At 59.1% G+C, this 95,496-nt stretch carries 109 protein-coding genes; 54 read left to right on the forward strand and 55 right to left on the reverse strand.

From position 1 onward, the window contains the following. Positions 1–114: 114 nt before the first annotated feature. From FB009_RS26155 to FB009_RS26170, 3 genes are all read right to left on the reverse strand, one after another. Positions 115–294, reverse strand: coding sequence for a hypothetical protein (locus FB009_RS26155; RefSeq protein ID WP_145162138.1), 180 nt, complete (start codon positions 292–294; stop codon positions 115–117). A gap of 68 nt (positions 295–362) precedes the next feature. Further along, positions 363–2,291: a ParB/RepB/Spo0J family partition protein gene (locus FB009_RS26160; RefSeq protein ID WP_145162140.1), complete on the reverse strand. Its 1,929-nt coding sequence runs from the start codon at positions 2,289–2,291 to the stop codon at positions 363–365. Positions 2,292–2,971: 680 nt separating this feature from the next. Beyond that, positions 2,972–3,178: a hypothetical protein gene (locus tag FB009_RS26170; protein ID WP_145162146.1), complete on the reverse strand. Its 207-nt coding sequence runs from the start codon at positions 3,176–3,178 to the stop codon at positions 2,972–2,974. A 110-nt stretch (positions 3,179–3,288) separates the two neighbouring features. Between FB009_RS26170 and ligD the strand changes: the two genes are divergently transcribed. Beyond that, entirely contained in the window at positions 3,289–4,344 is a 1,056-nt protein-coding gene (gene ligD / locus FB009_RS26175) for a non-homologous end-joining DNA ligase (RefSeq protein ID WP_145162148.1), read from the forward strand. Here the strand turns inward: ligD and FB009_RS26180 are convergent. The 4 genes from FB009_RS26180 to FB009_RS26195 form a co-directional block, all read right to left on the reverse strand. Then, positions 4,341–4,592, reverse strand: a complete 252-nt coding sequence (locus tag FB009_RS26180) for a hypothetical protein (protein ID WP_145162151.1) — start codon at positions 4,590–4,592, stop codon at positions 4,341–4,343. The genes ligD and FB009_RS26180 overlap by 4 nt on opposite strands. 97 nt (positions 4,593–4,689) lie before the next feature. Continuing rightward, on the reverse strand, positions 4,690–4,887 hold the full coding sequence (locus FB009_RS32855; protein ID WP_153423356.1) for a hypothetical protein: 198 nt from the start codon (positions 4,885–4,887) through the stop codon (positions 4,690–4,692). Between the two features lie 456 nt (positions 4,888–5,343). Next, positions 5,344–6,366, reverse strand: coding sequence for an alpha/beta fold hydrolase (locus FB009_RS26190; RefSeq protein ID WP_145162153.1), 1,023 nt, complete (start codon positions 6,364–6,366; stop codon positions 5,344–5,346). Beyond that, complete coding sequence (locus FB009_RS26195; protein ID WP_145162156.1) at positions 6,356–7,966, reverse strand: RcgA family putative transporter; 1,611 nt, start codon at positions 7,964–7,966, stop codon at positions 6,356–6,358. The genes FB009_RS26190 and FB009_RS26195 overlap by 11 nt, the downstream gene beginning before the upstream one ends. Before the next feature lie 87 nt (positions 7,967–8,053). On the opposite strand from FB009_RS26195, the gene FB009_RS26200 reads away from it, so the two are divergent. Further along, on the forward strand, positions 8,054–8,431 hold the full coding sequence (locus FB009_RS26200; RefSeq protein WP_234888292.1) for a hypothetical protein: 378 nt from the start codon (positions 8,054–8,056) through the stop codon (positions 8,429–8,431). Between the two features lie 183 nt (positions 8,432–8,614). On the opposite strand, the gene FB009_RS26205 is transcribed toward FB009_RS26200, so the two are convergent. From FB009_RS26205 to FB009_RS26225, 5 genes are read right to left on the reverse strand one after another with little or no spacing between them, the layout of a single operon-like run. Beyond that, positions 8,615–8,920, reverse strand: a complete 306-nt coding sequence (locus FB009_RS26205; protein ID WP_145162158.1) for a hypothetical protein — start codon at positions 8,918–8,920, stop codon at positions 8,615–8,617. 46 nt (positions 8,921–8,966) lie between these two features. Then, positions 8,967–9,203 carry a hypothetical protein gene (locus FB009_RS26210; protein ID WP_145162160.1) on the reverse strand — a complete coding sequence of 79 codons (237 nt, stop codon included), beginning with the start codon at positions 9,201–9,203 and terminating at the stop codon, positions 8,967–8,969. A 10-nt stretch (positions 9,204–9,213) separates the two neighbouring features. Then, positions 9,214–9,660, reverse strand: coding sequence for a hypothetical protein (locus FB009_RS26215; protein ID WP_145162163.1), 447 nt, complete (start codon positions 9,658–9,660; stop codon positions 9,214–9,216). 29 nt (positions 9,661–9,689) lie between these two features. Further along, the gene (locus FB009_RS26220; protein WP_234888293.1) at positions 9,690–10,688 is read right to left on the reverse strand and encodes a hypothetical protein; all 999 of its coding nucleotides are present in this window, start codon (positions 10,686–10,688) and stop codon (positions 9,690–9,692) included. Then, entirely contained in the window at positions 10,685–11,140 is a 456-nt protein-coding gene (locus tag FB009_RS26225) for a DUF3846 domain-containing protein (RefSeq protein WP_186447678.1), read from the reverse strand. Before FB009_RS26225 ends, FB009_RS26220 begins: the two co-directional genes overlap by 4 nt. A gap of 724 nt (positions 11,141–11,864) precedes the next feature. On the opposite strand from FB009_RS26225, the gene FB009_RS26230 reads away from it, so the two are divergent. Both FB009_RS26230 and FB009_RS26235 read left to right on the forward strand, forming a co-directional pair. Further along, entirely contained in the window at positions 11,865–12,383 is a 519-nt protein-coding gene (locus tag FB009_RS26230; protein WP_145162166.1) for a helix-turn-helix domain-containing protein, read from the forward strand. A gap of 518 nt (positions 12,384–12,901) precedes the next feature. Continuing rightward, complete coding sequence (locus tag FB009_RS26235; RefSeq protein ID WP_145162169.1) at positions 12,902–13,345, forward strand: hypothetical protein; 444 nt, start codon at positions 12,902–12,904, stop codon at positions 13,343–13,345. Between the two features lie 84 nt (positions 13,346–13,429). Here FB009_RS26235 and FB009_RS26240 read toward each other — a convergent pair whose 3' ends face one another. Then, positions 13,430–14,206 (reverse strand): MauE/DoxX family redox-associated membrane protein, encoded by a 777-nt coding sequence (locus FB009_RS26240; protein WP_145162172.1) that lies wholly within the window; start codon positions 14,204–14,206, stop codon positions 13,430–13,432. Positions 14,207–14,281: 75 nt separating this feature from the next. Here FB009_RS26240 and FB009_RS26245 point away from each other — a divergent pair, with 75 nt between their 5' ends. Beyond that, a complete protein-coding gene (locus tag FB009_RS26245) occupies positions 14,282–14,665 on the forward strand; it encodes a MerR family transcriptional regulator (RefSeq protein WP_145162175.1) in 384 nt (127 codons plus the stop codon). A gap of 9 nt (positions 14,666–14,674) precedes the next feature. On the opposite strand, the gene FB009_RS26250 is transcribed toward FB009_RS26245, so the two are convergent. Then, positions 14,675–15,124, reverse strand: a complete 450-nt coding sequence (locus FB009_RS26250; protein ID WP_145162178.1) for a DUF411 domain-containing protein — start codon at positions 15,122–15,124, stop codon at positions 14,675–14,677. Positions 15,125–15,229: 105 nt separating this feature from the next. Between FB009_RS26250 and FB009_RS26255 the strand changes: the two genes are divergently transcribed. Next, a complete protein-coding gene (locus FB009_RS26255; RefSeq protein ID WP_145162181.1) occupies positions 15,230–15,595 on the forward strand; it encodes a hypothetical protein in 366 nt (121 codons plus the stop codon). Positions 15,596–15,641: 46 nt separating this feature from the next. Here FB009_RS26255 and FB009_RS26260 read toward each other — a convergent pair whose 3' ends face one another. The 7 genes from FB009_RS26260 to FB009_RS26290 form a co-directional block, all read right to left on the reverse strand. Beyond that, positions 15,642–15,926: a copper-binding protein gene (locus FB009_RS26260; protein WP_145162183.1), complete on the reverse strand. Its 285-nt coding sequence runs from the start codon at positions 15,924–15,926 to the stop codon at positions 15,642–15,644. 31 nt (positions 15,927–15,957) lie between these two features. Beyond that, the gene (locus tag FB009_RS26265; RefSeq protein ID WP_145162186.1) at positions 15,958–16,434 is read right to left on the reverse strand and encodes a cupredoxin domain-containing protein; all 477 of its coding nucleotides are present in this window, start codon (positions 16,432–16,434) and stop codon (positions 15,958–15,960) included. 25 nt (positions 16,435–16,459) lie between these two features. Continuing rightward, entirely contained in the window at positions 16,460–17,818 is a 1,359-nt protein-coding gene (locus FB009_RS26270; RefSeq protein WP_145162189.1) for a multicopper oxidase family protein, read from the reverse strand. 13 nt (positions 17,819–17,831) lie between these two features. Next, on the reverse strand, positions 17,832–19,277 hold the full coding sequence (locus FB009_RS26275; protein WP_145162327.1) for a TolC family protein: 1,446 nt from the start codon (positions 19,275–19,277) through the stop codon (positions 17,832–17,834). A gap of 5 nt (positions 19,278–19,282) precedes the next feature. Next, on the reverse strand, positions 19,283–19,501 hold the full coding sequence (locus FB009_RS26280; RefSeq protein ID WP_145162192.1) for a hypothetical protein: 219 nt from the start codon (positions 19,499–19,501) through the stop codon (positions 19,283–19,285). A gap of 88 nt (positions 19,502–19,589) precedes the next feature. After that, positions 19,590–20,018 (reverse strand): hypothetical protein, encoded by a 429-nt coding sequence (locus FB009_RS26285; protein WP_145162195.1) that lies wholly within the window; start codon positions 20,016–20,018, stop codon positions 19,590–19,592. Between the two features lie 331 nt (positions 20,019–20,349). Next, positions 20,350–20,619 carry a hypothetical protein gene (locus FB009_RS26290; protein ID WP_145162198.1) on the reverse strand — a complete coding sequence of 90 codons (270 nt, stop codon included), beginning with the start codon at positions 20,617–20,619 and terminating at the stop codon, positions 20,350–20,352. 172 nt (positions 20,620–20,791) lie between these two features. Here FB009_RS26290 and FB009_RS26295 point away from each other — a divergent pair, with 172 nt between their 5' ends. Beyond that, on the forward strand, positions 20,792–21,469 hold the full coding sequence (locus FB009_RS26295) for a winged helix-turn-helix domain-containing protein (protein WP_145162201.1): 678 nt from the start codon (positions 20,792–20,794) through the stop codon (positions 21,467–21,469). Further along, entirely contained in the window at positions 21,456–22,811 is a 1,356-nt protein-coding gene (locus FB009_RS26300) for a sensor histidine kinase (RefSeq protein ID WP_145162202.1), read from the forward strand. Before FB009_RS26295 ends, FB009_RS26300 begins: the two co-directional genes overlap by 14 nt. Positions 22,812–22,832: 21 nt before the next feature. On the opposite strand, the gene FB009_RS26305 is transcribed toward FB009_RS26300, so the two are convergent. Then, positions 22,833–24,179 (reverse strand): DUF882 domain-containing protein, encoded by a 1,347-nt coding sequence (locus tag FB009_RS26305; RefSeq protein WP_234888294.1) that lies wholly within the window; start codon positions 24,177–24,179, stop codon positions 22,833–22,835. A gap of 263 nt (positions 24,180–24,442) precedes the next feature. Between FB009_RS26305 and FB009_RS26310 the strand changes: the two genes are divergently transcribed. The 8 genes from FB009_RS26310 (at position 24,443) to FB009_RS26345 (ending at position 31,720) form a co-directional block, all read left to right on the forward strand. Then, positions 24,443–24,769 carry a hypothetical protein gene (locus FB009_RS26310; protein WP_145162204.1) on the forward strand — a complete coding sequence of 109 codons (327 nt, stop codon included), beginning with the start codon at positions 24,443–24,445 and terminating at the stop codon, positions 24,767–24,769. Between the two features lie 59 nt (positions 24,770–24,828). Then, on the forward strand, positions 24,829–25,251 hold the full coding sequence (locus FB009_RS26315) for a DUF305 domain-containing protein (protein WP_408021741.1): 423 nt from the start codon (positions 24,829–24,831) through the stop codon (positions 25,249–25,251). Then, positions 25,251–25,583, forward strand: a complete 333-nt coding sequence (locus FB009_RS26320; RefSeq protein ID WP_145162208.1) for a four-helix bundle copper-binding protein — start codon at positions 25,251–25,253, stop codon at positions 25,581–25,583. The genes FB009_RS26315 and FB009_RS26320 overlap by 1 nt, the downstream gene beginning before the upstream one ends. 76 nt (positions 25,584–25,659) lie before the next feature. Continuing rightward, positions 25,660–26,118, forward strand: coding sequence for a hypothetical protein (locus FB009_RS26325; protein WP_145162210.1), 459 nt, complete (start codon positions 25,660–25,662; stop codon positions 26,116–26,118). 94 nt (positions 26,119–26,212) lie between these two features. Then, entirely contained in the window at positions 26,213–26,614 is a 402-nt protein-coding gene (locus tag FB009_RS26330) for a FixH family protein (protein WP_145162212.1), read from the forward strand. Then, the gene (locus tag FB009_RS26335; RefSeq protein WP_145162214.1) at positions 26,611–28,062 is read left to right on the forward strand and encodes an efflux RND transporter periplasmic adaptor subunit; all 1,452 of its coding nucleotides are present in this window, start codon (positions 26,611–26,613) and stop codon (positions 28,060–28,062) included. Before FB009_RS26330 ends, FB009_RS26335 begins: the two co-directional genes overlap by 4 nt. After that, positions 28,059–31,196, forward strand: a complete 3,138-nt coding sequence (locus FB009_RS26340; RefSeq protein ID WP_145162216.1) for an efflux RND transporter permease subunit — start codon at positions 28,059–28,061, stop codon at positions 31,194–31,196. The genes FB009_RS26335 and FB009_RS26340 overlap by 4 nt, the downstream gene beginning before the upstream one ends. Next, complete coding sequence (locus tag FB009_RS26345; protein WP_186447679.1) at positions 31,193–31,720, forward strand: cytochrome c; 528 nt, start codon at positions 31,193–31,195, stop codon at positions 31,718–31,720. The genes FB009_RS26340 and FB009_RS26345 overlap by 4 nt, the downstream gene beginning before the upstream one ends. Before the next feature lie 236 nt (positions 31,721–31,956). Here the strand turns inward: FB009_RS26345 and FB009_RS26350 are convergent, their stop codons facing one another. From FB009_RS26350 to FB009_RS26365, 4 genes are all read right to left on the reverse strand, one after another. After that, positions 31,957–32,160 (reverse strand): heavy-metal-associated domain-containing protein, encoded by a 204-nt coding sequence (locus FB009_RS26350; RefSeq protein WP_145162220.1) that lies wholly within the window; start codon positions 32,158–32,160, stop codon positions 31,957–31,959. Positions 32,161–32,841: 681 nt separating this feature from the next. Then, on the reverse strand, positions 32,842–33,564 hold the full coding sequence (locus FB009_RS26355) for a hypothetical protein (RefSeq protein ID WP_145162222.1): 723 nt from the start codon (positions 33,562–33,564) through the stop codon (positions 32,842–32,844). Between the two features lie 2 nt (positions 33,565–33,566). Continuing rightward, positions 33,567–35,810, reverse strand: coding sequence for a Mov34/MPN/PAD-1 family protein (locus FB009_RS26360; protein ID WP_145162224.1), 2,244 nt, complete (start codon positions 35,808–35,810; stop codon positions 33,567–33,569). A 6-nt stretch (positions 35,811–35,816) separates the two neighbouring features. Continuing rightward, positions 35,817–36,974: a ComEC/Rec2 family competence protein gene (locus FB009_RS26365; protein WP_234888295.1), complete on the reverse strand. Its 1,158-nt coding sequence runs from the start codon at positions 36,972–36,974 to the stop codon at positions 35,817–35,819. Positions 36,975–37,499: 525 nt separating this feature from the next. Here FB009_RS26365 and FB009_RS26370 point away from each other — a divergent pair. Then, the gene (locus tag FB009_RS26370) at positions 37,500–37,790 is read left to right on the forward strand and encodes a type II toxin-antitoxin system RelB/DinJ family antitoxin (RefSeq protein ID WP_145162229.1); all 291 of its coding nucleotides are present in this window, start codon (positions 37,500–37,502) and stop codon (positions 37,788–37,790) included. Between the two features lie 39 nt (positions 37,791–37,829). On the opposite strand, the gene FB009_RS26375 is transcribed toward FB009_RS26370, so the two are convergent. Next, positions 37,830–38,114 (reverse strand): type II toxin-antitoxin system RelE/ParE family toxin, encoded by a 285-nt coding sequence (locus FB009_RS26375; protein ID WP_234888296.1) that lies wholly within the window; start codon positions 38,112–38,114, stop codon positions 37,830–37,832. A 1,043-nt stretch (positions 38,115–39,157) separates the two neighbouring features. Between FB009_RS26375 and FB009_RS26380 the strand changes: the two genes are divergently transcribed. After that, positions 39,158–39,712, forward strand: coding sequence for a recombinase family protein (locus tag FB009_RS26380; protein ID WP_062654064.1), 555 nt, complete (start codon positions 39,158–39,160; stop codon positions 39,710–39,712). 171 nt (positions 39,713–39,883) lie between these two features. Here FB009_RS26380 and FB009_RS26385 read toward each other — a convergent pair whose 3' ends face one another. The 5 genes from FB009_RS26385 to dsbD all read right to left on the reverse strand — a co-directional run bounded on the left by FB009_RS26385 (position 39,884) and on the right by dsbD (position 44,674). Then, positions 39,884–40,645 carry a L,D-transpeptidase gene (locus FB009_RS26385; protein ID WP_062653989.1) on the reverse strand — a complete coding sequence of 254 codons (762 nt, stop codon included), beginning with the start codon at positions 40,643–40,645 and terminating at the stop codon, positions 39,884–39,886. Between the two features lie 115 nt (positions 40,646–40,760). After that, on the reverse strand, positions 40,761–41,372 hold the full coding sequence (locus tag FB009_RS26390) for a DsbA family protein (protein WP_062653994.1): 612 nt from the start codon (positions 41,370–41,372) through the stop codon (positions 40,761–40,763). 1 nt (position 41,373) lies between these two features. Beyond that, on the reverse strand, positions 41,374–42,069 hold the full coding sequence (locus tag FB009_RS26395) for a L,D-transpeptidase (protein ID WP_062653995.1): 696 nt from the start codon (positions 42,067–42,069) through the stop codon (positions 41,374–41,376). Continuing rightward, entirely contained in the window at positions 42,066–42,881 is an 816-nt protein-coding gene (locus FB009_RS26400; protein WP_062653996.1) for a TlpA disulfide reductase family protein, read from the reverse strand. Before FB009_RS26400 ends, FB009_RS26395 begins: the two co-directional genes overlap by 4 nt. Then, complete coding sequence (dsbD, locus tag FB009_RS26405) at positions 42,878–44,674, reverse strand: protein-disulfide reductase DsbD (RefSeq protein ID WP_331251708.1); 1,797 nt, start codon at positions 44,672–44,674, stop codon at positions 42,878–42,880. The genes FB009_RS26400 and dsbD overlap by 4 nt, the downstream gene beginning before the upstream one ends. A 150-nt stretch (positions 44,675–44,824) precedes the next feature. On the opposite strand from dsbD, the gene FB009_RS26410 reads away from it, so the two are divergent. Together FB009_RS26410 and FB009_RS26415 are read left to right on the forward strand one after the other, a co-directional pair. After that, positions 44,825–45,487, forward strand: a complete 663-nt coding sequence (locus tag FB009_RS26410) for a response regulator (RefSeq protein WP_052820525.1) — start codon at positions 44,825–44,827, stop codon at positions 45,485–45,487. Beyond that, positions 45,484–46,851, forward strand: a complete 1,368-nt coding sequence (locus FB009_RS26415) for an ATP-binding protein (protein ID WP_052820526.1) — start codon at positions 45,484–45,486, stop codon at positions 46,849–46,851. The genes FB009_RS26410 and FB009_RS26415 overlap by 4 nt, the downstream gene beginning before the upstream one ends. A gap of 5 nt (positions 46,852–46,856) precedes the next feature. Here the strand turns inward: FB009_RS26415 and FB009_RS26420 are convergent, their stop codons facing one another. Further along, positions 46,857–47,660, reverse strand: a complete 804-nt coding sequence (locus FB009_RS26420) for a DUF2243 domain-containing protein (protein ID WP_052820527.1) — start codon at positions 47,658–47,660, stop codon at positions 46,857–46,859. 8 nt (positions 47,661–47,668) lie between these two features. Further along, entirely contained in the window at positions 47,669–48,109 is a 441-nt protein-coding gene (locus FB009_RS26425) for a hypothetical protein (RefSeq protein WP_052820528.1), read from the reverse strand. A gap of 119 nt (positions 48,110–48,228) precedes the next feature. On the opposite strand from FB009_RS26425, the gene blh reads away from it, so the two are divergent. From blh to dsbG, 6 genes are all read left to right on the forward strand, one after another. After that, on the forward strand, positions 48,229–49,527 hold the full coding sequence (gene blh / locus FB009_RS26430) for a bifunctional sulfur transferase/dioxygenase Blh (protein ID WP_052820529.1): 1,299 nt from the start codon (positions 48,229–48,231) through the stop codon (positions 49,525–49,527). Beyond that, positions 49,518–49,865, forward strand: a complete 348-nt coding sequence (bigR, locus tag FB009_RS26435; RefSeq protein WP_107341307.1) for a sulfite-sensing transcriptional repressor BigR — start codon at positions 49,518–49,520, stop codon at positions 49,863–49,865. Before blh ends, bigR begins: the two co-directional genes overlap by 10 nt. Beyond that, entirely contained in the window at positions 49,862–50,272 is a 411-nt protein-coding gene (locus FB009_RS26440; RefSeq protein ID WP_052820531.1) for a YeeE/YedE family protein, read from the forward strand. The genes bigR and FB009_RS26440 overlap by 4 nt, the downstream gene beginning before the upstream one ends. Next, positions 50,269–50,700, forward strand: a complete 432-nt coding sequence (locus FB009_RS26445; protein WP_052820532.1) for a YeeE/YedE family protein — start codon at positions 50,269–50,271, stop codon at positions 50,698–50,700. Before FB009_RS26440 ends, FB009_RS26445 begins: the two co-directional genes overlap by 4 nt. Continuing rightward, on the forward strand, positions 50,697–51,479 hold the full coding sequence (locus FB009_RS26450; RefSeq protein WP_153423400.1) for a sulfite exporter TauE/SafE family protein: 783 nt from the start codon (positions 50,697–50,699) through the stop codon (positions 51,477–51,479). The genes FB009_RS26445 and FB009_RS26450 overlap by 4 nt, the downstream gene beginning before the upstream one ends. 108 nt (positions 51,480–51,587) lie before the next feature. Continuing rightward, the gene (gene dsbG, locus FB009_RS26455; protein ID WP_197283341.1) at positions 51,588–52,391 is read left to right on the forward strand and encodes a thiol:disulfide interchange protein DsbG; all 804 of its coding nucleotides are present in this window, start codon (positions 51,588–51,590) and stop codon (positions 52,389–52,391) included. A 187-nt stretch (positions 52,392–52,578) separates the two neighbouring features. On the opposite strand, the gene FB009_RS26460 is transcribed toward dsbG, so the two are convergent. After that, positions 52,579–53,046, reverse strand: coding sequence for an Hsp20 family protein (locus FB009_RS26460; RefSeq protein ID WP_052820534.1), 468 nt, complete (start codon positions 53,044–53,046; stop codon positions 52,579–52,581). A gap of 374 nt (positions 53,047–53,420) precedes the next feature. On the opposite strand from FB009_RS26460, the gene FB009_RS26465 reads away from it, so the two are divergent. The 7 genes from FB009_RS26465 (at position 53,421) to nirK (ending at position 60,063) form a co-directional block, all read left to right on the forward strand. Continuing rightward, positions 53,421–53,723 (forward strand): DUF982 domain-containing protein, encoded by a 303-nt coding sequence (locus FB009_RS26465; RefSeq protein ID WP_052820535.1) that lies wholly within the window; start codon positions 53,421–53,423, stop codon positions 53,721–53,723. Positions 53,724–54,036: 313 nt separating this feature from the next. Further along, entirely contained in the window at positions 54,037–54,381 is a 345-nt protein-coding gene (locus tag FB009_RS26470) for a hypothetical protein (RefSeq protein WP_082186116.1), read from the forward strand. A 71-nt stretch (positions 54,382–54,452) separates the two neighbouring features. After that, positions 54,453–55,934: a multicopper oxidase family protein gene (locus tag FB009_RS26475; RefSeq protein ID WP_145162232.1), complete on the forward strand. Its 1,482-nt coding sequence runs from the start codon at positions 54,453–54,455 to the stop codon at positions 55,932–55,934. Between the two features lie 13 nt (positions 55,935–55,947). After that, positions 55,948–58,176, forward strand: coding sequence for a copper-transporting P-type ATPase (locus FB009_RS26480; RefSeq protein WP_082186117.1), 2,229 nt, complete (start codon positions 55,948–55,950; stop codon positions 58,174–58,176). Continuing rightward, on the forward strand, positions 58,173–58,358 hold the full coding sequence (locus FB009_RS26485; protein WP_052820539.1) for a DUF2933 domain-containing protein: 186 nt from the start codon (positions 58,173–58,175) through the stop codon (positions 58,356–58,358). The genes FB009_RS26480 and FB009_RS26485 overlap by 4 nt, the downstream gene beginning before the upstream one ends. After that, positions 58,355–58,858, forward strand: a complete 504-nt coding sequence (locus FB009_RS26490; RefSeq protein ID WP_113732140.1) for an SRPBCC family protein — start codon at positions 58,355–58,357, stop codon at positions 58,856–58,858. Before FB009_RS26485 ends, FB009_RS26490 begins: the two co-directional genes overlap by 4 nt. 131 nt (positions 58,859–58,989) lie before the next feature. Then, positions 58,990–60,063, forward strand: a complete 1,074-nt coding sequence (gene nirK / locus FB009_RS26495; RefSeq protein ID WP_062654007.1) for a copper-containing nitrite reductase — start codon at positions 58,990–58,992, stop codon at positions 60,061–60,063. Positions 60,064–60,157: 94 nt separating this feature from the next. Here the strand turns inward: nirK and FB009_RS26500 are convergent, their stop codons facing one another. Together FB009_RS26500 and FB009_RS26505 are read right to left on the reverse strand one after the other, a co-directional pair. Next, on the reverse strand, positions 60,158–60,661 hold the full coding sequence (locus FB009_RS26500; RefSeq protein ID WP_062654009.1) for a DUF6692 family protein: 504 nt from the start codon (positions 60,659–60,661) through the stop codon (positions 60,158–60,160). Next, the gene (locus FB009_RS26505; protein WP_234888297.1) at positions 60,661–61,065 is read right to left on the reverse strand and encodes a DUF305 domain-containing protein; all 405 of its coding nucleotides are present in this window, start codon (positions 61,063–61,065) and stop codon (positions 60,661–60,663) included. Before FB009_RS26505 ends, FB009_RS26500 begins: the two co-directional genes overlap by 1 nt. A gap of 61 nt (positions 61,066–61,126) precedes the next feature. On the opposite strand from FB009_RS26505, the gene tnpA reads away from it, so the two are divergent. The 4 genes from tnpA (at position 61,127) to FB009_RS26525 (ending at position 63,470) form a co-directional block, all read left to right on the forward strand. Further along, a complete protein-coding gene (gene tnpA, locus FB009_RS26510; RefSeq protein WP_145162235.1) occupies positions 61,127–61,513 on the forward strand; it encodes an IS66-like element accessory protein TnpA in 387 nt (128 codons plus the stop codon). Then, positions 61,510–61,848: an IS66 family insertion sequence element accessory protein TnpB gene (gene tnpB, locus FB009_RS26515; RefSeq protein ID WP_145162238.1), complete on the forward strand. Its 339-nt coding sequence runs from the start codon at positions 61,510–61,512 to the stop codon at positions 61,846–61,848. Before tnpA ends, tnpB begins: the two co-directional genes overlap by 4 nt. Positions 61,849–62,185: 337 nt before the next feature. Beyond that, entirely contained in the window at positions 62,186–62,713 is a 528-nt protein-coding gene (locus FB009_RS26520) for a Crp/Fnr family transcriptional regulator (RefSeq protein ID WP_234823790.1), read from the forward strand. 475 nt (positions 62,714–63,188) lie between these two features. Beyond that, positions 63,189–63,470, forward strand: coding sequence for a hypothetical protein (locus tag FB009_RS26525; protein ID WP_145162241.1), 282 nt, complete (start codon positions 63,189–63,191; stop codon positions 63,468–63,470). A 26-nt stretch (positions 63,471–63,496) separates the two neighbouring features. Here FB009_RS26525 and FB009_RS26530 read toward each other — a convergent pair whose 3' ends face one another. The 6 genes from FB009_RS26530 to FB009_RS26555 all read right to left on the reverse strand — a co-directional run bounded on the left by FB009_RS26530 (position 63,497) and on the right by FB009_RS26555 (position 66,765). Then, positions 63,497–63,919 carry a hypothetical protein gene (locus FB009_RS26530; protein ID WP_145162244.1) on the reverse strand — a complete coding sequence of 141 codons (423 nt, stop codon included), beginning with the start codon at positions 63,917–63,919 and terminating at the stop codon, positions 63,497–63,499. 9 nt (positions 63,920–63,928) lie between these two features. Next, entirely contained in the window at positions 63,929–64,249 is a 321-nt protein-coding gene (locus FB009_RS33795; RefSeq protein ID WP_331251706.1) for a hypothetical protein, read from the reverse strand. A gap of 268 nt (positions 64,250–64,517) precedes the next feature. Then, entirely contained in the window at positions 64,518–64,922 is a 405-nt protein-coding gene (locus FB009_RS26540; RefSeq protein WP_145162249.1) for a hypothetical protein, read from the reverse strand. Continuing rightward, positions 64,923–65,627 carry a thermonuclease family protein gene (locus FB009_RS26545; RefSeq protein ID WP_145162252.1) on the reverse strand — a complete coding sequence of 235 codons (705 nt, stop codon included), beginning with the start codon at positions 65,625–65,627 and terminating at the stop codon, positions 64,923–64,925. Then, positions 65,624–66,160, reverse strand: a complete 537-nt coding sequence (locus tag FB009_RS26550; protein ID WP_145162255.1) for a thermonuclease family protein — start codon at positions 66,158–66,160, stop codon at positions 65,624–65,626. The genes FB009_RS26545 and FB009_RS26550 overlap by 4 nt, the downstream gene beginning before the upstream one ends. Continuing rightward, a complete protein-coding gene (locus tag FB009_RS26555; protein WP_145162257.1) occupies positions 66,157–66,765 on the reverse strand; it encodes a hypothetical protein in 609 nt (202 codons plus the stop codon). The genes FB009_RS26550 and FB009_RS26555 overlap by 4 nt, the downstream gene beginning before the upstream one ends. 159 nt (positions 66,766–66,924) lie before the next feature. Here FB009_RS26555 and FB009_RS26560 point away from each other — a divergent pair, with 159 nt between their 5' ends. The 13 genes from FB009_RS26560 to FB009_RS26620 are packed head-to-tail and all read left to right on the forward strand — an operon-like array spanning position 66,925 to position 79,903. Next, entirely contained in the window at positions 66,925–67,899 is a 975-nt protein-coding gene (locus FB009_RS26560) for a lytic transglycosylase domain-containing protein (RefSeq protein ID WP_145162260.1), read from the forward strand. Between the two features lie 10 nt (positions 67,900–67,909). After that, complete coding sequence (locus FB009_RS26565) at positions 67,910–68,257, forward strand: TrbC/VirB2 family protein (protein ID WP_037093745.1); 348 nt, start codon at positions 67,910–67,912, stop codon at positions 68,255–68,257. Next, a complete protein-coding gene (locus FB009_RS26570) occupies positions 68,257–68,556 on the forward strand; it encodes a type IV secretion system protein VirB3 (protein ID WP_081950740.1) in 300 nt (99 codons plus the stop codon). The genes FB009_RS26565 and FB009_RS26570 overlap by 1 nt, the downstream gene beginning before the upstream one ends. Positions 68,557–68,559: 3 nt before the next feature. Then, positions 68,560–71,019, forward strand: a complete 2,460-nt coding sequence (locus tag FB009_RS26575; protein WP_145162263.1) for a VirB4 family type IV secretion/conjugal transfer ATPase — start codon at positions 68,560–68,562, stop codon at positions 71,017–71,019. Continuing rightward, positions 71,016–72,107, forward strand: coding sequence for a lytic transglycosylase domain-containing protein (locus FB009_RS26580; RefSeq protein ID WP_145162339.1), 1,092 nt, complete (start codon positions 71,016–71,018; stop codon positions 72,105–72,107). Before FB009_RS26575 ends, FB009_RS26580 begins: the two co-directional genes overlap by 4 nt. 14 nt (positions 72,108–72,121) lie before the next feature. Continuing rightward, the gene (locus tag FB009_RS26585; RefSeq protein ID WP_145162265.1) at positions 72,122–72,820 is read left to right on the forward strand and encodes a type IV secretion system protein; all 699 of its coding nucleotides are present in this window, start codon (positions 72,122–72,124) and stop codon (positions 72,818–72,820) included. Further along, complete coding sequence (locus tag FB009_RS33355; RefSeq protein ID WP_145162268.1) at positions 72,813–73,049, forward strand: hypothetical protein; 237 nt, start codon at positions 72,813–72,815, stop codon at positions 73,047–73,049. Before FB009_RS26585 ends, FB009_RS33355 begins: the two co-directional genes overlap by 8 nt. Before the next feature lie 4 nt (positions 73,050–73,053). Next, positions 73,054–74,082, forward strand: coding sequence for a type IV secretion system protein (locus FB009_RS26595; protein ID WP_037093751.1), 1,029 nt, complete (start codon positions 73,054–73,056; stop codon positions 74,080–74,082). 33 nt (positions 74,083–74,115) lie between these two features. Next, entirely contained in the window at positions 74,116–74,808 is a 693-nt protein-coding gene (locus FB009_RS26600) for a virB8 family protein (protein WP_145162270.1), read from the forward strand. Then, positions 74,805–75,617: a P-type conjugative transfer protein VirB9 gene (gene virB9, locus FB009_RS26605; RefSeq protein WP_145162273.1), complete on the forward strand. Its 813-nt coding sequence runs from the start codon at positions 74,805–74,807 to the stop codon at positions 75,615–75,617. The genes FB009_RS26600 and virB9 overlap by 4 nt, the downstream gene beginning before the upstream one ends. Then, on the forward strand, positions 75,617–76,828 hold the full coding sequence (gene virB10, locus FB009_RS26610; RefSeq protein WP_145162276.1) for a type IV secretion system protein VirB10: 1,212 nt from the start codon (positions 75,617–75,619) through the stop codon (positions 76,826–76,828). Before virB9 ends, virB10 begins: the two co-directional genes overlap by 1 nt. Beyond that, positions 76,809–77,831, forward strand: a complete 1,023-nt coding sequence (gene virB11, locus FB009_RS26615; protein WP_145162279.1) for a P-type DNA transfer ATPase VirB11 — start codon at positions 76,809–76,811, stop codon at positions 77,829–77,831. The genes virB10 and virB11 overlap by 20 nt, the downstream gene beginning before the upstream one ends. Further along, positions 77,828–79,903 (forward strand): type IV secretory system conjugative DNA transfer family protein, encoded by a 2,076-nt coding sequence (locus FB009_RS26620; RefSeq protein ID WP_145162283.1) that lies wholly within the window; start codon positions 77,828–77,830, stop codon positions 79,901–79,903. The genes virB11 and FB009_RS26620 overlap by 4 nt, the downstream gene beginning before the upstream one ends. 19 nt (positions 79,904–79,922) lie before the next feature. On the opposite strand, the gene FB009_RS26625 is transcribed toward FB009_RS26620, so the two are convergent. From FB009_RS26625 to FB009_RS26635, 3 genes are read right to left on the reverse strand one after another with little or no spacing between them, the layout of a single operon-like run. Continuing rightward, entirely contained in the window at positions 79,923–80,135 is a 213-nt protein-coding gene (locus FB009_RS26625; protein ID WP_186447680.1) for a hypothetical protein, read from the reverse strand. A gap of 6 nt (positions 80,136–80,141) precedes the next feature. Continuing rightward, positions 80,142–82,619 (reverse strand): relaxase/mobilization nuclease domain-containing protein, encoded by a 2,478-nt coding sequence (locus FB009_RS26630; protein WP_145162288.1) that lies wholly within the window; start codon positions 82,617–82,619, stop codon positions 80,142–80,144. Between the two features lie 3 nt (positions 82,620–82,622). After that, complete coding sequence (locus FB009_RS26635) at positions 82,623–83,024, reverse strand: DUF6290 family protein (protein WP_145162291.1); 402 nt, start codon at positions 83,022–83,024, stop codon at positions 82,623–82,625. A gap of 550 nt (positions 83,025–83,574) precedes the next feature. Here FB009_RS26635 and FB009_RS26640 point away from each other — a divergent pair. From FB009_RS26640 to FB009_RS26655, 4 genes are all read left to right on the forward strand, one after another. Continuing rightward, on the forward strand, positions 83,575–84,279 hold the full coding sequence (locus FB009_RS26640) for a ParA family protein (RefSeq protein WP_145162295.1): 705 nt from the start codon (positions 83,575–83,577) through the stop codon (positions 84,277–84,279). A 1-nt stretch (position 84,280) separates the two neighbouring features. Further along, positions 84,281–84,727 carry a hypothetical protein gene (locus tag FB009_RS26645; protein WP_145162298.1) on the forward strand — a complete coding sequence of 149 codons (447 nt, stop codon included), beginning with the start codon at positions 84,281–84,283 and terminating at the stop codon, positions 84,725–84,727. Next, on the forward strand, positions 84,724–85,146 hold the full coding sequence (locus tag FB009_RS26650) for a hypothetical protein (RefSeq protein WP_145162301.1): 423 nt from the start codon (positions 84,724–84,726) through the stop codon (positions 85,144–85,146). The genes FB009_RS26645 and FB009_RS26650 overlap by 4 nt, the downstream gene beginning before the upstream one ends. A 181-nt stretch (positions 85,147–85,327) precedes the next feature. Further along, positions 85,328–85,942: a helix-turn-helix domain-containing protein gene (locus FB009_RS26655; protein ID WP_234888298.1), complete on the forward strand. Its 615-nt coding sequence runs from the start codon at positions 85,328–85,330 to the stop codon at positions 85,940–85,942. 93 nt (positions 85,943–86,035) lie between these two features. Here the strand turns inward: FB009_RS26655 and repC (FB009_RS26660) are convergent, their stop codons facing one another. The 9 genes from repC (FB009_RS26660) to repC (FB009_RS26700) all read right to left on the reverse strand — a co-directional run bounded on the left by repC (FB009_RS26660) (position 86,036) and on the right by repC (FB009_RS26700) (position 94,930). Continuing rightward, the gene (repC, locus tag FB009_RS26660; RefSeq protein ID WP_145162304.1) at positions 86,036–87,274 is read right to left on the reverse strand and encodes a plasmid replication protein RepC; all 1,239 of its coding nucleotides are present in this window, start codon (positions 87,272–87,274) and stop codon (positions 86,036–86,038) included. A gap of 191 nt (positions 87,275–87,465) precedes the next feature. Continuing rightward, positions 87,466–88,479: a plasmid partitioning protein RepB gene (repB, locus tag FB009_RS26665; protein ID WP_145162306.1), complete on the reverse strand. Its 1,014-nt coding sequence runs from the start codon at positions 88,477–88,479 to the stop codon at positions 87,466–87,468. Then, complete coding sequence (gene repA / locus FB009_RS26670; RefSeq protein WP_145162309.1) at positions 88,476–89,690, reverse strand: plasmid partitioning protein RepA; 1,215 nt, start codon at positions 89,688–89,690, stop codon at positions 88,476–88,478. The genes repB and repA overlap by 4 nt, the downstream gene beginning before the upstream one ends. Positions 89,691–89,861: 171 nt before the next feature. Then, the gene (locus FB009_RS26675; RefSeq protein WP_145162312.1) at positions 89,862–90,740 is read right to left on the reverse strand and encodes an ArdC family protein; all 879 of its coding nucleotides are present in this window, start codon (positions 90,738–90,740) and stop codon (positions 89,862–89,864) included. Positions 90,741–90,961: 221 nt separating this feature from the next. Next, complete coding sequence (locus FB009_RS26680) at positions 90,962–92,026, reverse strand: Fic/DOC family protein (protein ID WP_234888299.1); 1,065 nt, start codon at positions 92,024–92,026, stop codon at positions 90,962–90,964. Positions 92,027–92,091: 65 nt separating this feature from the next. Further along, a complete protein-coding gene (locus FB009_RS26685) occupies positions 92,092–92,298 on the reverse strand; it encodes an antitoxin VbhA family protein (protein WP_037093580.1) in 207 nt (68 codons plus the stop codon). A 119-nt stretch (positions 92,299–92,417) separates the two neighbouring features. Beyond that, complete coding sequence (locus tag FB009_RS26690; RefSeq protein WP_102022171.1) at positions 92,418–92,750, reverse strand: DUF736 family protein; 333 nt, start codon at positions 92,748–92,750, stop codon at positions 92,418–92,420. 435 nt (positions 92,751–93,185) lie between these two features. Beyond that, positions 93,186–93,650 carry a thermonuclease family protein gene (locus FB009_RS26695; RefSeq protein ID WP_331251707.1) on the reverse strand — a complete coding sequence of 155 codons (465 nt, stop codon included), beginning with the start codon at positions 93,648–93,650 and terminating at the stop codon, positions 93,186–93,188. Further along, on the reverse strand, positions 93,650–94,930 hold the full coding sequence (gene repC / locus FB009_RS26700) for a plasmid replication protein RepC (protein ID WP_145162318.1): 1,281 nt from the start codon (positions 94,928–94,930) through the stop codon (positions 93,650–93,652). Before repC (FB009_RS26700) ends, FB009_RS26695 begins: the two co-directional genes overlap by 1 nt. Positions 94,931–95,496: the final 566 nt, after the last annotated feature.

Raw genomic sequence — 95,496 nt, forward strand, 5'->3', positions numbered from 1 at the left:
ACAAGCGGCCTGATGTGCCGTTCCCCGATACGTTTCTGCCTCCCAGGCACCTGCGAAAGCGCCCGCATTGGCTCGATGCCAAAGCGGGCGCTAAGGTGCGATCTTGCAGTAAACTCAGCCGCGCTGAATAGCCTCCTCAAAGTGGGTCGGTGGCAGATCGAAGGCCTTTTGCGCTGTATCGAGTGCCTTTTGCACGTCATCCCAATCAACATGCTCCGGATCGTTCAGGTAGGCGTTGATTAGCTGGCAGCAGCTTTCGGCGGCAAGGGTCGGATCAGGTACGGAATCAAGCATGGCTTGTCCTCTGGAATAGGGGAGCCGGTCACGCTGGAGGACGTGACCGGCGGAAAGCAGCGGCGGGATTATTCCGCTGCCATCGGGAACGAGTGTTCGTTCTTGTCCTCTGAGGTTTCAGCCTCACCCTCTGCGTCGGGGTCAGACGCGATCCGAACGTGAGGCGGAAGCCAACCGCTGTCCTTGATGGACTTGGCGGCATACTCCGCAGCCTCGCCCTTCTTCATGTTGCCGACACCAGCGGCGAAATCCTCGCCGCGCACCTCGGCAACAACGGCTTGAATGGTCGGCCTGTTGACGTGGCTGAAATAGCTTTCCGCCGTGGTCTCAAACCAGTCATGCATGTCCACGTTCAATGCGCGGCCCATCTGGTCGGCATGGGCCAGCGCTTGGCTGCGACTGCTGAACTTCTTCTCAACCGCATTGACGGAATGGGCGGCGGCATAGGCCAGAAGCTGCAACAATTCGCTTTGTGATTGATCCATCAGCCATTCCCAAAGGTCAGCAGGATCGCCGGGAAGCCGATGCCCATAGTTTTCCTCAAGGCTTCCCCACGCCTCAAGGGCCTTGTTCTCGGCGGGACGCTTCATCGAACCGTCCAGCACTTCATGGGTGACAGAGATTTCAAGCGCGCTCTGGTGGCCGGGAATGCCCCATGCCGTACGGTACTGCACCTTGAGCAGCATTGCGTGGACGACCGCCACAAGCGCAATGTCGGGATTGTTCGCCAGCTCGACACGAAGTGCCGCCGTCTTCTGAGCGGTCAGGTCTTCAATCAATGCGGCTGAATGGGTCAGCCCCGTAGATTTCGAAGCGCCGTCAGCCTCCTCGGTCGCCCCGCCTTGCTTCCCTTCCGTGGCCTCGGCCTTCTTCTTGTCCTCGTCGCGGACAAGGCCTCTCAGCACCGACAACTTGCCCCAATGGTCGATTGTGACGATTGCCCCTGCCATTGCGAGGTCTTCGCTGCGATAGGCTTCTTCGCGCTTCTGCAGGACGGCGATTTCCTGCTCGACGGCGGACAAGGCGGCCTCTGCACCTTCATCCTCCTGATCCGCATCGATCTGCGCCGCCAGTTCGTCATAACGCTCAGTCAGTGCGTCAAGCTTGGCTTGATCCTCGTCGCGGAGGTCCACGCGCTGCGGGTAAACCCGGGCCATCTGATAGATGTTGTCCGGCTGCTGAGCGCACCACTCGACCCATTTCCAGCCTTCGGCCTTCACAGCTTCCGCCTCGACCTCCAACTTCTCGGCAACCAGCTTTTCAAGCAAGCCGCTATCGCATGCAAAGCCTCCTCCCTGCTCGGCAAACAGGTCGCAGCGCACTGGACCGCCAGCCGCCTCATAAACCTCTAACCCGCCGATCAGCGCGAGCCGCTTGTCGCTTGCGGGGACTTCATCCACGGCGAGACGGCGCTTGATTGTGTTGGCGCTGCGATCCCATGAGGGGAGGGCATTCCACACCTCTTCCTGTCGAGCGTGATCGTCGGTGATGGTGAAGGCGGCAAGCTGCTCAAAGGTCATATCCTCGGCGCGGAACGCCGCGAACAAGACAGGGGAAACCTTCGCCAGCGCAAGACGGCGGTTGACGATGATTTCGGTTGTCCCGAACCGGGCGGCGATGTCCTTGATTGACTTGCCCTCATCGAACAACGCTCTGAATGCCTCGAACTGGTCGGCGGGGTGCATGGCCTCCCGCATCACGTTCTCGGTCAGGCTTAGTTCCGTGGCGTCACCCGCCTCCCGGACAATGACATTCACAGCGTAGTCAGCCGTGATCTCGCCCCGTTCGGCCAGAAGATTGAGGGCTGCAAGGCGGCGACCGCCAGCGGTTACGAGGTATCTTCCCTTGGATGCCTTGCGCACCACAAGGTTTTGGATGACGCCATTGGCGAGGATCGAGGCCGACAGGCTGTCGATGCTCTCCTTGGTGTAAGTCTTGCGGACGTTCTTCGGGTCTGCGTCCAGCTTGTTCAATGCTATCGCGATGATGTTGCTCATGGTCTCTTGCTCCAGTTTTTCCCGTTTCCCTTGGGAGCAAGCCCCGCTAGTGGGCGAAGCCTCTGCCTTCGTTTTCGAAGGATGTGCCCCCACATCCGGCGGAACGAAGGGGGAGGGCGCAGCCCGCTCCCGTTAGGACGCGGATCGGGTCATGGGGCGGGAGGAAGGAAAAACGGAAGGTTTGCCGGCTTGACGGCGAAAGCCGTTTTTCCTGACGAGCGACAGCGCCTGCGCGCTTGCCCATTGGCGCGATCGGCGACCTATCGTAAGAGCGGTACAGAGTAGGATCGATGGGCGGCCGATCCCGGCCGCTCCTTGCGGATGCGAATCGGCGACGCCGGTTCTCCGTCTTCACCAGGTTATAAAACGATGGATCTGCCCGCTGCGCTCCGAGTGATGAGCGCTCCGCTCCTCGGGCAGCTCTCCATTTCAACTTGATTCAATGTGTCGATAGCGGCGGTTAGCCGCTCGGCTCGGATCGATCGGCGCCAGTCCGAGACCCGAGAAGGACAATGAAGAACATCGGAGCTTTCAGCATAGCGCCGCCCCTCCTTCAGGGGCGGGAAAGCGGGAATTCTCGACACGGTTTTGACGGAAGAAGGGAAGCCGCAGGAGGCTTAGCATAGCGCCGCGAAGCGGAAGCCGGGACCGACTTCCCCCGGCAAAACCGTGCCTTGCCTCTACAGCCTGGGCGTTGCGTTCATGATGTAGTGGGCGATCTGAAACAGCTGTTCAACAGTCGCAGCCAGGTCAGCAGAGGCTTGCTGGATCTCTGGCGGTTGGGACGGATCGCCGGCGAGATCGCCAGCCTTGGCGATGATATCCTCGCAAGGATCTGTGATACTGTGAATGAGCTTCAGCAGCTCCTGGGCGGTTGCCTGATCCACCAGTGCCTGTCCTACGTCGTTTCCGGGCACCGAAACCCTATGGAGCAAGCGGACGGAGGTCCAGAGGCTTCCTAAGCGGGTTGTTAAGCTGTCTCTGCTGAAATGGCGGAATGGTAAAAGGACCGCGAAAGCCGCCAAAACCGCTTCTGACGGAAGATAAGGCGCCGCTGCGAAGCGGACGCCTGAGACCTCGCGACCCTGAACAGCCGCGCCTCCTGTTCGATCCCATGCCGGATCGCGTCGAACCTTGCCTAGCCGTCTTGAAGAACCGCCCGCGGAAGGGGCCTGAATGGTCCTACGATATCAAGTGGGACGGCTACCGGATTTCTGTCCACCGGGAGCTATCCAAGGTGAGGATCCTGACACGCGGCGGCTTTGACTGGACGGAAAGATTCCCGGCCATTGCGTCAGCGGCGGCCGCTCTTGGTCCGGCGACATTCATCCTCGATGGTGAAGCCGTCGTGCTCGACGAGATGGGGCGATCAGACTTCGGGCTGCTGCAGGGCTCGCTTGGGGGCCGGACCGGAAAACAGCAGGCTGGAACCGCGCTCATGTTCGCGTTCGATCTCATGTACCTCGACGGGCATGATCTGCGTAAGCTGGAATTTGCTGCACGGCGGCACATCCTGGAGGATCTGCTTGATGAGGCCACAGGGGCGATCCGCTTGTCCGAGGAAATCAACGAGGATCCCGAAAGGCTGATCGAACACGCTTGCGCGCTGGGCCTGGAAGGCATCATCGGCAAGCATCGTGATCGCCCCTACAGACCGGGCAAGACTGGCGACTGGATTAAGATCAAGTGCGTCCAGCGCGAAAGCTTTGCCATCCTCGGCTACGAACTGTCGTCAGCTATGCCAGATGGCTTTGGAAGCCTCCTTCTCGGAGCTCTCAGAGGAGGTGAGTATGTCTATGTCGGAAGTGTCGGAACTGGCTTTAAACATCAGCAAGCGCGAGCGTTGCGAAAGCAGCTCGACAAGCTGAAAACGAACAAGCCGGTGATCCGCTTCAAAGAGAACACCCGCATTGCGACAGATCCAGGCCTGATCGCTGAAATCGACTTCCGGGGATGGACGTCCGACGGGAAACTGCGCCACGCCTCGTTCAAGGGACTTCGCGACCCTGAAGACGCAGCGGCAGTATATTCGCTCGATGTTGGAGACGCCTAACCGGCAAGATTGGGCGGGGGCATATTTCTTCTCAGAGTAACGAGAATCAGGTCTAGATCCCGATTGGCATCCGCCGCCAGCATGAGGTTGTCCGCAACCTCTGTAATGGCGGAGAGGACTTCCGTCTCCTCCCAACCTCGGCGCACGGCATACTCTACCAGGTCCTGCAAAACAGTCTCCACCGCCAACTGACAAGCGATGTAGCGGCTTTCGTCCTTTTCGGGTGGCGCATTTGGAAAGTCGGTCATGTTCCAGCAAATATGCTTCCTGCGGGCGCGTGCAAGGCCGCGGGTTCGGGATCACGACGGATAGGCCGCACCCTGCAGGGCAGGGTGCGGCCGTACTTCACTGAGGCTTGTTGTCGTTTCCGGCCTTGCTGTTGAGCTCGACTTGATAGCTGAACTCGACCTTGGCGATGAGCGGAAGCATCACGGCGATGGAGAACCGAAGTTGGCCCTTGCGGGACAACTTCGCGATTTGCCGGTTGATGAACTGGCGAAGGCGACGGCCGGTTTTCTGGCAGAAGGTTACGAGCGTTTTCATCAGAGGTTCCTCCTTAGTGGTTGTGCGTAATCGCGAAGCTCGAATACGGCTGGAACCGCCGAGTGCATCGCGCAGCGATCGCAACGGAGCGAAGCGGAGAGGAGAACCCTTTAGGGTTTCACGCCAAGGCGGGGCCTGACGTATCGTGCGCAGCATTAGATTACGTACGGCCACTAAGGAGCGGCCTGAAAACGCGGCCTTCGTAGCCCCTGCCGTCGTCTTTGCCTTCAACCGGCAAATCGTGATCCGGCCGCTAGGTCGGATCTCCATCGCCGTGATGCTGCAGCGGTGGTTGAGCTCGCGTCGACGCTCTAGCCGGAAGCGACAACAAGCCTCAGTGAGCCGTCCCGCTTGCGGGGCGCTTCCGTCGTGAGGGGGAAGGGGAGTTTGAGGGGAGGGGCCGAGGGGCTCCCCTCATTGCGGTTGGGTGCCGCTCGATGCGGCGCTCAAGCGCTCCTAAACCTGGGCGGCCTCGCGCTTGCGCAACAGGAACCGCTTCAGGCTCCATCCGGCTCCCAAGATGTAGGGTGGCCGCCCAAGAGAGTAGTGCCCGCAATTCAGCCGCAGCACGCCCACTCTGGCTCCGGCATTCTGCAGCCGCCCTAGCAGGCGTTCTGACAGGTCCGGCAAAACAACCGTGTCCCTCGATGCTAGGACGACATGAAGTTCGAGGCTTGGCCGCGCCAGCCTGTCTGCATGGTTTTCAAGATTGAGTGGTGCCCACGCTCTTTGCAGCTGGGCAAGCGTAAGATGCGGCTCGAGGCTCTTCCGGATCGATCGGGTTGCGCGCCCGGTCCATACCATTTCGGCAAGGCTTCCTGCCGTGAGGAAGAGCGACGCCCGAGAAACGGCGGTCTCATGCGCCGCGACCAGTCCGGCTATCCAGGAACCCAGACTCATCCCGAGGACAGAAACATCCCGATACCCCTCGCGCTTCAGCCAACGGATAAGCTTGCGCCCGTCCCATACAGCCTGTCTGACGGCCTGCACCGTTCGGCCGAGATTGGCGCTGAGCATGTAATCGGCATAGAGCGAGCCCGGGCGCTTGCGCTCCAAGTGGTAAGGCATGGCGATCTCGATGACCGTGATCCCTTGCCAGGAGAGGAACCCGGCAATCTGCCGGTTCCGACTTTCGGCGTTCCAGTGATGGAAGATCACCACCGCCTGATCGCGTTTTCCGCTCTCCGTGATCCTGGCCCACACGATGTTGTTTTCCGCGACATCCGTTGAGATGTCCGAAGGGAATTTCAGCCAGCCATCCCGCGGCTCGAAGGTTTGGTCGCTTGAATCAGGCGGATCAAAGAAACCCGGATCAGCCGCGGCCGTTTCCGCGAGTACGCAAAACCCCTCTAGCGTTTCAGCCGCTCCCATGCCGGGGAATGCACGATCGGCGTCCAGAATGAGGTCCGTGGTCTTCTTGGCCTCCTCGCCGCGTTGGGCGCGGCCCTCGTCCCAACGATCGAGCCAGCTATGAAACATGGCTGTCGCCTTCCATATCGCCGGCTCGCCAGCCGGCTCCAAACTCTGGATCAAATAGCCCGTATGTGGCGATCAATGCGGCGACCATCAGCAAGACTGAGAAGCCGTCAAAGGCATCGATCGTCAGATACGAGATCAGGAGCAATCCAATCGCGGAAGACATCTTCCACAAGGGCGCTCGCAGACGTCTGTCACTGCCCAACCGGATTGCTCCATACAGGAAGACGCTGCAGGTCGATATTGCGACGAGGAGGCTGCTGTAGTGGGTTGGCATTCGATAGCTGAAGGTATGATCGCCGTCGTCGTAGTTGGCGAGGGCAGCCCACACGTCACGAACCATCCACGTTATGATGTCTGGGCCTTGTGAAGCGAGATAGGCGCTCTGCGCTTTCATGCAGATGGCGGCCAGGACGACGAGAACTGTGCATCGGAACACGCCCCGCATGATCCTCAGAGCGGCCTCACTGACCCCCGGCCCTGATCCCTGATCAGTCTGAAGCTTCGCTTGGCTGTCGAGCTTCCATAGATCATGGATGATCGTATGCAGAATGATCAGGCCCGCGAAGAGCAGGTAGAAGGTGACGGACATATAGAGGTAGGCGAGGGCGGTGAATACGATGGCCGCCGGGGTCGAGATTCTGTCAGGCCGTATGATGCCAATCGTCCCCCAACTTGGGGCAAAATCCTGCGCCTGTTCTAACAGCGGGATCAGCTGCACCCCAATCCATTGAGCCAGGCCGGCAAACAAGATGCAGATCAGGAAAACGGCCCAATAGGTATGGGAGTTCGCCTGCAGGTTTTGAACCCAGACATTCCCGCTTTGAGGTCGATCGGCATGTGCCAGAAACCTTGGACGTGCATCATGTTTCCAGAAAACTAGAAGCTCGATGACTATGGCGAAGAACAGCGGCAGCAGCACCATGAAAAGGAAGGTCCAGTTCGGCGCCCACAGAAAGCCGACCTGTTTTTCGATACCGTCCTCGCGCATATAGGTGATGGTGTGGATCCCAAGGATATAGGACAGGAACCCAAGCGCGGACGAACCGGCAAAGACCGAAGACGGCAGATTCAAGTGTGATCCGTGAGAGAAAATCGCCTCGGTCCTGATCGCTAAACCAGATGGCCGCTCCGTCGACATGGGTTGAAGATCCACCGAGACGACCGGCGTTAGCGGAATCTGGTTTGCGGCTGGCGCCGGCATGTCCGGCACTTGCGAAGTAGCTGCGCCGCCAGTCTTCTTGTTATCCCGTCGCTTGGCAGTCAGGCGGGCTTGCGCTGCACTAAGCTCCTTCATCCAATCATTCGTCGCTTCCTTGTCGCCGCAACCAAAGATGCGTGCGAGCCAGCGGATGTTGGTGGTGCTGATGCCCTTGTCGTTCTCCTGAAACCAGAGCTGGACCGTGCGGAGATCCACCCCGCCGCGATTGGAGTCGATCTTTGAAATGGCATCCGCCAGCAGTTCCGGCGTCCAGGGACCTTGCGGAAAACCATCATCACCCAAGGGCCGACCAGCTCCTGCAGCGGCCATCTGCTTGAACAGCTCCTTGAAATCGCTTCCGTCGTTAGGCGGCGCGACAAAAATCTTACCGTTTTTTTCCAATTACTTGCAGGCTCGGATTTCGTTTCGTTTCGCATCCTATCGTGCGTTTCGTCAAGTTCAATGGTCTTAAAGCCCCTCCAATGCAACTTGATCGGTGAGGCATCCACCATGCTACTGTCGTTATCCAGTTCGCGTTCGTCGCATCGGGCAACAGCCACTCTGCGCACAAGCTTCACCTCGGACGAGCTGTCGTCCAAGCAGGTTGGAACGGAAACCGCAGGTAGTGCGACTGGAGAAGGCCCCTCGCTTCGTGAGTTGATCGATCAGCACTCGGCAGCCGTTCAAGGGGGGAAAAAGGCGACGGCACGCCGCTTGGCAATCATCAATTACAAGCCAAAGGGAGAGGGAGAAGCCAACCTGAAGCTGACCTATCTCGCGGCCTATCTGATTGCGACAAAAAGCACGCTTTCCGCCAAGGAAATGAGTTCATTGCTGGCGGATCGCCCGGTTCGATCAACCTCCTGAGCGAGATGATCAAAGCGCCGCCAACGGCGGCAGCATGCCGGGCGAGAGGGGAGCCGAGGGGAGGGGCATGGGCTCCCTTCGGGCGGACCGCAGCCCGCTCGATGCGGCCAGGTTCGCAACTGCCAAAATGGCTACGGGGCCAGTTCTTCCGAACCAGCCCCGCAACAAGGCATCCAACAACTGTCAGCGTACCAATCCTAACCGTTCGCCAAGGGTTGGCGGCGTCGGCGTTCCTGCTTCCTTTGTCATGGCGACGATGACGTTCTGTGACAGCCCTTCGATCTCATAGCCAAAACGGCGAGCGCTCTCGATGATCGATTCAAGGCTTGGGTGCTGCTCAAGAAGCGTCCCGAACCACAGTGCATATTCGTCGGTTTCCTCATCGGGAAATGCCTGCAGAAAGAAGGTGCGCAACGGCGGGTCATAGCCGATTACGGCGTTCTCGTCGGTCTCTTCGTCGGTTTTCACGGTCACGGTGTAGCGGCTCAATGGTGTCCCTCCTGATGTCGGGCCGCATCGAAATGCGGCCCAGGTCCTATTTGAACAGCGGCATTGACCGCTTGTTGGTCAGGCTGGCGCGGTCGGTCTCAAAGCGGTAGCCGTCCCAATCCTTCCACGCTTCCCAACCTGTCGCGGTGGCGCGTCCATACCAGACGCGCACCCTGACGTTATTGTTTCCAAGGTCCTCGACAACCTCGACCGTGTGGCTCCCTCCTAGACCGGAGGGCGTGTCGAAGACCTCAACGCTTCGGCGCTGGCCGTTGCTTTCCATGCTTCGCCTCCTACAGCCGGAAATGGGCAACCAAGCCCTGATTGGCTCGGTGGCTTGCCAGTGCATAGGCGCACGCCTGCGCGAGAAGGTCGGGATTCTCTGTCATGCCCGACTTCGCGCGTCCCTTGATGTCGGCTTTCAAGTAGTTATCGCTGGTCCCAATGTGCATGTTTCCGACAATCCAGCGCAATTGCGCATACGGGATCTCGTCAACGCGCCGAACAGGCAGGGCCGAAATCAGACCCTTGCGCTGACTGGCTGCCTCTCCGGCCTCACTTGCCTCCTTCTTGGTCGGGAAATAGGCTTTCACCAGCTGGCGGCGCTGCGCGTCGGCGGCACTCATGAAAGCGTTTGAGCCGTCTTCTTGGGTGTATAGGCTCCAGTCGTCGGCACTGCCGCCGAACATGGCGTCGCCTCGGCCGGAAAACTCCATGACTGTAAAAATCTGCTCATTCATGTAGGGGATCCTCTGTTTTCCGGGACTGATCAAGCGGCGCTGTCGCCGCTGATCGATCTCAAAACGCACTTGGCCGCATAGCGTCCGGCCTCGTTCAAGTTGCGCTGCCACGCCCCCTGCGACGGGGACCAGCGGAACCCGTGACATTTCAGGGTGCGTCGCGTCTGCTCGTCGGGCTTGCCGGGAAAGAGCAACTGAATGCGGGCCATGTCGGTGTTTTCCTTGACCGTGACGGCTCCTGCCTCCGTCTCGACGTCCTCGGCGCGGTCGCGGCGCTTCTTCATCGCAGCAAGCGAAGCGAGGCGGGATTGCATACGGCGCAACTCTGCGCGGGTGTTGGTGGTGGAAAAGCCGCGTCGGTTCTGCCAAAGGGCAAGGGTAACGCCACGCGATGCCCTTTCCTCGTCCATGCCGGTTTCTGCCACCACGCGGGCGAGAATGTTGGCTTCGCTCGCCTGATCCTTCTCCATCCGGCGAATGATGACATTCGCCCGTTTCATCCGGTCGATGGACAGTGCCAGGTCTTCGATCCGCAAGGCGATGCGCTGCATGGCGGCCGGATCGCCGGAGCGGATTGGCTCGTCATCGGTTCCGTGCGGAAACGCCTTGCGCTTCACTGCCTTTTTCGCAGTCGCAATATGGGCCGAGATGTCAGCACGGCGGGCGTCTGAAACTCGCATCCGCTTTTCGTTGCGGGCGACGGGAAAGCGGGCAGGACCGGTGATCAACCAGTTCATGCAACGGCCTTCCGCTGCCCAATACTTGCGGGTGATCTCGACATGACGGCGGGCAAACGCCTCTAGTTCAGCGTCCGGCAAGGGCAGTTTTGCTTGCTGCCACAGCTCCACCATGTACGCGGCAAAGCCGTTCAGGCGCTCCGCCAGCCCCTCCAGTTTGGAAAGGGTGCGCCGCTCCGGAAAATGAGTAAGGGCATGGAAGCTATGTTCGATGTCCTTCGCCGCGATGGTCGCGGCAAAGGTTCCGGCGAGAATGGACAGGGTGCGGTCCTCGACAACAGCGATGATCATCGGACTACCCCCGCCATGACGGTTGGGTGAGTGCGGGTGATGCGGGTCTGGAACCCGATCAAAGTGCCGCCCAGAATGATCCCATTGGGGGAATGGTCGTCTGCCTTGGCGAAGACCGGATCAAGAACCGGCTTGCAGACGTTCAGGCGGGCCGCTGCTTCCTCAATGCTAATCTGCGGCGGTAGGACATGCGAGCCGTCCAGGCTGGCAAGAACGATCTTTCCAGCCAATGGCTGCGGGTAGCCGTCAAAGACAGTGAACGCGGTCAAGCCGTCCCGCAAACCCTCCTCATCGACGATAAGAACGTGGTTCGTGTCGAATGGCACCACCTCGACAAGCTGGCATCCAATCAGCCCGTAGGTCTGAGAGAACGCTCTCGGCGCGGCGACCTCTGCGGCTTGAATGGTCCCGGCTTCCGGGTCCAGCAGGTAAACGGTTGCGGTTGTGGTCATAGTCTAGCCCTTTCTCCAATTCCGCGAAGCGGTCTTCTCGTGCCCCTCGTGGGCAGGAGCCCCGCTCCTGCTCCCGAGCTCGCGCGGAGCAGCGGGGGAGAGGGTGGCAAGGGGATAAAAACGGAGGGGGTTCGCCCGCCCGAGGCAGAGCCGAAGGGGCGGCGCGTCAGCGGCGATCCTGCACGAAAGCGCGGCCTTAAGGCTGCGCGAAGGAAGGACGGGGAGACCGTTTTTTCCCCTTGTGAGGGAGAGGGGGCGGCGCTCCTCTTTCCCTCATCAAAGAGACAGACAGGACGCCTCCGGCGTCACTGCTTCATCGTGACGGGGACCGGACTCACCGTGACTGGTGCTGATGACTGTGAGGAGCTTTCAAGATGCGGAAAGGCCGCCCCGATCAGGCGGGGCGGCCTCCGTAGGCACGCGACAAGAAAGGGCTAGAGACTTGCCACGACCTGACTTGATCAGTAGCCAATATGGGTCGATCGCGAGAGGCTGTAAATGTCGGTACCGATTTTTGCCCATGATGCATGTGATTGAAGGCGAAGCCGCAGCGCAACCGATCGTCACCCGAATGGGCGGAGACAGCGCCTGCTGGCTCCGTGCCGAAGGCATAGAGCGGGGTCGCAAGCGATGCGCTAAAGTAGCTATTCAGGGTAGACTTTCGAGGTACCATCTTTATTTGTTCCAGAGGAATAACGATTAATTTCCAGTGTGGTTGGTGGCAATGGCAGGTTTCGGACTCGAGCAGTGGGTAAGCTATCTCGGACTTGAACGCGTTGACGACCCGAACAAAGATTATCCCGTTTATCGCAAGCGGCTCGACGGAAAGATCATCGATCTCAAGGAACTGGATCTGCTTGTTGCTCAGCGACTGCGTGACCTGCGAACCGACCGACAGATTGCGCAAGCCAAAGTCGCTACACTGCTGGGGGTGAAGGAGGCGACGTATTCTCGTTACGAAAACGCCTCTTCCTTGATGACCGTCGGACGGCTGATCCACGTTTTCGAGGTCCTGGATATCACTCCAAAAGAGTTCTTCTATCCCTTCGTCAACGAACGACCGACTCATTCCAAAGGCAAGTCGCTCAAAGACGTGAGAAACAAGCTGATGGAAGAAACGGTCGATCACCTCAAAAAGCTCGATGATTCAGCCTTGAAGATGGTGCATGACCTGGTGATTGCCATGGAGCCCCAGACGATTGGTAGGCAGAAAAGGAATGGCGCGGCGAAAGCCGCGCCATGACACTCAGCGGGTTGGCTTTGGTTTCCGCCGCGCGCCGGCCGCTTTGGCGAACAGCTGGCGCTCATGCGGCGTCCTCTTCCGGCACTTCTGGCGAAGACATCGCTCGGATCGATCGGCGCCAGTCCGAGATCCGAGAAGGACAATGAAGAACATCGGAGCTTTCAGCATAGCGCCGCCCCTCCTTCAGGGGCGGGTAAGCGGGAATTCTCGACACGGTTTTGACGAAAGAAGAGAAGCCGCAGGAGGCTTAGCATAGCGCCGCGAAGCGGGACGCGGGACGACCTCCCCCGGCAAAACCGTTCCGTGTATAAGGACGCCATGGATACGATCGACGCCTACATCCCCCAGGACATCTATTCGATGCTGACCACTGGCCTTGTCGTTCTGGTGGTGCTGTGGCTGGTGACGTTTATCGTCCGGCATTCGTACCTCCCTCAATGCCCTGTCCTGCCCTGGGGCAGGACAACCTCTGCTCTATCCAGGAGCATAAGCCGGTCCGTTGCCGGGCAATGCCGTTCATGGCCTTCAAGGACGAGAGCAGCCAGAGCGACCTTCTGGTCCCGAAGTTGGGGTGGAAATGTGACACGGGACCGAATGCGCCAGTGGTGTACCGCGATCGCTCAATTGTCGAGCGCCGCGACTTCGACGACGAGCGTGCCGCGTTGGCAGAGCAGACTCCGGGCTTGCAACGCTATGTGGATCTCTTGCTCAAGTACGATCCGGTAACGGCGACTCGGCTCACTAAGGCGGCGCAGAGTGCCCAGCCGGGCCGGGTCGTGGTAGGATTTGTATCATACCTCCGCCATAACAGGAACCTCGACATCGTGAGCTTTGCGCGCGCGCAGCAGCCGGTTCTGACGGAATGGGCCGAGAAGACGAACGGGAGCCCGCAGCTTGCTTCGTTCAATACCTTCTACCGTGACGCGGCCACAGATCTTGATCGCTACCTGAGCGTCAAATAGCAAACTGCTGCATCCAGTGCTTTGTCGAGAGCCGCTATCAGCGGGCGAATCTCTTCTGGAGACCCCGAACGGAGCGCCGCTGCGTTACATCGCATGGCCGCCTACGAAACCCAGCGACACCGCTGCCATCCAAACCGCCATCACGATCATCATTAGGTTCTCGGTCAGCGAGACAAAGCCGAGCGGAACGTTGCTCGATCCGCCCACGCATGCGCATTTCAGCTCACGCCTGTCGATGTAGACCGCCTTGAAGACCGAAACCGCTCCGATAGTGCCGATGAACAGGGCCACCGGGATCGAGACGAAGTTCAGCGCGCCCGCCACCATCAGGACGCCCGCGAGTCCTTCCGCATAGGGATAGACGTAGCCGTACGGCACCCAGCGCTTCGCCAGCAGGTCGTAGTTCAGGAACATGGTGGCGAACGACTCCACGTTCTGAAGCTTCAGCATGGCAAGCACCACCATGGAGAACGCCACGAACCACTCGGCTGCCTTCAGAGTGAAGGGATCGCCCGAAACTGCGTAGCTCGCGGCCATCGCGGTCAGCGCCGTCATGGCGAAGAGCACGGCGACCGGGCGGTACGTCGTGGCCTTGGGATCGACCACCTTCTTCCCGAGGAAGCGCCTCGTGTCGTCGTGGCCGCCGACGCGTTCGCCATCTATGAACACCTGCGGCGTCGTCGCGACACCGTGCTCCTTCTTGAACGCGTCCGTCTCCTCGCGCGTCGTCAGGTGGTGGTCTTCGACCTCGTAGCCCTCGTGCTCGAGCAGGTACTTCGCCTTGAGCCCGTAGGGGCAGGTGTGGCCGGGCATCACCATGCGGTAGATGTCCGCCTTCTTGTTCTGGACCCTGTCCAACATTTCACATCTCCTTCTGTCTTGCGACACCGTTGGCACGATCATACGTTCCGTACCGTGGTACGGAGTCAATAGCCCATGGACATGACGATCGGGAAATTTGCAAAGGCCGGCGACGTCGGCGTCGAGACCATCCGCTTCTACCAGCGGCGCGGCATTCTTCCGACGCCGCCGGGGCACGACGGCGTGCGGCGATACGGCCCGGAGGACCTCCGTCGGCTGAAGTTCATCAGGCAGGCGCAGACGGCCGGCTTCACCCTCGAGGAGATCGGAGAGCTTCTGGAGCTCGACGCCGGCGACGACCGCGAGACCGCGCGGAAGCTAGCGAAGGTCCGCCTCCAGGCCCTGGATGCGCGCATCGCGGAACTCGAGCAGGCAAGAAGGTCGCTCAGGAAGCTCGTGGGCGAATGCGCCTCCGGCAGGACAGGGCCGTGCCCGATCCTGTCGTCCTTCGGGATCTGACGGCAATGGTCAAGTCGGTCTGACAGAGGCATAAACGTAAGGCAGTCCTCCGTTCTTAGGTATCGCCATCACGTCGTATGATGCACCAGGATCAGTGCCCATACCAAGTGAGCCCTTTGGCATACCAGCGACCGCGAGGCCTGCAAGAGCTGGCTTCTCCTTCAGCAACCGGAAGGCAGTGTCTAGTGGTACGTGCCCTTCGAGGAAGTAGCCCTCAACTGTGGCCGTATGGCATCCCTGCAACGTGGGCGGCACCTTGAGGCCCTTCTTGACCGCCTCCATGTCCTTCTCGTCTCTGACATCGACTGCAAAACCGGCATCTGCAAATGCCGAAGCCCATGCCTCGCAGCATCCGCAGTATGGGTCTTTGTGAACCACCATTTCCGGCTCGTTGGCCGCCGCTGCCCGCGGAGTGAGCGCTGCGCCTATGGCGAAGCAGAAGAATGCTCTCCGTTTCATGCTTATCCTCCTCGTCCTGAGCTGCGCCCTATCGGCGCCATCCATTGTCTCTGTTCCGCGCACGGCCAGCATGTTATGATGATCCATGGTACCCGGGAGGTGCCCGTGAGACGCATCGGGATCGGTTTTGCGCTATCCATTTTGGTTGTGCCTGGCGCACATGCGCAGGATCGATATCCTTTTCACGTTGCCACCTTCTCGGATAGCCGCACCATCAGTCTCGCCATCACTTCATCGGTCACTCCCTTCGACGGACAGTATGATTTCGAGGTCGATATCGGCCTGACGGAGCTTTCCGCTGATGGAAACATCATCTTCGCAGATCATGGCGCACACGCCGTCCGCGTGCGTTGCGAAGCGCCCGGAGCCGTGAAAGTCGGCGTTATCGTTCACATGATGCCGCGGTCGTTAGAGCCTGGAGACTGGATGCGAGATCTGTGGAAGGTTCTCTGCCTGCAGCCAACGTCATGATCCTTACCCGCCGCGCCTTCAGGTAGAAGACGCGGCGGTTGGTCGCTCACTTGACCTGGGTGACGGTCAGTTTTCCATTTTTGCGCTCGGCGACGAATTGAACTTTCGCGCCTTCCTTCAGCTTCGCGAGAAGGGCATCGTCCTCCACCGCAAAGACCATGGTCATCGCCGGCATCTCGAGGGTCTTCAGCTCCTCGTGGACGAGCGTGACCTTCTTCGCCTTGGCGTCGACCTTCTTGACGGTTCCGTTCGTGAACTCTTGGGCGAACGCGCCGGCCGTGGAGGACAGGGCGATGGCGGCGGCAAGGCCGATTTTTACGATGTTCTTCATGTTCGGGTTCCTTTCAGATTGCCGTTTTTTACTACTTGGCGACAGCCACGTCGCCGTGCATTCCGGCGTCGTAGTGGCCGGGGATCAGGCACGCGACCTTGAATACGCCGTCGTTGGTGAACTTCCAGACGATCTCGCCGCTCTTGCCTGGTGCCAGGCGGATCGCGTTCGGGTCGTCATGCTCCATCTCCGGGAACTTCTCCATGACAGCTTTGTGCTCCATCACCTTGTCTTCGCGGTCTAGGACAAATTCGTGATCAAGCTCACCATCATTCTTGACAGTGAAGCGGATGGTTTGGCCCTTGCGAACTTTGAAGTTGTTCGGGGTGAAGACCATTTTACCGTCTGGCGTTTCTTTCATGCTGATGCGGATGGTCTGGGTGACCTTGGACTTCTCGCCCGGTTCCCCTACGGCCATCGGCTCGTCATGTCCGCCCGCATGGTTGCCAGATGCCAGTACCGGCGTTGCCAAAGCAGCGAGGAGAAGTCCAGTTATAAAGGTTTTCATCTTTTGATTCCTTAAATCGGCGTGATCAGCCATGGTTTGAGTGTTTAGGTGAAAGCTGAGTTTTTGCGTCTTTGGCTTTAGGGGCGTCCGGTAGACTTCCAGTCCACTCCCATGCCTGCGTACCGGGAGGGTTTTCATACCAACCAGGGTCGCTGTAATCGCCCGCCGAGATACCCTCGCGGACCTTGACGACGGAGAACATGCCGCCCATTTCGATGGGGCCGTGCGGACCCCAGCCTGTCATCATCGGCACGGTGTTCTCCGGGATTTCCATCGACATCTCGCCCATATCCGCCATACCGGCGGTACCCATGGGCATGTACTCAGGACGGAACTGTCTGATCTTCTTGGTCACTTCCTTCTTGTCGACGCCGATGAAGGTTGGGATTTCGTGGCCCATGGCGTTCATCGTATGGTGCGACTTATGGCAGTGGATCGCCCAGTCGCCGACATACTTTGCGTCGAACTCGTATGCCCTCATCGCCCCGACTGGCAGGTCGATGCTGACCTCCGGCCACCGGGCTTCCGGTCGAACCCAGCCGCCGTCGGTGCAGGTGACCTCGAAGTCGTAGCCGTGCATGTGGATCGGGTGGTTGGTCATCGTCAGGTTGCCGACGCGTACACGAACCCTGTCATCCTTAGAGACCACCAGCGGATCGATTCCTGGAAACACGCGGCTGTTCCAGGTCCAGAGGTTGAAGTCAGTCATCTCCATCACTCTTGGCACATAGGTGCCTGGGTCAATGTCAAAGGCGCTGAGGAGGAAGACGAAGTCGCGGTCCACGGGCATGAACGTCGGGTCCTTCGGATGGACAACGAAGAAGCCCATCATGCCCATGGCCATTTGTACCATCTCGTCGGAGTGCGGGTGGTACATGAAGGTGCCGGACTTCACGAGGTCGAACTCGTAGACGAAGGTCTTTCCGACCGGAATATGCGGCTGCGACAGCCCGCCCACGCCGTCCATGCCAGATGGCAGGATCATGCCATGCCAGTGGATGGTCGTATGCTCCGGAAGCTTATTGGTAACGAAGATGCGTACGCGGTCACCTTCAACTGCCTCGATGGTCGGACCCGGAGACTGACCGTTATAACCCCAGAGATAGGCAGTCATGCCTTCTGCCATTTCTCGCTCTACCGGCTCGGCGACAAGATGAAATTCCTTGACGCCGTTGTTCATCCGGAAAGGTGCGGTCCAGCCGTTCAATGTAACGACCGGGTTGTAGTCGGGACCGACTGAAGGCTTCAAAGGCTTCTGTGTTGTAGGGGACTCCATGACTGCCGCTTCCGGCAGGCCCATGTTGGAGGTCTGGCTCCATGTTTGGGAGGAGACGAGGGCAGCACTGGCTGCACCCGCTCCGAGTAACTGTCGTCTGCTAAACATCGTGTTTCCTTTCTTAGTCCGCATCAGCCGACGCGACTTCGGTCTCTTCTGCTTCTGAAGATTCGCTGCCGCCGTAGATGACAGGGGCGAGGTTTGCTTCAGCCAGCCAGAAGTCGCGTTTTGCGTTGACGGCGAGGATGGTGGATTCAATCTTCTCTCGGGTGTCCGAGATCAGCTCAAAGGTGCTGGTGATCATGCCGTTGTAGCTGCGCATCGATTGCTCTTCGATTGCGTTGCGCAGCGGCAGGACGCTGTTGCGGTAATGGCGGGCAATGTCGTAGTTCGATTTGTACGACACGTAAGCGGAGCGGGCTTCAGAGCGGACGTTTACGGCTCGCTCCGCCAGCTGATTTGCCGCTCGCATGTAGGCAAGCTCGCCCTTGCGGAGCCGCGCCTGGCCAGAGTCGAAGATCGGGATTGTGAATTCGAGACCAGCTGTTCTGCTGATATCGGAGACGATCCGACCGTCTTCTCGTTCACGCTCTTTTTCCCAGGTGCCGACCAGCTCTATGTCGGTGACAATACGGGTGACATCCTCCAGCTTGTAGGACTGCGCCGTGGCCTGAAGTTCCAGGCGAGCCACCTGGAGGTCCATCCGTTTGCGAATGGCTTCCGCCTCGATGTCGTCACGCTTGATCAGTGCCTTCGGCAGGTTCGGCAAGCGGTTTGGAATCTGGAAGTCGATGTCGGACCCTGAGAGACCCATCAACCGGACGAGTTCTTCTTTGGCCAGCTTTGCTTCAAGCCGTGCTTTTGCGGTCTCCCCCGTCAGCTCGGCATAAAAGACATGCTCGCGGGCCTGATCTGCTTTCGGTAAGGACCCAGCTTCACCAATTTTCTTGGCAAGGTCAGATGCGGCGTCTGCCGCCACCTTAGCCTGGTTAAGGTAACCGACATTTTCCCAGGCGGAGACAGCCGTGATCCAGGCACGGCGAGTTTCTGAAGCCAGAGAAATAGTTTCCAGAGCTGCCGTTAGCTGAGCTTGGCGGAAGCGAGTCTCCGCAAGTTTGATGTTCTTGTCATACGTCGCCAGTGCTAGAATGTTGGCGGCGATAGCTCCCTCGATAACGCGGTAGGCTTCGAGCCCCGGACTTCCGATGCCCGTTAAGCCAACCGAGAAAGTCGGGAAGACGGACAGCTGGGTTTGCCAGACGTCTGCGGCACTTTCACCAAGCTCAGAATAAGCAGCCTGGAGGCCCTTATTGTTTAGTAACGCCACTTGTACGGCGGTCTCGACGTCGATGGTCTTTTTTGCCATCAGCGACTTCACGCGGGATCGCACAGCCTCGGCTTGCTGTCGATTTTGCACCCAAACTGTCTGTTTCCCGGTCGCCTCGTTGGTTTTGAGCGATGCATTAGTGAAGCCAGCATCCTTGGCAGCATATTCTGTCGTGACGCAGCCTGCTGCAATGAGCGGCAGAACGACGGCTGAGATGAGCTTGATGTGACGCATAGTCATCATGGTCATCCCTTCTTCGGCGCTTGGGCGTCGTTAAGGCTGCGCCAAGGCTTCGGATCAACGGGCATACGATGGGTGTAGCCGCCAATAGGGCTTTGATACCGAACGGGCCTGACGTCGGACACGGTGTCAGGGGTGTCGGCCGAAGCTACGACTTCGGGCAATGTGGAAGCGCATCCGCTGACGACGAGCGGCACGGCAACCAACAGGAACAAACGTTTCATGGTGAAAATCCGAGAATAAGTTCGCGATTGTGCCGCCGCGCATGGTTGCGCAAAGGCACAGCAAGCCCCGCCGTGCGGGTGCTAGTTCTCAGATATTAGGTGGGCGATGAAGGCTCGGCGCTTCGCCGACAGTGTCCGTGTCGTCAATGAACTCGCGGATCGATATGACCGCTGGATGGGACATCAAGGAACCGGGGCAGGTGATTGCGGCCACGCCACAATAATCCTGACAGCAGGAGGATTTCGATTTTCCCGGCTTGCTGTGGTCGTGCTGGTCACCGTGATGACCTGTGTCACTTACAGTGACATGATCATCTCCGTGGTGAGACGAATGTTCATCCAACTGCGAGACTTGAACAGAGGCATCGGGATGCATTGCGGCATTGACGGCAGAAAAGCTGTACCCGGCCAGTGACAGAACCATCACCAGTCTTACCAGCAGTGCCAATGCTCTAGATGTGATTCGAAACATCCCGCCCATGCCTAAGAGGATCGCCAGAGCCTTCAAGGTTGTCAATCGCTGCCATCTCTAACCATGTATTCGCGTCCTTTGTGTGGCATTGCCACAACGCTTTCTGGTTGTAAGGCGGCGGCCCGCTGCTCTGAGCACAGCGGGCTCGACTTGTTTCAATCGTTAAAGCCGGATCCGACCCATCTCGGAGCTTCGGCCAGAAGCCTTAGGTCCTTCGGAGCGGCAGGTTCTCTCATGCTCTGCCCAAGCAGTCGGTCCCACCATCAGGGAAAGGACCTTCACCAGGGCACCAGCGGCGGTTTTGAACCGTGTTGTCACCATTTCAGTAAGTCTCCTCTGGGCTGCGGGTTCAGGTGCTCTCGCGCGAGCCGCAAGATCAGCGATTGGTGCGCGACTTGCGGAGTTCTTCGGCGGGATCGAAAACGGACACTGTGCCGTATTTGGTGTTGGTCCGCTTGACCAAACCATTGCCGAGAACTTCGAATGTAACTGCGTCCGACTTCGCGTTTGCCGTGTCGCCCGGGTTCCCATGACCCTGGACAATCTTGTCGACGTCAGATGCGCGTGGGCTGATCGGACCGTTTGCTGATGCGTTGGAGGTGGCAGCAGCAAGTGCTATGAAAGCGATGGCGAGCTGAAACTTCATGATCTTTTCCTCTGTGTACGCTGCGGAGGTGCAGCATGAGGAAGTTAGATTGCGGGATTGTCAGCTACCTTTCCGGCACTTTACATCTTTGTAAACTTGCAAAAGCGCCGTCGCCGCAACAAAGCCGGAATTAGTGCCTTCGGGTGCCGTGAAGAAATCATCTGGATACGACATGAAAATCCTTCTCATTGAAGACGACGAGAAGACCGGGACATACATCGCGAAGGGAATGACGTCAGCGGGCTATGTCGTAGACTGGCTTCGTGACGGCAGAGACGGCCTCAACGCAGGTTTCGACGCTTCTTATGATGTAATGGTTGTCGACCGAATGATTCCGGGGCTCGACGGGTTGACGATGGTCAAGAGCCTTCGCGCGGCTTCGATCCGTACGCCTGTGCTTTTCCTTACAGCGATGAGCGGCGTTGATGATCGTGTCGAGGGCCTGGAGGCCGGGGGTGATGACTATCTGGTCAAGCCATTCGCTTTCTCGGAGCTGATAGCTAGGGTCAATGCGCTCGTCAGGCGACCGCCTATATCTACAGAAAAGACCAAGCTCAGGGTGGGCGATCTTGAGATTGACTTGGTCAAGCGCACTGCGGACCGAGCTGGCACTCCGCTCGATCTGCTACCGCGCGAGTTTGCTCTACTGGAGCTTCTCATGCGTAACGAGGGCAGGGTGCTGACCAAGACAATGCTGCTGGAGAAAATCTGGAACTTCAACTTCGACCCGCAAAGCTCAGTGGTAGAAACCCATGTCAGCAGGTTGCGGGCCAAGATCGACAGACCTTTCGATTTCCCGTTGCTACATACCGTCCGCAATACCGGTTATTCTCTCCATGCGCGGCGGTAGTTTCTTCAAAAGCACGGCCGTCAGGCTCGCCATCATCTACAGTTCGCTGTTCGTCCTGGCTTACCTTGGGGCGAACGTCATTGCCTACCAGATGGTGCTTGGCTATCTCGACGACCGTCTCGTGGCCGCCGTCATGGAGCGCTACCGCGAGATCGAGTCGGCGTTTTCAACCCGTGGCGTTTCGGGTGCGATCGACATGATCAACAGCCACGGCCCGGCAATCAGGGGCCAGGAAACGATCTATACGCTCCAAAATGGGAGGGGGAAGGTTGTGGCGGGCAATGCTGCTCTCACAAACGTCCCAAACGGCTTCTCCTACCTTCCGCCAGACAGCCAGCACGAGGGAGTGACGGGATACAAGCTCTACAAGGGTCAACTCGGCGAGAGCGATCTGATTGTCGGAACGAGCGAGGGCGACACGGAACAGTTGGCCAGGATCGTGCTCCTCAGCTTTGGATGGACGACTGCCATTGTGTTTGCCGTTGGCCTGCTTGGGGCGGCAGTGCTCAGGTATCGTGCGCGCAACCGGATATTCGCCCTGACGCAAACCGCCCAGGCGATTGGCCATGGCGAGTTGTCCCGGCGACTGCCTGTATCGTCACGTATGGACGAGATCGATGTGCTGTCCGTTGAAGTGAATGTCGCCCTCGGCAGGCTGGAAGCCAGTGTCACCGCACTGAAGCAGGTGACCACGGACATCGCTCATGATCTCAAGACTCCGATCGGGCGGGTCTTCCTCGCGCTCGACGATGCCTTGAACCAGGAAGACGCCGAGGAAGTGAAAACTGCCGTTGCGGCGGCGCTTCAGGAGCTGTCAACGCTTGCTGGCACCTTCGATGCGCTTCTGCGCATCGCCCAGATCGAGTCCAGAAGCAGGAGGGCGAAGTTTGTAGAGGTCAACCTAGCCGATCTCGTCCGTGACATCCAAGAGACGTACGAGGTCATCGCATCGGAAGAGGGGAATATCTTTAGCACCAAAACACCTGAAGAAGCGTGCTGGATTCGAGGCGACCCCGACTTGATCAGGCAGATGCTGACGAACCTGCTTGCCAATGCAATGCGTCACACGCCTGACGGAAGCCATATTCTCCTGGAGGTGGAGCGACATGAGCAGGGTGCTGCCCTCTGCGTCAGCGACAACGGCCCGGGCATTCCAGAGGCGGAGCGCCTCAGGGTGCTCGAACGTTTTTACCGCCTCGAGAAGAGCAGGACAACCGAGGGATCAGGTCTCGGCCTGAGCATGGTGAAGGCGATCTGCGAACTGCATGATGCCAGGATCGAGCTCTCGGACAACGCCCCCGGCCTGAGAGTGCGGATCATCTTCCCCGCTCCTGCGGCCTAAATCAGCTAGCGGCCCGCCGCTTCACAGAGCGTCGCCGAAGCGACCGAAATCGAACGAGGCCGCCGCCGCGACGGGCCTCGAGTCCTTCTGCGCCGGATACCCGGTCGTGTAGCTTGCGCTGAAGGACGTCTTCGCAACGGGGTTCATTTCAGGAGGCGCGGCGAGCGCGGCCGCAAGCTCCCCGCGCGGCAGCGCTGCCGATGCCGCCGACGCCTGTACGATCTCTGCAGAGCGCGAGGTCGACGCCGTAATCACCTTGTCGGCCTGGGCGGGGCGGGAGGCGAAGACCGGAACCGGGATCCTGTAGCCGGCAAGATCCTCGAATCCGGCCGGCTCCTCGACCTTGCCTGCCGCGGCCGTGGTCACGGCGGCGAAGACCTCGTGCTCGGTCGGCGTCGTCGGACGCAGCGCGGTCAGGAGCGTTGTGGCTTCAGGACGCCTGGCCGGAACCGGAGCGGTGAACTTCTCGGCCGGCTCCGCGGATGCGACCGCGACGGCCTCCGCGGCCTTGGCGGGCTGCGGCGTGCGCTTGGCGGTCGTCGCCACGGTGGTTTCCGCGACGTCGTCCTCTTCCTCGGAATCGTTTCCTCCGAACAGGGCGGCAAGGAAGCCGCCCTTGCGCTTGGCCCCGCCGAAGCTGGCGATCTCGACCGCCGGGCCGGCGCCCTTGCGCTTGTATTCGGCGACCGCGGTCTCGTATCCGGGGAGCGGCTTGCCGTCGCTCGGGATGTGAAGGGTCTTGCCGTTCGGGAAGAGCTGGACGAGCTCCTGGCGGCTCATCCGCGGCCACGCCCGGACGCCGCCCACGTCCACGTGGACGAAGGGTGAGCCGGAGGTCGGGTAGTAGCCGACGCCGCCGCCCTGTTCCTGCATCGCCAGCGCACGAAGCGTCGCGAGCTTCACGCCGGGGATGAAGAAGTCCATCGCCTTGCCCTGGGTGTGCTGGCTTTCCTTGGCCACGCCGGCCGAACGCGTGCGCAGCATCGCGTTCGTGTTCGGGGAGCGGTAGCCGGAGACGACGTTGATGTAGTCGGTCGCGCCGCTGCGCCTGTAGACGTCCCAGACGATGTCGAAGAGACGGGGATCCATCTTGATGCTCTTGTCCGCGCGCCAGTCGCGCAGGAACTGGTTGAGCTGGCTCAGGCCCGCCTGGTCAAAGACGCCGTTCCTCTTGTATGTGATAACGGCCCGCTCGCCCGTGTGTCCGGAGTAGAGCTTCAGCGTCCGTTCCTCGGCGGCGGCGACGCCCGCCGATCCTAGAAGCGTCAGAAGACAGCCGGCCAGCAGACCGGAGGCAAGACGAGAGTCCGTACAAGGGATCATCCAGGACGCCACGCGCCTCAGTTCCTTCTTCAGATCGATTTTCAAGAGCTGGTTCCTGTCTCCGCCGCCGCAGCGGGTTCATCCGATTCCGATGTGGCGGGAGAATGTCATAAATGTCACAGTTGTCGATTATTATTTGTCATATTCAAGAAATAGTTAATTTAGAGAGACGAATCGACCTCACATCCGTCCAGTGGAAAAGAGTTTCCTGCAGAGATCGTTGACGGAAGAATGGCGCTGCGCAGGCGCGCCTTCTTGGAACTTTATCCCCTTAGCGGTGTTTCCGGAGCAGTTTTCGGGAGCGCCTGATGATTTTCAAGATTGGCCCCAGGTCGGTTTTCTGCGCCTTTGCCGTGGCGGTGGTGGTGCTGAACCTGTTCGCCATAAGTCCTGCACGCGCATCATCCGAAACGTGCCATGTGACGCACGCCGCAAACGCCGTCGGCCAGCATCGAGGCGCCGAGGTCCCGCAGGGCTGCTGCGACGCCACGCACTGCTGTCCCATGCTGCCGTGCCTGCCAGCGCCCGACGTCCCTGTCGCCATCCGTCACCAGCATCATCCCGTGCTCAAGGTCGAGCAGCCTCTGCTCCTCGTGACTTCGATCGATCCGCCTCCACGATCCGCAGTTTCGTGAACCGCCGAAGACCTACCAAAGACAACCTCACGAAACAGGAGTTCAAGATGAACAACGTATTGAAGACCGTACTCGCCGCCTCGCTGCTCTCCGCAGGGACCTTCGCGATCGCCGCTCCGGCGTCCGCCCAGTCGGCGATGGCCTATCCCGACAAGTGCAAGTCCGACATGTCCTCGGGCGGCGACATGGCCATGCAAGGTCACAACATGCAGATGGCTGACATGACCGACTACCAGAAGGAGTCGATGGACGGCATGAAGGCCATGAACATGAACATGATGCAGGGGATGATGAAGAAGGATCCGGACGTGTCCTTCGCCTGCGGAATGATCGCCCACCACATGGGAGCGATCAGCATGGCCCAGGTCGAGCTGAAATATGGCGACAACGCCGAGACGAAGGCCAAGGCGCAGAAGATCATCGATGACCAGACCAAGGAGATCAAGGAACTGACCGCCTGGGTCGAGAAGGAGGCGAAGTGATGCACCACATGTCTTCGCAGATGAAGGAATGCATCGACAACTGCCTCGCGTGCTACCGCGAATGCCTGTCGATGGCGATGGGCCACTGCCTGGAGATGGGCGGGAAGCACGTCGAGCCGAAGCACTTCAAGCTCATGATGGCATGCGCCGAAATGTGCCGGACTTCCGCCCACTTCATGCTGATCGGGACCGAGCACCATAGGCATACCTGCAGGGAGTGCGCGGAGATCTGCCGGCAGTGCGCCGACGACTGCGAGCGCGTCGGGGACATGCAGAGCTGCGTCGACGCCTGCCGGAAGTGCGCCGATAGCTGCGAGAAGATGGCGGCCTGATTTCAGGCGGTCATACCGAACGGCTGAATTCCGGCCGTTCGGGGCTATGGCCGGAGGCGGCCAGACGTCGGTCGCCTTGGGCCACTTCACAACATGGCCGGCCTCGTGCAACAATCGGCGCATGAAGCCTGTCCTGCTCCTCCAGCGCGTCCTGTGCACGCTCGCGATGGTCGCGGTCCTGATCGGACCTGCGGCCGTGGCGACGGCTGCGGCCGCGATGGCTTCGTCCGCATCCATGCAGTCCCCGGACGCGACAATGGGCATGGGCACGGACATGGACACGAGGGAGCAGTCGTCCGGCTCGCCGGCGATGGCCGACATGGACTGCTGTCCGAAAGCCGAAACTCCCCAGATGCCGGACTGCATGAAGACCTGTCCGCTGGCGCTCGTCTGCTCGACTGCGATCGTCGCCAGCGGGCCGTTCTCCGGCGGCGACCCGGTCGCATACGCCCTGCCGCTGTCATACCTGATCCACCAGGAGACCGACCTCGCGTCCGCGCTGGTGGAGCCGCCCCCGAGACCGCCGAGCGCCTGATTGCGTCTTGATCGAATTGCCGATGCTTCCGTTCCGGCGGACGAGCGTCGGCGCGTGCAATCAAGTGTGCCTCGCACACGTCGGGATCCGAATCATGAACAACAGAACATCCTACCGCGCGGCGCTCGCCGCGCTCGCCTTCCTCGCCGCGCCCGCGACAGGCGTCCTCGCAGGCGCCGCGGACTACGAGTTCCAGCTCGTCGCTTCCGAGGTGAAGCACGGCCCGCAGGCCGAGGTCGCCGTCAGGCTCGTCGACAGGCGCACGGGCTCTCCCGTGCCGCGCGCGGTCATCTTCACCACCCGCATGGACATGGCCCCCGACGGCATGGAGATGATGACCACCTCCGTCGAAGGGCTTTCAGAGCAGGAGCCGGGCGTCTACCGCTTCAGGACCAATCTCTCGATGGCGGGAGGCTGGCGCTTCAAGGTCGCCGCAAAGGTCCAGGGCGAGCCCCAGACGGTGCAGGGCGAACTCGTGCTGAAGGCGCTCCAGTGAAGACCGCGACATTACTGCTCGTCGCATCCTCCCTCGCCATCGGCGGCGGGGGAGGGTATCTGCTCGGCGCCGGCCGGATCGATCTGCACGGCGTCGTCCGCCTAGTTTTCATCGCGACGGAAGCCGAGACCTCTCCCGCCCAGGCCGCCGGAACCGGACCCGTCGTCTACTACCGCCATCCCGACGGCGAACCGAAATGGTCGCCGTCGCCCGCGGAAACGTCCGACGGGCGCGACTTCCTTGCCGTGCGTGCGAGCGAGGACGTCAGCTTCGCGGACGCTCCTCCGGCTGATGAGACGGCTTCCCAGAGGACCGGAGACCAGGAGACGGCCGGAGTCGAGAAGACGGGCGGGGGACGGACGATCCTCTACTACCGCAACCCCATGGGGCTGCCCGATGTATCGAAGGTGCCCAAGAAGGATTCGATGGGGATGGACTACATTCCCGTCTACGAGGGCGAGTCCGACGGCGGCTCCGACGTCCGGGTCGCTCTGGGCAAGCTCCAGCGCACCGGAGTGAAGACCGCGCCGGCCACGGTCGAGGTGCTGCGGCAGACGGTCCGCGCGCCCGGCGTCGTGGCGTTCGACGACCGCCGTATCCGCGCGGTCAGCATGCGCGCGGACGCCTTCGTCGAAGACGTGGCCGACGTCACCTCCGGCAGCCGCGTCAGGAAGGGCGACCCTCTCTTCCGCTTCTACTCGAAGGAACTCGCCACGGCCGCGTCGGAGTTCGCCAACGTCGTCTCCAGCGGCGGCGACACCGCCGGAAGCGCGCTGCGGCTCCGCAACCTCGGCGCCTCCGAAAGCCTGATTGAGGCGATCCGGCGCGACCGGAAGGTTCCCACGAAGATGACCTTCGACGCCCCCACCGACGGCGTCGTCGTCGAGCGCAACGCCGTGCCGGGGGCGATGGCCGAACCGGGGGACGTGCTCTTCAGGATCGCCGACACTTCGGACGTCTGGGTTGTCGCCGACGTCCCGGAAAGCCAACTCCGGGATATAGCAGTCGGGGCCGCCGCCACGGTCGAGGTCGCCGCCCATCCGGGCGGGCATGTCACTGGCACCGTGGAACTCGTGTATCCCGAGATACGCGACCAGACGCGGACCGCGAAGGTCCGCATACGGGTGCCCAACCCGGACGGGCTGCTTCTCGCCAACATGTTCGGCGACGTCCGGATCGAGAGGGGTCCGTCCGATCCTGTCCTCTCGGTTCCGAACGACGCGGTCGTCGACACGGGAACGCGACGGATCGTGTTCGTCGACAAGGGCGAGGGCAGGTTCGAACCTCGGGACGTAACGCTCGGCGCGCGCGGACCGTCCAGGGTGCAGGTGAAGACGGGGATTTCGGAGGGCGACCGCGTCGTGGTTTCGGCTAACTTCCTGCTCGACGCCGAAAGCAACCTTAACTCCGCCCTGAACTCGCTCTCCGCCGGAGACGTGCAGCCATGATCGCAAGTGTCATTTCGTGGTCCGCCCGCAACCTCCTGCTGGTCTTCGTGCTTGCGGCCCTGGCCGTGGCCGGGGGCGTGCACGCGCTGCGGACGCTTCCCCTCGACGCAATCCCCGACCTCTCGGACGTGCAGGTCATCGTCTACACCGAATACCCCGGCCAGGCACCGCAGGTGGTCGAGGACCAGGTCACCTATCCGCTGACGAGCTCCATGCTGACCGTCCCGAAATCGAAGGTGGTGCGCGGCTTCTCCTTCTTCGGCGTCTCCTTCGTCTACGTGATCTTCGAGGACGGCACCGATCCCTACTGGGCGCGCAGCCGCGTCCTCGAGTTCCTCAACGCCGCCGCCGGCCGCCTGCCAGGCGACGTGTCGCCGACGCTGGGGCCCGACGCGACGGGCGTCGGCTGGGTCTACCAGTACGCCGTCGTCGCGAAGGAGATGTCGCTCGCCGAGCTGCGCTCGCTCCAGGACTGGGTCGTGAAGTTCGCCCTTTCCCGGTCCGAAGGCGTCGCCGAAGTGGCGAGCGTCGGCGGCTTCGTCAAGCAGTACTCCGTCGTGGTCGATCCCGTACGCCTCAAGGCGCAGGGCATAACGCTGGACGCCGTCGCTTCCGCCATCAAGGCGAGCAACCGCGACGTCGGAGGCCGCACCGTCGAACTTTCGGAGTTTGAATACATGGTCCGTGGAAGGGGTTACCTTCAGGGCGCTTCCGATATCGGAAACATCGTGCTCAGGTCGGAGGCAGGCGTTCCGCTCCGCGTGGCGGACGTCGCCGCAGTCGAGATCGTTCCGGACGAGCGCCGCGGCATCACGGAGATGAACGGCGACGGCGAGGTGGCCGGCGGCATCGTGCTTCAAAGGTACGGCTCGAACGCGCTGACCGTCATCGAAAACACCAGAAAGAGCATCGACGCGGCGAAGGCCAGCCTGCCGGAAGGCACGGAAATCGTCCCCGTCTACGACCGCTCGCGCCTGATAGAGGCGGCGATCGAGACGCTGAAGGGAACCTTGCTGGAGGCATCCGTCGTCGTCGCCCTGGTGACGATCGTGTTCCTGATGCATGTCCGCAGCGCCCTGGTGGCGATCATCATGCTGCCGGTCGGCATCCTCATGGCATTCATGGCGATGCGGCTGCTGGGGATAGGCGCGAACATCATGAGCCTGGGCGGGATTGCCATCGCCATCGGGGCGATGATCGACGCCGCCATCGTCATGATCGAGAACGCCCACAAGCATCTCGAACGTGCTCCGCCCGAGAAGAGCCGCGTGGACGTCCTCATCGAGGCGGCCTCCGAAGTCGGACCTCCGCTCTTCTTCAGCCTCCTGATCATCACCGTCTCGTTCCTGCCGATCTTCACGCTGGAGTCCCAGGAGGGCAGGCTGTTCGGGCCTCTCGCCTTCACCAAGACATTCGCCATGGCGGCCGCCGCGATCCTGTCGGTGACGCTGGTCCCGGCTCTGATGGTGGTGTTCGTGCGCGGCAGGATCATGCCTGAGCACAGGAACCCGGTGAACCGCATGCTGATCTGGCTCTACCGGCCGATCATAAGCGGCGTGCTGCGAGCGAAGACCCTGACGATCCTGGTCGCCGTGGCCGCTCTCGCCGTCACGGTCTGGCCGGCCCGCCAGCTCGGCACCGAGTTCATGCCCAGCCTCGACGAGGGCACGCTGATGTACATGCCGACGACGTTGCCCGGACTTTCCGTCACGAAGGCGGCCGAACTCATGCAGGTGCAGGACAGGATCATCAAGTCGTTCCCAGAGGTCGAGACCGTATTCGGGAAGGCGGGCAGGGCCCTCACCGCGACCGATCCCGCGCCGACCGAAATGTTCGAGACCATCATCACCCTGAAGCCCAAAAATCAATGGCGGCCCGGTGTCACGGCGGACACGCTGAAGCAGGAGATGGACGCCGCCCTGCAGTTTCCGGGGGTCTCGAACGCATGGACGATGCCGATCCGGGCTCGCATAGACATGCTCTCGACCGGGATCAGGACGCCGGTAGGCGTCAAGGTGTTCGGCAGCGACCTGACGCAGATGGAGAAGATCGCAAGACAGATCGAAACCGTTCTCAAGACCGTGCCGGGCACGTCCTCCGCATATGCCGAGCGCGTCATCGGCGGATACTACCTCGACATCGTGCCCGACAGGGCGGCCCTCGGCCGCTACGGACTGACGGTGGACAGCGTGCAGAACGTCGTCGGCATGGCGCTCGGATCGCAGATGCTGACGGCCACCGTGGAGGGCCGGGAGAGATATTCGGTGGCCATACGCTATCCGCGTGACTACCGCAGCGATCCGGATGCGATCGCCCGCGACGTCCAGGTCGACCTTTCCGGCGGCGGCGCCGTCCCCCTGGGCCAGGTCGCCCGCGTCGAGCGGAACCGGGGAGCGACCTCCATCAGGACCGAGAACGGCCAGCTCGCAGTCTACGTCTTCGTCGACATCGCGGGACGCGATCTCGGGGGATACGTCGCAGACGCGAAGGCCGCCGTCGAGAAGTCCGTCGCGATGCCGACGGGCTACTCGCTCGGATGGAGCGGCCAGTTCGAATACCTCGAGCGCGCCAAGGCCCGCCTCGCGCTCGTCGTGCCCCTGACGCTGGCCCTCATCTTCCTGCTGCTCTACCTCAACTTCCGACGCGTGACGGAAACCCTCATCGTCATGCTGTCGCTGCCCTTCGCCCTCGTCGGCGGAATCTGGATGATGTGGTGGCTCGGGTTCAACCTGTCGGTCGCCGTCGCGGTCGGCTTCATAGCGCTGGCGGGCGTCGCCGCCGAAACGGGAGTGATCATGCTCATTTATCTCGACCAAGCCTTGGAAGAGGAACGCCGTCGCTGTGCGGAGGAAGGCCGAACGCTTTCGCGCGGGGACCTGCACCGGGCCATCGTCGTCGGCGCGGTCGAACGGGTTCGCCCCAAGATGATGACCGTCGTCGCCATCATGGCCGGACTCGTGCCCATCCTCTGGAGCACCGGGACCGGCTCAGAGATCATGCAGCGTATCGCAGTCCCCATGATCGGGGGCATGATCTCGTCGACCGTCCTGACGCTCGCTGTGATCCCGGCTGTCTACGGCGTGGTCAAGGGATGGCGGCTTCGCGAAACGCTCCCACAGGAGCAACGGGCATGACCTGGTGCAGGATCACGTGCTTCGCAACGGCGTTCGTCTTCATCCTGACAGGTGGTGTTTTGGCCGCACCTGCATGGGAACGGCAGCTCGACATGAAGGCGATGGCGGAGGCGGCCAGGGCTGTTGGAGAGCTGTTCAGCGGCAAGCGGCCCTACAGCCAGCAAGAGTTCAAGTCGGCGGCGGAAGTCATCCGGAGAAGAGCGGGCGACCACCTTATCGACAGCTTCCAAGGCGAGCAGCAGCCGGACTCGAAAGCCAATGCGGGAGCGATTGCGTCATCGGCCGGCGAGTTCGAAAAGCTAGCCCATGATCTCCAGATCTACGCTTCGGCCCTGTCTTCCGCGGCAGATCAGAATGCGGTCGAGCTTGGACCAGACACGCGGATGAGCAGCACGCTAATCGGCAGTCCGTTTGGACGAAAGCTCGATCCATCCCACGACGCGTCCGCGGTGCCCGCTGAGCACGCTTACCATCTCATGCTTCAGACCTGCACGAGCTGTCATGCGAAGTACAGGAAGCCCTGACCTATATGCCCCGGACCGCCCTGACGAACGTCATCGTGAGTGCGAGCGCGCAGGCAATGATGAAGCCCACGACGACAAACGCAAGTTTGGCCTGGCGGCGTGTCGCGCGTGGCAGTCGTGTTCGGGGAGGGTGGCCCGATGGCGCACCAAGCATCGGGTTGAGTCGGAAAGTTTTCTTTCGTCCCGCCATATTAGAAAAATGCGCAAGGAGGGGTTAGAGCCGTCGAGCTACTCCGTCAGACCGACTTGAAGGTCGTGGGATAGCCCGCTTCCACGATGGCTGCGGCGATGGCTTCAGGCGCAACAGAAGACTCAACCTTCACCTTCTTGCTGCCGACATCGATCATCGCACTCGCGGCCGGATCGGCTTGCTCGATCGCCTTCTTCACGGTTCCGGCGCAATGGCCGCAGGTCATGTTCGGAATGTCGAATTCGTACATCTAAATCTCCTCTGGGTGTTGCTAATCAAACATGAGGCTTACAGCAATGGGAAGGTCAATAGCCTGATCTACACTGCGTCCCGGGTTCGCCGAGTTGTGATGCAGGGTCGCTTCCATTTTGGACTCCAAGCGACGTAGCCAGTGTTTCGAGAGGAGATGCAATGACTGACACATGCAATCTAGCGACAGCGGGAAGCGGCTGGAGCCTCGACTCCCATGCAGCCACCTCTCGGTTCGTAACCTTTCTTTTCGCGAGCTCCGCTGCAGCGGTAAGGACTGCGAGCCCATGGCATGGTGCATGCGTAGCCGTCGTAATGGTTGCGTCATCAAGGAAACTGGAGAGATGATTGCCTTCCAGGATGATCGTGAAGATGGCTCCCGACAGGGAGTTCCATCTGTGCCGCCTTAAGCAGCAGACAAGGACAATCTGCCTTTTCGTCTTGGTGTTGGCTTAGATGGCACGGGCTTATGAACAAGGGACGGAGAAAGCCTCACGGACAAGCTTGGCTGATGGTCAGTCTTCAAGTTCCATAATAACTCTTACGCCATTTTCATTAGCCGGCTAATGGTATTCGCCTATAGCTCTCTCATGTGGCTTCCCTCCTCCCGTCGTCACTTTGACCGAGTGCAAGCCGGCCTGTGTCGCCGCACTAGCTTGAAGGACGCGCTTTGATCGCAAGCTCAGCCCTGCTTAATGAGCAGCTCTGTGCTCAAGACCAACTGTCGAGCGTATATCGCCGATGCGTCCAACATCGCCTTCCTTGTCACGCCAAAAAGGAAATAGAGGAGGTGGACCGCCGACAGAGCGCACAGAAACACTAGCTTGCCTGTGCTAAGGGAGGCAAAAGTAGGCTGATACCAAACGATCGCCGCAGCTGCCCCAAACGACAGAAGGTTCAGGGCGATGCCAACCGGCTTTAGACCGAGAAGATTTCGGTAGTAGCCGTAGCTGATCAACTCGTTGAAAAGCAGATTGAAAGTCTGCGTGTCTCGCGTGCTCTCACGCAGCCAGGTATAGGCTTGGTCGTAGAAGGCCTGCGAAGCGATAGGATCCTTCTCCTCGCCCTCCTTCGTAGGGGCCGGAAGACCAAGCTGGCCCGCTACGTAGGTACGGTAACGGTCGCGCTGGCTAGCTGGCAGTGTAGAGTCACTATGCGTAAGCTCCGTATTCCGCGGACGTCCTCCAGTGCTTGCAAAGATCTCCCGTTCCTTAGCTATGCCAAATCGCCTTGCCAAATTCGCGCCAGCGAAAAAAAGAACCCCTACCGCCACCGTTGCGAGCGCTTCAGGCAGGCCGGGATCAACCCAGCTTGCACAGAGCAGGCATAGTATGAGGGCTGGCGCCACTGCGAGGATAGCTGGGAAGAGCCGTGCCTTTACGGCATACATGTCGAGAAAATCCATGGTCAATGACTGCTCGTGCCTGTTATGGCAAGGAAACGAAGTGGGGTGGAAATAAGCAGTACCGCTGGCGGAGGCCGCTCTCGAGCGAGTGAGTTTGCGGTGTGCCAATCAAGTGCAGATGCTCCCTGATCGGATAGATGGCTGTGCCACGTGCCAACGTCGAAAAGACTGCCGCCACTGTCGCGAAATCGCTGACTGATCATCTTCTTCAGCCCTTTGGTGCCGAGCACGAACGAGGTAGCGCTACGCTTGCTGTCTTCGGGCGCCGGAAGAGTACCTACGACAGTTATTTTGCGAAGGCGCGAGTTGCAGGTGCCGATGAGCAAACCTCCGGTTTCGGCAGTGGGATACGTAGCGATCTCCTTGCGGATCAAGCGGACGACATCGTCTGCAATATCGAGGCTCCAGTCACCCCCCTCAACCTTGACGTTGTGGAAGGCGGGAACCGCTATCCTGCGCCAATTGGTAGATAGTCCGGTACGGTCTCTGACGCCGATCGCGATCTGCCCTCCAACAGACGCCTCAATCCCAACCATCCGGCAAAGCTCTTCGGTTGCCATGGCTGTCATGGCTGAAAGCCTTGCATCTGTCATAGGCATGGTCAGGGAACCACATCCGTCTCCGATCTGCACCTGCGTAAGCCCATGTGTTGGATCGAATAGCAGCTGCCGTTCGCGCTTGGTAACGGTAGCGTAGAGGCTCGCCTCTAGCTGCGACAGAGAAGGATTGCCTAAGGGACCTTCTGCGAAAACGAACGCGCCGTCGCCGCGGCCAAACAGTGTTACCTCGGCTACCCTGGCTTTTATCCTTCCCCCGGCGCAGCCCGACAAGGCTTCCCGCACAAGACGCGAGGCCGTGGTGTTTACCAGTAGCCCCGACTGGGTTGGAACGGCACGAAGCAGGTCATCCGGCTCGTCGAGCGCAGGAATGATGTCTCCTATGAACGATCTGGTGGTAGCGCCAAGCCTCCCCAGCTCATACGCGAGCTCAGGTGCCTTGAACTGCGGGAACGGACTTCGCGCCAGAGCATGACGCGCCATGTTATGCGGCTGTAGAAAGGCGCTGTCTGTTACGGCGAGGATGCGCGCTCCAGTGCGCGCTAAGTGCATCCCAACTTTGGATCCAACGCTCCCGCAGCCAATGATGCTCGTATTCGGGATCGCCAATGCACCGCTCATGCTCCGGAATAACCCTTGGGAGGGCATGTCAACCTGCCGCAAAGGGAAGACGGGGATGTCTGGGCGCAACGCTGGAGAGGGATTGTCCGATCTCGGCCGGTGGACATTCAATGAGTACGCTACGCACTCGATGCTCGAGCTTCTACCCATCAGCACGAAAGGCCTGCGTACGCAGAGGACTACTGCTACCGGGAGAGGCGCCGAAACCCACATAGCTTCGAAACGCCGCTCAAGATCTTTTACGAAGTGGCGAAGCTGGTCCCCCATGCCGTAGAGGTCAGCTCGAGCCTCAAGCTGACCTAAGGTGGTGACATCATCGGCTAAAAGATCCTTACTAACTGCTTTCTGACTGGGCCAAAGCACAGCAGCGACAGTGCGGCCGGGATCTTTCCGCGTCTCGAACTCGAAGGGGAATGTTTGTTCCAAGGCAGCAAGACTGGGAGCCAAATCGTTGCTGACCCAAAATCCAGGTGTTTCCTCCTCAGCTCTGTAAAGCTTTTCGAGATAGCGGGAGCGCAGCCAGACGCAACCTGCGTCTTTGCGAATGCGCTCGCCAAGGATGTGTTCGCGGTCGATAAAGATCGTACCCAGTACAGCAGCTCGATTGAGCGGTTCCCACCCGTGCTTTGCATTGGAAAGGCGCCCAGTAGCCGCTCGTTTTAACCAGATGCACATCTGATCGACGATCGCCATGATGCCCGCGTCGACTAGGTCGTGCTGGGTAAAGAATTCGTCAGGTGAGCCGTCGACGAGGCACGGCACAGGCAGCGATTTGCCATCACTCGGCGCCAAGTGCGGCATGACCGGGAAGTCATGACGAAGGCGAAACGATGGGCATCGTCCTGGATAGCCGGTTTGCAGTACTACCTCGACTGGTTCGACCGCTCGTACGCCCGTTTCGCTACGACCCGCAAGGCGGGCGCCATTGGGCAGCTCGACCGCGAGCTCCAGAGCCAAAACTGCCTCATTCTCGCCAACAAAGGCTATGCCAGCATTGCTGACGTAGGGATAGCCGCCAACGACACGCAGGAAATGCTCCGCGTGTCGTCGCATATCAGCCTCTGCCATATCGTATTACTCGCCATCCCGTGAGCCATGGCCTCGAGCCACAGTGGGAATTGCCGAAATACCAATTGCCGCTGCGACCTTCTTCGCCGCAACCCGATGACTAAATGAAGGGCCCTGATGGGAGATCGTAAACTCGATCGGGCGTGAGTTTTTCTCCCAGAACTCTTCCGTGCAATGGAAACGGTCGGCGGATGTAATTGAGACGTACTCGCGCTTGGCGCGCTCATGCGGAGGGTTAGGCTCTTCTTTCTTGATCGGGTTGGAGCTGGCCACGATGTGCGCGCCCTCCCGGCACTGCGATAGCGCGTTGCGAGCGTCTGGCGAGACCTTCACATCCTCGCCCATTTCCGACCATCGATCATGGCTCAGTGTCCGCCAGGAGCAATGATGCGGTGTCTCCATAACGTCATAGCTAAGCCAGTCCGAGTTGCTGTCCTTGTGCCGCTGCCAGAGGCGATCCCAGATCGCAACGCTTGCATCCCCACCAGAAAGGAATCGGCACGCATCCTCCGTTCCGTCGGCCATGATCGCGAACCGCAGGATCACCGATGAGTTGTTCTTCGAGAGCAAATCAATCAGTTCTTCGGCGTCCTCCTGGTCCGGATCAATATAGATGGGAGCCAGAAGACGGGCCTCAAACTGCCCGTCTTCCTCTCGATTGGCGGCGGTGATTAGTTCGTCCTGTAGTACAACGATATCCATGATGTCGTCTGTCTTGCCGTCACGGTCTTTGCCAAGGATCAGGATACGGTCGCCGCTATCCGTACCATCCATGCCTTTTTCCTTAAACAAATTAACGCGCCGCCTCGCCTCCGTTGCCCAGGCCTTTGCGTCATCACATAGCTTGTGCTGCGAATTCGCGCGGCGGAATACGATCGGGGAAGACCACATTTCCCGGATCACTATCCGGTCTTTGTCCTCTTCGTCCGGATATTCGTCTAGAGCCCCAAGATGGAAGTGGTTGCGCAACCCGCTAACGTGGTCCGCGTCCGGATGCGAGACGAGAAAGGCATCAACGTATGGCCGGTCCTCATCGTCTCGTGGCAACCGGTCCTTAAGATCCTGCGCGACGTCATGAACATCCTCGTCCTCACCATCCGCCGACGCACGAATATTGATATCGATGAGAATATTCTGGCCGTTGTCGAGGGTGACAAGTGCCATATCCCCGTTACCTACTGGATAGAAAGTAAGATTTGCAGCCATAGCCGGGTCCTGTGCTGTTCGAAATTAGAAACAGGAGCCTCGGGTTGCCGAGGCCTCTGTAGTAGATCTACGGGCATGTAGTCTCGAACTAGCAGTAGCTCCAAGCGACCGTCACTGGGCAATACCGCCGGCGGAAGCATACTGAAGGTCGATCTAAATATGGGCACTCCACCATTACTGGTGCAATACCGCTAGTACGAAATCCACCAATTGTTACATACCTCGGATCGGAGGAAGTCAGCTTTGTAGTGAGACACCCTCCCCTCGCCTCCTTCGCTTGGCGTTTCAATGCAGGAACGGCTTCGATTCCATCCGGCCACTTCCGCCCGCGGGGCTGGCGGAGTAGGGCCTACTTTCAACATGGAGCCGCAGTCTGAGGCTGAGGCCGACCATTTCAGCTTGGAACCTTTAGATGCTATTCGACATTTCTCCTTGCCTTCGTATCTCAAATGAGATACATTCTTAGGCAACAAGGAGACTAAGATGAGCACTCAAAGTTCAATGCTTCATGTGCGTATTGACGATCAGTTGAAGCAAAATGCTGCAGCGATCCTAGCAAACTTCGGCCTCACAATTTCAGACGCGGTAAGGATTCTACTTACCCGAGTCGAAAAAGAAGGTGCTCTTCCTGTAGGCCTGACAACTGACCCTGAAGCGTACGATGAGTGGTTTCGCAACAAAGTCAAAGAAGCCATGGAGGACGATCGTCCAAAAATATCGCATGCTAAAGCTATGGCTGCGATCAGAGCCAACCTCGACACGAAAACAAAATGAAAAGAGCTCCGGAGCAAACATGCTCCGGAGGTCCATCTTTTAAGGCCACTGCCTTGCAGAATGAAGAACCCTGAGAACGAGAATCTCACTCTCGCTCACAGTATAGATTACAACATAGCTCCCAACCGGCATTTCGCGAGTTCCGGCTACACGTCCAGCCCTGTAGCTAAAAGGGAAGTTCGGCAGGCGATCGACGCTTTCCTCAATCTGATCAACCAGCTTCCTTGCTGCCGGTGGATTAAATTCACTAATGAAATTAACCATTTCGTTGACGTCTTCGAGGGCATTTTCACCCCACTCGATCATGAGGGCATTACCAGACATTACATGCTTCCATATTAGGTTTCCTTGTTTCCTGTTGCTGTTGACAAGACTGCCCCAATATGCAAGTTAGAGACCGTAGAGAACGAACTTGCTTTGGCACAGGATGCCGTTATAACGACGACGCCGTTAGGGCAGACGTCGGTTTTTCTATGTTAAACCATTTTTAACTTCAAGTCAAGCCCGTTAGGAAAACGTTGCGCGGCAGCTTCTTTCTGCTGACGTGAACATGCAGCAGTGTCGGCTTACCGAGGTCCAACCGCTCTTCCTCCTGCTTCCTCAAGAGTATGATACCGCTGTTTCCAGAACGGTTGCATGTCGTCCCCGGACAGCGCTAAGGCCAGACACTTTTTGCAATACGTCGCCAGCGCCGTCTTCTGATTGTGGAGCCGGATCCGCGCCCCGAGGAGTTTCGGACGAAAAGCTAGAAGCGGAACAGCTTCCGGCAAATCAACTGGCCTCGGCAGTTTGCACCGCTAGATTGACTCTCGGCGAATGAGCTCCGGACAAGTGGGCTATCGATGTCACCGACTCCTCTGCCACGCTATCAGATCCCGCGCATCAGCTACTTACTCGTCGCACTGCCTAGGTGGCACAGATCGGACACCTGGAGCATTTGCAACAGCCGCGTGTGCTGGTCCATCTAGGATCAGTTGAGCATCTTCAGTTTATCAGACGGCGAATTCCGTCCTGTAATCATGCTGGCAGGTGATGTGGTGGCAGTCTAAGGTTGACCAGTACCGTAGGACGGCTTCCTTCTCCTCGTATTGATCAGTTCGCACCTCAAAGGTCATCAGCGACAAATCGCTCACCCGCATGAACAGCGCCCTTTGAAGGCAGACCAACCGGCTAGCATCCATTTGCATGACATGACCTGAAAGGAAAATTCCTGATGGCCGCAGCTGGTGCAAAGCCGCAGGGAATGTAGCATTTAGGTATACCTTCTGAGACAATCTGCGTGAGACACATATCAGTGTATCATTTGGGTTGATTTTGAAGTTATGAGACGCTACCCATTAAAGGTCTAGAACCTATTGAGACGTTTCATGGCAATTTACGGGTACGCGCGTGTCAGCACCATCGATCAGGATCTGGCAATTCAAGAGGCGGCTTTGAAGGCGGCCGGGTGCACGGTCATCCGGGCGGAAAAGAAATCCGGATCAACTAAGCAGGATCGGAGGGAGCTTAACACGCTTCTAGAATTCATGCGCGACGGCGACAGCCTGGTCGTGACGCGGGTCGATCGGCTGGCGCGGTCAGTTGGAGATCTGCAGGACATCATACGGCTGCTTAAGCAGAAAGGGGTGACCCTGAAGGCGACGGAACAGCCGATCGACACGAGCTCGGCGGCCGGCAAGGCTTTCCTCGATATGCTCGGCGTATTCGCTGAGTTCGAGACGAACCTTCGTAGAGAAAGACAGATGGAAGGCATCGCCGCTGCAAAAAGCAGAGGGGTCTACAAAGGCAGGAAGCCTCATGTTGATGTTGCTGGGATCCGCCGACTGAAATCCGACGGGATGGGACCAACAGAAATTGCCAAGACGCTGAACATAGGTCGTGCAAGCGTGTATCGCGCCCTCAGAGAAGCCGCATCATCGTAGGGCAAGAAGGCGGCTTCGCGCCAACAGCGGACATTGCAGTCCAACGCATACGGCTGCGTTGCGGCAATCTCTAAAGCGACACTCTCCGTTTCGCGAGCCGAACGCGGCCATTCCTGCCCCAGGATCACGGGTGAACCCGCTGGTGATGTCACCTGCGGATCAACCTGAAGTTCAACCTACGAGCAGATGGCTCATTGCCGGGTCGGGAATGACCACGATGCGGCTGCCATCTCTTACCTCGTCGTGAAGGTGAATCACGTCCTGATTGATGAGCCGGATGCAACCTGAGGAAACGGCCTTCCCAATGCTGAAGGCCTCAGGTGTGCCGTGGATTCGATATAAGGTGTCCCTCCCGTCCTCATGGATGTAGAGCGCCCGCGCGCCGAGCGGATTCTTCAGTCCGGGAGGCATGCCGCCATTTGCAATGCTGTAGGGTTCCAGTTCCGGTTGCCGCGCGACCATGGAATCGGGCGGCGTCCAGCGCGGCCATTCCCGCCTGTAGGCCATGATAGCCTGTCCCGCCCAGGCAAATCCTTCACGTCCGACCCCGATCCCGTACCGCATGGCACGGCCATCGGCCTTGACGTGGTAAAGATACTTGCCTGGCGTATCGACTACGAGGGTTCCCGGTCTCTCGCTCGTAGGATAATCGACCTCCGTCCGCCAGAATTGCGGGTCGAGTTGAGTGATATCGATTTCCGGGACCGGAAAACGCTCATTCGGCATGGCATAGTACATCGGCGGCACCACTGGTGTGGGCGCCGGCAGGGGTTCCGGGAGCGTCGCCAAAACGGGCGGGGGCTCGGTCGAGACGCAGCCTGAAACGGCGATTGCTCCAATCCCAAGGATAAATGAACGCCTCGGCAAGCTTGCGCCAATGCGGCTCGCGGTTGAGCAGCTAGTTCTTCTTTTGGTCTGGATCTCATTGGTCATGCGGCGACTCTTCGTTGATTTCTTCGACCTCTTCCAAGCCCGGCAGCCTTAAGGCACCCTGAAGGCTCTGCCGGTGCTTCTTGCAGAACAAGACCGGCTCCAAAAATCCGTCCACTCATGCCGCGCGGGCCTCTGCTATCGCGCCCTTCAGCCCTTTCTCGTCGAGGACGCCGGCGAAAGTCGTCCGCCCAATGACAAAGGAGGGCGTGCCTGCGAAGTTGAAGGCCAGTGCCTGACTGTAATTGCGGTCGAGCAGCCCCGAGATCTTGGCACTATGCTTGTTCACAGCGGCAGCAATCTCCTGCATGGTGAGGCCGGTGCTCGTGAGCGCCTTTTCCACCTCTTCCTCCGTCAGCTTTCCCGTCGTCTTCATCAGCGCTTCCATGGCTGGTTCGTACTTTCCCATCTGTGCGGCTCCAAGGACGGCCTGGGCGGCAAAGATCGATGCGCCGCCGAAGACAGGCCAGTCCTTCAGCACCAGCCGGACATTGCCGTCCTCGCGAACCACCCTTTCGACCATCGGATGGATTTTTTTGCAGTAAGGGCATTGGTAGTCGAAGAACTCGACGACCGTGACGTCTCCCTTCGGGTTTCCGAGAACGGGCGCGTCTGGGTCGTAGAAGACTGACTTTTCGGTGATCTCCTGGCTGAACGCCATCCGAGGCAAGATAGCGGCGAATGCGGCAGTGCCGGCGGCGGCGGCGAGCAGGTTTCTACGAGTGATCATGTCATACTTCTCCTTTTCCGGATTCTGTGGGTCCGAGCACGACGACCTTCGACCCCTTCGGCACGCGTCGGTGGAGGTCGATGATGTCGTGGTTCAACAGCCTGATGCAGCCGGACGAGACCGACTTGCCGATGCTCCAGGGTTCATTGGTCCCGTGGATGCGATAGAGCGTGTCCTTGCCCCCCTGGTAGAGGTACAGGGCACGTGCTCCCAGAGGGTTTTTGATGCCACCCTCCAGGCCCGATGCTAAAGGGCCGTAGCGCTCCGGATCGCGCTGGATCATGTTCTGGGTCGGCACCCAGCCCGGCCATTGCGCCTTGCGCGAGATGTCGGCTTCGCCCTCGAACTCCATACCCGCCTTGGCCACGCCGACGCCGTAGCGCATCGCCTTGCCACCCTCCATGACGAGGTAAAGAAAACGGGAATGGGGATCGACCACGATCGTGCCCGCCGAATAGCCGGTCTTGTAGTCGACGACCTGGCGGACGTTCTTCGGGTCCATCTTGGAGACATCGACGCCGGGGATGGTCTCATCTCCATCCTTGATCGGGGCGTACATGCTGGCCAGTGACGTATCCACCTTCGGATCTTCGATCTTTGGTGGCTCTGGGGCCGTCTGCGCGCAGGCGGACAGGCCCATGACGAAAATCGAGGCGGTCAACGGTCGCCACAGAGCGGCCGCTCGGGAAGGTGTCATTCGGATATTCCTTCTTCAGATTTGAGTTCCTGAATCTTCTGCGCGAGTACCTCGCGGGAGATCTCGCCAAGATGGGAGCCGGCAAGCGTGCCGTCGGCTGCGAGAAAGAGCGTCGCGGGAAGGCCGACTGCCGAGTAATGGCGGCTGAGCAGAAGTTGCGGATCGAGCAGCGCCTGCGCCAGGTTGAGGTTCTCGCTCCGGAGGTAGTCAGCGATCTTTGCCGAGGGCTCTCCCTGGTTCGCGAAGACAAAGTCGACATCGGCAGTGCTTGCAGCAAGTTCCGCCATCATCGGCAGCTCGCGGCGACAAGGTGGGCACCACGTCGCCCATAGGTTCAGAACCGTCGGGCGACCGTTGTCACCGATCCTGCTTTCTGCACCGTCAAGGGTCCGGAAGGTTGAGGTAACAGCCGGAAGCTGCGTATCGGAATAGGTGAATGCCAGCGTCGCCGTTGTCGCGACGGCTCCCGCCGCGACGCTTGCCGCAGCCCATCCGACAAGCTTTCGGCTCCTCAGGAACAGGACGACCAGCATCACGGCGACGCCTGCGGCACCTCCGCTCCAGGAGAAGCCGCCTTGCCAAACAGAAAGGATCCGCCAAGGCTCTGGAGCAAAACTCCATGCATGCTGCAGAACATGCCCCAGGCGCGCCGCCGCAAGCGCGACGACCGCCGTCCACGACGACCAGCGGCCGAGCCTGTCGTCGACTCGATGTGCGAGAACGGAGGCCACGGCAACGAACGCGACCATGCCGATGATTGCTGCGAAACGCTCGGCATCGAACGCAAATGGACCAAGCGACACCGCGTTCATCGGAGCTGCCCCTTCGCGCTCGACGCCGAGACCGTAACGGTGTCCGCAGTGATCTCGCCCACAAGTCGAGTGTCTTGGACTTCTTGGTTGTCCCGGTCCAGAAACAGCATCGTCGGCGGCCCGACGACCTGCAGCTCCTTCATCAACGACTGGTTTGCCTCGGTGATCTCGCTGAGATCGACCGAGACCAGACGGATGCCGTCGAGCGCGTCTGCCACGGTCGCGTCCGGAAGAACGGACCGCTCGATCACCCGGCAAGTGACGCACCAGTCGGCCGTGAAGTAGACAAGCGTGGGGGCGGCGGGCCCATCGGCTCTCAGCAACGAGGACAGATCGGCTGCCGAGGCGATGGACTGGAACGAGTCCTTGCCGATCACTCTCGCGGGTGTCGCGTCTCCGGAGCTTGCGGCAGCAATCGTCGCGAGAGGCTTCAAAGGGTCCGTCGCGCCGGAGAGGCCGCCAATCCCCAGGATGACGCCGTAGAGACCGACCAGTATGCCCGCGGATTTGGCAAGCCGTGCAGCGCCACCGACCTCGGGTCGCATCTGATCGAAAGCTCCTATGAAGACTGCGAAGGTGATCGCCAGAACGGACCACAACAGAAGACCAGTTCCGGCAGGCAGCAGACGGTCCACGAGCCAGACGGCGGTGGCGAAGAAGAGGAAGCCGAAGACCTGCCGGACGCGTTCCATCCATTGTCCTGCACGGGGAAGGAGGCCCGACCCGAAGGTTCCCATCAGGATCAGCGGGATGCCCTTGCCGACGCCGAGCGCAAACAGGGCCGTCGCGCCGAGGACGACGTCTCCTGTCTGCGCAATGTAGAGAAGCGCGCCCGCCAACGGAGCCGTGACGCAGGGTCCAATGACCAGAGCGGATGAAAACCCGAGTGCTGCCGACGACGCCAGTGAACCTCCTGAACCGCGGCGCGCGGTAAGCCGGTTCCTGAGAAAGGACGGAAGCTGCAGTTCGAACAGCCCGAAACTGGAGAGTGCCAGCGCTACGAAGATGGCGGCAACGATGAGTGTGGCAGCGGGAGACTGCAACGCGATCTGGAAGCTCTGACCCCACCATGCAGCGACCACGCCGAAGAGACTGAAGGCCGCTGCAAGAGCGAGGACGTAAGTCGATGACAGGGCGAATCCACGTCCGGTCGACAGGCTCTCGCCTTCCCTCGTCAGTGTCGCTGCCAGGATCGGGTACATGGGAAACACGCATGGCGTAAAGGCCAGCAGGACGCCAAGACCAAGGAAGCCGACAATCAGGAAGAGGACGCCGCCGCGGTCGAGGAGAGAACTGACCACACCGTTGGTTGACGGATCCGAGATCCGGATGCTGGAGCTGTCGGCGGCTTTCGGCCCTTTGGACACGAGAGGAAAGGCTGCCTGCGATCGAAGCGCAGTCTGGAGACCAGATTTTCCTGTGTCCGACTTGGGTTCAAGCGTCGCGGCGTCGATCTCGACGGTCGTCGGCGGGTAGCAGAGTCCGCCATCCTGGCAGCCTTGGTAGGTCACGTTCAAAGAGCCCGTGACCGGCCCGGCGACCGTGGCCGTGGCAGTGCCGTAGTAGACTTCGGTGCTTCCGTATCCTGGATCCTCCTTGATGACACCCGGTGGAGTTGCCATTTCGAGTGGCTTGCCGCCGACGCCGGTCACACTCAGGTATTCCCGGTAGAGGTAGTAGCCGTCCTCGAGCTGCCATCTTATTGCGATGTCGGAACCATCGCGGCCGGCCTCCATGCGGAAAGCCTGATCCATGGGGAGCGGCGGTTCGATGGCTAACGCCACGGCCGACACAGCTATGGTCGCGAGGAAACATGACGCCGACAGGAAGAAACGCAAAGGGCTGCTCCGTTGGTTGGGTTGGAGCGGCGGTCTCTCCTCCCAACCTTAAGGCAGCCTTAAGGTGGCGGGCGCAGGGAGGATGCGAAGCTAGACGAGGATGTGATGCGGCTACTTGTGCTGGAAGATGACGAGATCCTGCTGGACGGCTTGAAGGTCGGGCTGCAGATGTGCGGCTTTACGGTGGACGCCGTGACATCGGTTGCCGACGCCGACGCGGCCATCGAGGCCGACCGCTTCGACGCGATCATACTCGACCTCATGCTCCCTGACGGATCAGGCCTCGATGTGCTGTCGCGGATGCGCCGCTCCGGCGATCGCACGCCGGTTCTCCTCCTGACGGCAAAGGACGAGGTCGCGGATCGCATCACTGGACTGGATTCGGGGGCAGACGACTATCTCGGCAAGCCATTCGATCTCGACGAGGTTGCGGCCCGTCTGCGCGCCATCGTCCGCCGTGGACACGGCCGTGCGGCCGGGCTTCTCGAGTGGAAGGACGTCAGCCTCGACCCAGCACGCATGTCCGCATCGCGTGACGAGATCACGATCTCCCTTTCCCGACGGGAGTTCGTGATCCTCCAGGCGTTGATGGAGACGCCGGGCGTCATCCTGTCGCGGTCGAACCTCGAGGAGAAGCTTTATGGGTGGCAGGAGGAAATCGAGAGCAATACCGTCGAGGTTCACATCCACAAGCTGCGATCCAAGCTCGGTGCGTCGTTCATCGAGACCGTGCGGGGCGCGGGCTACCGGTTGAGGACATCGCAATGAATTCGATACGGATCAGACTGTTTGTGATCCTGCTGGCCACGACCGGCGCCGTCTGGCTTCTCGCCGCGGCCTGGATCTACGCAAGCACACAAGCCGAAGTCGAGCGGGTGCTGGACGCCCGTTTGATGGAAGCGGCACGCATGGTGAGCTCGCTCATCACGGATCACCGGATCGAGCCGTCTGCGGCGGTAGACGCTGCAATCGCGAATGCTCCGCCTCCACCGTTCAAGCAAGCTGACGGCAGCTACAGCCGCCAGCTCTCCTGCCAGATCTGGTCGCTTCAGGGCAGCCTCGTCAGCCGCTCCGAGAGTGCGCCCGAAACTTCGCTTGCCAGCCACACGGATGGCTTCGAAGAAACTGAGATCGACGGAGAACGGTGGCGTGTCTACGCGGTCGTCAACCCGACGCTCGGCGTTCGTGTTCTGGTCGGCGACAGCCTTGAGATACGGGACCGACTCATCGGCGACGTCATCAAGGGGCTTCTTGTTCCCGGCATCGTCATCCTCCCCGTCTTGGCGGTGTTGATCTGGGTCAGCGTCGGCCGCGGTCTTGCCCCACTGACGCGCATTGCCGAGGGACTTGCCGGGCGTTCCGCATCTGAACTCCATCCGATCGATGACGGAACCGTGCCGCGGGAAGTGCGGCCGGTCATTCGAGCGCTGAACAGCCTGTTCGGCCGGGTGGCCGAAGCGCGTGACCGGGAGCAGAGCTTTACCGCCTATGCTGCGCATGAACTGAAGACGCCGCTTGCTGGTCTCAAGACCCAGGCGCAGATCGCTCTCAGGACCGACGATTCCACGATCCAGCGCGAGGCCCTCTCCCGCATCTCCACAAGTGTCGACCGAACCAGCCGGATGGTCCGTCAGCTTATCGATCTTGCCGCCGTCGATGCGTCGCAGGGCGCCGCCAAGGATGAGCCAGTCGACGTTGCAGTACTTGTTGGCGAGATCGCTTCGGAACTGGAGACGCAGCTAGCGGCCAACGAGGTTCACGTCGCGATGGAGCACGCAGATCGAACCCCGCAGCCGGCAGTTCTTGAGGCCGACAGAATCCTCCTGCGTCTGGCGATCCGAAACCTGCTCGAGAACGCAATTCAGCACTCGCCGAAGGGTGCAGTGGTCAGGTGCCGGGTCAGCGAAAGTCAAAGCGAGGTCGTTGTCGAGATCCTGGACCAGGGGCCGGGGATTCCTGTTGCCGACGAGGCGCGGGTGACGGAACGCTTTTTCAGAGGGTCGAAGGCCTCTGGTCATGGAAGCGGCCTCGGATTGTCGATCGTCCAGATGGCGCTCGATCGTCTCGGCGGCAACCTGACGTTTGAGAGAGGCGGTACATGGTTCGTCGCGAGAGCCTCCTTCCCAATCTGACCGCCTCAGACGCGCGTCCAGTTGAAGCACCCGGCTGGGAAGATGGAGTTGCTGATCAGGATCGCACCATGTTTGTAGAACAGCTTCACATCGCCTCCAGCAGACATGTCGACGGCCCAGACCATGTCGGACGCATCGGACCACAGGAGGCGCCCGCCGCTTGCTTCGAGCCCTTGCATCGCCCGTGCGGCGGTGGAGCCAGGGCCGAATACGATCATGATAGGTCCCTCATTTGGCGCGGGTAGCGCGGCGAGAGGCCCGGCGATCAGAACTGCCAAGGCCAGTCCGACCGGCCCTTTCGAAATCCGGCGCCCGTCGCCTCTCATGCCGTTCCGGCGCAAGTAGGCGCCCAGGGCGAGAGGCACTAGGCCGAAAACGACGAACCAAAGGAGATCCCAGAACATGCGGTTTTCCACGTCCATACGGATCCGGTGGATTCCGAGTATCCAGTGGGAAAGAACGCTGTCGAGAATGTGCCAGACGCCGAAGCCGATCAACGCGCTTGCGAAGAGGAGTCTGTCTGCTCCGCGGGCAGCAAAAGAGTGTCTCGACCGCCACAGCAGCCAAAGCCCCGCCGCGGCGACCACGTACATCAGCGCGTGGAAAAGTCCGTCTGTCAGGATCAGTACGCGAATGTCTTGACGTGCTTCTTCGACCCCACTTAGGAGATGATGCCATTGGAGGATCTGGTGGAGCAGTATTCCGTCGAAGAAGCCGCCCAGTCCGAAACCAAGCGCATAACCCGCCCATATTAGTGTCGCGGGGAAGCCCTGCTTGTCACTTTCGTTCGGTCTGATGGCTGCCGTCATGCCCCGCCTCACCTGATCCCGACGGCTCGCAGGACAGTATCGAGCTTGTTGCCGCCCTTGACGTCGAAATCACCTTTGAGCGCCTTCAACGCATAGCGCTCCTGATTGATCTCCTCCGCCGTTCGGAAGCCCAGCCGGCGCAGGATCGGAAGCGGAGGGCACCAGCCTTGCATGGCGTGCTGGAAGAGGAAGCCAGTCACGATCGCCGGGAGTGCAAGCCATCGCCTGTCGACCGTCGCCGCCAGCATGGTTCCCGTGAATGCCAAGGTGGAAGCATTCGCCTCGAGCGTTCGCTCGATGTCCCATTCGCGATCGAGTTCTTCCAGCCGGGTCGGGATCTGGTCGGGGTGGGTTTCGTAGTAGGCGAGCCTTTTCTCCATCTCCCAGCGAAGATGTCGGTTAATCTCAGTGGGTGTCTGGGCGCTGACTCGGTTTGCTGTCGTGGCCATGGTTTTAGCCTCCTCTGCGCGGGAACCACGAGGTGAACACAAAGTTCCGTCACCGACCTTGAACCCCAATTGTTATATAATATATTATAACGTATACCGATATAACCACGGAGCCAGTCATGCCTGTAACCAGAGTATCCGAGAAGCTTTCGGTCTCGTCCCAGCCAAGCGCCGAAGACATCCGCTCGCTGCACGAAAACGGGTTCGCAACGCTTATCAACAACCGGCCGGATGGCGAAGAGTCCGGACAGCCGGGAACAGAGGCCGAAGCTCAGGAAGCAAAGCACTGCAACCTGTCCTATGCCTTCATTCCGGTAACCGGAGCCACCATCACCGAGGCGGACGTGCGCGCATTCCAGCGCGCGGTGGATGAATCTGAAGGCCCCGTCTTCGCCCACTGCAAGACCGGCACCCGGTCGCTGATCCTCTACCTCATCGGAGAAGTCCTTGACGGTCGCATGTCTGCCGACGAGGTGGTCGAGTTCGGAGGCAGCCGCGGCTTCGACACCGGCGCCGCCGACGCATGGCTTCAGAAGCACGCCGAACGCAGGCCGCAGGTGAAGGGCTTCTTCGACAAGCGCACCTGGAGCGTCCAGTACGTGGTCTCGGATCCGGATACGGGGAAGTGCGCCATCATCGATCCTGTGCTCGATTTCGACGAGAAGGCCGGCGCGACGGCAACTATCAACGCCGACGCCATCCTCGACTACGTCCGCAAGGAGGGGCTCACCGTCGAGTGGATTCTCGACACCCATCCCCATGCCGACCACTTCTCCGCCGCTCACTATCTGAAGGAGAAGACTGGCGCGCAGACGGCGATCGGCGAGCGCGTCGTGGATGTCCAGAAGCTGTGGAAGGGCATCTACAACTGGCCTGAGCTTGCCACCGACGGCTCGCAGTGGGACCGGCTGTTCGCCCACGGCGAGACCTTCAAGGTCGGATCGATCGATGCGAAGGTGATGTTCTCGCCTGGACATACGCTCGCTTCCATCACCTATGTGATCGGCGACGCCGCCTTCGTCCACGACACGCTCTTCATGCCGGACAGCGGCACGGCACGCGCCGACTTTCCGGGCGGCGACGCCCGCATCCTTTGGAAGTCAATCCAGGACATCCTCGCGCTACCGGACGAAACGCGGATCTTCACGGGCCACGATTATCAGCCGGACGGCCGGGCACCGCGTTGGGAAAGCACGGTGGCCCAACAGAAGAATTCCAACCCGCATCTGGCCGACGTGACGGAAGAAGAGTTCGTGGCGCTGAGGACGAAGCGCGACAAGACGCTGCCGATGCCGAAGCTCATCCTCCATGCCCTGCAGGTGAATATCCGCGGCGGCCGCCTGCCGGAGCCGGAAGCGAACGGCAAGCGCTACCTCAAGTTTCCGCTCGATGCCCTGCAGGGAGCAGCATGGGAATGAGTGCCGACCTGAAAGCTATGTTGAAGGCGGGACTTTCGACAGCCGAGATGGCGAGCCGGGCGGGGGAGGTGGCAAACCTCCTGAAGACGCTGTCCCATCCGGCGCGCCTGATGATCGTCTGCACGCTCGTTGAGGGCAGCTACTCGGTGGGCGAGCTTGAAGAGAAGCTCGACCTCCACCAGCCTCATCTGTCGCAGCACCTGACGGTTTTGCGCGGCTCCGGCATTGTCGAGACCCGGCGGGACGGCAAGCAGATCTTCTATTCCCTGACGGAGGAGAAGGCCGCGCAACTGGTTGCCGCCCTCTATGACATCTTTTGCGTGAAGGAAGGCAAATGAACACCTATCTCCCATCATTGGCCGGCGGCATGCTGATCGGCGCATCTGCCGTCATGCTACTGCTCCTCACTGGGCGAATCGCTGGCATCAGCGGGATCGTCGGCCGTCTCGCCCAGGGCTTCGGCCTGACCACCAACCTCGCCTTCGTGGTTGGCCTGCTGCTCGGACCGCTCGCCTACCTGTCAATCTTCGACGGCTGGCCGACAGTGGAGATCACGGTAGGGTGGCCGCTGATCGTTATCGCCGGTCTGCTCGTCGGCTTCGGCTCGCGCATGGGATCCGGCTGCACCAGCGGCCACGGCGTCCTCGGCCTGGCGCGCCTGTCTCCGCGATCCATGGCTGCGGTCGCGACATTCCTCACTTCCGGCGCAGTGGCCGTCACAGTTCTGAGGAGTTTCGGACTATGAACAGGAACATCTACCAGTTCGGAGCCGCTCTCGCCTCCGGCATCGTCTTCGGCTTCGGCCTGTCCCTCTCCGGAATGCTGAACCCGGCCCGCGTCCAGGGCTTCCTCGACGTCTTCGGCGCCTGGGATCCGAGCCTTGCCTTCGTCCTCGGCGGCGCCGTCGTCGTCGCGTTCATCGGCGTGCAGGTGATGAAGCGGATGCGCCATCCCGCCTTCGACGACAGCTTCCATGTCCCCACGAGCCGCAGGATCGACGCACCGCTGATAATAGGGTCGGCCCTCTTCGGCCTCGGCTGGGGGATCGGCGGCTTCTGCCCCGGCCCGGCGGTCGCTTCCTTGTCGATCGGCATCCCACAGACGGCCCTGTTCGTTGTCGCCATGCTGGTCGGAATGACCTTGCATGACAGGGTGTGGAGCAGACGGACATGAGCGCCTCTATCCTTACGGCGGTCGGCTCCGGCGGGATCGTCGGCTTCATGCTCGGCCTGCTTGGTGGCGGTGGGTCGATCCTGGCGACGCCGCTGCTCCTCTACGTCGTCGGCGTCACGCAGCCGCACATTGCCATTGGAACAGGGGCGCTTGCGGTTTCGGTCAACGCCTTCGCGAACTTTACTAGCCACGCGATAAAGGGTCACGTCTGGTGGCGCTGCGCGGCGGTCTTTTCGGCGCTCGGCGTCGTCGGCGCACTTGCAGGCTCGAGCCTCGGCAAGGCCATGGATGGCGATCGGCTGATCTTCCTGTTCGGCATCCTCATGGTCGTCGTCGGCGTCCTGATGTTGAAGTCCAGGAAACCGGCATCGGCCGAATGCCGCCCGGTGGACCTCAGGATGTGCCTCGTCACAGCGGCCGTCGCGCTCGCCGCCGGTGCCGCTTCCGGCTTCTTCGGCATCGGCGGGGGCTTCCTGATCGTTCCAGGCCTGATGCTGGCGACGGGCATGCCGATGATCAACGCGATCGGCACCTCGCTCCTCTCCGTCGGCGTGTTCGGCCTCGCCACCGCCCTGAACTATGCCGCCTCCGGCTTGGTGGACTGGTTGCTTGCCGTTGAGTTCATTGGCGGCGGCATAGTCGGCGGCGTACTTGGCATGCTGCTCGCTACACGCCTGAGCGCCTACAAGAACATCCTCAACCGCCTGTTCGCGGCCCTCGTACTCGTGGTGGCGGCCTACATCCTCTATCGGAACTGGGGGACCTTCTGGACCGGCTGAGGCAGCAGCGCATCCCATAGCTGCAACTCCTGTCCTATTCACAATGGCCGCTGCCTTCAGCCTGCCTTAAGGTGAGCAGGTCAAGCGAGGGCTTTTGAAGGAACCAAAATGCGCCTCATCGTTCTCACCTACCTCAGACCTGCCCTGATGCTGTTCGCAGCGCTGCTGTTTGGTTTCGCGCCACAGATCGCCGCAGCCGAGGATAGTCCCCAGCCCAAAGAGTATCCCCGGATCCTGAAGGCGATCGAGCAACAGGGACTGACAATCCTCGGAGAGATGAAGGTACCAGGCGGTTTGAGAGCATTCGCCGCAAAAGCTGGCGCGCAACCTCTGACAATCTACCTCACCCCGGATGGCGAACATGTTGTCGTCGGCACACTTGTCGACGAGGCAGGACAGGACATGGCGGAAGCCCAGCTCAAGGAAATGGTGGAGGCGCCGATCCCGGAAGAGGGATGGGAAAAGCTGGAGGGGTCGACGTGGGTCCAAGATGGAAGGCCAGACGCGCCGAGGACCGTTTACGTGTTTACGGATCCCAACTGCCCCTATTGCCACCAGTTCTGGACGGCTGCCAGGCCCTGGGTCGAGTCGGGCAAGGTACAACTCCGACATGTCATGGTCGGCGTGATCAGACAGGATTCCCCAGCCAAGGCGGCTGCTATTCTTGAGGCCAAGTCTCCTGAGGAGGCGCTGGCTGAAAACGAACATAAGTACGGGGACGGCGGCATAGTCCCTTTGGAAACGATCAGCCCGGCAGTGGCAGAAAAGCTCGAGCACAATGCCACTCTGATGACCGAGCTTGGCTTCTCTGGGACCCCTGCGATTGTCTTCAGGAAAGCGGATGGTAGCATCGGGCAGATGGGTGGTCTGCCCCAGGATGCCGCACTCGAGATGATTCTTGGTCCGAAATAGCTCAGAATGCGATAGGCTCTTCTATGTCTGCAAAGGTGCGAGAGGCGTCTTCCGCTTCGCGCCAATAGCGGCCATCAAAGCTGAGAAACACGGGGTGCCGCTTGACTGAATGCAGTGCGAATGGCGGGCCCGCCCTACGCGGGCCCTCTATTCGTGATCGTGCCTGATTGTGGGAAGTTCAGCGAGTTCAGGCGACCTGCTTGTCAGACTCAATCTGGAGCGGCCGGGCCGCCGTCCCATTGCCTATCTCGATTCGCCGGGGCTTCATCGCCTCCGGCACTTCCTGCTTTAGGACAATTCGCAGGAGACCGTCGGAGAGCGACGCCGTCTCGACGTGAACATGGTCAGCCAGTTCGAAGCGACGCTCGAACGACTGTCCGCCAATGCCCCGATGTAGGTACTCCCCTTCCTTCTTCTCTGCTTTCGACCCTTTGATGATCAGGACGTTGCGCTCCTGGGTCACGTCGAGATCGCTCTGGCTGAAGCCTGCGACTGCCATGGTGATCGCATACTCGTCATCGCCAAGCTTGACGATGTCGTAGGGTGGCCAGAGGTCAACCGCCTGCAGGCGCTGCGCGTTATTGAGAAGGTTGAACACACGGTCGAAGCCAATGCTGGACCGGTAGAGGGGTGCGAAATCAAGTTCCGTTCTCATTACCATATCCTCCGTAAAGCAACATGGATTGGAGACGCCACCGAAAACCTGCGTCTCCGGCCTATCGGCCCCTACTAAGGCTGCCGATGCAATGAATCTGGTTGGCGAAAAATGCCTGTTCAAGAACCTGGGAGGAAATTTTTCGCCGCCGCGTAATCCCGCTCTGGTATGGGGCAATCAGCTACCCGCCAACCTGGCTTGCTGTGCAGTAAGCGCCTGCGTTCGCTCCCGTCGACATATACGGTTTCCCTATCAGATTTAGTGACCTGAGTGGTGTTCCGACTTGAACGGAAGGACGCGGCAAACCACATCGATAATCGGCGTTGGCCACAGCGCCTTCCTTGTTGATCACAAACAGAATCAGTGAGGTGGAAATGATCTCGAAGCTCTTTGATCGTCCGGTGTATCTGAAGGAACAAAAGAACCTCGTCCGCGAGATTACGGCCGTGGAGGAGGCGATTGATTATCTGGAGGATTGGCCAGAACGGGAACGGGACCTGATCCATGAGGCGGCCTTGAGGACCTGCTACATGGCACATGACGGTTTGAAACCTCTTCGGGCAGCACGCGATGCGATACGCTCTTTTGCTAAGAAGAAGGGCATCCTTGCCAAGGAACCTGCTGTGAAGCCTTGGATGATCAGGCCTGTTGGCGGTAGCGGCAGGGCATCGCTCTAACCCGTTGAGGCGAGAGGTTGGAGATGCTGCCTCTCGCCTTCATCAAGGCCACATGGGCGCAGAGTCGGCTTCGCTTCTTCCCGCCGCCGCTCTGCAACGGGCGCGGACCTCCGACCACACATCGATAAGGTAACGTGGCAGGTACACACATTCATCTGAGTGACGGCCTTGACCTTCCCACGTTGGAAGCACCAGCATCGGCAGCCTGGCAATCGATGCCAAGCGACCACCGACCATAATGGCACCCCAACATTGATAAAGATCAAGGTGCACAATGGGAGGCGTGGCATGGTGAGATGACGGAGGATCGACGATGCGCACGTTAGCACAGAGAGCGTTGGTATGGAGGCTGCTCGCGGCACTCCTTGCTGTTGCTCTCGTGTTCAGTGCGCCGGTTGCGCATGCCGCTCCCCAGACCTGCCTGGACGGACACCACCAGATGGTGGACGGTGATCCAGGCGACGCGACTTCCAAGCTTCACCACTCACCCGAGCAGAACTGCTGCAGCGTCATCTGCGTCTTCTGCCTCGCGGTTGCTGCGCAGCCCGCAGGATCGGTTCAGTCGGTCCTCCTTCTGGCCAGGGTCCTGGATATCGCTGACGATGTCGCTGGTCACGACCCGTCTCCCGGCCTTGAGCCTCCTCGATCTTTCGGTTGATGAACTGCTCGCCGCTGGCGGGCCATTCCCACCATTGGGCCGATTACGGCCAAGAAGATCGAGAGAACGTCATGTTTCGTCGTCAATTTCTGAAGACGCTCGCCGTCAGTGCGGCAGCTATTTCACCCCTTGCGCAAAAGTCCTGGGCTCTTACCAACTCTGGACAGTCTTTACCCATCGAACTCGCAGTCACCAAGCGCTCCATTGAAGTGAATGGCCGATCCGCCAGCGTCTTCGGCCTTGTTCAAGGCAATGGACGGAGCGGCCTTGTCCTGGATGCAGAAGATGGCTTCAATGTCATGCTGGCCAACACTACAAATGAAGCCACGCTTATTCACTGGCATGGGCTTACCCCTCCATGGGAGATGGACGGTGTCCCGGACAATCCCGCAGCGCCCCTCGCTGCAGGAGAGAAGCGTCACTACCAGTTCGACCTCGCAGGCGGCGGCACCCACTGGATGCACGCCCACACCTTGCAGGAACAAAGCCTTCTGGCAGCCCCTCTGATCGTGCGGACGGCGGAGGACCGCGCTCGTGACGAGCAGGACGTCGTGATCCTTCTCCACGACTTCTCGTTCAGGTCACCCGAGGAATTGCTGGCGGAACTGCAGCAAGGTTCCGCAATGGGCGGCGGTCATGGGGGCCAGATGCCGATGGATCACGGTAGCATGATGTCCAACATGGCGAAAATGCACGGCGGCGGGATGCCCATGGGTGGCATGGCGATGGGCGGCATGGGCATGGGCATGGGCATGATGGACCTGAACGACATCGAGTATGATGCATACCTCGCCAACGACCGCACGCTGGACGATCCGGAGATCGTACAGGTCGAGAAGGGTGGCCGCGTTCGGCTACGCATCGTCAATGGTGCAACGGCGACCGCCTTCACCATTGACACGGGAAGCGTCGTGGGAAGCCTGGCCGCCGTCGATGGCATGGCCATCGAGCCCGTCACCGGCACCCGCTTCCCGATCAGCATGGGCCAGCGGTTGGATATCGTACTGCAACTCCCGCTGGGCACCGCGTCACTTCCGATCCTTGCCTTACGCGAAGGCTCCGAGGAGCAGACAGGCGTCATCCTCGCAACGGCGGACGCGACCATTTCGAAGGTTGCCACAAAAGCTTCTTCCGCCGGACCGGTCCTCGACCTTTCACTGGAGGCGATCCTCAAAGCGACGTCACCTCTGGACGAACGGCCCGCAACGAAGACCTATCCTCTGATCCTCTCCGGCAGCATGACCGGCTACTCATGGGGGATCAGCGGCGATGCGATGGCCGTCAATCCTGATGACAGGGTCCGCCTCGTGATGCGCAACATGTCGATGATGACACACCCGATGCACCTTCACGGACACCATTTCCAGGTGGTCGGCATCAACGGACAAGGCATGCGGGGAGCCGTGAGGGATACGGTTCATGTTCCTCCCATGGCAGAGGTTGCTATCGAGTTCGATGCGAGCAACCCGGGCCGCTGGCCGTTCCACTGCCACCAGCTCTACCACATGGCGGCAGGGATGATGTCCTTCGTGTCCTATAATCGCGCGATCTGATCGGAGAGCGGAGATGAAGCACGAACATCACGGCCATCATGCTCACGATGATCATCATCAAGAGCATGACCATGAGCACCACCATCAGGTGGCAGAGAAGCAAGTACCTCCTCCGGGCATGCTGGGGGAAGGCGTCATCTACACCTGCCCGATGCATCCGCAGGTGAGGCAGATCGGCCCCGGCAACTGCCCGATCTGCGGCATGGCACTGGAGCCGGAAGTGGCGACCCTGGGAACGGGTCCAAGTCCGGAACTGGTGGACATGAGCCGACGGTTCTGGATTGGCCTCGTCCTCAGCATCCCGGTCCTTGCCTTGGAGATGGGTGGCCATCTCACGAATCTCCACATGATACTGGGGCCACAGACGTCGAACTGGCTGCAGATGGTACTCGCGACACCGGTTGTCCTCTGGGCGGGCTGGCCGTTCTTTGAACGGGGTTGGAAGTCCCTGGTGACCCGTCATTTGAACATGTTCACCCTGATTGCGATGGGGACGGGTGCCGCCTGGATTTACAGCGTCGTTGCAACGGTTGCGCCAGGCGTCTTTCCCGACACGTTCCGCGCGGAAGAAGGTTCAGTCGCCGTCTACTTCGAGGCGGCCGCCGTCATCACCGTCCTGGTCCTGCTCGGGCAGGTTCTGGAACTGAGGGCACGCGAACAGACAGGCGGGGCGATCCGCGCGCTTCTCGATCTGGCACCAAAGACGGCGCGTCGGGTTCTTGCGGATGGGACGGACGAGGATGTCGGTCTTGACGCCGTGGCCGTCGGCGACCGCCTCCGGGTTCGACCGGGAGAGAAAGTTCCTGTTGATGGTGTGCTTCTGGAGGGCCGCAGCTCTGTGGACGAATCCATGATCACCGGCGAGTCGATGCCGGTCACCAAGGAGGTCGGGTCGACGCTCATCGGCGGCACCATGAACCAGACCGGTGGCTTCATCATGGAGGCGGGCAAGGTCGGACGCGACACGATGCTCTCCCAGATTGTTCGCATGGTCGCGGACGCCCAACGCTCTCGCGCACCCATCCAGCGCCTCGCAGATGAGGTCTCGGGATGGTTCGTTCCGGTCGTCATTGTGGTTGCGCTCGTCGCCTTTGCCGCCTGGATGATCTATGGGCCTGAGCCTCGCTTCGCCCACGGCCTGGTGGCAGCCGTCGCCGTTCTTATCATTGCCTGCCCCTGTGCCCTGGGGCTTGCGACACCTATGTCGATCATGGTCGGTGTCGGTCGGGGAGCTAGTCTCGGCGTACTGATCAAGAACGCGGAGGCACTGGAGCGCTTCGAAAAGGTCGACACGCTCGTGGTCGACAAGACCGGAACCCTGACAGAGGGACGGCCCAAGGTCACGGCCATTGCACCAGCGGAAGGCATCTCCGAAGACGAGCTGCTGCGGCTGGCCGCCACGGTCGAACGCTCAAGCGAACATCCGCTGGCGCTCGCGATTGTCAATGCGGCAGGTGAGCGTAGCATCGCCCTGGGAGATGCCATCGATTTCGACAGCCCTGTGGGCAAGGGAGTGACGGGGACGGTCGATGGAAAGCGGCTGATCCTCGGCAGTCACCGCATCATGGGGGAAGAGGGTGTCGACGTCAGCGCCATGACCGCGAAGGCGGAAGAGCTGCGCAACGAAGGCGCTACCGTCATATTCACCGCCATCGATGGCAGGCTGGCCGGTCTGTTTGCTATCGCCGATCCCATCAAGCCGACGACACCGGATGCGGTAAAGGCGCTCGTCGAAGACGGTGTTCGGGTCGTGATGCTGACGGGCGACAACAAGACGACTGCTCATGCAGTCGCGCGACGCCTCGGGATTACCGAGGTGGAGGCGGAAGTCCTGCCCGAGGACAAGAGCAAGATCGTCTCGCGCCTGCGCAGTGAAGGCAGGATCGTCGCCATGGCGGGCGATGGTGTGAATGATGCTCCCGCGCTTGCGGCGGCCGATGTCGGCGTGGCTATGGGAACGGGAACCGACGTCGCCATCGAAAGCGCGGGCGTCACCCTCCTGAAGGGAGACCTGCAGGGCATTGTCCGGGCGCGGCAGATGAGCCGCGCCACGATGAGCAACATCAGGCAGAACCTCTTCTTCGCCTTCATCTACAATGCTGCAGGCGTGCCTGTCGCGGCGGGCGTCCTCTACCCTGTCTTTGGTCTGCTGCTCTCACCGATCATCGCGGCGGCGGCAATGGCATTGTCTTCGGTCAGTGTGATCGCCAACTCTCTCAGGTTGAGGAGCATGAAGATATGACGGTCAACCGCACGCTCCTGCTGATGGGCGCATCCCTGGCCCTGATCCTGGTGTTCTACATCCTTCGTGAGCACTGGGGGCACGTTCTGGGCTACGCCCCCTACCTGATCCTGCTGGCCTGCCCACTGATGCACCTGTTTCATCGACATGGCGGTCACGGCCACAAGGATCACCGGTCGTGACCTACCAGCGGTCGGCATCGAGCACTGTAGCCTTGTCGGCATTAGCCGAACGGGTTTTCGAGTTGCTCGACAATCCGGCCTTCCTCGGTGCGCACATGGAAGAGCCCTCAGTCATGATGCTGGGGGCTTCCATGAAGTACAACTTTGACGAAGCGGAAGGACGTGCCGTCGGCTCTGTCATTAGAATGAGGGGGCTGATACTCGACCGGGCGCTCTCCGTGGAGGAAGTCGTGACGGAACGACATCCTCCGCTCTCAAAGACTTGGGAGACGCGCGGAACGGTGCGTCTCCTCGTCATCGGTTCCTACCGTATGGGATTCAGGATCAGTCCCGCCAGATCGGTATGCAGCCTGAACGTCAGGATCGAGTACAACCTGCCCACCCGTCTCCCCGATAGGCTGCTGGGGCGCTTGCTGGGCGGGTTCTACGCCAACTGGTGCGTGACGAAGATGACCGCCGGAGCGATTGCGCATTTCCGCCCCGCTCCGCAGACGCCGTAGGCTCGAACCCGACACCTGCAGGCGATCACGAAGACGCGAGCGAAGCTTCTATTTGCGGCATCGCAAGGATGCTCCGACGGACGCAGTGTCCAATAATAGGCAACGCAGACATAAATAGCAGGACCAGAATTATGACCAGTAGAACACTCTTCCGCGCCGCCGTCGTCGTCGCACTCCTGTCGGCGACGGCAATGCCGGTGCTGGCCGACGCCACCCACAACCATCCGGCGGCGAACGGGACAGCTGCCGCTCCCCTCGATATCGTACGGGCGGCGACAGACCTTGCTCAGCCAGTAGGTGCGAGGGGTCCGGAAACGATCAAGGTGAAGCTCGACACGGTCGAAGTTACTGGCAGCCTGGCGGACGGCGCGACCTACCACTACTGGACCTTCAACAGGAAGGTTCCAGGCCCCTTCGTCCGAGCAAGAGTCGGCGACACCGTCGAAGTTGAACTAACCAACCTTGCCGATAGCAGTGAACGCCACAGCGTGGACTTCCATGCGGTCACGGGACCGGGAGGCGGAGCGGAGGCGACGGACGCTGCACCGGGAGAAACGAAAGGCTTCAGCTTCAAAGCACTGAAGCCGGGCCTTTACGTTTACCACTGCGCTGTACCGATGGCCGCCCACCATATTGCCAACGGCATGTATGGTCTGATCCTGGTGGAACCGGAAGGTGGTCTTCCTCCGGTGGACCGCGAATTCTACGTGATGCAAGGCGAGGTTTATACGGCGCAGGCCTATGGCACGAAGGGCAAGCTGACGGAGAGCCTGGACAGGCTGATGGACGAGACGCCGGAATATTATGTGTTCAACGGTGCAGCCAATGCGCTGACCGGCGACAATGCGTTGACCGCAAAGGTCGGCGAGACTGTTCGCATCTACTTCGGTGTCGGCGGCCCCAACAAGACGTCGAGCTTCCACGTGATCGGCGAAATCTTCGACAAGGTGTATCAGCTCGCGTCGCTGACGACGGAGCCGCTGACCGACGTGCAGACCATCACGGTTCCGCCCGGCGGAGCTGCGGTGGTCGACATGACGATGGACGTTCCGGGGGAGTACGTGCTGGTGGACCATGCTCTGTCACGGGCAGCCCGTGGCCTGGTGGGCAAGCTGGTCGTCAAGGGAGACGAGCGGACCGAGGTCTTCAAGGCAGCAACGACACGCACTGCTCAGGCGGAACATGGTAAGCACGAGACGCACTGATCGGCACAGCGCAGGAGGCGGGCTGCAGAAAGCCGCTCCCGCCTCCAGCGTTTGCACGTTTCAGCCAGAGTGCTTCAAGCAATCACGTGCCGCGCTAGCCGCCGCACTGATAGTAACCTGAATATCCCACGCGCAGGCTCTCACCAATCGCGAATACCATGTCGGCTTCCACCTTCTCTCCCGCTTGGACCTCATCGACGGAGAGAGTGACGCTGATGGGCCCAGAGGTCAGGAAGAGGTTGCCGTCCCCGCCAGCTGGCTGCAGTTCCACAAGGTGAGCGTTCACCTTTAGGACAGCAGTTGTCACGGTAGCGCCCGGTGTTCCCTTGAGGGCAAGTATCGGCTTTCCAGCACTCGTGTACCTGAACGTGCATTGAGCAGGCGAACCAAGGACTTTGGCGATCTCCGCGTCCACCATCGTCGCGGGGTCGAGTGTGGGTATGTCAGCGCCAGCTATGGCTTCCTCACCGGAGAGCACGCGGGCAGCCTCTTCAGAACGCGGAGGACTAATGATGTCGTCAGCAGCTTCCCGTTCGCCACATCCCGACAGGAGACTGGCCGAGGTAAGGAGCAGCAGTGAAAGGAGGGAGTTCTTCATCAGTCACGCTCCTCCAGGTCCTCGATCAGATACTTCATCTCTGCGATCTCCCGCTCCTGGGCCTCGATGATCTCGTCGGCCAGCTTTCGAACGCGGGGATCGGAAATCTGCGCACGCTCACTCGTCATGATGGCAATCGAATGATGCGGGATCATCGCGCTCATGTATTCGGCGTCGTCGACCGTCACCTGGCTGCGGACGAGCCACAGCGACAACGCGAAGACCGCGACGGACCCGCCGAAGATGGCCATGTTGAGCATCTGCTTCTTGTACATACCGAGCATGAAGGCGAGCATGATGACCGCCATAGTCGATCCCATGACCAGGGCCATCCAGGCTCGGGTCTCGCTCCAGAACACATGTTCCAGTGCGTAGGTGTTCAGTAACCGGTGTCCCGCTCCCACGTTGTCCTCGCCGCTCTGATCTGTGATCGCCTATTCATGGACGAGCAACGGGAGTTTCTCCATGGATACTACATTGGAGTTTCTCACGGCCAGGAAGTCTGGGCGTGAGCCACAGCGGCACTGGCCGGACGAAGTGAAGGCCCAGATCGTTTCGGAGAGCCTTCGGCCCGGAGCGTTGGTGAATGAAGTTGCAGAACGCCACGGCCTGAAGCCAAACCACCTCTCGACTTGGCGAACGATGGCACGGCAGGGCAAGCTGGTTCTGCCAGCACCCGAGGATGCGGTGGAGTTCGCGGCGGTTGTCGTCGATCCACCCGTTGCGGAGCCGCCCCTCAAGAAAGCCAGCCGCCCCGAGATCATCGTCGGCGCTGTCACGATCAGGTTGGAAGAAGGCGCGTCCGCCGCCCGGATCGCCGCTGTCGCGCGTGCCTGTGCGGTTCCGGCATGATCTTTCCATCGAACCGGGTTCGGATCATGGTGGCGACCAAGCCCGTCGATTTCCGCAAAGGCCATGATGGACTGGCAGCGCTGGTCAGAAACGAGTTGCACAAGGACCCGTTTACAGGAACGATCTTCGTATTCCGATCCCGCAAGGCGGACCGATTGAAGCTGATCTATTGGGATGGCAGCGGTTTGGTGATGGCCTACAAGCGCCTGGAGGAGCATACGTTCACTTGGCCAGACATTCGGGACGGCCTGATGACCTTGGGCCATGCCCAGTTCGAAGCGCTGTTTGCAGGACTTGATTGGCGTCGAGTCCGCTCCGTGGAGGCAACGAGCTGACATGGTCACGTTGTTCATGTCTATGAGGTGCTGACGCAAAGCCTCTATGTTGACCTTTGACCAGTCGGTCGTGGGATCGTTCTCCAGCAAAGCGACAATTTCCTGAATGGCCGCGAAAGCGGCCTGCCCAGCTTCGATGGGAAATTCACCGTCGTCCGTCATGGCTGCATCGTCCATACCGTGCATGTGTGAGTTCCAGAATGTTCCTGGGCAGGGACGGACGTCGAAAACAGCAATAGAAGAGACAAAGCGGTAACCGGGAGGTTCATCTGCATTTCCTTTCATCGATCAAGAACCACCTTGTCATTTCGATGCAAACATTCACATGATAGCGATCATGTTTCATGAACTGATAGAGATGCCCGGAACCGAGCGGGTCTTCGACGAAGGTGCAGTCCTCTTTAGCAGAAACGACGTGGTGTCTTCTCTGATGCTGGTTCTTTCTGGGGAGGTACGGCTTGTTCGGCATCAGGATGATGGGCGTGCTGTAGTCCTGCAACGTGCCTCGGCAGGTTCGGTCCTGGCGGAAGCTTCGATGTTCAGCGACGTCTATCATTGTGAGGCCGTGGCAGTTGCTGTGTCCCGGGTTCGCATCATCGAGAGCCGACGGATAAGGTTGAAGTTCGCCAGAGAACCGGATTTTGCAGCAGCGTGGGCGGCCTATTTAGCTCACGAGATCAGGAACACCCGCATGCGTGCAGAAATCCTTGCGCTGAAGACAGTTGCCGAACGGCTGGATGCCTGGATCGCATGGCACGAGCAGCTTCCGTCAAAGGGGAAGTGGAGGCAAGTCGCAGAGGAGATCGGCGTGAGTCCGGAGGCGTTTTATCGGGAGCTTGCCAAGCGCTGCAGCAAGCCGAAATGAATCTAAGGAGTTGGTGGCTGTGCGGCTCGGGAGCATATCCAGTAGACCTGCGGCTGTGGCGGCAGGCGGCTTAGTTGGAACTCACCTCGAAACCCGATGTATGTCCGGCCGATGGCTTGCGCAGTGCTTGCTTTTCTCCTGCTTGTATTGGGAGGCAAGCAACTCCGGTGATGACCGCTTAGGGCCGAAAGGCGACTTGATCTAACTCACTGAGAGGGGAGAAAGGCGCTCTGCCCTCTCTCCCCCGCAAGCACTAAACCGGTCTCCCCATGCTTCGGCCTGCGGCCTGCAGCACCGGCCGCATTTCCCTGAAATCCGTCTCGGCCCTCCGGGTGGGTGATCCCCCTCCGGTTTAGCGCTTGTCCCCCTCTCTCCAGCTGTTCCGCACGAGCTCGGGAGCGGGAGCGGGGCTCCTGCCCTCCCTTCGATTTCGGGAGGTCAAGGAGTGATCGCTTGCGCTTGTGGAGAGGGAAAGATGACCGAAAAGCTTGAGCTGCAACCCAACGAGCCATTGTCCGTGAAGGTCGAACGTCACCGGGCCGTGTACCTGGCGGCTGTCAACGGCGAGGGCGGCGCTGACATGGATCAAGAAGCGAAGGCACATATGGAAATCATCAGGCACGCGCCGTCAGATCAGGATGAGAGAGATCAGAAGCTACTTTACGTAGCGGGGTATCTAATAGCCTCCAAGCGGAGCCTAAACCCTGAGGAAATGGAGCTTCTTCTTTCAGGCTCCATCTCACTATCGGGGCATTGATGATCAACGGGCATCTGGCCCTGAAATCAGTAGTTGGTGGCAACCCATTCGCCGGATGCAGACTTGGCAAATCCGAGGACGCGATCGAGAGGAGCTGCGTTCGGATTCCTCTTGATGGCCGCAACGCATGATACGCCTGGACCGCTGGCGCTCTCGACACACTCTCCCAAAGCAAGGGTGACATCGGCTTCACCGCGGCCGGTCCTCAGAGGATTGCGGGCATAAGCCTTACGGTATGCGGCTAGAGCTTCCTCTTCTGTCGGTATTTCAAGCACAGGGGCCGGAGGTTCGGGAATTAGGGAGGGATTGGCTGCGATAAGGGCCGCGATCTCCGCATCAGTAGGGGCCCGAACAACCGGCTCTGGCTCCGGCATGATGAGATAAGTACCTCCAGCACCGGCGAGGATGCCGATACCGGCGGCTGCTACGATGAGAATGTTGCTTTTCATGTCATCCACTCAGTCATTCAGGTTGAACCAAGCGCGCTTCTTGATGCCCTTATCGTTCGGAATGTCGAAATAATAAGGATCCGCGCGGCGAGGGCGGGGCTGAGTGATCTGCACCATGCAGCCATTGTCTCGGTTGAAAACATCATTGTCGTTGTTCTGGTTGATCTGCCGGATCGTGACACCCTTGCGCTCGTTTTCGCGCTTGTCACCAAATTGGGTGCGGAAGGCGGCACGGTTGCTGCACTGGTTGACGGTCTTCGTGCACTGATCCTTGTCGTCTCGGCCCAAGAACGACCGATCCCCATCGGTGCGGGAGGAAACGGCGGTCATGCCGGCAGGGCATTCCTCGTAAGGTTCATAGCCCGGTTTGCCGGCTTTTGCTTCATGGCAGATCGGCCAGGAGAAGCCGGGCTTCGCCATAGCTGATATGAGCCTTTTCATCGGGGGAACGCAGTAGGGGACGCCATGCCATGACGGGCTTTGTGAGGCTGCGCACAAGAGAACCTGGCAACCCCATGAGGCATCCTCAGCCTTGGCAGATGCTGGAGAGACGGCAAAAGCCGTGAGCCCGACTACGGCAAAAAACACTGGTTTCATATCAGGTGTCCCTCTTGATCAATGCTGCTGATATTGCCGGCTCGGAAAAAGGTCTTTCGAGCGGAGTCCTGTATTGGTTGCGTTCGCCTGCAGCGTAGATGACGGCCGAGATCAGCGCGAAGCACGCAAACCAGGAAATGCCGATGCGATAGAGCAGTGGCTGATTGGGAATGTCCCGAGAAACCGCGGCGAAGGCTAGGAGCCCGACCAGGTAGCTGTCGAAGGACAAGTGACGCTTGTCGTGGAAAGCCAGCGACAGGATGAGAAGGAAGGCCGCTAGTAGCGCGTGGATCCACCAGAGTCTCTGCGCCGGGATTATGAGGGCGATCGAGAGGGAGATGGCAAGCAGCAAGCCAGCCAAGGGATCCGTTGCGAGAGAGTTCGCAATATGTGCGAGGTCTGGCAACTATCGCTCTGTCCTCTTCGGCTTGTTTCGCGCATCAGCAAAAGGAGGAGAGATCTCGCTTTTCCTCTCGGCCAATAGATTGAAGTCGGCGATCGGATGCCGATCTAGCGTCTTGTCGACGGCTTTGCGGCGCCATTCGTTCATGTCCAACACGTAGGTTCCCCACATCCCATACCGGGCGGCCATCGCGTTGGTCTGATAAGCGTAATACTGGGCGTTGATGTAAGGGGAATCGAGACGAGCCCAACCGACGCGCAGCATTTCGGCGGCGAGATCCACACCGCTAGTCGTGCATTGTGCGACGGGTATCCCATCGTTCGCGTAGGCCAGACCGACGCAAGTCGTGGGTCTGTTTCCGACAGTCCTTTTCAGCCAGGCCTTGGCGAAGGGACCGCATGGAACGGGGGTAGGGGCCTGTTGCTTGTCCCGGTTGGTCCACTTTGGGTTCAAAGCCCATTGAGGAAGCTCACAGGTGTCGATGCCAGCCAATCTCACTTTATAGCCATTGCCAAGCGTGCCGAACCATAGCGTGCGGCCGTCAAGAACGGTTACCGAGCCTTTGAACGTCGGCAACCGAACAGCAGCAGCAACTGGAGGCGCAGCCTGACCGCGTAGGGCGTGCCAGTTCTGATAGATCGGATCGGCGGCAAACGCCGGCTGGGCCAAACAACTTGCGGCGATAAAATGGAAAAGGTGGCTTCTCATGGCTGGGCGCTCCTCGATCGCTGGTTCGCCTCACGACTAAGCAGGATGGAAGGATGCTGAACGTCGGAGAATTGCCAAAGGCCGGCCTTCTTTTGCTGAGCAAGCTGCTCGGCTATGGCGTAGGGGGCATGATAAGGGAGACCATCGGTCTTCAAGGCAGCGAATGCATAGCCGCTTGTCACCATGATCTGCGCGAGGTCGAGCCTTTGACTGCCAACCGTGGCGTAACAAACGACATATGAGATGCCGTTGAGCTTCGCCACGGGGGCACAGATCGGTTTGGTGTCCTTGATGTAGGCAGCCAACATCGCAAGCGATGCCTCGCCGCAATCCTTCTTGTTGCCCTGACCATCCGTGTAGGCAGTGCCGCGCAAGCAGGACTGGATGCCATAGAGACGAAACCGTTCTCCGTTCGAGATCCAGGTGTCCCCCGTTTCCAAGGTGATGCCGGGAGCAAGATCGAAGTACCCTTCAGGTGCGGCATTGGCTGCAAAGGGCAGTAGGGTCGCGAAGAGTGCAGCAGCAAGCTTCATTGCGCCTTCACCCGAGGATCTGCCCACATGCCGTAGGAACCCTTCTGGCCGATTTCCTGAGCCTCCGTGAGATCAGGACGTTCGAATGAACCATCGGCTTTCTTAGTCAGGCGAACCGCTCCTAACGACAGAAGCTGCTCCTCAAGATTATCAACCGTGTCCATTGCTCCAGGATAGTTATAGTAGCCGTAGCAAGTGACATCCTGGACGGGGGCAGTCTGCTCGCTGATGAAGGCCCTGCAGAACAGAACCTTGGGGCTCTGCAGCATCGTTTGCAGCTGCTGCGTACCAAACTCCTCGCAAGTCCCGGAATAGTCCTCTGCGCGATTGACCAGATCGCCGCTGCAGGGCTGAACGCCATACAGATGCAACGTTGTCGCTTCATCGACGCGAAACTCAGTCGCCGAGATAGCCTTGAAGCCATTGGCAGTGGCGTAACCTTTGCGATCAGCGACTTTGCCGGTCCCGTCGTAATACTCGACGACAAGAACCGTCTTGCCCGGCGCCGCCAGTGACCTGATGTAGTCCTTGTTCACCGCAGGAGCGGCAAGCGCTTGTGTTGCCAATGTGCAACTTAGAAGCGCGGGAATGATGGCCTGTTTCATATTCTAGCCCTAACCATCCGTAGTGCGATTGTTGACCCTGCAAAATAGGGTTTAACGCCGATCAGAAAACTTGTAAGAGTGCATCAAATCGGTATCATGGGTGCATTAACTCTAGTCGGTTTTCGTGGCGATCACAACACCGTTTGACGGGCGGGTGCGATGGATAAAAACACTGTCTATGCAGGGTACCTAGGCCCGCGAACCCTGACTAGCGCAGCATTATCCGTGCTGCTCGCGGCCAATACTGCTGCGTCACAAGACCTAGCCACAACAGGGCGTATTTCCAGCGATTACAACGATTCTGTGACAATCAATGAGGAATCTCTTGTCACGAACTTCGAAGATCGCTGGAGCGGTGTCGAGACATCGGAGAAGGAATTTGTCCTTGGTGCAAACGGTGTTGTCACGAAGGGCGGAGCTGAAGTATTGGGCACAACGGCGTCGAAAGACGCGGGCGCCAAAGGGCATCACATTGATGCGTCTGTCAGCGCATATTTTGATGTCTCGGAGCGCGCCACCGGCCGCATTGAGCCTGTCCTAACTCCCACTCTAGATACTACATCTAGTGATACCCGCGAAAATCTAGGGGCAGGAACTCCCGTTGAAGAGTGTGGGCCGTCGCGCCTGTCACCTGACGAGATTAAAGCGTTGGTTGCATCCACTGCGCGGCGATACAGCGTCGATGAGGGCTTCGCGGTTGCGATTGCCTGGGCCGAAAGCCGCTTCGATGAGATCCGCAATTCACCGAAAGGCGCACGCGGACCTATGCAGCTTATCCCCGAAACGGCGGCTCGCTTCGGTGTTCAGGACATTTGTGATCCCGCTCAAAACATCGAGGGCGGGATGAAGTACCTCCGCTTCCTGCTCGATGAGTTTCAGAACCCGCTTCTGGTGGCAGCCGCTTACAACAGCGGGGAGGGGCGCATCTACGAATATGGCGGCGTTCCGCCATTCCAAGAAACCGTCGGCTATGTCGCAAAGGTCGTGAATTTCCAGCTTGGCCTACCGATGCCAACCGGCAAACGGAAGGCGAGCGGGATCGTCCGAGACATGGCGGCAAAGAACACCAGCGATGCCGGAGTCATCGCTGTGGAGAAGACCGGCAAGTTCGTCGGCGGCGTGATGCATTTTTAAGGAGAGAACTATGAAGAACGTCGTTTCCCGGCATTCCGGGGCATTGAAGGCAGTAGCCGTCATTGGCTTGGTGGCAGCCCTGCAGGTTGCAGGCGCTGATCAAGCGCTTGCACAGGCTGGCGGTGGCGGCGGCGGTGCATTCGCCCCCCTTCAGACAGCCGTACAGATGATCGTTGACTTCATCACCGGCCCCTTCGGACGTCTGATGGCAATCATCGCCGTGATTGGCCTCGGCTTCCTTGCCTTTGCCGGCAGGCTTTCGTGGTTCACGGCCGGAGCCGTCGTCATTGGCATCGGTCTCGTGTTCGGCGCCCCTGCCATCGTTGACCAGATGATTTCGTCGGTAGGCGGCGGCTGATGAGCGATTTTCAGGACGAGAAGCCAGCTTTGACGCCGTTGGTGATCGGCTTGACCCGTTCTCCGACGCTATGGGGCGTGCCCTACATGGCGGTCGTCCTGATCATCGGCGTGACAATCATTGGGTGGCTGGTGACGAACCATCTGGCGGCACTGCTGATCGCGCCAGCCGCCTACCTTGTCCTTTTCTCGCTTTGTGCCTGGGACAGCAAGATTCTCGACGTCCTGCAGGTCACGTCCCGCAAGACGCCAAGGACCCCCAACAAGCGCTTTTGGGGCACCAACTCATACGGACCATAGTAGATGCTGAAAGTCGTCAAGGAAGAGCTTGGGTTTGGGAAGGTCGCCGGCAACGAGCGGCCTATGTCCGTTCACATCCCCTATATGCGGCATGTGTCTGACACGGTCATCGGGCTCGAGAATGGAACCCTGATCAGCGTCATCAAGCTTGATGGACTGTTCTTCCAGACGGAGGACCAGGCCGAATTGAACATGCGTTCTGTTGTGCAGAACACCATGATCCGAGCACTAGGTTCCAGCCGCTATTCTCTTTGGTCGACTGTAATCCGTCGTGAGGTCGAGACCGAAATCGGCAGTTCGTTCGATTCCTCCTTCTGCGAGATCCTGAACGATCGCTATATGGACCAACTTCGCAAGAAGCGGATGTTCACGAACGAAATCTACCTGACGATCGTGCGTTCGGGCATGAAAGGGGCGCTTGGCCTCGGCGACTCGCTGAAGCGGATCTTTGAACGCTCGAGCAAGGAGGCCAGGGCCCAAGCGACCCGTGAAGACGTGACCGACCTCGAAGAGCTGGTTGGGAACATCGTGAGAGAGTTGCACAAGTACGGCGCAAAGCCGCTTGGCATCACGTATCGCAAGAAATCAGACGATACCGCGAAAAAGGACATCGATGGAGAAGACGCTAAGGGCGATCCGTATTCGGAGCCCTGCGAGTTCTTCAACACGATCCTGACCTGCGGTGTGCCGCGAAAGATGCGGCTTCCGCGCATGGGAATTCGCAACTACGTCGGCACTTCACGGCTTCACTTTTCAAAGCGGACGATGCAAGCACAAGCGGCGGTGGAAGAAGATAGCCGCTATGCCGCTCTACTCTCAATCAAAGAATATCCTCCATTCACTGGTCCCGGCATGTTGGATGGGTTGCTGCAGGTGAACCACGAGTTCATCCTGACGCAGTCCTTCACCCTTGCAGACAAACCGATCGCACAAGAGCGGATCAGCCGCCTTCAACGCCAAATCAAGGCCTCCGACGAAGCGGGTAGTTCGGTCGAATCCGACATCGACTATGCTTTGAACAGCCTTCTCAATCAGGAGGCTGTATTCGGCTTCCATCATTTTTCGCTTCTGTGCATTTCGCGGGACCTCGAGGGATTAAGCCGTTGCGTGTCGGAACTTGGCGCTTGCCTCACCGACATGAACATCAACTGGCTCCGGGAAGACCTTAATCTTGAGGCGGCGTTCTGGGCGCAGCTGCCTGGAAACCGCTCCTACATCTCCCGCATCGCCATGCTGTCGAGCGCCAACTTCTCCGGCCTTTCCTCGATGCATAATTTCGCGACCGGACAAGCGGATCGCACCCATTGGGGCCTGCCGATCACCATTCTGGAAACGACCTCACAAACCCCCTACTGGTTCAACTTCCACCGCCGGGATATCGGGCACTTCACGGTGACTGGTCCGACAGGATCCGGCAAGACCGTAGGTTTGACCTTCCTGCTGGCTCAGGCGATGCGGGTTTCACCCACGCCTCGCGCCGTGTTCTTCGACAAGGACCGTGGGGCTGAGATCTTCGTCAGGGCGATCGGCGGAGCCTACGAAGTTTTGTCTCCGGGAACGCCCACGGGCTTTAACCCGCTGCAACTGGAAAACACCGGCGAGAACCGGGAATTTCTGGTCCGTCTGCTCAAGGCCATGCTGCGCGGCGATCGTCGCACCGACTTCACGCAAGAGGACGAGGACACGCTGGAAAAGGCAATCGTCCGGATCATGCAGGAGCCGGCAGCTCAGCGGAACCTCCCGAATCTTGCCGGCCTCTTGATGGGGCGGTCCAAGGCCGATGCCAACGATCTGTACTCGCGGCTTCGCCCTTGGATCGAAGGCGAAAAAGCCTGGCTGTTCAACGCGCCCCATGACGTCCTTTCCTTCTCGGGTCACAGCGTGTTTGGCTTTGATATGACCAACATCCTCGGAAACGAGGAGCTAAGAACCCCTGCGCTGATGTATCTTTACCATCGGCTGGACGAGCTGCTGGACGGTAACCCCGTCATGTTCTTCATGGATGAAGGCTGGCAGCTACTTATGGATGACACCTTCAGCGCCTTCATCGTCGACAAGATGAAGACGATCCGAAAGCTCAACGGCATCGTGGGCTTTGGTACGCAGTCGGCTGCTGACATTACCAAATCCAAAGCGTCGCACACGCTCATTGAGCAATCGGCGACCAACATCCACTTCCCGAACCCACGGGCTGACGAAGAGAGCTACATCAAGCGCTTCGGCCTGACGGTGAAGGAGTTCAAGTTCATCAAGAACACGCCTCCTGAAAAGAGAACCTTCCTGATCAAGCACGGCAATGACTCCGTCATTGCACGTCTCGATCTGTCGACAATGCCGGACCTTGTAAAGGTGCTTTCGGGACGCAAGGAGACGATCGAGGAGTGCGCGGCACTTCGCGAGCAGTACGGAGACGGACCGGAAAACTGGTTGGCGAAATTCTGCGGATGGGAGAAGGCCGAATGAGGAACAGTCCGACTCTGACGCTGCTTGCGGCAGCCTTGGCATTGGGAACAGCGCAGCCAGCTTTTACTCAGGTTCCCGTTACGGATGGCGCTCATACCGCGACCGATTCAGTGCGCAACGAGACTACTAGAAAGATCGAGGAGACCGACAGTCGCCGGCACTCGGTTAGCAAAAGTGTGACGTGCTCTATGTACCGACCCGGCCGTGGTGGTGACGCGCCTTCGGCCGCGCAGGCCAACCCGGAGATTGTTGGGCTCGTGAAGCGAGTGGCGCGTGAGGAAGGTGTTGATGAAACCCTCTTCATGTCCCTCGTGTACCAGGAAAGCCGGTTCAATCCCTGTGCCAAGTCGCCGGTTGGAGCGATGGGCCTGTCACAGCTGATGCCTGGAACAGCTAAGGATCTTGGTGTCAATCCTCACGACATCGAGGACAACCTTCGAGGTGGGGCACGATATCTCAAGCAGCAGCTTCGCACCTTCAACGGCAACACGAGCCTCGCACTTGCCGCCTACAACGCAGGGCCAGGTAACGTTCGCAAGTATGGCGGCATCCCTCCGTTCAAGGAAACGCAGGGCTATGTCGCCGCGATTAAGGGCAAGTGGATGCCGCAATTTGGTGGCTCCGACGTCTCGAACATACCTGAGAACTTCGGCGGGGGCAGCTCGGGTTTTTCAGGTGCGAGAGACGCTACGATCAATTCCATGGCAACCAGCCAGTCGATTTCCGAAAACAGCGGGAACGTCGCCTCATGGCTTCAGCAGCTCGGCCAGATGGAAAGCGGCACGATCCAAGACAGCTGGGATCACAATTCCGGGGCGCGTAACGCCAATCTTGAAATGATGAACCAGGTCATCCGCCTCGGAACAACGATGGCGGAGCTTATGAATTCTCAAAATGCACTCGATCTAGGCGGGCTCTCGGGGTCTTCGCGGTCCAGCGACTACAAGCGAGACGAGAAAGAAGACGATCGCGAGGTAGCTGACCTCTGCGACAAGGAACTGCAGCTTGAGTGGAATCCGGAGGAACAGGCCTGCGTTCGAAAACTCGAACCAGAGGCTGACATGAAGCTGATGTTGAGCGCCGAATGACAAGGAGAACGGCCATGAAAAGAGCATTTCTGACTGCGTTTTCGCTAGCGATGGCGTCTACTGCGCATGCACAGGTTCCCGTGATCGACAGCGCCAACCTGAAGATTGCAACGGAAACCTCTCAGACGACCGATCAGATCCTGGATACGAACAAGGAGGTTCTGAAGACGGTAGAAGAGACGCTTAAAGCCGTCACGGGGGATCGCGGGAGCGTTTCAAATCCCATGCAGAACCTCGCCGTTGGTCAAGGTTTCAGCGTTTCTCAGATGCCGTCACTCGATAGCCTGATGCAGGGCGGAGTCCCGAACTTCGGCAGCATGGGCGGTGACATCGGCCAGATTGCCACCACCTTCATCAACGGTCTTCAGCTAGTAAAGAACTTGTCTGGCAAGGCGGACAGCACGTTCTCCGGCGACAAGTCCTACGAACAGATGATGAACACCGTCCTTGGAGTTGCTGCCCTAGTCACCGGCTCGCAACAGGCCGTTCAGTCCCGAACACAGGCATTCCAGCAGGCAGGTCAGCAGATCGGCCAGGCCCAAGACATCAAGGGGTCCATCGATCAGAACACGCAGCTGCAGGTTCAAACCGGCCTGACGATCAACGAAATGATTGGCGTGATGAATGGGGCGGTCGGCTCCCTGCAGGCTCAAAACCAGCGCCGCCTTGTCGACATCTCCAATACCAAGAAGGCGCTGACCTACGGTGACTAAGACATTTCGAGTGAATGGTTATGTGCTCCTCTCCGTTCTGGTTGCTGCCGGCGTAACTGGCTGCGCCGGTGCTCCGAAAGAGAAGACTGCACCATGCAAGAGGCCGGCAAACCTCACATCCTACGCCGAGGATCCGCGACAGGAATGTGGCCCAATGACCAGCGTGAATGGCAACCCATCGGAAGCGCTGGCGGCGATCGACGCTTTCGCTGCAAGCGGAGAGCAGTGACCCCATGAACTTTCTAGGCGGCCTGCTTGAGGCTCTTGAAGATGCAGGGCGGAATTTCTCCCAACGGGCTTATGAGGTCGTTGGCGACGAGATCATGCCCTTGCTGACGATCATGCTTATTGCCTACGTCGCCTATTACGGACTTCAACTCGTCATGGGGACCGCGCGAGTGAGCGTCGGCGAGATCGTCGGCCGGGTCGTGCGGATGATGCTTATCGTCGCTTTCATTGATCAGTGGGGCAACTTCCAACTCTTCTTTTACGACTGGCTGAACAACACGCCGGAAGACGTGGGGCGGGCGCTCCTGACGGCTAGCAGTACCGGGATAACTGAGCCGACAGACGGCCTCTCCATGATTTGGGAGACAGCGAATGAGGCAGCAGCAGCATTCGCGGAGCAGTCAGGCTACTTCGCCATTCTCCCGGGCCTTGTAGGGTTCCTGATCATGCTGGCGGTTGGGCTGTTCATTGCCGTTGCGCTTGCCATCCTCGTGCTTGCGAAGGTGATGATGTGGGTGCTGCTTGGCACTGCACCGATCTTTATCGCCTGCCTATTGTTTGATTCCACGCGCCAGTACGGAATGGCTTGGTTCCAGCAGGTTTTGACGTACGCGATTATTCCGCTCTTCGTTTACGTCGTCGCCGCCTTTCTCATCACGACCATGGACGCTGAACTGCAGAAGGTCGCAGCGGCAGCATCCGCGAACGAGATCCAGCTAGACGATATCTCGGCTTTCGTCCTGATCTGTGCGGCTGGTGCTTTTGTCCTCTTCAACATCCAAACTCTCGCCCAGGGAATTACCGGGGGCGTGGCAACGGGCGTTGGGCAGATCGCTCGATCGGTTGGCTACGCGACCGGTGTTGCACTGCCGGCACGAGCTTTGACCGCGACACGTTCTGTAGCCGGGAGGGCTGGAGAATTAGGAATGGCCGCACGCGCCAGAACCCATGCCGGCATGAGGGAAAACATCCAAAACGCCGGTGCAGCAGAAGCGATGCAAAACAGAATTACCAACAACAGTCTGCCCAACTAGGCAACTGGTGGCGGGAATTAAGGGCTAGGATACATGGCAGAGAATAACGATGCTCTCCGGAGCTATTTTCAGGATGGGGACCGTTGGGAACAAGAGATCGTCAAAAAGGCCAAACGGTCCAAGGCGTTCGCTTGGCTGATTACGCTGATCTTCGGCGGCATCACGATCCTGTCGCTATCCGCATTGGTGATGCTCGTGCCCCTCAAGAGCTTCGAGCCGTACATCGTCGAGGTCGACAAGAACACTGGCTACATTGAGGTCAAGACAGGGCTGACCCGAACATCGAACATCACCGATCAGCAGGCGGTCACTCAGGCGAATGTCGTCCGTTACATTCGATCCCGCGAGGGCTATGATCCTTTTGCCATCGAGCAGAACTTTGGAATTGCAGCTTTGCTCTCCACCGGCGACGCAGCGCGCGACCTCCAGGCCCAATGGAGTGCCGCGAACCCTGACAATCCAGCTCGCCGGCTCGGCAAAAGCAAGTCGATCACCGTTGACATAAAGTCTGTCACCTTCCCCAACACGACAACGGCGCTCGTCCGGTTCTCGACGCATGAGCGCTCTGATTCAGACGTCATCACGCGCCATTTCATCTCTATCGTTCGCTATCGCTACACGGATACGCCTGAGCGCAACGAATGGCGCTTCGAAAACCCGTTGGGCTTCCAGGTTTATGACTACCGCCGTGATCAGGAAACGGTGACCTCGGGAGGCCAGCAGTGAAATATGGCTTCCTACTGGCGGCGTCGATCGCCGCTCTCACGATGACTCACGCCTATGCGGCGCAACAGCCCCGCCCTGGCAGTCTGGATGCGCGTGTGACCAGTGTTGTCTATCAGCCGAACAACGTCGTGAAGGTGTCTGCGACCTACGGCATCTCGACGATGATCATCTTCGACGAAGATGAGAAGTTTGAGACGATCTCGCTTGGCGACACCGACAGTTGGCAGGTTGCCCCGTCCGAAAAGGGCAACATCCTTTTCGTCAAGCCGATAGCCAAGGAAGTTTCCACAAACATGAACGTGGTGACCTCAAAGAGGATCTACTTCCTTGAGCTCAACGACTATGCACCGGAAGCAGGGAAAAAGGTCTTCGGCATTCGCTTCGTTTATCCGGAGAAGAACCTGAACGAGTCTCTGCGGAAGGAGGCTGAGTTTCGGGCAGCTAACCCGAACATTTCGAGCATCGACAAAGCGAACGTCAACATTGACTACTCTTTCTCGGGCGACGCGGCGCTGAAGCCGACAATGGTCTTCGATGACGGAAAGAAGACCTTTTTCAAGTTCGGCCGAGGGACCGTGCCGGCCATTTTTGCCGTTCAATCCGACTTCTCCGAGACCCTGCGAAACTTCCGCAAGGAAGGCGTATACATCGTCGTTGACGGCGTAGCCACGCAATACACGCTCCGGGACGGAAACCAGTGGACGTGCATTTTCAACCTCCGAAAGCCGGACTTTGCAGCACCTGATCATGACATCATGGCTCCGAAACCGGATCCTGATGCCAGCAAACGCAGGAGGAGCGGCAACTAATGAAGCGCAGCCCTGAACTCGACGCAATGGCGGCGGCCGACGAGGCCGAAATCAGCAATCGAAACGTGAAGCGCAATCAAACGGTCGGCATGGCCGCCCTTTTGCTGGCTGGCGTCTTCGCCGCGTACCTGGTGCTCGCGACGTCCGGAGAAAGCCCGCCTGAAAGCCCGCAAAGTGAGGAGGAGTTCCGTACTACGACCTTCCGGCCGCCTGGTTTTGTGCGCGATGGAGAACCCACTCTCCCACCACCCGAACAGCCTGTCTTGGAACTTCCACCTCCGCCTCCTCCGCCGCCAGCTCCGCCGGTGGACGTCACTGAATTCAACGTGCCTCCCCCGCCCGAAGTAGCTCAACCGGCGAGCGCCCCCCCGCCCGCCGAAGAGGTGTTTCCGGAGCGATTTCGGTCAAAGCTAATCACGCTTGACCAGAACCTGGGAGGATCCGCGAATGGTTCGCTCGATGGCTCGAACAGCGGCACGCCTTTGACCGTCGCTGGCGAGGATCGTAACAGCCAGTACCTGTCCTCAGCGAGTGCGATCGGTGACCGTTCCGCCAAGGCCCGGCAGATTGAGCGCATCGACGCCATGATCCCAGAGGGCACGCTGATCCCCGGCATCTTGGAAACGGCGATCGTCAGCGACCTTCCGGGCCAGGTCCGGGCCATCACATCCAAGGATGTCTACTCCTTCGATGGGCGGCGTGTCCTGATCCCAACAGGAACACGCCTGATCGGGGAATATCAGTCCGAAGTTACGCGGGGGCAGAAGCGGGTCTTTGTCGTGTGGACGAGGCTGATCCGGGATGACGGCGTGTCGGTGCGCTTGAACTCTATCGGCACGGACAGCCTCGGGCGATCGGGCCTGACGGGTCATGTCGACAACAAGTTCCGTGAGCGCTTTGGCGCATCAATCTTGCTGTCGATCGTCGGAGGCGGTGCAAGCTATCTAACCGGATACGGTAGCGACTCCAGCTCCGGAAACGATGACACTGAGCGAGGTGCTGAATTGGCGCGAGAAACGATCGCGCAGACCTTCAGCGACATGGCGAACACGGTCCTTGCCGAAAACCTGAGAATCCCGCCAACGATCAGCGTACCGCAGGGCGAGCGGATCTTTGTCTATGTTCGCCAGGACCTCGATTTCAGCGCCATGTACGACGATCCTGTCACGGAAGCGATGAAGGAGATCAAACGTGAACGTTATGGTAGGTAACACGACGGCTCATGATCCCCACTATTTCCTGAACCGGTCTCTGGAGCCCATCAGGCAATTTCTCGATGACCCGAAGGTGGTTGAGATTGCGGTGAACCGGCCAGGCCAAGTCTATGTTGAGCGCTTCGGTGCTGATCACATGGAGCATCATGAAATCGTTGCTCTGACGGCACGCGAGATCGAGAACATTGGCGAGCGGGTTGCCGCAGCGACAAAGCAGTTCCTCAACGCCGCTAATCCGATCCTGAGCGCAGCACTGCCGACCGGCGAACGTATCCAGGTCGTCTTGCCGCCCGCGGCACCTGACGGCGGGTCGATCACGATCCGTAAGCAGGTTGTGCAGAACTTCTCTCTGCAGGACTACCGTGACAACGGCTCTCTCGACAAAGTCTCGGTTGCTGTCGGGGGCCTAAGCGACGTGGATCGGGAGCTGATCGCCTTTCTACGTGCGGAGAAGATCTACGACTTCATCCATACGGCCATCACGAAGCGGGTTTCGATCCTGATCAGTGGCGGCACGTCGTCGGGCAAAACCACCTTTCTGAACGCGTGCCTGAACTCGGTAGACCTGAATGAGCGGATTCTGACGCTTGAAGACACTCGTGAGCTATTCCCACCACAGAAGAACGCGGTCCACCTGATCGCCTCCAAGGGTGGGCAAGGCACTGCAAACGTAGCGATTCAAAACCTTCTTGAATCGGCGCTTCGAATGCGGCCGGATCGCCTCTTTGTTGGCGAGATTCGTGGAGCTGAGGCCTTTTCATTCCTTCGCGCCATCAACACAGGCCACCCGGGCAGCATGTCGACAGTACACGCCGATACGCCGCTCGGCGCTTATGAACAGCTCGCCATGATGATGCAGCAGTCCGGCATGTCCGCCGGCTACTCCAAGCAGGATCTGATGTCCTACATCCAAATGGTCATTCCGATCGTGATCCAGCTCAGGCGGGAAGGCGGCAAGCGCGGGGTTTCCGAAATCTACTTCGCACGGGATGCATCATGAGTAAGGGGCTACAGGCCTTCTATCTGTTCTTCTGCCTGTTGATCGCATTTGCAGTCTGGATGCTGGCGTACGGGGCGGGGCTTCAGCTCTTCTACGGTGACGGAAGGATCCTCGAGGCGACAATCACCTCAAACCCATTCGCGCCAATTCAGCAGTTCTGGGCCTATAGCTCCTCCCCTTCCCTTCAAAAAGTCGCGCTCGGCTCCGTAGTGCCCGCGCTGCTCGTATCAGGCCTCATTGCTTACCTTGGGCTCAAACCTACCAGCAATCCATTGGGGGATGCGGCCTTTCAGGATCTTGCAACACTTCGGCGCGGGAAGTGGTTTGGCAAGAAGGGTCACATATTCGGCCGCATCGGGAGCAACGTCCTCCGCGCGTATGACGATCGCCACCACCTCATTATTGGCCCGACCCGATCCGGTAAGGGCGCGGGCTACGTCATCCCCAACGCTCTCATGCACGAAGGCTCTATGATCGTCACGGATCTGAAGGGCGAGGTCTACAAGGCAACCGCCGGCTATCGGAAGCGCAACGGGAGCCAGGTCTTCTTGTTCGCGCCGGGTTCCGAGACGACCAACAGCTATAATCCCTTGGATTTCGTTCGTCCGGAGCGAGGCAATCGCACGACTGACATTCAAAATATCGCCAGCATTCTTGTACCGGAAAACACCGAATCCGAGAATTCAGTTTGGCAGGCCACAGCTCAACAGGTTCTGGCCGGGGCCATCAGCTATGTTCTCGAAAGCCCCTTCTACAAAGGGCGCAGGAACCTCGGCGAGATCAACTCCTTCTTCAACAGCGGGACCGATCTGCAGGCCTTGATGAAGTACATCAAGGAGAAGGAGCCATACCTGTCGAAGTTCACGATGGAGAGCTTCAATTCCTACCTGTCTCTCTCGGATCGGGCTGCGGCCTCGGCACTGCTTGATATCCAGAAGGCGATGAGGCCGTTCAAGAATGAACGCGTTGTGGCCGCAACGAACATGACCGACATGGACCTTCGATCCATGAAGCGTCGTCCCATCACAATCTACCTTGCCCCGAACATCACCGACATCACGCTTCTTAGGCCGCTGCTGACGCTGTTCGTTCAACAGGTGATGGACATACTCACCCTTGAGCATGATCCCAACTCCGAGCCGGTCTATTTCCTGCTGGATGAGTTTCGCCAGCTGAAGCGCATGGACGAGATCATGACGAAGCTGCCCTATGTGGCCGGCTATAAGATCAAGCTCGCCTTCATCATCCAGGACCTGAAGAACCTGGATGAGATCTATGGTGAGACGTCCCGACATTCGCTCCTTGGCAACTGCGGCTATCAGCTCATCCTTGGTGCCAATGACCAGGCCACGGCAGAGTATGCCTCCCGGGCGCTTGGCAAGAGAACCATTCGGTATCAGTCTGAATCACGAACGATCGAGCTTATGGGATTGCCGCGCCGAACAAAGGTCGAGCAAATTCGCGATCGGGACCTGATGATGCCGCAGGAAGTGCGCCAGATGCCCGAGAACAAGATGATCTTGCTGGTGGAGGGTCAGCGGCCAATCTTTGGAGACAAGCTGCGCTTCTTTAAGACGCAGCCCTTCAAAGAGGCGGAGGCCTATTCTCAGACGCATATACCGACCGTTCCAACTGTCGATTATCTGCCACCTAAACCTGTTCCAGCGACCACGCCAGCCTATGCCAATGCAGGCCAGGAACAGGCTGAACAAGCGGAAGCGATAAAGCCTGTGACTGAGGCGAAAGCGGAGGAGCCGCGGGCGCCTGTCCAGGAGGAGACTCCAAAAGAGCCAGCGCCCTCCACCTCGCCCGCTCGTGTTGTGAATCCATCCGCCTTGGCCAACAAGAAGGTCAGCGCCGGGGGTACTCCGGAACCTGCAAAGGCAGCTGTGCCCGCTCGCGAAAAGCACACAACACCTGTCTCAGAGAACGACATCGAAAAAGCGCACAATGATCGGGTTAGTCGCCTTAAGGAGGTCGTCGAACGGGAAGCCGAAGGCAAATCACCGCGCAAAAGGAAGAGCTTGGAAGAGCTATTCGCAGCGACCGTTCCTGATCCAATCATGGAATAGGCCGGCCGCTAATTCAGGTTCAGAAGGGCCAGAAGCTCGATGCGTACTGACCCGCCTCTGTTAGCCAAGCTACAGAAGCATGATACCAGCCGATCACGGTCCCGTAGACCTTGATCAGCATCGCGAGGATCCCAACGGAGACCATGCCCCACACCATGATCTTGCCGACGATGTCGGCAGACTTGGGGTCGTTTACTTCCACCAGGTAGGTGTTCTGATTACCGTCCTGCATGACACTTTAGCGATCACGGTCGTCCCGATTACGCTCCCTCTGTTCAACCTGTTCACGCTCCAACTCCTCGAGACGAGGAATGTGCTGTTGCGCGGGATCAGTCCGAGTGGTCTCGCCGCCCCGCTGGGCCGCTTCCCTGTCTCTGTTTACACGATCTTGCTGCCTCTGAGTAGCGTCCACCGTCTCAGCGAGCTGGTGAGCCTCACGCTCCGCTTGCCCAATCGGACGTTCCTCTTCCAGATCCACCCTGAGATCGCGTTGGCGATCGTCGGCAGTATCCGCAGTTATCGGCTGCTTGTTTGACTTGTTTTCGTCCCCACGCTCTTCATTGCGTTCAATCGTCTCGATCTCCGCGCGAAGTTCTGGATCCTCGTTGGCAACATCCCGGAGATAGCCGTTTCCGGTAGCGGCGAGTTGAGCTGCATGATGAAGCGAGGCCTCAAGGCCCTTCTCATACTGCTCTCGGTTTTCGTCTCCGAGCTCGCCGGCTTCGATATGGGCGAGGCCGGAGCGATAGTGTTCCACATTTTCCATCGCATCGTTACCTGCCTCAACGACAGCCTCTCCATGCTTGGCAACAGCTGCCTCCCTCTGGAGGTTAGCATTCGTCTGCTCTTGCACCTCGGATGCCGTTCTTTCCGGCGCGGCACCACTTTCTCTGGAGACGTCACCAGCAGCGTTTCGTCCATCCTGCTCATCAAGCCCACGCTCCTTCATTTCGAGCATCTGCCTGCGCAGATCGACGATCTCGCGAGCGAGGGAGGACACTTCTTCGAAGCCTGACCGGTCCTCTGGACCAGCGCTGCGCTGAAGGTTGAACAGAGCCGTTTCAACCGTCTTTTCGTACGCTTCGAACTCCGGGCGTGTCTGTTCGCGCATGTCCTTTGCCTCCGACAACATGTCTCTGATTGCTAACATATTGGAGCGGTAATCACCGCCAAAATCCGCATGAATGACCGAACCAGCAGGCGATTGATCCACTTGGACAAGGCCGTTTTCCAGATAGGAGCGATGCTGAGCGGCGTAGGCCGCAACCACTGTGTCGCCAGCGTTGACTGCAATCTTCTGCCAAGTCTCCTGCGCTTTTAGGATGTACTGGCGGCTCCTCTGGCTCGTTGCCACCACGCGTCGACCAGCTCGCTTTGCGTCATATCGCGCCTGTGCCGGATCGCTGGTGCCTACATGCTCGGTTCGACCGTCATGCCTGACGGCGCGAACCTGATTTCGCGTGAAGGCTGGCGGCGTAGCGAACTCGCGCCGATCGGTCATTTCCATATTAATGCCGTGGTCACGCGCCTTCTCGGCCATGACCTCACGCCATTGCCGGAAGGTGGCCGGAGTCGTCTCGATCCGGTCGCCCGATTCCGAACGCATGGTAACGATGGCATGGGCATGAACATGCGGCCGCTTGCCCCCCTCCCCTGCTTCTTTCGGATCGTTCTCCGGATCATGCATAGCGAATACGTACCGATGGCCCGCAAACTGCTCAGCCAGGAAGTCGCGAACAGCTCCTTCGAACGCGACAGCATCCGTGCCAGCACGCGCCGACATGATCACGTGCATCACGTCACGGCTCTTGCGGCTGTGCAGCTCATCCCGCCATTCCTTTTGCACCAGGTCGCCCGCAGCCTTGTCATCGGCAATCGAACGTCCCTGATCGTCTCGAACGTCGTTCCGCTGCGCGATCAGGTCTCGCAACTTGGCAGCGCCATATTCCACGCCGTTGCCATAGCCTGTGAACGAGAAAGCCGCAGGGGCCTCTTTCGCAACGGCGCTGGCGTTGAAGCGCTCCTGAACGATGGCGGCCGCCTTCGCGTCAGCCGTCAGCCGCTCGCCCTGCCCGCTGCGCAGCACGACATAGCCCTCGACCTTCAGCGATCCATTGTTTCGGGTTTCGACAGAGTAAGCGTAGGGTCGATCACCAAAGCCACTGCTGAGAATGTCTCGCACCTTCTCATGCGGGTTCGAGCCGCCGGAAACGCTCACCTCGACGCTAAACGCGCCGATATCGCGGCTCTCGGTCCTGTTTTGGAAAAGGTGATCCCAATCGCCACGGAGACGCGCCAGCTCCTCACGGCCACGCAACGTCTCGCCGTTCTCGTTCTCAACCTTCAGCTCCCCCCCTCTGGAAACGTAGTTGAGCATCGAGCCGACGCGGGCGCCACCACCGTAGGAAGCCAGTTTGACAACTGCTGGCTGGCTTCCTTTGGCAACGCTCGCAAGACGAACATCCATTGATCGCATAGCACCCGAACCCGCAGCCATCGTCCTCGAAGGCGATGACACGTTGAATGCTGAAGTCCTCACGCCTCCCCTAGATCCCGAGCCGCCTTTCGACATCCCAACCTGGTGCTGCAGATTCTTCAGTCTCTTCTCAAGCTCTTCCTCGACAGCGCTCCCACGGCCGCCAAGCGTCATTTCGTGCAATAGCGCAGCGCGCCTTTGCTCCCATTCGCTTGTGAAAGTGCCGAAAAAGAACTCCACGGCCTACACCTCGCCTCGGCGCTCATGCCCGGCACGGCGCGAAAGTGTCCGCAGCTCACTCATAACGGCCGCCTGAATCCGCTGGACGTTGCCAAGGTTGATGTCCAGCTCTGAGGGATGGACACCCTTTCCTGCATTCAGGGAGCGGGCTACCTGATTCAAATTGATGCCGATCATCCGCATGTCTTCGAGCAACGCGGCCATGATCAACCTGTCTTCAGCAGTCAGAATGGGTCGAACGCCAGCACCCTCGAGGAGCAGCGAACGGAAAAAAGCAGACACACTCATACCGGTCGACTTGGCCGCTTCTTCGATAGCCGAATGCTCTGCATCGCTGACGCGGACGTTGATTAGACGCCCCTTGCGTTGCTTGGCTGTCGGCGCTTCGATCGTGTCTTCACTCATCAATCAATTAAGCCTTCCCGGAGCCTTGCGACCATCATCGTGGGCTTGTCCCACGATCGCAGTGCAAAATGTAAAACATTTTTGCGTATCCTGCCACTCTAAACCTAAAGCACTATCCCAAAATTTCAACCAAATTCCACCTCTTGACTGGCTACGCTCCGCTTCGCTTCGCACCCTTTCCGTTGGAACGCTCACCAGGGTTCACCGCCAAAACCGCTCTCGAAGGCCTTTGTCTGTCCCTCGTACTCAGGCGAAAGGGACGCTTCGCTCTTCGCCCTTGCGCCCTCCGTGCGAGCGCCAAGTGAGGCCTCACGCGGCTCCGGGGTTCACCACTCGACCCAGACCTTGTAAAAACCACACGACTAACTCGTGTGGTTTCATTGATGTCCAACGGCGTGTGATCACACGTTTGTTTTGATCTTAACCTGCGTGTGTTCACATGTTAGGTTTGCTTCGATGTGAAGATTTTAACGACGATACTGATGTGCCGATTGAACCCACGTCGGATCGCTAGGGGGCGGGGGAACCGTTAGTCTGAGAGGATCGCGCAATGACAATCTGCATATCGCTGGTAAGCGGCAAGGGTGGAGCGGGCAAGACAACCGCCGTAATCCTGGTCGCTGGAGAATATGCGCTTCATGGTAAGCAAGTGCTCTTGGTCGATGCCGATGGCCGACAAAACCTCAATGAGTGGTGGTCCCGTTCCGAGGCGAAAGACAACAGGCCAGACGGCATTGAGCTTCGCACGGCGGTAACCAATGCATCACTTCAGCATATTCTGGAGAACGAAACCGCCGGGTTTGACGTCGTGCTGATCGACTCGCCCGGTCAAGACACCGTGCTACGGGACACGATCATCGCCGGCTCGCAGATCGTTATGACGCCGATCCAGCCAAACCAAGACGAGATCCTTGCTGCTGGCCAGGCAGCAATGGACGTGGCTGACGCCTGCGATCGTACCGGGCGAAACATTCCACATCTCAACTTCAGAACCCGGATTACTCTCCCGGGACGTTCACTGGAAGCCTACCGCCTGATCCGCCCCTTCATCGCAAACCTGCAAGAGCAGGGATATGATTCACACCTCCTTGATACCGAGCTGTATGAGCGGAACCCCTATCGGGACATCAGACTAGGATATGGGACACTGCAAATGCTTGAGCTCAGCGACTCGGTCAGAAAGGCCCGGAGTGAGGTTATGGGCATGATGCAAGAAATTGAACGTTTCCTGACAAACGAGGAAAAGAGGGCGTAAGATGGCTAAAGGGACTTCCAGTATATCTGATTTTCCCGTTGCACCGCGACGGTCACGGGGGAATGTGCCCAATTCAATGTCGCCGCCGGCTATAGACAACGAAGCAGAAAACTTGGTGGCCAGCGATCATCCAGACCAGGTTGCTATCGAAGAAGCTCCAGCGAAGGTCCCTGACGTTCAAGTGCCACAACGGTCGAGCTTGATTCTGCCATCACCGGAGGCTCGCCGGGAGAGAGCGACGAGCAGATCGTTAGAGCGTGAGGCATCCAGAATACGACTGCAGGAGCTGAAGCAGAATAAAGCGCGAGAGAGCAAACACTTCGTCAACTGCCCCCTTGATTACGATACTAAGAAACGTCTGGAGCGAGCAGCCTCTGAAAACGACTTGAAAATGACGGTGATCGTCAAGGCCGCGATTGACCAGTTTCTGAAGGATAATGGTTATTGATCCTCGACCTTCGATTCCTGGGCGGGGTGGCGCTAGGCGCAACTCTTGGATTTTTGATCAACCCTGAAGCGACGGAGAAGGTCGGGATCGATATTCGCGCCATAAAGAGAACTTTTCTCAGTGTCGGCGCCGCTCCACCGGAGCCTTTCAAGCAAACCGACTGGCCAACGGACGATCGCGCCAAACGCGAGCTGTTCCGGTTCGCAATGTGGGACTTCGAGGAACACGGACCGAAGTCTGAGATCCGGATCACAAGATGCATCAGCATCGACCAGTTCTCCCTAGCTTGCGAAATGCGCGTGAAGTTGAGTTGGGTCAGCGAGGAGAGGATCCTCGAAGGCATTTTTCAACCCAATGCCCACAGCTGGAATTTGATTGCTGCGAAGGCGGTGAACAGGAATGCTCGCAGTCAAACTTGACTCGAGGCACAACGCGCCTCTGAGTTGCGCATTTCGATCCCAAGAGAGCAATGTTACAGATCATTCCCCCCAATATTGTTAGGTTTGTGTGACTGGCGCGCAGGATGACAGTGCCTTAATGGCACGTTATGGTGCGTGATATCTGCCACTGGCGGATTTGGGGACTGAGGGAATACCGACGGTGCGGAATCTATCCGACTATATCAATTCAAGGGAACTGGTTGAGACCACAGATCCAGATTTCCAGAGACCCTTGTACCGCCAGAAGGGCTTCGACGGCATTGTCAGCTTCGGGGAGATCGACGCAAAGCTTTCCGCATTCCTCTTAGACGAACGTGCGAAAACTGGTTTGACCCAGAGTGATTTCGCGACCTTGGCTGGTCTCGCACGAGTGGTTTATAGCCGCTATGAACTGAACATTTCGCGCCTTACCGTATCACGAATGATCCACCTTTCCGAGCTCCTTGGTTTCCTGCCAATGCAGATGATTCATGCTGCGGCACCTCATCTTTACGGCAAAGATCCTCAAGAGGCCGATGATCGGGTTGAATTGTTCAGACTTATTCATGACCTCCCCCACGACACCATACGCAGTTTGATTGGCATAGTTGGCCAATTGACGCCAAGCGATGTTCTTGAGGCTCGACAGAAAGCGGAAGCGGAGGCTGAAGCGCAAGCTGAGGCTGAACGCCAACGATTGAACCGAAAAGCTGCGAGAGCCAGCAGGAGAGGCCGTCCGCCTGGTCGCCCACCAGGTCGCAAGTCATCTACAACCGAAACACCTACAGACGAATGAGAGCTGAAACCGGTTGTAAGTGCTGTCAATGTAGGAAGGCTGACTTCAGGCCTTTTCCATCGAGACCTCACCCTAGTGCGTCAGCACAGCCCCTCACCCTGCTTTCCGGCCTCCGTTCGTATTGGCGCGCATCAACGACATCAGCATTGGTCCGAGCCCGAACTCCCCTGCCCTCGCTCGACGCGTGAGATCGCGGAGATATCCACCTGCCGAATTGATATGCCCTGCCCTCTCCAGGATTGCAGCCATAGCAACCGCCGCGTTCTCGGGCCCCATCACCTCACACGCCTCCTCATAAGCCGACGGGCTAACACCAAGCATTGATCGAACCACCACCGCGGCCCCCATCAGCTCGCGCCAATGGGAGATCGTCCCCCCGGGCCCGTAATCCAAAATCTGCGGGCAGGCTTTCAGGACCATCGACAGCGGGAACGCCTTCATCTGTTCCGGCTTTGCCAACGGCTGAGCAACCTCTTTGGGTGCTACTTCCAACTCGACGGCTCCGCCCGGCTCTTTTCCAGAGCTAGGTTCAAGTTCATGGATGGATTCGGGTTTTGAATTCTGTATGTGACAGCCATTTTGAACAGCATTGCCGTCCATATTTTGAGAATCTAACTGATTTTCCAGAAGGTTGAGGATTTCAGTGCGCAAAAGCTGCATCTCGTCGAGGATTACCTCCACCTGGCGACGGTCAGGATTGCGGGGGAGTCGGCTGACAATGCCGACATACATGTTTTCGATGGCTTCCCAGTCGCCGTCGGCCCCCTCTTCCATCGCGGCGGAAATTAGCTTGCGTACATCACGCCGGCAGATAGTCAGCGCTTCTTTGGCTCGTCTGAACTGCAGGCGCTCGGCAGCGACTTCCTGTGCCAGACCTGCAAGTTCCGCAGCACGAGCCAAAAGTGGAGAAAGATCGAATCCAAAAGCCTGCTCGATATCGCCACCCTTGTCCCGGTGAGCGTAGCGCTTGCCGTTCGGACTATCCTTGCGCTGGATGAGCCCGGCTTCGACCAAGGCAGCCAAATGCCGCCGCAAGGTCGTTCCGGTTATGCCGTGCGCTCTGACAGACAGCTGAGCATTGGATGGAAAGACCACCAATCCACTATCGCAGTTGAGCTCGCTCTCTGGATAAAACGTCAGCAATGCGTCCAGCACAGTCAGCGCCCTGTCCTGGAGGCCAAGGCGTTCACGGGCCTCACAAGCGTCGCGAAACACTTTCCATTTTTCGACCTGGCGGCTTGGTTTCGTCTCGGACGTCTGGAGCTGCCTCTTTACAAGAGCAAGCACAGCCGGCCGCCGCCCAAAGGGCGTCGTCACATTTCCCGTCTGCATATTCCTTCACCTTTCTTCAGGCAAAAGAAATCCGCTCACCAAAACGATGCCAAAGACTCTTGACTGGGATTCATGGAAATGCGATTCTCTATCTTGCTAGGAATTGAGAGAGGCTTCCATGACGGAAACGTTTTGGGGGCCTTTTTCTTTTGTCGCGGTCTCTCCTCTTGACCAATTAACGAGTGTCTCGATCACACCTCTTTGTGAGTTGGATCTGAACGATTGTTGTATTCGCTTAGAAGATCAGGCATTCGGTCCGCGAGCCAGCGCGCGAAAGCGCGTTCCTGCTTCGGGATTGAGACCGTAGTTCCAGCCGAATTACTCTTCATGCGGCCAAAAACTCGGTCACCCACGGCGAAGTCAACAATCTCTTCAGCTGGCTCCGTAGTCACTTTGTCGGCCGCCGAACTTGCAGCACGTATCGCTTGTGCAATACGGCTGGAGCTGTCAGCGCCTCGAAACTCGACCGTGTCGATTATTTTACGAACACGTGCTGCGCTGCTCGGATCTTTCAGCAACTCGGCAAATGCGGTCCATTTCGGTCGACCAACTCCCTTTGCTCTTCCGATCGCAAGAATGATGTCTTCGGGTACCGCCTCCGTCACTCGAAAAAGATGCGATATTGCCGCTTCTGAAGCTCCCAAGATTGGGCACATGGCGCGATGGGAAAGGCCAGCACTTTTCAGCTGTACGGCCCACATTGCCTGCTCAATCCAGGTCAGGTTTTCCCGAACACCATTCTCGAGCGATTGCTCTTCAATCAACTGCCGATCGGAAAGTTCTCGAACATAGGCTCGAATCTTTATGGTCTCCGGGCGGTCCGATTCTGCCATTATGGCCTTGATCGCTGCCCATCGACGGTAACCGTATGCAAGCTGGTAATGATCCGCTTTCGTCGGATGCGGCCGAACAAGAACCGGAATTTTTTGGCCTTCACTTGCGATTGAAATCTTAAGCGCCTCGAGCTCTTTGGCCGCGTCCTCGTCGTTGCCAAAGCGATCTCTATAGGGGGAGCGGTCGATACGGTCAGGATCGAGTGAAATGACACTATCTTCTGTGAGCTGTGTCAGTGCCCGACCCACATTGGAAATGACAGGTGAAGAGTGCCGCCGCGCCAGCGAGGGCTTGTCGGACGCGTCCGACGACACAGGAGATTCCGTCCGGGTTTCGGCGGCCGCCATTCGCTGAAGGATGCTTTTCTTCATGTGCTACGTCCCCAAACTTTGTGAACGAGGTCGAGGATCTCGGAGTTAACTCGGTCAGCGCTCTCAATTGCGCGCTTCAACGCCTCACGACCGACCTCACCCGACTCAAGCTCGTATAGGGTCTTCTTCGCTACCGCTGCACCGGCGATTGCCGTCGATTCGAGCGCCTCCGCCACGAGTACATCATCACCAAACAATCGGCGCATGACTCCGGACATGTACTTCTGCGGCCCGTCATTCGGGTTCACGCGCGTGAGCAGGAAGCGGAAAAAGTCATGCTCAAATTTAGCTCCAAACTGCCCCAGCACCTCCGATAGATCGGAGATCATGATCAGGAACTGATTGCACGATGCAACGTCGAGCATCGCCGGGTGAACGGTAATGATTAAGGACGTGGCTGCATAAAGAGCAGCGAGTGTCGAGTATCCAAGGGACGGTGGGGTGTCGATGATAACGATATCGTATCGATCATCGACGCGGGCCAGGGCACTGCTTAACCGCTCGAAAAACAAACCCAGGTCATCTCTGGTTTTCGAGGTCAGATAGGACGGGGTATCAAACTCAAAGTCCATTAGCTCCAGATTGCCAGGAACTAGATCGACACCTGGGAAATAGGTTGGCCGGATCACCTCAGCGAGCGGCCGCCTCTCATTGTCATATCGAATGGCTGCATAGGCTGTCTGGTTCTCGCCGAGATCGAACTCGGGCTGAATACCAAATAGCGCAGTCATCGATGCTTGCGGATCAAGATCCAGACACAAGACCCGATAACCCTGAAGCCCTAAAAAATGTGCGAGATGGATAGAAGTGGTTGTCTTGGAACTACCACCTTTGAAATTCGCCGTAGCAATTACCTGAAGCTTTTCCCCTTTGCGACGATGCGGAAGCAGCTCGCCAGCTTCGTCAGGACGAAGTTCGGCCAGGAATCGCCTCAGTTCCTTGACCTGCTCTATCGTGTACGTTCGCCTATTGTTTTCTGCGCGCTCGGGCAAAGGCCCCTTCCCTTCCAGCGTCAACTGGCGAAGAGTACTTTCCGGAACCTTGAGTAGCCTCACTAGGTCAAGGGTTGAGAATGTCCGGCCAAATGTTTTCTGCGCAGAGGGTGGATAGACAGCTTCACGCATATCGTTCAGCTCCGCAGAGAGTTTCGAGGTGTAGACCTCGATCTTCGACGCAGTGTCTCTGACGCTCTGAGAAGCTAGCTGCAACATTCAATCCTCTTGACGGTTCTGATCACTTTACGAGATCATTTCCGTCAGGGATGCCAGACTGACTCCGATTCTTCAAGGCGTTTTTCGTTAACAAGAAGTTAACGCATCAAGGATGCCCGACTTTACAGTTGTAAAGTTTTGGGTCGATGCGCATGAGGCCCGACAGTTTTGCTAGGGCCCCTTCCCTGTAGAAGAGCTGAACTGTCGGAGATAGTCAGCGACTGCCTGAGCCTTCGCGGCGGCAGTGATGACTGCACGTGAATCCTGCTTCAGCACCTTGAGCCAGTTTTCAACGTAAGTCGCGGTGTTGTCTCGCGGATCATGCTCAATGCCAAGATCGGCGCAGACGAATGCGGCTGAGAGTTCGGCAATAAGCTCCTCCATTGCGTAGGTCTCGCTCCCGAACCGCCCGCTAAGGTCACGATCAAGGCGTGATTTTGCGCCGCTCCAGTGCCCGAGCTCATGAAAAATCGTGCTGTAAAGATGAACCTCGCTGAGGAACCGACCGCGCTCCGGCATTTGGATGTCATCGGGGCCAGGCCGATAGCAGGCTTGCTTTCCGCCGTAGGCTATCTTTGCGCCTGTGGCCCGAATGAAGGTTTCGACATGATCGATAACCAGAACCGGCTCGATCGGCGCCGCCTCGGCCGGGCTCTTGAAGCGGTCAGGCAGGTTGTCGATCTGCTCGACGTTGAAGACGGTGTACCCCTTGAGATAGGGGATTGCACGATCGTCCGCCTCCTGCTCCTTCGGCGTGAAGGTGCCGTACTTGACGACGAGGGTTCCTTGTTCGCCCTTGCGGACCTGAGCACCAAGCTCCTGAGCCTGCCGGTAAGTCATCCATGTGTTTTCGTCGTAGCCGGCGAGTTGACCGGAGAGCCACAGCATGACCACGTTGATGCCGCGATAGGCTTCGCCGGAGGCGCGGAGCGGCGTAGCCGACCTGCGGCTGTTTCCGCGCCATGGCCGGATCCAAGGCTTGGTGCCGGCCTCGAGCTGCTGAATGATGGTGTCGGTGATCCGCTGGTAGGTGTCCTTTCCGCTCTGCATCGCCGTCTCCTGTTCGTTGGTTGACGGCAAAGATCCGAAGATAGCGAAACGACCCCATGCACCCGTAGGGCCGCAACGGAGTGTAGGACCGCGCAAGCGGTTGAATGGGGGAGGGGCTATCGTAGTTTGTCCGTCAAATCATCCAACGGACAGGGGAGGGCGCAGAGCTCCGGCACCCCGGCCAACGACACAGGCCCTCACTGCAGCGACGGAGCCGCAGGTCAGCGCTCTCGGTCGTCTTGGTCGCGGTTTCGCTGGCGATCGGCAAGCTGCTGCGCTTTGATAGCCTTAAGCTCGGCGTTGATGTGCTGCGACTGAGGCTCTTGGGCCTTTTGCTGACCTGGCGGCGATTGGGCATCTTGGACCTGCTCCGGCCGCCCCAGAGTCTTGAAATCAGATCGAGCGGTGAACTTCACCTCCTCGTCGTCGGGAGGCATCCGCTCGGGAAGGTCAGCGCGGTCAACGGCCACAATCCCCCTGTCGGTCACGAGGCTCGCCACGCGATTGTCGTGCCCGAGAACCTGCCCTTCGATCACTTCGCCTGGGCGGGCCGTGCGGATGTTGTGCTCGAACGGATTCTCGCCAGCCTGCTCAAGATCTGACATGGCACTGCGGATAGCCTCGCGGCGGTTAGGATCCATCGCATCCTGGATGAGATGCTTCATCGCCGGACTGGACGGATCATTGGTGGTCTCAATGGACGCCTCGATCATGCGAGGCTTGGTGATGACGGTAAGATCGATGTCATGACCGTAGGTGCGGCCCAACGAGACCACTAGCGCCTCGTTTGCCCTTCCATTGCCTTCCCGAAAAGCGTGAACGTAATTCAGCTCAGAAAGAACGTGCGCGGCTTTCTCGGCAAATTGCTCAGGTGTCGCAGCTCTCAGGCCCTGATCGTCTCTGGCGGGCCTCAGCGCCTCGTTGAGACCCATTTCGATGCGCGAGCCGGGGAGGAAAGTCGTGTCGCCCTTCGAAAGCCCACCTACCGGCTCTACCCGCTGGCCATCGACGACAGGACTTTCATTTCGCGTATGTCCTGCCCATTCATAGATATCTTGAAAGATGTAGCCGTGCAGAGCCTTCAGATGCGCTGCGTCGTGATTACCGGTCGGGCCTTTTCCCTCAGCCAGCTCCGTTTGCCTCAAAGCCGTGAAAGCGTATTCGGCCTCACGCAGCGCCGAATGGCTCCTGATATTCAGCTTGTTCTTCAGAACATCCCTGAAATCCTTATCCTCTGAAGTGTTTGGATAGGTGTAGGAGCCTTTGGCTTCATCATCGCGGGCCAAGCGAAACCTCATGCAAAAAAGCCGCCTGAGATCACAGGCGGCCGCGAGAAATATCTAAGTGATGATCAAGCCCGCTTGAAGCGGGCCAGCAACTCTTGGCGCATTTCCTCGGAAGTGATGTCTCCCGCAACGTAACGGCCGTTTGCTTCTTCCAAAACCGGATCGCCAGTGTAACCCTGCCGCATATTGGCGGCACGAGCCTGATCGACGGCTTTCTGTCGGGCTGCAACAGCTTCCGGAGAGCGATCGGGGCGAGGGGCATGAACGTTCATTGGCAGAGCCTCCAGTTACTATTCAACTTAGCACAAAAAGAGCCGAATATCCAGCGAATGCGGGGTAAGCGGCTTTCTTATGGTGGGAGCCCGATCAGAGATCGGGCCTCCCAGGGCGATCAATCGCGGGGTTCCCATTCGATGATGGCCTGCAGTGCCACGTCATCTTGGCCGGGGTAGCGGCCCAAGTTGGCGTTGAAGCCGAGGCGCTTGATGGAGAGGGTGTAGTACGGCTTCCCTTCTCCGCTGGTCTTCTTCCAGATGCCGCCAACTTCGATGTCGTGGCCGCGAGGTGATTTGGCATAGACGCGATGCGTCGGAGCCTTTTCGTTGGTGGAGTCGAAAGGTGTAACCTTGATGTCCAGGTCCCGGTCGATGGTGGAGATGAGGCCGGTTCCCTTGGCGTTGTCGATGTCGTCTTTGTCGAACTGAATGAAGTTGGTCATGCTCATGTTAATCACTCCTCTATGGTGGTTGCGATGATCGTTCATTAGGCACGGCGAAAAGCGGTGCGCACCGTAGGCCGGAGCGCAGCGAAGGAGGCTGGCCGGGGACAAATTTTGTTTCGCGAGGAAGCCGAAGGCGGGGGAAATTTGGAGACGAACGGCTTTGCGCCAACCGCGTCGCCGTGCGAACGGGCATCAAGAGCAACCACTTTGGAGGTGTGGGGCCTGAGCGCTTGCAGCAATACGTCACCTCGACAAATGGGACATCGGCACAGGTCAAGGGCGGGATTGTGCTGAATGCAGCCGAACCAGCAGCCTGAAACAAGAGGCTGGGGTAACCGATGGTTTCGCCAAAACATGAGATCTCGCCATCTGTTGCCCATTTGAGCGCTGCCAGTCGTTCAGTTGCCGGAATGGCTGCGGCGATAGGAGGAGGGCGATTCAACCTGAGCGCCCCACAAGCCTTGGCCTCGCTGTCGAGCTCTTGCCTCGGCGCGGCGATACTGGTCCAGATCGATCGGGTGGGATCTTGGCAGATAACGCAACAGGAGGCTGGCTTGGCCCCGCCTTCACCATTTCAAGGCCAATATCCGAGCCATCGACGAAGCACTGGCCGACAAGGCGTTTGTACTGGTCTCGATCGACTTCAATGCAGCGGACATGCTTGCCATCGATCAAGCTGGCGAGGAACCGTCGTGCCTCGATGCCGCACCTCCATATCGCGCCATTCCTGAAGCCGGTTTGATCGCGCTCACAAGCATCAATAGCCGCAATGCGGATCCTCTGCTGACGAATGCTGAAGGTGTCTCCATCAATCACGCGCGCCTGGCCTGAAAAATCGGCCGACGCAGCGGAGGCAGTGAACAGAAGCGCAGCCAGCGCGGCTCCCACCAAGCGAATATTCATCAAGCGCGCGCCTCCATAGAATTGCGGGCTGCCAACCCAAATACCGAGCGGTTCAGATGAAGCTCTCCGATCGCGGCTCGGTCTGTCATGGCCCGCAAATACCCGCCAGGCGAGCTGATTTCGGCGCGCGTGTATTTCTCAAAGGTCAGAGCGATCGCAACCGCAGCCGCCTGCTGGCCCATTCGTTCCACGGCCCGCAGGCGCGCATCCTCGGACACGCCGGCGATGCGGCAAAGTTTGGGAGCGATCCGGTCCAGGTCCGCCCAGCTACGCGGGGGCTCGTAGCCATATTCGGCAAGGCTTGGCGTAGCCCGCCACACATCTTTCAGCGCCACAAGTGAAGGCCGCACTTGCAGTTGCCTATTGCTTTGGCGCGAACGGCTCCCCAGGCTTTCCTCAAAAGCCCTCTTGCTGGCGGAGCCAGCCCTTAACGAACTGATTTGTTCGCCGTTAGGCGAACGCCGTTCATCATTACGAGCTTCAAAAGGTCTTGGGGTTGTAATCTGTATGTGCATGTCGTTTTCGACATCCGCGCATGTCAGATTTGCATCTATGTCGGGCGCTTGCGGGGACCGATTCACGTTGCGCAATCGGTCGGCAAGCCACTCCAAAAGCATTGTTGCCTTCCGGAGGACATGGGCCGGTGCGTGCTTGGCCGATCCTATGAAGGCCGCGATCTTCTCAACACGGGACCCGATCCGCCCGAGAATGGCTTCCCCTCGCTCGGTTGAGGACGCGAGAGCATATCTCGCGGCACGCAGAGCGTCCCGGAAGCGACGCGCCGCGTTGTCGCGAACTCGAATCTCTTCCCGCTTCTGGCGCACCAGCTGATCAAGTTCATGGTGCCGAGCGATCAGGACACGCAGATCAATGCCGCAGGCGTCGGCAATATCTCCTTCGCCGTCCCGGATCGGGTAGCGCTTGAAATTCGCACTGTCCTGCATGGTGACAAGGCCGAGGTCGTACAATCGGGAGAGAATTCGGCTTACGCGTCCCGGCGACTTGTTGATGTCATAGCCGAGCTGTCGGTTCGACTTGTAGACGATCGGCCGCCCTCCTTTGTCGAAGGCGTCTGCCTTGGCGGTCGTTATGATGGCTTCCAGCAACGCATATTCTGCGGTCGTAACCATCCCGATTGTCATCAGGTTTCTTGCAAGTACCGCCAGCTGGCCGCGCGTCACCGTTCCGATTTCCGTTGACTGCGCCAGTCGCCGGAATTCGGCTCGCTCCTTCGTCATTCTGCGACCTGTCGGCCGCTTGTGTTGTGTGGGTTCCCCCATCGTCCGTCTCCTGTCAGAGGCCAGACAAAGCTCCGCCGTTCACCGAAAAGGTGTTTTGATTATTGACATCGGAGGGGAGGTCTGCGAGAATGGTTTTGGCTTATTATTACCGAACTGCAGACCGCTTCCGGATTCTTCGGGAGCGGTTTTTCTTTTCTGGGCCGGGTGTGATCTCCAAAAAGCTGTTAGAATGTGTGAGTCGGAATCGGTTACGGTTCCGCTCGTTACGATTTGTAGCCTGAGATACCGAATTGATGCAAGTTGACACATTTCCGCGCTGCTGCGCCGATTCAGCCGGCATCTGAAATAGCGCTTACGTTTCAATTTGTTAGCATGCTTTTCCGCGTCTTCCCTCTCTTCACGCTGAAATCTTGAACGTTTCCAGAGTAGGATTTACCCCCCGTTATTGTTGGGGAAATTCAACCGGGTGGGGAGGAGAGTTTGAGAGGAGGGGGCGCGGGCCTCCTCTCAACAAGCGGCCTGATGTGCCGTTCCCCGATACGTTTCTGCCTCCCAGGCACCTGCGAAAGCGCCCGCATTGGCTCGATGCCAAAGCGGGCGCTAAG

The organism is Sinorhizobium medicae, from assembly GCF_007827695.1.
Classification (GTDB): Bacteria; Pseudomonadota; Alphaproteobacteria; order Rhizobiales; family Rhizobiaceae; genus Sinorhizobium; species Sinorhizobium medicae.

What these genes read in the sequence shown, in the direction of transcription:
- FB009_RS26155 (WP_145162138.1), bottom strand. Translation starts at nt 294, where the DNA reads ATGCTTGATTCCGTACCTGATCCGACCCTTGCCGCCGAAAGCTGCTGC.
- FB009_RS26160 (WP_145162140.1), bottom strand. Translation starts at nt 2,291, where the DNA reads ATGAGCAACATCATCGCGATAGCATTGAACAAGCTGGACGCAGACCCG.
- ligD (WP_145162148.1), top strand. Translation starts at nt 3,289, where the DNA reads ATGGTAAAAGGACCGCGAAAGCCGCCAAAACCGCTTCTGACGGAAGAT.
- FB009_RS26180 (WP_145162151.1), bottom strand. Translation starts at nt 4,592, where the DNA reads ATGACCGACTTTCCAAATGCGCCACCCGAAAAGGACGAAAGCCGCTAC.
- FB009_RS32855 (WP_153423356.1), bottom strand. Translation starts at nt 4,887, where the DNA reads ATGAAAACGCTCGTAACCTTCTGCCAGAAAACCGGCCGTCGCCTTCGC.
- FB009_RS26190 (WP_145162153.1), bottom strand. Translation starts at nt 6,366, where the DNA reads ATGTTTCATAGCTGGCTCGATCGTTGGGACGAGGGCCGCGCCCAACGC.
- FB009_RS26210 (WP_145162160.1), bottom strand. Translation starts at nt 9,203, where the DNA reads ATGGAAAGCAACGGCCAGCGCCGAAGCGTTGAGGTCTTCGACACGCCC.
- FB009_RS26215 (WP_145162163.1), bottom strand. Translation starts at nt 9,660, where the DNA reads ATGAATGAGCAGATTTTTACAGTCATGGAGTTTTCCGGCCGAGGCGAC.
- FB009_RS26220 (WP_234888293.1), bottom strand. Translation starts at nt 10,688, where the DNA reads ATGATCATCGCTGTTGTCGAGGACCGCACCCTGTCCATTCTCGCCGGA.
- FB009_RS26225 (WP_186447678.1), bottom strand. Translation starts at nt 11,140, where the DNA reads ATGACCACAACCGCAACCGTTTACCTGCTGGACCCGGAAGCCGGGACC.
- FB009_RS26230 (WP_145162166.1), top strand. Translation starts at nt 11,865, where the DNA reads ATGGCAGGTTTCGGACTCGAGCAGTGGGTAAGCTATCTCGGACTTGAA.
- FB009_RS26235 (WP_145162169.1), top strand. Translation starts at nt 12,902, where the DNA reads ATGGCCTTCAAGGACGAGAGCAGCCAGAGCGACCTTCTGGTCCCGAAG.
- FB009_RS26240 (WP_145162172.1), bottom strand. Translation starts at nt 14,206, where the DNA reads ATGTTGGACAGGGTCCAGAACAAGAAGGCGGACATCTACCGCATGGTG.
- FB009_RS26245 (WP_145162175.1), top strand. Translation starts at nt 14,282, where the DNA reads ATGGACATGACGATCGGGAAATTTGCAAAGGCCGGCGACGTCGGCGTC.
- FB009_RS26250 (WP_145162178.1), bottom strand. Translation starts at nt 15,124, where the DNA reads ATGAAACGGAGAGCATTCTTCTGCTTCGCCATAGGCGCAGCGCTCACT.
- FB009_RS26260 (WP_145162183.1), bottom strand. Translation starts at nt 15,926, where the DNA reads ATGAAGAACATCGTAAAAATCGGCCTTGCCGCCGCCATCGCCCTGTCC.
- FB009_RS26265 (WP_145162186.1), bottom strand. Translation starts at nt 16,434, where the DNA reads ATGAAAACCTTTATAACTGGACTTCTCCTCGCTGCTTTGGCAACGCCG.
- FB009_RS26270 (WP_145162189.1), bottom strand. Translation starts at nt 17,818, where the DNA reads ATGTTTAGCAGACGACAGTTACTCGGAGCGGGTGCAGCCAGTGCTGCC.
- FB009_RS26275 (WP_145162327.1), bottom strand. Translation starts at nt 19,277, where the DNA reads ATGACTATGCGTCACATCAAGCTCATCTCAGCCGTCGTTCTGCCGCTC.
- FB009_RS26280 (WP_145162192.1), bottom strand. Translation starts at nt 19,501, where the DNA reads ATGAAACGTTTGTTCCTGTTGGTTGCCGTGCCGCTCGTCGTCAGCGGA.
- FB009_RS26290 (WP_145162198.1), bottom strand. Translation starts at nt 20,619, where the DNA reads ATGAAGTTTCAGCTCGCCATCGCTTTCATAGCACTTGCTGCTGCCACC.
- FB009_RS26295 (WP_145162201.1), top strand. Translation starts at nt 20,792, where the DNA reads ATGAAAATCCTTCTCATTGAAGACGACGAGAAGACCGGGACATACATC.
- FB009_RS26300 (WP_145162202.1), top strand. Translation starts at nt 21,456, where the DNA reads ATGCGCGGCGGTAGTTTCTTCAAAAGCACGGCCGTCAGGCTCGCCATC.
- FB009_RS26310 (WP_145162204.1), top strand. Translation starts at nt 24,443, where the DNA reads ATGATTTTCAAGATTGGCCCCAGGTCGGTTTTCTGCGCCTTTGCCGTG.
- FB009_RS26320 (WP_145162208.1), top strand. Translation starts at nt 25,251, where the DNA reads ATGCACCACATGTCTTCGCAGATGAAGGAATGCATCGACAACTGCCTC.
- FB009_RS26330 (WP_145162212.1), top strand. Translation starts at nt 26,213, where the DNA reads ATGAACAACAGAACATCCTACCGCGCGGCGCTCGCCGCGCTCGCCTTC.
- FB009_RS26340 (WP_145162216.1), top strand. Translation starts at nt 28,059, where the DNA reads ATGATCGCAAGTGTCATTTCGTGGTCCGCCCGCAACCTCCTGCTGGTC.
- FB009_RS26345 (WP_186447679.1), top strand. Translation starts at nt 31,193, where the DNA reads ATGACCTGGTGCAGGATCACGTGCTTCGCAACGGCGTTCGTCTTCATC.
- FB009_RS26350 (WP_145162220.1), bottom strand. Translation starts at nt 32,160, where the DNA reads ATGTACGAATTCGACATTCCGAACATGACCTGCGGCCATTGCGCCGGA.
- FB009_RS26355 (WP_145162222.1), bottom strand. Translation starts at nt 33,564, where the DNA reads ATGGATTTTCTCGACATGTATGCCGTAAAGGCACGGCTCTTCCCAGCT.
- FB009_RS26360 (WP_145162224.1), bottom strand. Translation starts at nt 35,810, where the DNA reads ATGGCAGAGGCTGATATGCGACGACACGCGGAGCATTTCCTGCGTGTC.
- FB009_RS26365 (WP_234888295.1), bottom strand. Translation starts at nt 36,974, where the DNA reads ATGGCACTTGTCACCCTCGACAACGGCCAGAATATTCTCATCGATATC.
- FB009_RS26370 (WP_145162229.1), top strand. Translation starts at nt 37,500, where the DNA reads ATGAGCACTCAAAGTTCAATGCTTCATGTGCGTATTGACGATCAGTTG.
- FB009_RS26375 (WP_234888296.1), bottom strand. Translation starts at nt 38,114, where the DNA reads ATGTCTGGTAATGCCCTCATGATCGAGTGGGGTGAAAATGCCCTCGAA.
- FB009_RS26380 (WP_062654064.1), top strand. Translation starts at nt 39,158, where the DNA reads ATGGCAATTTACGGGTACGCGCGTGTCAGCACCATCGATCAGGATCTG.
- FB009_RS26385 (WP_062653989.1), bottom strand. Translation starts at nt 40,645, where the DNA reads ATGACCAATGAGATCCAGACCAAAAGAAGAACTAGCTGCTCAACCGCG.
- FB009_RS26390 (WP_062653994.1), bottom strand. Translation starts at nt 41,372, where the DNA reads ATGATCACTCGTAGAAACCTGCTCGCCGCCGCCGCCGGCACTGCCGCA.
- FB009_RS26395 (WP_062653995.1), bottom strand. Translation starts at nt 42,069, where the DNA reads ATGACACCTTCCCGAGCGGCCGCTCTGTGGCGACCGTTGACCGCCTCG.
- FB009_RS26400 (WP_062653996.1), bottom strand. Translation starts at nt 42,881, where the DNA reads ATGAACGCGGTGTCGCTTGGTCCATTTGCGTTCGATGCCGAGCGTTTC.
- FB009_RS26410 (WP_052820525.1), top strand. Translation starts at nt 44,825, where the DNA reads ATGCGGCTACTTGTGCTGGAAGATGACGAGATCCTGCTGGACGGCTTG.
- FB009_RS26415 (WP_052820526.1), top strand. Translation starts at nt 45,484, where the DNA reads ATGAATTCGATACGGATCAGACTGTTTGTGATCCTGCTGGCCACGACC.
- FB009_RS26420 (WP_052820527.1), bottom strand. Translation starts at nt 47,660, where the DNA reads ATGACGGCAGCCATCAGACCGAACGAAAGTGACAAGCAGGGCTTCCCC.
- FB009_RS26425 (WP_052820528.1), bottom strand. Translation starts at nt 48,109, where the DNA reads ATGGCCACGACAGCAAACCGAGTCAGCGCCCAGACACCCACTGAGATT.
- blh (WP_052820529.1), top strand. Translation starts at nt 48,229, where the DNA reads ATGCCTGTAACCAGAGTATCCGAGAAGCTTTCGGTCTCGTCCCAGCCA.
- bigR (WP_107341307.1), top strand. Translation starts at nt 49,518, where the DNA reads ATGGGAATGAGTGCCGACCTGAAAGCTATGTTGAAGGCGGGACTTTCG.
- FB009_RS26440 (WP_052820531.1), top strand. Translation starts at nt 49,862, where the DNA reads ATGAACACCTATCTCCCATCATTGGCCGGCGGCATGCTGATCGGCGCA.
- FB009_RS26445 (WP_052820532.1), top strand. Translation starts at nt 50,269, where the DNA reads ATGAACAGGAACATCTACCAGTTCGGAGCCGCTCTCGCCTCCGGCATC.
- FB009_RS26450 (WP_153423400.1), top strand. Translation starts at nt 50,697, where the DNA reads ATGAGCGCCTCTATCCTTACGGCGGTCGGCTCCGGCGGGATCGTCGGC.
- dsbG (WP_197283341.1), top strand. Translation starts at nt 51,588, where the DNA reads ATGCGCCTCATCGTTCTCACCTACCTCAGACCTGCCCTGATGCTGTTC.
- FB009_RS26460 (WP_052820534.1), bottom strand. Translation starts at nt 53,046, where the DNA reads ATGAGAACGGAACTTGATTTCGCACCCCTCTACCGGTCCAGCATTGGC.
- FB009_RS26465 (WP_052820535.1), top strand. Translation starts at nt 53,421, where the DNA reads ATGATCTCGAAGCTCTTTGATCGTCCGGTGTATCTGAAGGAACAAAAG.
- FB009_RS26470 (WP_082186116.1), top strand. Translation starts at nt 54,037, where the DNA reads ATGCGCACGTTAGCACAGAGAGCGTTGGTATGGAGGCTGCTCGCGGCA.
- FB009_RS26475 (WP_145162232.1), top strand. Translation starts at nt 54,453, where the DNA reads ATGTTTCGTCGTCAATTTCTGAAGACGCTCGCCGTCAGTGCGGCAGCT.
- FB009_RS26480 (WP_082186117.1), top strand. Translation starts at nt 55,948, where the DNA reads ATGAAGCACGAACATCACGGCCATCATGCTCACGATGATCATCATCAA.
- FB009_RS26485 (WP_052820539.1), top strand. Translation starts at nt 58,173, where the DNA reads ATGACGGTCAACCGCACGCTCCTGCTGATGGGCGCATCCCTGGCCCTG.
- nirK (WP_062654007.1), top strand. Translation starts at nt 58,990, where the DNA reads ATGACCAGTAGAACACTCTTCCGCGCCGCCGTCGTCGTCGCACTCCTG.
- FB009_RS26500 (WP_062654009.1), bottom strand. Translation starts at nt 60,661, where the DNA reads ATGAAGAACTCCCTCCTTTCACTGCTGCTCCTTACCTCGGCCAGTCTC.
- tnpA (WP_145162235.1), top strand. Translation starts at nt 61,127, where the DNA reads ATGGATACTACATTGGAGTTTCTCACGGCCAGGAAGTCTGGGCGTGAG.
- tnpB (WP_145162238.1), top strand. Translation starts at nt 61,510, where the DNA reads ATGATCTTTCCATCGAACCGGGTTCGGATCATGGTGGCGACCAAGCCC.
- FB009_RS26520 (WP_234823790.1), top strand. Translation starts at nt 62,186, where the DNA reads ATGTTTCATGAACTGATAGAGATGCCCGGAACCGAGCGGGTCTTCGAC.
- FB009_RS26525 (WP_145162241.1), top strand. Translation starts at nt 63,189, where the DNA reads ATGACCGAAAAGCTTGAGCTGCAACCCAACGAGCCATTGTCCGTGAAG.
- FB009_RS26530 (WP_145162244.1), bottom strand. Translation starts at nt 63,919, where the DNA reads ATGAAAAGCAACATTCTCATCGTAGCAGCCGCCGGTATCGGCATCCTC.
- FB009_RS33795 (WP_331251706.1), bottom strand. Translation starts at nt 64,249, where the DNA reads ATGACCGCCGTTTCCTCCCGCACCGATGGGGATCGGTCGTTCTTGGGC.
- FB009_RS26545 (WP_145162252.1), bottom strand. Translation starts at nt 65,627, where the DNA reads ATGAGAAGCCACCTTTTCCATTTTATCGCCGCAAGTTGTTTGGCCCAG.
- FB009_RS26550 (WP_145162255.1), bottom strand. Translation starts at nt 66,160, where the DNA reads ATGAAGCTTGCTGCTGCACTCTTCGCGACCCTACTGCCCTTTGCAGCC.
- FB009_RS26555 (WP_145162257.1), bottom strand. Translation starts at nt 66,765, where the DNA reads ATGAAACAGGCCATCATTCCCGCGCTTCTAAGTTGCACATTGGCAACA.
- FB009_RS26560 (WP_145162260.1), top strand. Translation starts at nt 66,925, where the DNA reads ATGGATAAAAACACTGTCTATGCAGGGTACCTAGGCCCGCGAACCCTG.
- FB009_RS26565 (WP_037093745.1), top strand. Translation starts at nt 67,910, where the DNA reads ATGAAGAACGTCGTTTCCCGGCATTCCGGGGCATTGAAGGCAGTAGCC.
- FB009_RS26570 (WP_081950740.1), top strand. Translation starts at nt 68,257, where the DNA reads ATGAGCGATTTTCAGGACGAGAAGCCAGCTTTGACGCCGTTGGTGATC.
- FB009_RS26575 (WP_145162263.1), top strand. Translation starts at nt 68,560, where the DNA reads ATGCTGAAAGTCGTCAAGGAAGAGCTTGGGTTTGGGAAGGTCGCCGGC.
- FB009_RS26580 (WP_145162339.1), top strand. Translation starts at nt 71,016, where the DNA reads ATGAGGAACAGTCCGACTCTGACGCTGCTTGCGGCAGCCTTGGCATTG.
- FB009_RS26585 (WP_145162265.1), top strand. Translation starts at nt 72,122, where the DNA reads ATGAAAAGAGCATTTCTGACTGCGTTTTCGCTAGCGATGGCGTCTACT.
- FB009_RS26595 (WP_037093751.1), top strand. Translation starts at nt 73,054, where the DNA reads ATGAACTTTCTAGGCGGCCTGCTTGAGGCTCTTGAAGATGCAGGGCGG.
- FB009_RS26600 (WP_145162270.1), top strand. Translation starts at nt 74,116, where the DNA reads ATGGCAGAGAATAACGATGCTCTCCGGAGCTATTTTCAGGATGGGGAC.
- virB10 (WP_145162276.1), top strand. Translation starts at nt 75,617, where the DNA reads ATGAAGCGCAGCCCTGAACTCGACGCAATGGCGGCGGCCGACGAGGCC.
- FB009_RS26620 (WP_145162283.1), top strand. Translation starts at nt 77,828, where the DNA reads ATGAGTAAGGGGCTACAGGCCTTCTATCTGTTCTTCTGCCTGTTGATC.
- FB009_RS26625 (WP_186447680.1), bottom strand. Translation starts at nt 80,135, where the DNA reads ATGCAGGACGGTAATCAGAACACCTACCTGGTGGAAGTAAACGACCCC.
- FB009_RS26635 (WP_145162291.1), bottom strand. Translation starts at nt 83,024, where the DNA reads ATGAGTGAAGACACGATCGAAGCGCCGACAGCCAAGCAACGCAAGGGG.
- FB009_RS26640 (WP_145162295.1), top strand. Translation starts at nt 83,575, where the DNA reads ATGACAATCTGCATATCGCTGGTAAGCGGCAAGGGTGGAGCGGGCAAG.
- FB009_RS26645 (WP_145162298.1), top strand. Translation starts at nt 84,281, where the DNA reads ATGGCTAAAGGGACTTCCAGTATATCTGATTTTCCCGTTGCACCGCGA.
- repC (WP_145162304.1), bottom strand. Translation starts at nt 87,274, where the DNA reads ATGCAGACGGGAAATGTGACGACGCCCTTTGGGCGGCGGCCGGCTGTG.
- repB (WP_145162306.1), bottom strand. Translation starts at nt 88,479, where the DNA reads ATGAAGAAAAGCATCCTTCAGCGAATGGCGGCCGCCGAAACCCGGACG.
- repA (WP_145162309.1), bottom strand. Translation starts at nt 89,690, where the DNA reads ATGTTGCAGCTAGCTTCTCAGAGCGTCAGAGACACTGCGTCGAAGATC.
- FB009_RS26675 (WP_145162312.1), bottom strand. Translation starts at nt 90,740, where the DNA reads ATGCAGAGCGGAAAGGACACCTACCAGCGGATCACCGACACCATCATT.
- FB009_RS26685 (WP_037093580.1), bottom strand. Translation starts at nt 92,298, where the DNA reads ATGAACGTTCATGCCCCTCGCCCCGATCGCTCTCCGGAAGCTGTTGCA.
- FB009_RS26690 (WP_102022171.1), bottom strand. Translation starts at nt 92,750, where the DNA reads ATGAGCATGACCAACTTCATTCAGTTCGACAAAGACGACATCGACAAC.
- FB009_RS26695 (WP_331251707.1), bottom strand. Translation starts at nt 93,650, where the DNA reads ATGAATATTCGCTTGGTGGGAGCCGCGCTGGCTGCGCTTCTGTTCACT.
- repC (WP_145162318.1), bottom strand. Translation starts at nt 94,930, where the DNA reads ATGGGGGAACCCACACAACACAAGCGGCCGACAGGTCGCAGAATGACG.